The organism is Klebsiella sp. CSG-1 (assembly GCF_056521145.1).
Genome location: NZ_JBWNLD010000003.1, coordinates 518591 through 624872, shown reverse-complemented (window position 1 = coordinate 624872; position 106282 = coordinate 518591). Strand labels below are relative to the sequence as shown.

The window sequence follows — 106282 nt, the reverse complement described above, 5'->3', positions numbered from 1 at the left end:
GGGTTGAGTCACATCGGGCACCGTAATACTCCGCGTGGAGCGTTTCGTTCTCAATGATGCGCTGCCAGTAATACGCTGTTTGCCCGGTAGGCACGCAAATATATCCGCCATCGTCAACCGCTATTCCGGCCTTTGCGACAAACTCTCCGAATCCTTGTGGCGGTAGCGCCAGCGCAAACCAGCCCTCGGCGGGAGCGTGTGAGGCCAGTAATATTTTTTGCCCGGAAGAAGCCGGTACAACTTCTCGGAGTGAAGGAAACGATGAGACCTGGCCAACCAGATTAAACCCTTCTCCTGAACCCAGGTTTACGCGAAGTGTTGCATCGGTGACATCCAGCCATTTCCCTTTACCGCGTCCGCCGGCCGTATCCGGAGTGCTACCGGGTAATACGATCTTCGGCATTGCACCATCCCAACGCCAGTATTCGTCCGTGGACTCCCAAAGCAGCACTTCAAACCGTTGAGTAAGCAGCGACCCTTTCTCAAACGAGCCTATCGCCGGGACATAACCCCATAATCCGGTTCCCGCGGGATCCTGTAATTTAGGCTGCCCAGCACCGTCGAAACCCAGCCCCTTCCAGGCTCGTTCATCAGCTGTCGGCAGCTGGCTTATATAGGAGTCAGGGACACGCAGCGATCGATTAAAGTTGCTGGTTATCTGCTGCTGTAGATCACTATCGCTACTGTCGACGTAGCTTTTAGTTGCGGCATCCTGCGCCAGCGCGGGATCTCGTAGGTTACGAATACGGTTATTCATCGCATCGTAATAGTTCGCAAAAATGTTTGGCTTTTTCAGAGCCAAAGAGTCCCACCACCAACCGAATTTTTGGATAAGCATAGTCAGCTTATCAAGAGCTCGTTCGTGGCTTGTCGCGGGAAACTTCCCGGTCGCTAGATAACTGGTTAACTGAGTAGCATCAGGATCACGATAAATCAGTAGCGTGGCGCCACTGTGCGCGGCGAGCAAAGTTAGCTGACCACCGTCCTTATCACCGGCGCCATTCAGATAGTAATCAACGTCAATCGTCAGCGTGGTTTTGTTAAATTCGTCGCCGTTCTGCGTATAAAGTTCAGCGACAATATGCGCATTCTCTATGAAGTAGAACGGGATACCAAAGGGGCCAGTGCTGGTTGATAGCTGATAATCAACCGATGAAGTGTCGTTCTCGACCATCATCTACTCCAAAACAGTTCGACATGTGTGGCATTGTCAGAATCGTTTTGAAGCTGGGCAAAAATAAGGCCGCGTTATGCGGCCCGGAGGAGGTTATTTCTCGGTTGTTTCTGATGCTTTTGCGGCCACGGCATCATCAAACTTTTTCTGGAAGTATGCGCGTATCGACTTGTAACCGCCGGCAACCAGATAGAGGGTCGATACTACCACGCTAAAGTAAAGCATTCCCGTCTGCACGTTCGTCATTTTGTCTCCTGCCTTTTCTGTTCAATCTGGCGAATACCCGCCAGCTGGTTATTTGCTTTTTCAATAGCCGCTAGTAAGGGCGTGATCCACAAAACAGCCTGGCAATATGTCAGTTCGCCGGCGGCAGTGGAGCCAGAACTGGGCTTGTCAGATCCGCCGGTATTGGTGTGCACTGCGCTGGTACGTAGACTGTTCGTGTATTCGAGCAACCCGCCAGAAATATCAGCAGGCACAGGCATATCACACGTTTTTTCACGCTTGAGAATCGTTCGATATTCAATGGTTTTACCCTCTGTACTTGCATCTACCGCCCTGTTTTTGTCCTGAACATTGCCGCTGATCGTCTGAAAGGCAGCGATATTGTCCGCCTGCATCTGGATAACCCGTGCCTGCAACGTCACCTGACTTTCAGCCGTTTCAGCTCTGCTGGATGCCGAGCTATATCGATAGCCCAGCCCTGCGGCGATTGTGAGGCCGACGATTAGCAGAAGCATAATAATTGCCGCAGCGATAGATTCTGGTTTCACTTATCGATATCCCAACACGTCAGCGCGCTTTCCTGGTCACGCCGCTCAACCTGCCCGTAGCAGCCGTTGGCCTTACCTTTCGTTAACCGGCAATCCCGGCCGCCGTCAAATATCCACCGGCGGATCTCCGCGCAAGCACCTTTGCGGTCGCCGGCATTTAATTTGCGGTAGAACGTCGAGGGGAAACATTTGGGAGGGCCGATATTGTAGGGACAGAACGAGGCAATTCCGACTTTCTGCGCTGGCGTCAGCGGCACATGCACATTCTTTTCTACCCACGACAGCGCCTTGTCTCGCTCGATTGCATTTACATGCTTACACTGCGCCTCGGTTGCTCTTTGCCCTTTAACTACAAGCTTGCCATCGATGACCGTTACGCCATGGCACAACGACCACACGCCACCCGGGTCAACGACGGCAACTAACGCATTGCCCTCTTTCTCGCTGATAAACTGGTCAAACAGCACTGGCGCTGAAGCACCAGCGGCAATTAGCGCCAGCATGGCCGCGCTGAGTTTTGCTTTAGTCGAAGCCATATTATTCTTCCGACAACTTGCCGCGGCGATACGCGAGCCATTTGAAGTAGATATTTACGAGAAAGGTCAAAGCCGTGAACACCAGACTGCCAATTACGCCAATGGCTGCCCACTGGCCGGGAGTGTATGAATCAAGCAGCTGCGAAAACCAATACGTAGCGCTGACCGTTGACGTCCCGTAGGTGATGACCTCGGAAACCCTGTGTGTCATTTTCATCGTTCCTTACCTCCCGGCCGGGATGGCTGATTTAAAAGTGGCAGGGACGATTTTGATAAGGATGGTGGTACTGGGCAAAAGCTGATCGTTTATCAGGATTTCTATCTTTTGATGGGGTGCTATAGTGATTTTGGGATTATCCCTATGGCAATAATTAAGGAATGAAAAGTGAAAAAAATAATTACTCTGCTACTGGTCGCAATGTTTGGTGTGATGTCTGTGTCCGCGATGGCATGCCCTAAAGGTACCCACCCACATGGCGGTACTGGTTCTCATCATAAAGGCGGTACCTGTTCCTGATAGGATTTAAAAACTACACACAAGGCAAAAACATGAAAAAATTATTCGCGGTGTTATTTGTTCTGCTCTCTCTGGGATCTGTAACGCAAGCTTACGCAGGAAACTGCCAGCATCCTGACGATACAGCCTCTGACGGTTCCCGGTGTGGTGGTCGTTCGGCCGACTCACGTCCTGGCGGGCAGTAATGATAAAGCCCACCGTATGGTGGGCTTATTATCTGTTATATTAAAAAGATACTTCTGTAATGGTGGATAATAATGAACCGTGAGTACAGCCAGGTAATATATCTCGCGATCGGTATTGCTATAGCAATCAGCTTTGTTACCGTTCTGAATGATGGGTTTTCACTGCTGAACATTCTGTGTGGCCCTTTTGCAGTAATAGGAACTGTTGCAGGATTATGTATCGCTTGGTATTCCACTATCGGCATCAATAAAATCCTGCAAAAATTTGGGTTCAGGGATTACTGATTATCGTCCCAACGTAAACTGCGAAGGCGGGATAATAAAGTCGTTTCCCTGCTCTTCCTTCACGCGCAGCTGGTAGCGTTGCAAAGAGCCAGGCGACATCCATTCCCGCATCTGGTTCAGGATCAGAAAATCCATCACCGGGCGCACCACATGCAGGTTCATGTAAGGCGTGTGGTTTATCGCAAAGTTGAAGTAATCAGCTGCTTTTGCGTCTCCTTGTTTCGTCAGTCCAAAGAGGTTGATCAGCTGTGCAGCATCGGATGCAAAGGGACCAGCCAGCGACGTCGCCGGGGTATTTCCGAACCGGTTGTACTCCCCAAAGAGGAAATCCCCCAGAATACCCAGCCCACCGCCCTGCGCCATGGCTGCTGTCCATGTACTGACATTGTCGGCAGGGCGTGGGGTCTGGCCCCTAAGCATCAGCTTCGTCTGCATGGAGAGATAACCGAACGCCGTCGCCCACAGGAAAAGCTGAGCAATGCCCATCAGCTCACCGTTTCCATTACGCATCGCCCGGATCAGAGCGTTATTGCGAAAGGTATTATTCTGGCTTAGTGAACCAAAATCATAACCACGCCCGTAGAGCTCTCGACCGATCGCGTTCTGCATAAAGCTGGCTGTAAAAGATTTAAACTGCCATGCAAATCGCAGCATTTCGCCATAAGCGGTGCCGCGCTGCATACCTTGTTTCATGATCGACATTGTGCGCGCATCCGGTTCGTTCAGAGCTACGCCAACGCGATCGAGAATATAACCGCGGACCTTATCGGAAAGCAGATCCCGCGCATATTCTACCGAGCGGTCATTAATTTTTATCCCGCGGTTGGTGAGGTAATTTTCGATATCCGTGCGGGGGATATCCGCCACACCATCCGGCGTCATGTAGGCATTGCCATCTGCAGCGCGTAGTTTCATTTTGCTGAGCGCTGCCCACTCGTTTTCTTCAATACCATGCATCGACAGAACCCGGCGCAGATCTTCCGGCACATCACGGAATGATTTTCCAGCATGCGTGCCCATCCACTCAGAAACCATCATGCCGGTACTGTAGCGGCTGCTGTTAGTCCACCAACTTTGCAGGTTCAGCCGGAAATAATTGCGCATCGCGCGGTTAACTCGACCAGGCATCGAATTGTCAGCGCTGAAGCGATAAATTAGCTCGTCTTTCATCGCATCAGCATGTAACCCGATAGATTTAAGAACCTGCTGGCGTTCCGCATTTTTCCAGCGCGTCAGCTGCACTTTATTCGCCGTGGCTTCCCAGACAGAACCCAACATATTTCGTCCCTGATAGCGCATCTCCATAGCCTGTGTGGCTATATCGTTGAAAGAAGAAATCATTGATCCGCCCAGTTTCATCATGGTTTCTATCGCTCGGGTTGTTGCTGCTACGCGGGCGAGCGCGGCATTACCGGGAATATTTGTCTGGCCGGTTATTTCTTTCAGTTGATTAGTTAGTGAGGTGTTCCGCTTCTGCCGGAATTTATTTAATGCGGTGTCATCTTTCGCGCCTTTGTAGCGCTGTTCGATGCGATCAGCCAGCTCGTTAAACATGTTCTCAGGGTTAGTGCCCATCCGGCGCATCACACCTGTCGTTTCCGCTGAGTGAATCAGCCCGCTACCGACCGCCTCACGAAGGTTACCGACGCCGAATTTATCGTTATACCGGTACCAGGAAAGACCATCTTTGAAATGCAGCACTCGCTCCTGACTGGCCCGGCGAGCAACATTACTGCCGCCGCCCTTAAAGCCGCTCATCCAGTCCGGTCGGTCAGAACGTAGGTGAACACCTGAAGACAGTCCAACGTAGACATTATGCAGAAAGTCATCAATGACCGCCTGTGATGGTGACAGTCCTCCCGGCGCTGCCGGGTCAAAGCGCGGCGTCCGCCCGGCTACGCTCACCCACTCTCCGCCATCGTTCCGGAAACCGACGATATCACCGAGATCGATATCCTGCCCGTTAGCCAGCAAATCCCCTTTACGGAAATTCGCCCTGACCACTTGCCCGTTACCGCGCATGAGATCGACATTTTCACTGGCGACACCTTTAATGTAAAAACGACCATCCGCCCGCTGCGCCAGCGCACCAATATTTTCCGGTTTTAACGGTTTTGCCGGCCGCGCGCGCCCATAAATCTGTTCTTCCGTCATAGCTACCGCTTTGCGTACCGATACGCCATTCTGACCGTTAATGTCCAGACCTTCGAAAGTACGCGGGTCAAGCTCCGGAAGTATGGCATCGCGCCAGGATTCAAAGCCAGCGGTGCGGATTTTATGGATATCGTGGGACTGCCGCGCGATATAACCCGGTATTTTTCCGATAGCGGCGCCGGCGCGGTTGGCGTCGATACGAGCCTTTTCCTGCCATTTATCAAGAATGCGCGCAATTTTTATCGCATCCTCTGGGAGATGGCTTACATCCTGCTTATTGCCCAGGCGCCACATGGCATCTGCCACACTTTGATCAAGAGAGCCATTGGAAAAAACAGGCAGCACGCCCTGCTCTTCCAGATCATTCGCCAGTCCAGAAATATAATGATCACGCAGCTGACGCATGTTGTTAAATGCGCTGTCGCGGGAACCGGATACCGCCTCATTGCGCCCAACCATAATCGCGGATAAAGCCAGGTCCGGGCGCCCACCAAAAGCATCTATGCGCTGAAGATTTTCATGCAGCAGACGCATATTTATTACCCGGTTCCGGGCCTCAATATGCTTAGCCAGGGCATCATCACGCGCAATTTCATCAGCAGCACGGAGTGCCGCCTCTTCGAGAGAGAGACCTTCATTTTCGGCGCGTATGCGGGAAACCGTTGATTCCATCCGTGATACCAGGTCCTGCATTTCATCTTCAGCCAGTTGCCGCCCGGCGGCCGTGTTTACTACTTGCTCGCAGGCCGTTAAAAATTCACCCTGTGCCATTAAATCGCTCTCCTCAACATACATGCGGCAAATGCCCGCGCCGCTTGGGCAAAACTCTGGTCCCCTGCCGCTGCGTTAATTTCCGCAAGGTGGGCGTTAATTTCTGCCTGATTTTCCAGACCGTTAAAATGTGCTTGGGCTAATTCCATTTCAGATTGAAGGTCTTCCTGCGCTGCCCGTAGTTCGTCGTCTCCGCGCTGCTGGATGGTTCTCTCTGCATCTGCGCTGGCTGTACGCGCAGCCGCATCAGAATGCCGCTGGTTATCAGCCTGATTCTTCAGGCGATTCAGTGCGGCGTTCCTTTCCGCAGGATCGGCAAGACGAAAGAAATCTTCAATATCAGGAGAATATCCATCCGCAGCCTGGCGGATAGCAGAGCGAAAAGCATTTTGCCGGACAAAGATATTCGACTCGTTGAAGCGTTCTGCCGCTGTTTTCACACCGCCGGCAATCGGTGAAACCTGAAGCCCCTGTTTAATTTGTGCAGACCGACCAGCAATCAAATCCGCGAAATCCTCCGGGATCTCTCCACGATCAAGCTGGCGTAATTTACCTCTGGCAACTTCTGCATCACGATTAGAAGCCAGTTCATCGCGCAGACGTGCGTTTGTTTCTTCGGTCTGCTGACGCCATGCATCAACATCTTTTCGCGCCCGGGACTCTGCTTGCTTGCGCGTCATGCGTTGGCCCTGATACTGCTTTGATAAATCCCGGAAACGCTGCTCTTCCTGCTGTACGGCTAACTCACTTTCACGAATCTGACGGTTAATTTCCTCCACTCTGGGTGACTGACCGTCAAGCTGTGCGGCTAAAGATTCGCGGTAAGGTTGAATATTTTCATTCCAGGCCCGCGAATACGCATAATCATCGACTCTGCTGTTAATGGTTCTTGCGAGATCTGTTTGTGCATCAGCAAAACTATCTTTAAAAGCCGGGGTGTTATCCGGCGATAATCCTGCGGAACTCACTGCATCTGCCTGTCCTGCGGGCGCAGCGTCAGTAACCGCCTGTGGGTTATCCTGTTGTAAACCCCGCTGACGCCTGGCGGCAATAGAATCACGAACGGCACCGCCAAAGGCATGCAGGCCGCCGCCGGCTATCGTGTTCATGAAGAAGTTTTCCACCGCCTGCCCGAGGGTGTAATCATCTCCTTCAGATGCTGACGCCAGGGCATTAATAGGTTCAGCAACCAGAGACTGGACGGCGCCAGCACTGGCGCCCTGTACAAATCGCTGAGCAAACCTACCGGCTACGCTGGCAGCCTTCACCTCTCCCAACCCGGGAACAAACCCCAGAGCAAGATTCCCCGGATCCGTCATTGCCCCAGCCAGACCGGCAGTAAAAATAAGAGGTGTGGCCACACCAGAAGGGGCAGATTGCAATATAGCCCTTCTCTCCTGTGTTGCGCGATTTGTCTCAGTTACATGGTCCAGATATGCCTGTGTTACTCCCTGTTCTGGAACTTTGATATTTTTTATGCCCAGTGCGTCAAACTTTTGCTGAGCCGTTTGCTGATCAACCAATGGAGACGTTGGATCATTCGCATAGGATTCAGATACTAAAAAGCGATTCCCGGCGTTAGCTGGACCCGACAGCATCCCTTCTGAAAACGCAGCACCCAGCGCCTGACCGAAACCACTATCGAAATTACTTCCCGGTTGCTGCAGGCCAGAGCCAGCATCACCATCATCAACGAATATTGGCATTGGTATCCCTCATTCCTTCAGCAAAAGAAGCACCACTTTGTGACTGGCCTCCATAGGTTTCCCGCAGCCCATGAAGCTTCTGCGCTCGCGCATCGCGTTCAGTTCCCGGTGTGTACGGTGTTTCCCGTGAACCGAATTTTTTAACGCTCTGCCACCAGGAGGGATCCGCTTTCGCTATTTTGTCGAGATCGGCAAAGCTGACAGTAATCGGATTGCCGCCGGCGTCATTTTGCACGTTGTTTCCCAGATACAGCACCAGCCCGGAATCATCCGAGTTATTCACCCAGTGTGCGTTATTTTTCACCTCATAAAGCGTTTGTGATTTGTTGAATTCGTCGGGCGTTTTACTCCCGAAATTAAGAGGCTGAAGCTGATCTGCTGTCAGCTTATCTTTAAACAGGCTGGCACCGCGGGCGATATAATCCGGTTGAAAGCCAAGATATGTCGGGACGCGGTACGTATCATTAACAGTGTATTGGCTGGTGAACATATCAGCGGTAGCCTGCTTTGCTGCAGCACTGGCATCCATTCCGCGCAGTACATTGATCATCGTCAGCCGCTGCCCCTGCTCATCCAGCGTTGACCAGCTGCCAGCGCCGCCTGGCTGAACCAACATCGTCTGGCGAAATTCAGCAGAAGCATCGGTCCATTCCTGCATAACGGAAGTGTCCGAGCCCTTTCCGTTCTTTGCAACGACTGACTCTTTCAGGGCGGCCGTTGGTGTGTTTCTTTCCTGCCACAACGGTACACTTGCCCGCGGATTTCCGGCTGATAATGCCCCAACCAGAGGTCCGTTTTTACTCTGCCCCATAATCTGTCGGCCGACTGCCTGAGAATATGGCCCAAAAGCGTTCAGCTGCTGCCTGATGGATTCAACCGTTGTTTCTTTGTTGTTGTTGAATCCTTCGGCCATAGCCTGGGCTATTGAGTCAGGCAATACCTTCTGACTGTTGATCCCAAATCGATTTTTCTCTGATTGCACCGACGCTATAAACGATTGCGCCATAACTGGATCAGAGGGGTTTTGTTGCCATGAGACATAAGCCTGCTGCACCAGTGGTGAGTTTTTCATAAACCACGCGCCAGGATCACTTTTGCGCTGTTGAGTTACCTGCTGCAACTGGGCGGTAGCTTTCTGGTACAAAGACAACTTGCGTTCAAAATCCGGGTCGTTAGGTTGCGGGTAAAGCGCCTGAACGCTCTGCTGCGCCATCGCGACGGGTTGGGTCATTATCGTGTTATAGGTCGGCACAAGCGCCTTTGTCGCCTCGTATTCATCGTACTGACGGTTGAACTGTTCAAGTTGCTGAGGGTCCGCACCCTGCGGCAGGTAAGACAAATATTCCTGCCTTGTGACATCACGGGTTGGCATGATTCCGTTCTGCATCTGGGCCATGTTATTTTGCATGGTGTCCTGCAGATTCTGCATGCCATACGCACGCTGCCGGTTTACCTCTGCCGATACCTGACCTAAAAACTGGCTTTTCTGCTCAGGACTCGCATTCTGATACCAGGGCATTTTCTGGATCTGAGATAACTCAGCTTCCGGCGGCAGGGATTGCGCACGGCTTAACACACTCATGGTGTAATTGCGGGTCTCACTGAAAGGTATTCCGGAAATGAATTGGTCGTTGGTAATCTCGCCTTTATTGGGATCACCTAAACGAAGCAAGGCGGGGTTTTTCCCTGCGTTATTCGTGCCATTAATCCAGTCATCTACTGCGCCAGGACCCGCGTTATATGCAGCCACTGCCAGCGCCTGGTTACCACCGTATTTTTTGGAAAGGTCCTGATGATATAGCTGACCTATCTGCATGTTGTAGCTGGCGTCGGACATAAAACGCTGAGGGTCCCATTGAATACCGTGTTTTTTTGCGGTTTCTTCAGCGGTTGCAGGTAGAACCTGAGCTATACCCATTGCGCCTGCTGGCGACGTCAACGTACCTCCATTTCCGTTAAACTGCCGACCGCCAGATTCTGCAGGGATCATCGCTGAGAAGACTTTGTCAGATGAAAGGTCACCAGGGGTGAAAGTAGTTGGTGATGTCAGTTGTTTGGTCCGCCAGTCAGCAATGTATGCCTGCGTGGCGTTCTGAGACATCTGCTGATCAAGACGGGCGATCCGCCCGTTAATTTCATCCTCAGACTGACCATTTGCCGCGCCGAAGGTATGAATTGCATCTATGGCCTTTGCCCTGGTAACCGCATAATTTCCCGGATCGCTGCGATAAGTTTCGGCATCATGAACGGCCATCTGCAGACGCCCGTCCAGTTGCCCGCGGCTGTAATCCTGGAATTGCTGATATTCGTGCGAATCTGCAGAACTCTGCAGTTGAAGGCGGGTAGCGACAACCTGGCGGTTCCAGTCATCGCGTCTCCCTTCCGGGATTGTCTGCCCCAGCGTACCTGCTGCCTGATCATACTGCTGTAGGGCATCGTCAGATGAACCAATGGCATTCTGCCCTTGTTTCTGCCTGACCTGATTAAACAGATTATATTTGATGGTATCCAGTTTCAGCGCACCGTCCTGTAGTGCCGTATCTGAAACCTGGCGGGTAATGGACGCTGTTGCCCTGGCGGCGGCATCCGCACCAGCATTCAGCATTTGCTGATCGGCTGTGTTATTGGGTAAGTCCACCGGCGCGGTGCCAAGCCCTTGCGTCGTCACCTGTCGATCGTAAAAAGGTAAGTTAGGCATTTTCGCGTCCTATTTTTGTCCGTACTTTGCGCCAAGGAACGTGCTACTAATTTGCGCCCCCGCCCCGAGGTAGCCCAGCAACCCAGGCCGTGCCGCTTTCGACTGCTGGCGCATAGCGCTAGCCTGATTCTTCAGTGCATCAGACTGGAGAATGCCCTCGTTAGCAACGGCGTTTGCGTCTTCCTGGATATTAAGTGCGGTCTGCCGGCGCAGCAGCGCATTCGTGCCACCAAAGCCGGTACCGCTCGCGGCAATGCGTGCATCCTGATCTCCCTGAAACTGAGCACCGCGGCGGCGGATAAGCGCCGACTGCTGGCCGGCATTTAAAATGGCCTGGTTCGCCTGCTGGTCAAGCAGCTGCGCGTTGGTGTTCAGATTGCTGGATTGCTGTCGCGCGCTGCTGAGTGATGAGAATGCGTTTAACGCAGAGCTTGAGGTTTGCGCTATTGGCGCTGCATTATTTTTGAGACTATCGCCGACCGTCTGCCAGTTTACAGAATCCATAAATCACCTCGTTATCGCCCACAGGGTTGAATCCTCGCCCCGGTGGTTAAACTTCTTCAGACACCCTTCACAGTGCATACCCAACATCGCCAGCATGCGTTCACCTTCCGGGAAGGTTGTGCTTGCCTCTATGCGGTGATAGCGTGCCAGAGCCCTCTGTAACTCACGGCGTGTTACCCTGAATATCTCCGGCCAAAGGTGCGTAATGCCGTCGGAAATGATCATCCAGGCCTGTGCGACCCCCGTCTCAAAGACCAGCCCATATTTCTCCATTGGGATGAAACCGCCGATCGCCACCGGCTGACCAGCATGCAAAATTGTGAACGCTCCAACCTCAGCAATGTTTTCAGCGTGTTGTTCAGTTTTGATACAGTCGATTTGGTGAGGCTGCGGCTTAATGGCTGCAAGGTGCCATGGTTCAAATGGGACGATCATTAGCCCCCCAGTAACGTTTTCTGGCCAGATGAGTTTACAGATGAACCTGATGCCCCTGTGACATTCCCCTGATTCCCCTGACGCTGGCGGCGCCGTAAAAGATCATCCGATTCGGCAATCGAGGCATCCTGAGTAACCTGAGCGCTGGGTTTAATCGTGGGCTTTTTACCACTTTGAGTTGCGGAGTAGACTCCAGCCCCTGCAGAAATAACGGCGGCGCCCGCCATTGCCCAGGAAGCCGGATCCGCCTCTAATGTGAATTTGCGTTTATAAAGCATAATTACCTCACGATAGAAAATAATCTGGCGTCACAGCCAGGCTGATAATTGCGAATAATAGCGTCCTGCTGGTAACTGAGCATTTTTGCAACGCGCGCAGATAAGTTATCTATACAGACGCATTCCACTCGATGATTTTCGGTCAAAGCAATTTCAGTAAATCGCCTGGCAGCACGGTAAATATGGATGGGGAATAACTCCGCGCCGGGGGCCGTGTTTAACCAGAGCCTTACCCGGCCAGGCGCTATCTGGATAGCCCCGCCCGTGGCGAGTGTTTTTTGCCCGTATTCCATCGCAAAAGACGGGAAAGATACCAACGCCTCAACAGCTTTCTGCGGTAATGAGTTCTGGAATATTTCATTTAGATGGAACTCCTCAAGGCGGACTATTACTGGTTCAGTCATCTTCCATTTCTCCCACTGGATCGATGCTGACGATGGTCATTGGTTGCGGAAGATCCTGAACAATGCGAATAGAACCGTTTTCATTGAACTCGCCCGGCCACGGAACGGTAACCACACCATTAAACAGCGGTGGCGCTTCATCCATATTGTCGGAATAATCCCGGGCGCGAAGTTTATCCAGATACTTGCCGCCATCATCGCCGAACTTACCGCCCAGCGTATCGAGGAAACGCAGCCGTGCTTTGGCAAAGCGTTTAATGCCACCTTCCAGCGGCAGGGTAACGATTTCAGCCGCATTGTTGAGGCCGACATGCACCACCGATGATTCCCAGTCGAGCGTTATTTTTCCTTCACTCACCTGCCGCGATACGTGCGTCGCACCATCGGTTACCACGGCAACGGTTTGCCCTTCCAGGAACTCAAGACCGGATATAACGGTTGTTGCTTCACCGCTATACGTCGCCATGCAATCCAGCACACGCGCCCATTCCTGAGTGATAAACGCGCTGTCAAATTCCGGCAGCATGTATTCCAGATAGCGTACAGTCGCGCCGTTTATTGTTCGCCTTACCACCATCCACAGCTCATCGCGGCCGCCGTCGATATCCGGAATAACCTTGATGCTTTCCACAGCCCCGCCGATGTCGTGCTCATGCCAGCCAGTGATGTTCTGTTCGGCATCATACGTCAGGCCCAGCAGGCGACCTTCCGTCAGCAAAGCCCAAAGGATTCGGTTGGGCTCCTGCTGGTACGCCAGCGCGATAATTTCAGAGGTGAAAAGGTGAGGAGCTAAAATACAAGAATTTGTCGCGGAAAATGAATCGCTGCTGGAATCGTAGGCGGCAATCATCACCTTGCGCCCGGCGCGTTGCACAAACGCGACGCGGTCAAAAAGACGTTCTGCCTGCACCTCATTACTTCCGATCGTGCTGTTCAGCTCAACCTTTGTGTTCCCGGCCCCAAAAACGGAAGTCAGGCTTTGCTCGCCATAGGAAAACTCATACCCAGCAGTCCCTATAAATATTTTCCCAGCCGATGCCACAAGCCATTGCATTGTGTCCTGAGTGTCGTCGATTCTGTCGTTAATAGAGTCATCGCTTTCAGCTTCATATCCGTTTGTCATTGGGCTGTAGTTCTGGGGATCACCCGCTACGCTTGACCATATTTTTTGCCGCCCTGCGAATACCAGACGCCCACGGAAAAAAGCCGCAAACTGGGGATAGCGAAGAACATCCGACCAATCTCCGAAAGCGTATTTATACGTTTTCCCGACCGTGTTTCTCACACTGGGCGGTAATTCAGTAACGATTTTGCCGGTTGCGGAGGTGGGGCTGCTAACTGCTGTTATCTCGACAATTCCCCAGCCACCACCAGAATATCGCCAGAGAGATGCATCTCCGCCGCTACCATCACGATGCGCGCCAGCTGTCCATGTGGGTTGTGTGTTACCCGTCTTTGTACCGTCCATATCTTCATAATATTTGCCATCTGAGCGACAGAACACACCAGCTGAGAATGTTTCTGTCGTGCTGGCAGCCCACGCAGGAATGTAACCGCTATGCCCGGTTGCGTCGTCCACAGCATCAGTACTGGCCTCGATATAAAAAAGGCTTCCCACATGCGCAGCTTCGAAAATATCAGTATTAGATGTGATATTGCAGAGGTTGGTTGTTGTTGGGGTGCCATCAGGCAAATCGTTTCCATCCTCGGACCAGATCCTAAATTGATCGGTATAAACGACGCTGGATTTATCAGAGTTTATATCTGCGAACGGTCCGCCGGAAAATTTTGCTTCTGACAAACTCCAGTTTGTATTTGTGTTTCGCGTCAGCTTATAAACCGGGTAAATACCGTTGGTGCATGTGATATAAATCACGTCTGCCGATTGCTGCAGCGATAAACCAAATTTCCCATTGCGCGTTAAATCTCCAACCCCCCAAGGGGTCGAAACTTCCAGGATATTATTATCGTCGTCCAGGAGCTGCGCATGGTTAAACCAGAAACGAATATATTCCGGTCCAAATTCCAGAATAAAAGCCTCTGTAGTGCTGAATTGAAATGAGGCCAACCAGACACGCGCACTGCTGTCCTTCACTGTTCCGGCGTATTGCGTACCTCCGCGGCGTCGAGCTGGCCCCTGTGGTAGTGGTATGAAGTTTTTCATGGACTTGACGGCGCTGGCCCATTTATCAAAATCCACCTGTCCATACATTACCGGCGAAAGTATGCCGGCATTGAAGCTGCGTTTTGTGGGGCGGATTTTTGCCATTACAAACGAGCCTCCATCCATGTTGAGGGAGGGAATTTTTCGCTGGGCTTCTCTATGGCGTTAGCTCGCACTGCGCCGGAGATAATCATCTGAAATTCATCGAGCAATGACGATTTCAACGTGTCTTTCCCAGTCACCGCCTTACAGGAACGGATCGCCAGCATACACGCCAGCGCATCAACAAAGGTGGAATCGAACTTAGACGCATCGGTCACCCTGACCCGATAGCGCAGGCTTAACGGCGGCGGTAAGTTCGTAAGCAACTCCCGCCCCTCTATTCGATATTCAGCAGTTACCAGGCGCGGATCGTATTCGGTGAAATCGTGGCCGTAGTACACATCCCCCACCGACACTAGCACCATTAAATCAACAGGCAACTGATAGACGTATTGATAGTCAATGACAGGCGTTTTATTTAGCGGGGTAAGCTGGACGCTACGAGCACAAAAATTCCACGCATATTCGCGCTGTAATTTTTCAAGGAGTGGGGTGTAAATCAGGTTCATCACGCGCGTGTTTTTATCCTGTTCATCTCGATCCATGAGATGATCGGATCCCAGGAAGGAAACTAGCGCCAGATTCATGATATCTGTCTGACCGGTCATCATAATACCTCATAAAAAAGCAGGGGCCGCAGCCCCTGAAAAACGCACTCACTCCACCCTAATTAAGCATTGCTGAGATTAAGCGAGGCAAACTCGACGTTATTTGCGTAAGAACGCCAAGTCTGAGCATCTTTCGTGATGAACGCATCTACTGCGCCCGCGGTGAAAGGCCCTGTTGCCACGGTGTATTGCAGGCTTAAAAAACGCTTATAGTCGGCCGAAGGCAACGCCACGACAACCGCAGGCTTTCCAGCCTTGAGGGTTGCCAGTGCTTTTGCCGTGGTCGAAAAAATCACAGTAGGTGTGTCGCTTTTGTCCTCGTTGGCATAAGCGCGCAACTCAATCGCGAGCGTCGCCGCCCCTGCGGCCGCGAACGTCACCGACGGAATCACAACCAGAAAAGTTGGCTCGCCTGCGCCCGCATCAATCACAGTGTTGAAATTAAACGCCGGATTGAAATCGATGATATTCGTGCTGCCTGTCGAGGCGGTGATCACCTGGGAGTCAGAAAATTCAAGCTGGGCATCTACAAACATGGTTATCTCCTGAAAAAGTAAACCGGAAAATCGCCCCGTTAAGAGGCGACGACCTGATCTTCCCCGATTTTTAACTGGTCAACCCGGCGTACCGGAACCTCGCCGAAGAACATAACGCGACGTCCGCCAGCCATTTCCATGGTTAGGGTTGAGTTTTTCACGGCATCTACCAGCTGCAGGCGCAGCATCGCGCGCAGTGTGCGGTTCATGTAGTACGCAGGGCTCACGCCTACCAGTGACTGAATGCGCTCTTCAGCGATAGCCATCAGTTTGATGAGGTTTGCACCCGCATTAGCGTTAGTGCGCAGAGCGGTAACATCAATGTTTGCGATGCGGACGACATAGCGCCAGTCATGCAGCGCAATACCGAGATCCCAGGTGTAAAGGTCCATCAGCGCCCGGAAACGGTTGCCATCATCATCAAAGGCGTCACCTTCACCCAGATCACGGTGTGTCAGACCAGCTTTAGAACCTTTCGGGAAAATTCCGTAGACTTTGTCTGGCGCCCACCCGATGAGGTAAATCGAGGTGAGATTCGCACCGGTACCGCCAGCGTCGATGATGTTGTCGGCATTGGGCGCAGACAAATCGCTGAAGCGTGGAGCAATGCCCAGGAATGCCTCCGGTTGCCCAACAAGCGTACCGTTAAGCATCTGGAATTGAGCCTTCTGATTCATCGCTTCCATGAACGGTTTGGACTGGTTGAATCGGAAGCCCGCGGTATTACCATTCAGGTTCGCAACACGAACATCAACCTGAGAGCGCGCCTCAAGCAAGCCGGTGGTTTCATCGACCTGCGCGGTAGTTGCCTTGCTTTCCGGAATACCTTTGTTCAGCTTGCGCCAGTACACAGCAGGTAAACCAGTACGGGTTGTGATGCGCGTTCCGGTTGGTAGGTTGCCTTCATAAAACGGGCAATCCCACAACATTTCGTTGTCCTGGTCCAGGACCTCGGCGACGTTCGCAGAGGTGCCATCGGGATCGAGCAACTTTGCAGCGTCCCAGAGAGTCGGTAAGCCGGTAAGTGTTGGCATTTAAAACTCCTTATTGCATGTTCGGCCACATGCGGTGAGCAATGTCTTTTTCTGCTGCATTGCCCGGCGCTGCGCCAGTAACTGTTTTGTCTTCACCCAGCGCTTTACCGATCGCCAGGACTGCATTTACAAGGTCGGGATCATTAAGCAGACCCGCGCTATTGAATTTTTCAATCACCGCGTCAGGGAAGAATCGTTGCACCGCGTTCTGAAGAATCGCCGTATTTGCCTCAACCTCACTTCCCCAGGACTTAATAACCTTTTCCCGGTTAGCGGTATTTTGATTAGCAATATTTTCCTGGGCACTTTTTTGCTGTCCGGCGGCATATTCGTTGAATTTATTAATTACCGTTTCGGCCTGTTTTTTATTCAGTCCGCTTTCATGCATCCAGCCCAGAGCTGTGTTCAAAAACGTGCCGTCTACACCATCGGGGGCTTTAAGACCGTAATCTTCAATTTTTTCCGGGCGGCCGAGTTTAGAGTAAAGGTCCTGCCATCCTTTTTCGTCGCCATCGTCAGGCAGTTTTTCGATAAAAGCCGCTGCCCCCTGCTTCTGCGGTTGTTGGCCTGCTTGCTGACCTGCAGGTTCGCCGGGGTTGAGAAGGCTAGCCGGAGGATGTTGCCCTTGTTGCTGCTCCGCAGGTTCGCTGGCGGCCGGCGCACCACCCTCTCCACCCTCACCCGCTACATCCATCAGACGGCGCAGCATCAAACGTTCAAACAGATTCATTATTGTCGTCCTCGTTAAGTTCGTTCATCTCTTCGGCGATCATTGCGGCAATATCAGATTGCGACAGGCCGAGATAGTGGTTTATGTGCAGAAAAACTTCCCGGCGCCCTTCCGAAACAAATACGGCGTATGGGTCGGTTTGCTGGGTCGTTGGTGAAATAGCAACACTCGAAGAATTGACGTGGCAGAGTTTCGCCAGCAGCCGGATGACAATTTTTTGTTCCGGCGTCATATTCCCTGGCATGCCGAAGACGGACTGGAACGCCCGCGCACGGTTCAGTGTGAGCCACAGGCTTTTTAGGCGGTTCATCATCCCCCCTGAAGTGCCGGCGACGGCGCTGGAGTTTGTGCTATCTGGTTGGCCTGGGCGAAATCTTTAGCCGCGGTGGCTGCCACCGGCGCTGCAGCAAGTAACTGCTGTAGTTGCAGCTGCTGCTGATCTGCGGCATCCTGCGCAGCCATTTCGTCTTCGGTTTTAACCACCTGCAGAGGTGCGCCACTGGCTTTAGCAATAAAGCGCAATGCAGCGTCTCCATTCAGCGTGCGGGCGATGTTCTGGTCAAACTGCCCGATAGTGCCGGCAGCGTTTACAACGTTCATAATCCCGCTTGCCTCTTCACTCATCTGCAGACGTACCAGCGGGCTGGTGTATTCGATATCGTATTCGCTACCAGCTTCTTTCAGCTGTTCCGGTGGATCCGGCAGCAGCCCATTCTGATAAGCAATATCAATTTCCCGCAGGATCAACGTCCCAAGAAACTCAGCCTGAATACGCCCGGCGGTAGGAGCCAGCAGTTGGCCCTTCTCCTGCGCGCGCAGCATAGCTTCTGTAGCGGTCATTTGCGGGTTATCAACGAGGATCTGGAACAGCGTGATAAAAAAACCGTCGTTGATAGTCTGGCGTTTTTGTTCTGCCAGTGTCATCGCAACGCTGAAATCGGTCGCGGTATTCAAAGGTACAGCCAGCGGTTTACCATCCCGGTTCATTCCGCCGAAGTTCAACGCACCAGGCATCATTTTGAACGGTTGCAGTATGCCGTCTTCCGGAAGCAGCATCGGCGGACGAACGGCCATCTGTGCCCCCTCGATGATGGCGCGGTTTATTTCGTTCAGCAGCTTGATATCCGGCAGCACAACCATCGCAGGCGAGCGGCCGTATATCTCACCCGGCGCGGTGTAATAACGGCTTATTGCATAAGGCTGCGACCAGTACCCGCCCTCTTGCACAATCTTGCTTCCCTCCAGGCAAATATGCACAGACCGGAAGGGCATGCCCTCTTTGTCCTGTCGTGACATGTCACGTTTATCATTTGGCTCGACGCGATGTAGGAAGTTGAATTGCTTTGACGGGTCGCTCTTCGCGGTTGTTCTTACCTGTTCAGGGAGGCTTTCTTCACCAAATTGCTGAATAGCCTGGCGGCCAGTCATGCAATATTTTCGGTGGACGATATCGATCATCCCCTGAAAATTTTCAGTGAAATAGATTTCGCGTAAATGGTATGTGCAATAACGCGGGCCTTTTCCTACCACGTTATCAACAAACGTGCAGCCGGTCCCGAATGCACCAGAAGAAATATAATGCTCATGAGATTGCGAAGCGAAATTGGCCCACGGCGCATAGCGGAGCCGAAAGAGAATATCGCGCACTTCCTGGAAATAACGCTGCACCTCTTCATCATCAGCGAATTTTTCATTGCTGAGAGTGTGCCACTTCTGCGTTCTCGGGGTGATAACTGACTCAATGGCTGCACCAAACTTTTGCAGGGCCAGCGCGCCGGTAGCGTCGATCGCTTTCTCAGTGCGCTTACCGCCCTTCTGTCGCGTTCCTTTAAACTCTGCGCTACGTGGGAGAATGCGCTCGGCTATTTCCTGCCAGTGCTGCTCGAATACAGAGCGCTCGGTTTCCATGCTCTTTTGCTCGCGCAGGATCCGGCCGATACGCTCTGATTCGCTTTCCTGTGTTTTTGTGTTGGACATCAGTTATCCCCGTACAGATCCCAATCGGAATCAGCGTAAAACTGCTGACTGTGTCCGGGTGGGTTATAAGGATCGTAATTGGACTGGGCAAATTGCTGTGTTGTTTGGCGGTTTCCGCTACGCAATGACTTGCTGCCCACGGCGCCATAGCGGAACGAATCGGAACCGTGAGACGTCCAGTTATGCAGCGGAGTAGTCTTATACATTTTGCGAGTGTCGTCCCACTCTTTTTGATACTGCCCCAGAGCCTCCAGGCCTTTTTCGCATTTGGTCTTATCGAACCAGCAGGATCGCAGCATCATGCGTACCTCGCTGATACCATCATCAACCGATGTGGCCGGCAGGACCTTGCAGCGGATCCCCAACTTGCCCAGCGTCTCTTCGCGTGATGCGCCGGTGCTTAGCTCTCGGGCGCGAACATCGTGTGGGAAGAAGTGACGCTCGGCGTAGGTGTAAGGTTTCTCGCGCAATATTTTTACGTAATGCTCCAGGCCAACGCCGGAGGATTCGTAATAATCGATGACACGTACTTCTTTGCCGATAAACTGGAAAAACCAGATAGCCGTTGCGTCTCCAATGCCCAGGTCCCATGACGTGTAAACTTCATACTGGGGATCCCACGGCACATTTCCTATTTGCCCGGCCTTCTCCAGTCCAACAAGGATCGATGAGTAATAGGCGCCTGGTATCGCAGCGTTCCAGTCGCACATGTATTCCTGATTGAACAGCGCCAGCCCCTCTTCTTCCCCGCGCTCAGCCTGCATCTCTCGCAACTCCTGGGCGAGTGTTTCCGGTGGTATATGCAGCGTAATGTCAGCGCTTAAATGGTCACAAAACCAGTTTTCGGGATCTTTTAAACCACCCTGATACATTTTATAAAAATGGTTTTTCCCGCGTGGCGTGGAGACAAAGAACGCCCAGCCGCCGTTATCTGCCAGTATCGGCCGCAAAAATGCCCACGCAGAGGGGTTACTTAGCGCCCATTCTGAGAAAACGATCCCGACGTGGCCGGAGCCGATAAGAGCGCCATAGTTATCGCTGCCGACTGCCTGCCAGGTGGAGCCGTTGATGAACTCGATCATCATCTCGTTATCAAGCGTTTTTCTTCTCAGCTCATGAGGAAAAGCCTCATCGATGCGCAGTCGGCCAGTGCGAGGGTTAACAGCCTTCCAGATAGCCTTTCTTACCTGGTTCGCCTGCGGCAGACAATGGGCATAGTTGCCGATACGCTCGAATGCCTTGCATGCGGTCATATGCAGGCTGAAATCGTCTTTCCCATAACGGCGAGGCCAGCACAAAGCAGCTCTTTTTTTCCCTTCCTGAATTGCAGCCCATGCCCGGCGCTGGTGAGGGCGTGGTGTCCAGTTATTTGCGGGTAGGGTTATTTCTGCCATTTATTCACACTCTATTCACTATGGACGATAAAAAGGCGGTATTCTTTCCATTTCACCGATTTACCAGGCAATAAAAACGCCTGGTTATTCTTTTTCGCGGAAATGTTTCACCTTCACAGTCACTTCCAGGTCACCTTCAACAGATTTTTTCTCTACCAGCCCAAGTTCGCGGGCAATGATATTTGCGTTAAGCAGATCAGCGGCAGCGCCAGAAAATTTCTGCTCGTAAATCAGCCTTTCGACTCGCGTAGTGATTACCGAAAAACCTTTCTTCGTCCTGTACTGATCCCAGGTGCTATCTGCAATATCCAGAAATATGCAGAGCCCTGAAATGGTCATTGCGCGCATTTTCGGGAGGCGAGCTTTAGTGATCGTTCCCTGAAAGCTGAATGCCTTTGTTTCCCACAGTGGGTGTTTTTCCACCCAGTCGAAATATTCACAACAGGCCTCCCACAAGATATCGGGGTCAGTGAATTTTGGGTTTCTCCCGTGCTTGCTGCGTGCCTGCCAGAATTTATTGCCTTTTGGCGCTGCCATATCTCATCACTCCGTGTTGCGGCGGGTATATTTCCGTTTTTGGGGGATTTCTTCGGGATCGTTTTTTGGATCTTCGATTTTTTCCGCCTGCGGTTTTTCTTCCGGATAAAGCGACAGGAATGCATCCACAACAGAAATGACGATATCCTTAGCCGCCTGCTTTCCGTCAGCGCCGCCGGGCCAGCTGAAATTGTTAGCCAGAACAGCGCCAGCGCTTTTGACGATTTCCACCTGAATATCGGTGTCTAACTCATGCAGTTTTTTCAACGTCAGTTTCCTCAGAGGTAAGGCTCATAGCGGCCATCATGATTTTCAGCTCAGGGGCGTCGCCGTTTTTTACTGCGCGTAAAATCACACGGTCAGCATTGCCGTTCGCGTATGCAGCTGCGCCGTACATTGCTGTATTGAGGTGCGCTTTAAGGAAGCGGGCTTTCATAAGCGCCAGGAGTTTTTCAGCTTCTTCGTCATTAAGGGTGATCATTGGTCTCTCCACTTTGGTACTTTCGGTCAAGGCCATCAGAGGAGATGGCCTTTGCAGAAATTACTCAACGATGTTCCAGTCTTCAGCCAGAATATCGGTCTGGCTCGCCAGCCATCCGGTGACCGTAGAACCATCTGCTGAACACATGTTGATATTTGGCAGGCGGGTGACAACATCGCCTTCGTAGGCATCGAAGAATGAAATGCTGACGCCCTGAATGTGTGAAACAGGCGGCTCACCTGCAAATGCACCGCGATTAAGCCACAAGTGCATTCCTTTTCCGTTCCACCCAGCCCGAGCGACGCACTTACCAAGCTTCAGTGCTTCAATAGCGAGACCAAAACTCAGGCCAGAAACTGGGCGATATGCATTATCGAAAACGTCTTTCGGCGACCATGAGATATAGCCGTCAAAGCGATCAGTGTTGGGCTTACCACCATCAAGGTATTCGACCAGATAGCCTTCATCAGCACCGTTCTCGTCGGCAGGAAGTTGCCAGCCGCGAAAATCGTTATAAGCCAGGCGGGTCATAGGGAACGCATTAATTAATTTGACGCCAATATGTTTAGTCATTGGTCTTTCCTCATTAGTGGGGTGTGAGTGCTTTTACTACTTATTTCCACTGCAGTGCGTAGCCGCCATCAGAAAAGGCTTTACGCAGCTTCCCGATCACTTCATCGCTTTCGTTGTGGAATCCAGAATAGGAGAGGAAGTGTTCGAAGTTTTCCTCTTCGGTATGACCGCCAGAGTCATGCAGGCGCTGTTTCAGGGCGTACCCCATAAGCGGCCATAACTCGTTTTCTGCGTTTTCGATGGCAATCTGCTCACCAATTTCAGCGTCATCATTTTCTGAAGAGGCTGAGCATGAGGGTCTGCCGGTAACAGAAAAACCGTTTTTCGTGGTCAGAACCGCCCAGCGGAGTACCTGACCTGAAACCGAAACGTGTTTAACGATCTCTGTTTTTTCGATATTTGCTTTAAAGTCACCGAGCGTTATGCGCGGTGCCGTTAAGCCTTTTGCCTGAATTTTCTGCTCGATATCTTTGTCGCTCATGGCGTTTCCTCTTTCGTTGGTTGTCGTGCACTCCGCAGCAGCAGAGTGATCATGTAGTTTTTGCTGTGGCGCCGGCAGGAGTCGAAAAAGCTTTCACGTTTGCTCATAGGGATTTTTTTTCCGGAAAACTTCTCAGCCAGCTCTTCCGTTGGGAAATAAATGCGACGTGAATTTCGTCCTGTTTCGTTGTGGGCGCGGAATATGAGATTGTCTTTAAGCAGACTGTCCAAAATAAAAAATACAGTGCTGCGTGACATACCGAGCGAATACATCACTTCGGCAGACGTTACCCCTTCCGAACAGGTGCGAATTAGCTCAAGCACCGCAATTTTTTTTCTGGTTAAACCCGACATAGGCGCAATACCTTCACTTCAGTCGTCACCTGATCGAGCAACTCCAGTTCGGTACCGTATTTGCCCTCCCATGTCTTTTGTCCGGCGTGAATTGCCACGCCAAAACCACCAATGCGGTGGTGCGCAGGGCAAAGAGGCAAGGTTCTTTTGTGATTTGCGCGCTGGCCAGCGCCCTGACCGGTTCGGATGTGGTGAATTTCTGCCGGAGTGGAACCGAAACCGAGATTGCGACAGACAATGCAACCCAATTCGGCTACGTCTGACAGCCAGTCTTTATCGTCTTTAGTCATGGTGGTGACCTCAGGCCGCATAACTGAAAAGTTGAGAGGCTGCGTTTTCTGCTGCCTGTTGCGTCGGGAAGGTGCGGAAAAGAATGAAATTCCAGAGGACGTCGAGGACTGATTTATAAAGCTGGGAAAATTCGAGATCGTCCATTTTTGCGAACGATATTGATTTTGGTTCTTTGCGGGTGGTGCCGTCCGGCATCTGGTACTCGGTATAAAAACCGGCTTCGATAGTTACCCAGGAACGGAACGCTTCAAACGATTTTACAGCACTGATATTTCCGGCGCGTTTTTCCGCTTCATCGCGGAGATACTGATCCGCCAGTTCCTGCAATGTGTCCGCATGCCCGGCATAGTGGGCCACCAGTTGCACATAACCACGAACCAGTTTTTTATCTGCTGGCGAAATTGCACCGCCGGAAGGTTGCCAGTAATCAAATCCCAGATTCAGGAGGGCGAAAAATTTGCGGTGAAATGCCGGATTTCTTGCCTGCTTAAAATCAGAGTAAAGGACTGCCCCCATGCGAATTTTCTTCACAAACTCGCGGGCGTCTGGAGATGCAGGGATTAATACATCGCCTGCTGATTTGATAAATGAATACTGCGCCATTGGGTTCCCCTTTAGCGCAGCAATTGCTCAGAAATACAGAGTGTTGGGTGTTCAGGCCAACACCATGATTATAACACAGTGCCATCTGGTTTTATAATCGTGTAGCCAGATAGTTTTGCTATTTCAAACAACGCGTTAAGAGATGCCACGTGTTCGTCATTGTGGACCATTCTTGTCTTGCTGACTTTACCGTTTTCGCATGTAACTAACACAGTACCGTCGTCGGGGAGCAGGTCGCCTGCCTTATTTTTATCAACCACAACCCCCACCCCTTCAACAGATAACTGTATATAATTACAGTATATATACTCCCATCTGCATTAAATCGCAAACCTTTAAGGGCATGAAATAGCAAATATCATTGCCTAAGCAACAAACTATCTCTTTGTTAAGTAAGTGAAATAATTAACTACAGACATAGTCAACCGTTGAACTTCTGCGCCACGTCATACTGTTAATTTCGTTTCGTGCCATCCGTACATGACCCAGCACGCCGCCTCGCCTGAGTGCGGACAGGACGCCACCGGCAACTGATCGCCACACTTACCGCAGCAGCGCTTGCTGATGGCGTTAATCTTTCCGCGCACCCTGGCATCATCCTGACGGATCAGCAGCGCGATGTACTCAGCCATTTCGTATGCGTCCCGACCTGGGCGCCGGGCGGCGCAGTTCCGCGCCAGCATTTCCTGCTCCTGCTCATCAAGCACCAGTTCAAGCTTGCGCCCACCGGCAGCAGATTGCCGGGCGCGCTGCGCGGCTTTGCGTTCTGCGGGGGATTTAGGCATTATGCGGCCTTCCTCGTCTGACATATTTCCGGCAGATTAGCCCTCACCAATGCCTCAGCAAACGGCGGTGGGACGGCGTTGCCGCAGCGCGAAACCTGCTTATCCTTGGCGTATTTCACTCCGCGGTAGTCCTGGTCGATGATGTACCATTCAGGGAAGCCCTGCGCCCGGTATAACTCATGCGGCTGCAGCATGCGCATACCAATATCAACGATGCGGTACGTTACGCCGTCGATATCCACCAGCCCGGTGCAATCCTCCCCGCAGTATTCCCGCAGGAACGCCAGCGCCTGCTGAGCGCGCTCTTCGTCGTAGTCCTCGACCGCTAGTGTCGTTTTAACCTCCCCCACGTGCTGGCCGCCGGCTGTAATGGTCGGCATCGGTTCGTCAGCGCGCTGGCCGTCACGGCAGGTTCCACGCAACTTAACCAAGTGAGAAGCGACCACTGCATGATGGTCTACTGTAGTCACTGAGTGAGCAGGCTCATCAAGCCCCACCCCCGGCCCGGTGTAATTGCCTCCGTAGTGTTTCGCCAGGAACGCGCTCACCGTCGCGAATTTGTTTCCGCCTGCGGTAACGGTACCCAGCGGATTATTCAGGTTCAGTACGCGCGGCTCCTGTCCGGGGCGTTCCCCATATCCCATCTGGATCAGCGTCGGCGTTACCAGTTGCGATTTACCACCACCGCCAGCGGTAATCGTTGCGCTGGGTACGTCGGCGCGATGGCCGATGCTGGCACCGAACTGCCGGGCGATTACCGGCGCAACCAGACAGGCTCGCGATTGCTTCAGGATAGTGTGAGCGGGCTTATCCATAGGGCGCGGTTTTGCCTGGTACTCGCTGCCGCCATTGCCAGCCAGGAACGGTGCCAAAGCAGTTTCGACAATACCAAGCGCATGGCCATTCCCTCCCGGGCGTTTTGACGTGCCAGCTGTCACCGTTGGCACCGGCGCGGTGACAGGCTGCCCGGTGGCACCAGTGCGAAATTTTGTCAGGTGTGGCACCGCCACCCCAAAGCCGTGAGTTTTGGTAATCGTCTGCAGCGGATCCGCCAGCGACTGCCCCCGGAAACAGTCATATTTTCCTTTGGTCGTGGTGTGGTTGCACTTCACGATGAACGGCGAAGCGCTGTCGATAACGAACCGCTTTATGCCGCGGGCAATACGTTTGAGGGTATTCTCCGCGAGTGGCTTTTTACGGTCGAATATGCTCGGCGCGGAAATAGACCAGTCTATGCATTCCGCAGCTGTGCGCCACGGCGCCAGTTTGCCAGCCAGCACCGCTGGTGATTTCGGATCCCCGTGGGTGGCTTCCGGCCACACTATCGGCTGCCCGTCTCGGCGCATAACCATGAAGAAGCGTTTTCGTATTGTTGGTGCGCCGTAGTCGCAGGCGCGTAGTTCGCGATACTCAACGGTGTACCCCAGCCCTTTTACCAGCCGCGCGGCATCCTCGCTATCAAGCGAAATATTCAGAAACTCGCAGCACTCCACCAGCGCCGGATGGTCTGCAGGAATTCCGGTAGTCAGCATGCCGACAAATGCCTGGAATGTTTCCCCGACGCGTTCCGGGTCTGGCCGCATCTCAGCCGCCAGCAGCGGCCCCCACGTTTTAAACTCTTCAACGTTCTCCAGCATCATCACACGTGGATCTACATCCAGCCCCCAGCGTAGTGTTACCCACGCCAGCCCACGAATTGCCTTTTCAACTGGTTTAGCCCCTTTAGCTTTCGAAAAGTGGCGGCAGTCTGGCGAAAGCCAGACCAGCCCGACGCGGCGGCCGGCAGTCGCAACCTTAGGGCGAACCTCATACACAGATTCGCAATAGTGCAACGTATCCGGGTGGTTCGTGGTGTGCATAGCTACCGCGTTGGGATCGTGGTTTATCGCAATATCCACGCTGCGGCCTGTTGCCATCTCAATCCCGGTGGAAGCTCCGCCGCCACCGGCAAAGTTATCTACGATGATTTCTCTCACGCGTATTTCTCCATGGCACTGGCCAGCGAACGAGCCGCGGCGATGATTGTCGGTACCGGCATTTTTTCCAGCCACATGCGGTTGATATGGTGCTGCAGTCGGCGCTGGTGATGCACAGGGAGATCCCCGGCGTTTTCTACCTGAGAAAAAACCATTGCGACCTCAGTGGGCCAGACGGTTGCAGGAACATCCAGGAGCAGCAGGCTTTCCAACTCAACGATTCGGCGATAAGCATGATCGAGTAACGCATCCTTCATGCTTAAAATGCCATTATCAAGTTCAGAGGTATCAGCCATCTACTCAGCCTCCCGCTTATGGCAATAGTGCCACCCTTCTGGATGGGTTGTTGTGGTTCCGCATCGAGGGCAGGTGAACGGCTCTGCGGTGACTTCGAATGTGAAGGTGGGGGACTCTAACTCAGAAATCCGCTGCTGCACTGAATCCGCCACCAACTGTCGCAGATGGTCCTGCAGGTCTACGCCAGCCGGGCAGTTGGAAATCTCCCGGCACTTCTCGAACGTCAGCGCCAGAGCCGCGCTCTCCGCTTCCCTGTCCACGTACGCCTTCGCCAGCTCCAGATACTTCCGCTCTTTGATTGACAGCTCGTCTGCACTCTCCAGAGAGGCTATGAGCTCGTTTACCGTTTCAATGTTCATGCCATCACCCATTTGTTAACCACGTAGATACCCAGTGCCGACAACATTGCCACCGCGATCAGAAAGACCAGAAAGTTAAGCCCCAGCGCATACACCCGCAGAGTTCGCCCGCTGTAGTGCATAAAATCAATTTCAGAAAATTTCTTCATGTCCGTTTCTCCCGCCAAAAATTTAATCTCTCTTTGAAAAACTCCCGGTAGCTTTCCGGCGTTGCTGCAATCGACTCAACGATGTACTGCCGAGTAACTTGCTTCTCGAACAGCTGGCGTATTAGTGCCGAGGCGCGCATGTCGTAGTGCTCTTTGAGCTGATACTCCTGCGGCCATTTGGCGCGATTGAGCGGTAAGCCGGGCGGCAGATAATCTGATTGCCCGGCCATGCCCTAAGCTCCCGTTTTTTCTGAGTTGGCGTAATAGCGGGGATCGACGCTGGTCAGCGTGAAATACGGCACTGGCATGTCGTCATGTCGAATAATCCCGACGTGATTCGATGCGAGCATTGTCGAAATACGCTTTTGCAGATCGCGTAATGTGATCCCGGCGCCTGGGTGATGTTTTTTGATGGCTGAAAGAATGCCCTGATATGACAGCTTCTTACCTTTCATCAGCGCAACGAGCTGCTGGGCGGAAACTTCCTGGGTGGATTTTTTCAGGGGTTTGATGCTGTCCAGCTTCAGGCTACAGTGTCCAGCTGAACCGCGGCGGATCCCCGTGGTTTTGTCGTAGGTTTCGCGATGGCTGACAACCCAGGCGACATCAGTTTCGTGCAATCGCACAGTCTTTTCACCAGCAGGAAAAATCACGGAGCCAGAATGTGTTTTGGCGTGGCGCCCTGCCGATTTTGTGGCTTCTGATTTAGCCTTTTCTGGCTTCGCCAGTTTCGGTGTAATGCCAGGGACGGGAACCGGGCGTGGGGCGGCGACAAATACAGAACGGCTACGGGCGCGCGCACCGGCGTTCATGCGCCAGAGAATAACGGGGAGCCAGTTGCAGCCATCATCCGGTTTTACTGGTTTTGGGTAATTTAAATTCGTGGTCATTGGTCTTTCCTCGGTTAAATCGCGCTGGTCAGGCGCAGTTAAAATGCATCGGTGTTGTACTTCTCTGAATATTTACGCGGTTGTTTTCGTGGTTTTGCTTCCTCCAGTTGAATGCGTGTTTTCTCTTTGCCGACATGCTGATCGACGTGAAGGAAATGGCCGTTTTTAAACTCCTGGTAGATAACGGCGCCGGCGGCACTGAAGCGGCTTTTCCCCAGGATAATTTCGGCAATACCCGCTGCCGGGCTTTCCGGGTTGTAGACTTCATCGCGGTACAGAAACATGATGCTGTCGGCGTCCTGCTCGATTGAGCCTGAATCGCGGAGATCTGACATAACCGGACGACGCTGGCCCGCCGGACGGGAATCCACCGCGCGCGAAAGCTGGCTGAGTGCAAAGGTCGGCGTATGCAGCCGCATAGCCATGGTTTTAAGATTTCGGGATATATGCGCGATCGCCAGATCGTTACGTTCGGCTTTCGGTTTTTTAATCAGTCCGAGGTAATCGACAACAATCATCGCCAGATGCGGATATCGGCGCTTATGTGTCTCTGCAACGGCGCGGATTTGCTCAATCGTCAGATCGGTAGCGTCAACGATCCAGATATCGCGCCCGTTCATGGTCTCCATGGCCGCTGTAAAGCGCGCCCAGTCCTCGTCCTGCATGTCGAGGGGGTTACGCAGGCGTGATACTGACATGTTGCCAGAGCCAGCCAGAGAGCGTTCTACGATTTGCGCAGCAGCCATTTCCATACTGAATATCAGCGCCCCGCCGCCGGCAGCGGTCACGCCATCGACAAGTTTCAACGCAAATTCGGTTTTACCCATCCCCGGGCGGCCAGCGACAACAATCAAATCCTGCAGGTTAATACCGCCGGTGGCATCGTCCAGATCGTCGATCCCCGTCTTCAGGTTACGGGAGCCGGCTTCGCCGTCCATGCGCTTTTGTACCGTCTCCATATAAGTCGGAAGCAAATCGCTGATGTGAACCGGCTGCACGTCACCAGTATCACCAGTCATGTCCAGCAGCTGCGCCACCGCACTTTCGACAACCTGATCGCGCTGTTCCTGGTTGTTAGCCTGGCGGATACCGTCAGCACCCTGTTGCAGCAATTCAGCCATACGGCGGCTGCGCCATGCCTTCACCATTTTCCCGGCGTAACCCTTCAGGTTCGATACCGTGGCAGGCATGCGCGTAATTTCTGATAAATCCGCCAGGCTACTACCGCCCAGCGCCTCACTGACAAACAGCATGTCGATCAGACCATTCGCCAGAGCCTGTTTTTTAATTTCGGAAAATGCACGACGGTGGAACCCGATACTGAATGATTCTTCAGGCGTCGAAGCGATTACGTCGAATGCGTCCGGAGTGGCGCCACCGTTCAGCAGGCCGGCCAGCACACACGCTTCCAGTTCCTGAGGACTCATAATGCGCCCTCGCGAGTTTTGCGCAGCGTTTCTGGTTTCATCAGGTAGTCAAAGCTGGCGCGCCAGCCGCCATCGGTACCGAAATAAAAATCAGGAGCATCAGCGCGGAATTTTTCGAAGTAACCCAGGAATGCCCCGGTAGTTTTATTTTTCATGTGGGCAGCCAGGCGGGTGATCATCCGGCGCCGGTCGGCATCCAGTTCTGCGACAGGCAGAGCGTCGGCGAAAATCTCGTTGTAGCCGTTCATGACAGCATCAGGATCAATATCCGCCTCGGTAACTGCCCAGGCTTCAGCGTCAGCGAGATACCCATCAAAGCGGTTAACCCGGCAGATGTTCGCTGGCTTCGGCAGGCTATCGCCACGGCGGCGCCATGTGGCCAGCACCCAGCGGATAACCAACTGCAGTTCTGCCAGCGTGTACCCGTCACGGGTGGTGGTCGCTGTCAGCATCATCACAAATGGTTTTAGGTCACGACAGCGGGTACCAGTTTTCTCGTTGTAAAATTCCAGCGCTTTTTTAGCATCAGAATTAATTTTTTCCTCGCCCTCCCCCATCTGGGGGTTAGGGGGATCTATAGGTTCTTTGACTGGTTCAAAAGAGTGACTGATTCTGGTGCCGCCACACGGCATAGGGGCTATGCTTTCTGGCGGCATACCTGTGCTTTTTGACGGTATAGGGGCTATGCTTTCTGGCGGCATAGGGTTATCAAGTTTCATACAGTACAAATTCGACGCGTTACCCTTCCCGTTTTTTACGCCCGGGCGGTTTTCTTTCACTAGCAGGCCCATAGAAATTAACGCATCGATATGGTCACGCACCGCGCTTTTGCTGCACTCGCAGTGATCCGCAATATGTTTGTAAGACGGCCAGCATTCGCCGGAGTCATTGGCGTTATCAGCCAGTTTGATCAGCACCAGTTTTCGAATCGGATTTCCGGTCTTGATTGCCATTGCTTTGGCCATAAGCGTCATACTCATAGTCATATCCCCAGCGAGTCAGCCAGCTGACGGCAGGCGATTTCGTATTCTTTCTGGGTGAGTCCCGCTTCCTGCAGGTCTGCCTTGCGCAGTTCATAGCGTTCCCAGATTGTCAGCGCAGTAGCGCGACGCTCTTCGAAAATCGATTCGATATCTTCCATCGGGACTTGTACCCCGTTCCGGCGAAACCCGTTCCGCCAGGTGATGCGGTCTTGTGTTCTCATTGGTCTTTCCTCGGTACAGGTTAAACGCTGGTCAGGCGCTGTGTTTCTCGCATCGCTTGCAATGCCTTCGCGACTTGCTGAGGGCCGTCTCTGGCCTCGAGCAATAACGCGATAATGGCCGCCGCAAATTCGCGTATGGCGACGCAAATTAAATACTGGGTTGACATGTCAAGGCGCGCGTAGCGTTCTGCTGGCAGTGCCGATTCCATCGCTTTCGCCAGCGTCTGGGTTTTAGTTCTGGCCGCTTTCGTCTCGCCACGCAGCCAGCGAAAGATCTGTTGCCGATTGTTGTTGATAGCCCGCCAGTCGGCGTTTCCCGCTGCGTCTTCAATCTGGTGCAGCTTCAGCGCGCCGGTATTGCCACCGAGACGAAACCACATTCGGCTGATCTCGATGGCTACTAATTCCTGCCCGCTTTCTGCTGCCCAGTTGAAGATCTCTCGTTTCAGTTCCTCGAGGTTTTCCACTACGCGTCTCCTGTCGCTGAAAATTGATTAAGCGTAATCAGATTTTGATCACGCTAGTTGTTAGCTTTGCTTTGAACGGACGGAGTCGTACAGAGTGGGGTCATATTTCAATTCCCCTTTTGTAATACGATCCAGTCTGGCTGCTCTACGCTCTGGGATGATGTCTCCCCAAGCACTGGCAGATGGCAACCGCACTCCAGCGGCTGTCGCCAACTTGGTTAAACTGCCAAAGTATTTAATTGCGTCAGATTTATACATTTAAGCCTCCTCTTTTGTAAGTCATAACTAACAAATTAGGAGTTAATGCAAACTAAGTCAAGAGAATTTAGTATTAGCTAACTATGACGATAGAATCCCCAGGAACGCGGATCCGCAACCGCAGAAAAGAAATGAATTTTACGCAGCGCTCTTTAGCACAGGCGCTGCAGATTTCCCACGTCTCCGTTTCTCAATGGGAAAGAGATGATAGTGAACCCACGGGAAAAAATCTTTTCAGGCTTAGCAAAGTGTTGCGGTGCTCTCCTACCTGGATTCTTTTCGGGGATGATGATCAAATCCCCGCCTCAGCAGAAGATCTGCCACTTGAACTAACGTCCCATCAGCAGGAGCTTTTAGAATTATTTGATCAGCTACCAGCATCAGAGAAAGAACGCCATTTGAATGAATTGCGTGAAAAGGTAGATGGTTTCAACAAATTATTCGAAGAGCTTCTGACCACCCGAAAAACACTCAAAAAATAATTTAAGTTATAACTCAATCAGTTATCGTTTATTCTAAGTTTTTTGTTAGTTATGACTTATTTTAATCTTGACTATAATGTTAGTCATGGCTAATTTATCTCACATCAACGACGCACTAACCACGCGGCAGTTGTTCAGAAACAGTTCTGACAGTCCGGAAAGACGGGCACGAATTCTTCGGGTCGCCGACAGTACGATGACATGCGGGAAAGACCGCAACGAATGCAAATTGCTGTGTGTAGTCTTGGCCCGGGCGCCCCGGGCATTTTTTTAAGGCATGCACCCAGTAACGAGGAAAGACCAACGGGCCTGACCAGCCCTGACAGCCGGGAAAGACCGGCAATCTTCAGGCGTAAAAAAGCCCACCGAAGTGGGCTAATTTACCCGGGGCAGTGACCAAACTGCCCGGAGTGCTACAGGGGACCAATCCTATAGCGAGGAAAGACCAACGACAGAGTCGCCGATCGGCTCTGAGTATATATCATCAAGGAGTCGCTATGGAAGCGCTTACCATTCCCGTAACTATCTACGTTCTCGCAACAACCAACCCATATCTGCCGACGTCTTATCACTCATTCACCTGTGACATGTCACAGCAATACCCTGATCTGTACGTGCTTGTTTCTACCAAAACGGTTGAGGTTGCGATTCCTGCTTTGGAGCCTGTCGACATTATCGGGATGCAGGTTAATGCCCTTCGCGCGAAGAAGGAGCAAATCTCTGCTGACGCCAACAAACAGTTAAGCGTTATTGAAGACCAGATCCAGCAGCTGCTGTGCATCGACCACTCTCCGATTGAAGAAAGCGACGTACCGTTTTAATTAACTGGCGCGTGACCTGCGCCTGCAACCAAGAGGAAAGACCATGGATATTAGAAAATTGCTTGAAAGAATTAGCGAAATTAAAGACCGCTTAGATCGCGCAAACAGAATTATCAATATTTGCAGTAACGAATGCCGCTCCTCCGGGATTTTAGCGGAAGGTGGAAAAGGCGAGAGCTATCTCAAGGTCGATTCATCAGAAATTAAAGAACTGGCAGAAAGCCAAAAGGTTCATCTCGAAAGCGAACTAGAGCAGTTGGAAGAAGCAAAAAAACGGCAGAACGCGTGATCGCTGGACTGCTCCCTGAAATTAAACAAGACGCCTAACCAGCGAATTAGTTACGAACGAGGAAAGACCAATGACCATCTATCACGGCCTGTTTGAGCCGAAAAAATCAGCCATCAAAGACAGCGGCGCCGTGCCGCTGGCCATCGCTATTGATGCACCAAACAAGAAGGTTGCCGAAAGTATTATGGTCGGCAAGCTATGGGAGTTTTACCCGGCAAACGGCGATAACTATTTCAAACCCAAAATATGGGAAGACTCTGTAGGTCAGCCACGCCCCGCTATCGGTCAGTTCGATGAGCAGTTCGCCCAGGAAAACACCTTCGACGGTGAAAAATGGGTGGTTAACAGCCAGGGCACCGGAACGTCGGACTTACCTGCTGGCGATGACATTATTGATCTGATGACAGTATCCCCCAGGGAGCGTTTTGCTGCTGTATTACTCTTCAGTAATGCAGAGATGAACGGCCATCTTTATTCGCAGGTTGTAGATTATCTTGATGACCTGGATAACCACGACGAACCCATGGAAGAGGATGATCGTTTTAATTTCAATGTGCTTTGTGCCCTGCACAACAATGAGCCGGTTAAACACATGCACGTTGAAGGGCTGAATAACCTGATTCAGGGCATATTTTCACACTTTGAAAACCAGACTCCGGGCAAAGCGGCTATTTCTCAGTTTGTAAAACGCTGGCTTGAAAATCCGGGTAAGCGCGATGAAATTCTCGCGACCGGTAATAAATCATCTTCACTCGGCGCTAACAATTCAGGCGATGATGCCGGCAGCTTTACCGTTGCACCTCAGCGCGGCTACAAACATACCTACGCGACGCTGGATCAGGAGATTGCCGTCGCCCTGCTCCCTGTTTCACCTACCGCGCCTGTATTGTCTGGCAACCTCCGTGATGCAGAAAAGATTATTGCCGATGATCGAGAGGATTTTAAACGGTGGTCGGCACAACTGCGCACCACTCCGGAGATACTCAAATACGATCGCGCCAGTATCTTCGGTGTTGTACAGAATGCACCAGCGAATGATACCCACCATTTTCCCGAGAGCCTGCGCCGCCATATTGTTTCATGGCTGGAGGCAAACGGCCGCTTTGAAGAAAGCGAGAACAGCAAAACAAAAGCTCCTGACGTCCAGGTTAAAAAGGTCGCAGACGGCATGTTTTCTGTCGAGGGTCTGGCGCAGGAACCCGCCTCAAATGAAGGCGAAAAAGCGGAAGTAGCGCCGCCAGTTGTAACCGACACCCAGGCGAAGCAGGCGCGTGAGACGCTTAACGATATGGGTTATGGCGTTTATGCGTCCGACAAAGACAACGCCAGCGACCCCGAGGAAAAACTGAGCGTCAAAGCGCAAAGAATTGCTGATGATGTGGAGAAACTGGTTGAGCAAATAGACCAGAAAGAAACCATGCCGAGCGCTGAAGAAGTCGTGCGTTCAGTCGGTAGTCCTGGAACCGAACAGGACAACCTGGCGCTGTGGAAACGCGTCTTCAAAACCGATGAGCGCTTTACCAAAGCATTCACGCAAAACGGCGGTGGCACCTCAATCAACGGCACGTATCTTACGATGCTGGCTACCCGTGAGTTCGGCCTGAAAGGAAGCGGCTGGGGCGTCGATATACTGGAAGAACGCTTTGACGATGGAGCGCCAATTACACGGACGGTAAAAGGAACTGACGGTAACAATACATGGGAACTGATCTCAGATGGTAATGGCGGTTTCCTCACTGAAAAACATCACGTAATTAAAATTCGGCTTTGGTATCTGGTAAACGGTGTTCGCGGAGAAGAATACGCCTACGGCTGCACCCCCTACATTTACGGCAGCAAATACGGCCCGATCTGCGACGGCGAAGCCGCTAAAAAATCCCTCACCGATGCAACTAAAAAAGCATTATCCGGCCTCGGCTTTAGCGGCGATATCTTTATGGGTCTCTATGACAACCCAGAGTATCGCCAGAAAAACAAAGCGGAGTTCGACCTCAAGAACGCCAGTGAAACCGCCGAAGATGCCGCGCGGTTGCGGCAGGAGTTCGACGACAAACTTTCCCGCGTTGCTAACACGCTGTCCACCGGCGTATCGGCCAATGAAGTTAACAAGGTGTTTGCCCCAATCGCCCGCGAGCTGGAGATCCACCGCAAGGATGCAGAATCAAAAGGCGACACTCAGCGCTCACGCCACCTGAGTACCCGCCTGCGCCGCCTGACTGATATCAAAAATGCACGTATCGCCGAACTGAATAAATCCGAGGAGAAAGCATAATGACTTCCACTACTGCTATTGCTATCGCTGCCGACTACCAGAACCTGCTGCAGCTGCTGGAAACCTCCGATGACCTGACTCCGGAAATGATCGCCGATACGCTGGAGGGTCTTGAAGGCGCGCTGGCCGATAAACTGGATGCTGTCATGGTCATCGCGCGCAATAACATGGGCAACGCCAGTACCTGCGACGACGAAATGAAACGCCTGGCCGAGCGTAAGAAATCCTTTGAGAATAAGGATAAAGCACTGCGCAAGTATATTCTGTCCTGCCTGCTGGCAGCCGGGCTGGATAAGATGAAAACGGCTAAAAACACGTTCACTGCCAGGAAAGGAAGCGTCAGCGTTGTGATCGATAATACCGATCTGCTGCCTGATGAACTGGTGACCACGCAGGTTGTCATCGCGCCAGATAAAAAGGCCATCAAGGAGGCTATCGAGTCAGCGGAAGCGGCTGCCGCACAAATCACCGCCGAAGGTGGAGAGGTGCCGGCAGAGCTGTTAAATCCGGTACCGGGCGCCCACCTGGAGATCGGCGAACGTTCATTGCAGGTGCGCTGATATGCTGAAACTCTCCCTGAAGCAAGGCGATGCGGTGCATGTCGTTTTACCAGACGGCACCAATGCCATCATCGAGGCGTTCGCGCGCAGCGAACTAGGCATGCACTTCCCCCAGAACGTGAAGATCACCCGGGAGAAAGGTGCATTTCTCAACAAAAAAAACCTGATTAAGCCTAATCAGAAATAACCCGCAACTGTCGTTAGCATTGTGGTCCACCTTATCAACGGAGACCACAATGCTGCGATGGCAACCAGGTGCAGTTTTACTTTCAGATTTCGATATCAAAATTGGCAGGCTATCAGCCAGCGTTAGAAAACGGACCCTGACCCAGTCGGATATTCAACGCGCTTGCGAACAGGCAGATAACGCTATAGCCCGCATGCTGAGGAAAGACCATGAGACACGATCACGACATCATCACCCGCGAGGAAATGATCGAACTGACGGGGACCCCACTTAAATCAAAGCAATGTGAAGCGCTGCGCCGGGCTGGGATCTTCTTCATTGAACGAGCAGACGGCCACCCAAAAACAACGTGGGGCCATTTTTTGAACCCGATTAAATACCGCAACCAGCAGGGAGATCCGTTGCGAGAGGATGAAGAACCAGACTTCGGAGCTGTCTTTAATGGCCGGAAAGCGTAAAAACCCTGCCGATAACTGGATGCCGCCCCGCGTTTATCGTGGTAAAGCGGCATATGAATTCAGGAATAAGGATAACAAAGCTATACGGCTTTGCGCGCTGACTGAGCCGCAATCATCTGTTTGGCTGGCCTATGAAAAAGCGGTGGGTGAAGAAAAAGAGAGGAGAACCTTTCAGGCTCTTGCCGATCAGTTTATGCGCTCCCCTGATTTTATGGATTTGGCGGCTGAAACCAGAAAAGACTACACGAAATATTCGAGTAAAGTTTTACCGGTATTCGGGAAGGTGGATCCGGACAAGATTAAACCAGAGCACATTCGCCGGTACATGGATCAGCGTGGGCTTTCCAGTCGCACCCAGGCCAACCGGGAAAAGAGTTTTCTTTCCCGGGTTTTCCGCTGGGGGTATGAGCGCGGTTACGTTCAGCGCAATCCCTGCCAGGGGGTTAAGCAATTTAAAGAGGTTTCCCGCGAGCGTTATATCACAGACGAGGAGTACAAGGCGGTTTATGACGCAGCCCCGGACGTTGTGCGCGCCACTATGGAAATCGCTTATTTGTGTTTGGCCAGACAAAGCGATGTGCTGTCTTTAACAGAAGATCAGCTGCGCGATACCGGGATCTTTATCCGCCAGGGTAAAACAGGCGTTAAGCAAATCAAGGCATGGTCGCCACGTCTGCGCGCTGCGGTCGCCCTCGCCCGCTCCCTGCCGTTAAAGCCTGGCATCCGTAGCCTGTTTGTCATTCACCAGACCAGTGGCAGCAAATACACCCGAGACGGTTTTAACTCCCGCTGGCGCGACGCGAAAATTGCAGCGCAGGAAAAGAACCCACACCTGCAGATAGACTTCACTTTCCACGACCTGAAGGCGAAAGGCGTCTCTGATCTGGAAGGAAGCCTCGAGGAGAAACAGGCTATTTCAGGACATAAGAACTCAAGACAAACGGCGATTTACGACAGGAAAACTAAAATTGTGCCAGTTGTCGGCGGTCAGAAAAAATGAATGGCTATGCGTTCGCGGAAAAAACATCTTCGGACGCATCTTCGGAAACGGAAATTTCAGAAATGAAAAAACCACCCGTAGGTGGTTTCACGACACTGCTTATCATTGATTTTATTCAATAATCCCAATGGTACCCGGAACGAGACTTGAACTCGTACAGCCTATGGCCGAGGGATTTTAAATCCCTTGTGTCTACCGATTCCACCATCCGGGCTCGGGATGTAAATTGGAGGCGCGTTCCGGAGTCGAACCGGACTAGACGGATTTGCAATCCGCTACATAACCGCTTTGCTAACGCGCCTTAATACTTAAACACCCGCATCTGCCGATGTTTTTAATCTGGAGCGGGAAACGAGACTCGAACTCGCGACCCCGACCTTGGCAAGGTCGTGCTCTACCAACTGAGCTATTCCCGCATTATCAAGCAAATTTGCTAATCACTTGATTTTGTTATCGTCTGGCAAGCTGTGCTGCCGTTCGATGCGTTGCATTCTACTTACCTGGCGAAATGAGTCAACGATATTTTTTAAATCCTTGTGTCGTTTGCTGAAATTTGCGGCGAAACGATCACTGATCAAGCAAATCTCCGCGCGCGGCGTTCAGATACTGCAGCATAGACCACAGCGTCAGCACCGCTGCCACGAGGAACAGGGCGATGCCGGCCCACTCTACCCAGGCGTTTGGTCGCCACAGCATCCACACCAGTGCCGTCATCTGCGCGGTTGTTTTCACTTTGCCGATCCAGGAGACCGCCACGCTGCTGCGTTTACCCAGTTCGGCCATCCACTCACGCAGCGCAGAAATAATAATTTCACGGGCAATCATGGTCGCGGCCGGCAGGGTTACCCACCAGGTGTGATAGTGCTCAACCACCAGCACCATCGCAATCGCCACCATCACTTTATCGGCCACCGGGTCAAGAAAAGCGCCAAAACGGGTGCTCTGATTCCAGCGGCGGGCCAGATAACCATCAAACCAGTCGGTAACGGCAGCGACAAAAAAGATCAGGGCGCAGGCAAAAGGAGCCCAGACGAAAGGCAGATAAAACGCCAGCACAAAGAACGGTATCAGGATGACGCGAAACAGAGTAAGCAATGTAGGGATATTAAATTGCATAGTGACAGGTAACTATCTGTTAGAAGTAAAAATTAGCCCTATGTTGCTACAGAGCCCCTAATGTTTCAACGAGTAGAAGATCTTTTCTGCCAGACCGTGAGATATACCCGGTACTTTGGCTATCTCCTCGACGCTGGCTTGCTGTAACCCTTGCAATCCGCCCATATACTTCAGCAGCATCTGGCGGCGTTTCGGCCCTACCCCTTCGATAGTCTCCAGTGAACTGGTGCTTTTCACTTTTGCCCGCTTTTTACGATGCCCGGCAATGGCATGATCGTGGGATTCATCGCGAATATGCTGAATAACGTGCAGCGCAGGCGAATCAGGCGGCAGGTTAAACCCCTCACCTTCTGGTTCGAAGAATAACGTTTCCAGCCCGGCTTTACGATCGCTGCCTTTCGCCACCCCCAATAAGAGAGGATGCTGTTTGTCCCAGGGCACATCCAGCCCGGCAAAGACGCTTTTCGCCTGCCCAAGCTGCCCTTTACCGCCGTCGATCAGGATAACGTCAGGAATCTTGTTCTCTTCTATTGCCTTACCGTAGCGGCGACGCAGAACCTGGTTCATCGCCGCATAATCATCGCCCGGCGTAATGCCGGTAATATTGTAGCGTCGATACTCGGCGCGCAGTGGCCCGTTACTGTCGAACACTACGCAGGAAGCCACCGTCTGTTCACCCATAGTATGGCTGATATCAAAGCATTCCATACGTTTAACGGCAGGCAGTTTAAGTACGGTAGCCAGGGCCTGCAGACGTTGATGGATCGTCGACTGTTGGGAAAGCTTCGTGGTCAGGGCCGTGGCCGCATTGGTACGCGCCAGCTTGAGATAGCGGGCGCGGTCGCCGCGTGGTTTCGTCTGAACATTCACCCGACGCCCCGCCAGTTCGGAGAGGGAATCCGCCAGCAAGGTTTTATCGCCAAGATTAAAATCGAGCAGAATCTCTCCCGGCAGAGTACGCATCTGGCTGCCCTGCAGATAGAACTGACCGACGAACGTCTCCACCACTTCGCCGAGCTCAGTACCGCCTGGCACTTTCGGAAAATAGCTGCGACTACCGAGGACCTTGCCCTGACGAATAAACAGAACGTGGACGCAGGCCATACCCGCATCAAAGGCGACGCCGATAACGTCGAGGTCATCCCCGGTATTCGAGACGAACTGTTTCTCGGTCACCCGGCGTACGGCCTGAATCTGATCGCGAATGCGCGCCGCTTCCTCAAACTCCAGCGCCTGGCTGGCCTTCTCCATCCGGGCAATGAGCTGCGTCAGCACCTGATCATCTTTACCCGCGAGGAAAAGACGCACATATTCAACCTGCTGCGCGTACTCCTCTTCGCTCACCAGGCCTGACACACAGGGCCCAAGGCAGCGGCCAATCTGATACTGCAGGCACGGACGCGACCGGTTACGGTACACGCTGTTCTCGCACTGACGCACAGGGAAAATTTTTTGTAGCAGTGCAAGCGTCTCGCGAACCGCATAACCATTCGGGAAAGGACCGAAATACTCGCCCCTGGCGTGTTTCGCACCGCGGTGCATTGCCAGGCGTGGATGGGTATCGCCGCTCAGGAAAATGAAGGGGTAGGATTTGTCGTCGCGCAGCAGCACGTTATAGCGTGGCTGATACAGCTTGATGTAGTTGTGCTCCAGCAGCAACGCTTCTGTTTCCGTATGGGTTACGGTCACGTCGATTTGCGCAATCAGTGCCACCAGCGCTTCGGTTTTACGCGAAGCCAGGTTGCTCCGAAAATAGCTGCTCAGCCTTTTTTTCAGATCTTTTGCTTTGCCGACATAGATGACGGTGCCGCCAGCATCATACATGCGATAGACGCCCGGCTGGCTGGTTACCGTTTTCAGGAAAGCTTTTGCGTCAAAAACATCACTCACTGACTTGCTAACGACTCCGCATTGCACAAACCATGACGAATGGCCAGGTGGGTCAACTCGACGTCACCGTGGATGTTTAATTTACTGAACATCCGGTAGCGATAGCTGTTCACGGTTTTGGGACTCAGATTTAACTGCTCTGAGATCTCATTCACCTTCTGACCCCTGGTGATCATCAGCATAATCTGCAATTCGCGTTCAGACAAACTGGCAAAAGGCGATTCTGTCTTTTCCGGCTCAATCTGGCTAAGCGCCATTTGCTGGGCGATATCGGAAGCAATATAACGTTGGCCGGATGCCACGCAGCGAATGGCATTCACCACTTCCTGCGGCGCAGCACCTTTACTCAGATAGCCTGCGGCACCCGCCTGCATGACTTTTGCCGGCAGCGGATTTTCGGTATGCACGGTGAGCATAATCACTTTGGTATCGACAATGGAACGCGCAATCTTGCGCGTGGCTTCCAGGCCACCAATTCCAGGCATGTTCATGTCCATCAGAACAACATCAACGGAATTGGCGCGACACCATTTCACAGCATCCTCGCCGCAGCAGGACTCACCGACAACTTTAATCCCTTTTATATCTTCCAGAATGCGTCGTATCCCTGCGCGCACTAGCTCGTGGTCATCAACAAGAAGGACGTTGATCAAAGGAATAATCTCCAGAATTAGGGATAACGCTACGGATAGCTTATCTCATACATATTACCGGGTTTTCTCGTCACTTTAAAAGCCAAAAAAATGCCCTACGGAAAGTTTCTTCTCTGGATATGTCAATTTGTCTGCACAGTAAGTGGAAACTTATAGATAACAGTAAGTTGTATTACGCTTCATTTTTAACATTTGCCCTACAAAAACACCGGCATGGCGCCGCGATAGCGCATTGCTAAATAGGAAACAAAATATGTAACAATAATTAACGATGAAAACACACCAGCGCAAAATTAACCTGCGACGCGCGTGCAGAGTACGTATTATTCAGGCAATTAATGCACCTACACCTCTGATGAGAGAACACAAATTACGCGCTCCTTTTTTTCCCGTCGCTTGTGGTATACTGCGCCGCCTTAACATTTAGTATTGCGCAAAAGCGCCGATAGCAAACGAGGATATCGATGAGCACTCCAGATTTTTCCACTGCAGAAAATAATCAAGAACTGGCGCAGGAAGTGACCTGCCTGAAAACGCTGCTGACGCTGATGCTCCAGGCAATGGGCCAGGCGGATGCGGGTCGGGTGATTATTAAAATGGAAAAACAGATCACGCAGATGGAAGATGAGGCTCAGGCTGCCGTATTCTCCAGCACCGTTAAGCAAATTAAACAAGCTTACCGCCAGTAACAGTCAACCGGCTGTGAGTTCAGCACAGCCGGTCCCCACGTCTGACACGCAGAACACCCTACCTGCTCAAATTAAACCGGTCGCCACCGCGTAACAGGCGATTTGCGTTTTATTTGGCGCATTGAATTTTCGTTGCATATTTTTTTGATGGAAATTAACGGTATTTTCTGAGATAGAGAGAATAATCGCCACTTCAGCCGATGTTTTTCCCTCCGCCGTCCATTTCAATATTTCCAGTTCACGGCGACTAAACTTCATTTCCGGCGGCATGACCATCGCATCTTCCAGCCGCAGTAACGTCAGCAGGCTCAGCTCGGTCAGCGTTCTTAAGCGCATCTCCTGCTCGTCTTCATGAAACGGCCCTGCGCTACGGCTGCGGCCGGAAACGGACAGAAATCCCTGAGCATGATTAGGCAAGGTCAGACACTGGGTAACCCCCTTGTTCAGCCCATGATCTCGTGCACCATCCCACAATTCCGGCGTATCACGAAAGAGTCTGTCATCCCACGGCAGATGGCCACGGAGAAAGTTTTCGGGACGCAATACCGGATCGATAGCAAAATAATTCTCAGCCTGGTAGTGTGTCATCCACGCCTGCGGGTAGGTCGATTGCAGCGTAATCCTGGGCCGGGTAAAAGGCACGGGGTGGCGTACGCAAAGCGCAAAATAGTCATATTCCAGCCCTTCCGTTTGTTGTTGCAGGAGATTATAAACTTCCCCTCCCGTGGTGATTGACTGAAATTGTTGCAGCATTTCCCGCCGCCAGCTGAAAAAATCAATGTCCCTCATAACCGACCAAATAACTCCTGAGTAATAATCATTATTAGAAATACAGAAAACTAACACATAAATCTTATTTATATGTATAAAATATCGTATGCATCGCACTTATTAGACCATGACTGGCGCTCCTCACCCGTTACAGGAGAAAAGTATGTCGGATCCTTTATCGCTAAACACGATATATTCCCGGCTATGGCAGGCCTTTAGTTCCCACCCGGCCCCGGAAGTCGAATTTACCCAGGCGGGGGCGCTGCATTCCTGCTTTGCCGTCACCGATTTTGCCTCAGCGTCTATCGCCGTCGCCGGCGCTCAGCTGGCACAACTCTCAGGTAATCCCTCGCCGCTCCGGGTCGACCGGCGCCTCGCTTCTTACTGGTTTAATCATAGCCTGTATCCTGTAAACCGGCCGCCCCAGTCGCTGTGGGATCCCCTGGCCGGCGACTACCCGACTCAGGAAGGCTGGATCCGTTTGCATACCAACGCAGCCCACCACCGCCGGGCTATGGCACGTGTTTTAGGTGAACACGACTCCCGGGCTTCTCTGGCATCAGCGGTTCGCCTGTGGCAGGCTGAAGCGCTTGAAGAAGCGGTCGTCGAAGCAGGCGGTTGTGCGGCGGCAATGCGCAGCGCCCGACAATGGCAGGCGCACCCGCAGGGCGTGGCGGTCAGTCAGGAACCGCTGCTCATCGAAACACCTTTACCGCCAGGATCCCCCGTCGACTGGCGTTTGGCTCGCAGCAGACCGCTGCTCGGCATTCGGGTACTCGATCTGACGCGGATTATTGCCGGACCGGTGGCCACCCGTCTGCTCGCCGGCCTCGGAGCGCAGGTGCTGCGGATCGATCCGCCAGACTGGTGTGAGCCGACGCTCGCCGAGGAAATCACGCTCGGCAAGCGCTGCGCACGACTGAATATTAAAACAGCGATCGATAAGCAACGTTTAATAGATTTGCTCTGTCAGGCTGATGTTATCGTACACGGCTACCGTGCCGATGCGCTGGACACCCTGGGATTAGATAGTGAGACGCGGGCTCGACTCAGACCAGGGCTGGTCGATGTGTCGCTGAATGCCTGGGGATGGAGCGGTCCATGGCGCAACCGCCGCGGTTTTGACAGTCTGGTGCAGATGGCCTGCGGGATTGCCGCAGCCGGTCAACGGTGGCGGCAGGCGGATAAACCGGTGCCTCTGCCGGTTCAGGCCCTGGATCATGCTACCGGTTACTTAATGGCTGCCGCGGTACTCAAAGGTCTTTATCGCCGCGCGACCTGCGGCGAGGGTTATCGCGCGCGCCTGTCGCTGGCTCGGGTGGCGGCATGCTTAATGCAGTATCCCACGCCAGACAGCCCCCTCTCTTTTCGTGAACCGCAACGGGGCGATTTCCAGCCGGCGCTGGAGTGGTCAGCTTTCGGCCTGGGCGAACGTCTGCGCTTTCCGTTACAGCTGGCGGGAACACCGGTGGTCTGGTCGCGGCCGTCCTCGCCGCTGGGGACGGCCGCCGCGAGCTGGTAAAAATTACTGCATCAGAAATTTTTCAAGGAACTGGCGGGTGCGCGGCTGCTGCGGGTTGGAAAACAGCGCTTTCGCTTCGCCCTGTTCGACGATACGCCCCTGGTCCATAAAAATCGCGCGGTCCGCGACATCGCGGGCAAAGCTCATTTCATGAGTCACGATGACCATCGTGCGCTTCTCCTGCGCCAGCTGGCGAATGGTGTTCAGCACCTCGCCAACCAGCTCAGGATCGAGAGCCGACGTCGGCTCATCAAACAAAATCACATCCGGGCGCATCGCCAGCGCACGCGCGATGGCCACACGCTGCTGCTGACCGCCGGACAGACGACGAGGATAGCTGTTTTCTTTACCGCTCAGCCCCACTTTCGCCAGCAGCTCCCGGGCGCGAACAATGGATTCGTTTTTATCCTCACCCTTGACGATAACCGGCCCTTCAATGATGTTTTCCAGTACCGTACGATGCGGGAACAGGTTGAAACTCTGGAACACGAACCCCACATGCTGGCGCAGGCGGCGAATCAACCCTTTTTGCTGGCTGAAACTGCGCGTGGTATCAATGGTCACATCGCCCACCCGGATGGTCCCGCTTTCCGGCTGTTCCAGCAGATTAATACTGCGCAGCAGCGTCGTTTTACCGGACCCGCTGGGGCCGATGATCGCCACCACTTCCCCCTCCTGGACATTGAGGTCGATACCGTGCAGTACCGTCTGACCGTGAAATTTTTTCACCAGGTTTTTGACTTCAATGGCACTCATTTTGGATCACGCTCCTGGCGATTCAGCTGGTTTTCAAAATAGTTCTGCAATGAGGACAGCACCGTCGCCATCACCCAGTAAATCAGCGATGCGGCCAGATACATGGTGAATACCTCCAGGGTGCGCGAGGTGATCAGCTGCGCCTGACGGAACAGTTCCGGAACCTGAATGGTGGCCGCCAGCGAGGTATCTTTTACCAGGCTGATAAAACTGTTGGAGAGCGGCGGCAGCGCCACGCGCGCAGCCTGCGGCAAAATCGCCCGGCGCAGAGTTTGCCACGGCGTCATACCGATACTGGCCGCCGCTTCCCACTGCCCTTTGTCAATCGAGGCAATCGCCGCACGCAGCGTTTCCGCCGCGTAGGCCGCGGTGTTAAGCGACAGACCAATCATCGCCGCCGGGATCGGGTCAAGCTCAATACCAAACTGCGGCAGACCGTAATAGATCATAAACAGCTGGGCAATCAGCGGGGTACCGCGGAAGATGGAGATATACATTCTCGCCAGCCATTTCACCGGCCACAGAGGCGACATCCGCATCAAAGCGAGGATAAAGCCCAGCACCAGGCCAAAGAACATACCGCCGATGCTCAGCTGTAACGTAAACACCGCGCCTTTCAGCAGATAAGGCGCGGAATCGATAACCAGTTGGATACTCTCTTGCATTCTGTATGTTCTGCTTTAGATATGGGGATGATAGGCAAACAGCGCCGGCGCTCCACCCGTGTGGATAAATAAAATCGGCCCTTCATCCTTAAAGCGCTTCTGATTAATGCCGTCAATCAACCCGGCCATCGCTTTGCCGGTATAAACCGGATCCAACAGAATGCCTTCCAGCTGCGCCAGCAGCTTCACGGCTTCCATTCCTTCGTCGTTCGGCGTGCCATATCCCGGCGCAAAATAGTCATCCCACAGCTTAATCTCCGCATTGGCCTGGAGCTCCAGGCTGTTCGCCACCGCCTGCTGAAGCGCGACGACTTTCGGCAACTGATCCGCCACCTTGCGTGATACGGTAACGCCAATCAGCTCAGCGCCAGGCATCAGCTGTTCCAGTCCTACGGCCAGCCCGGCATGGGTACCCGCGCTCCCGGAGGCGACCACCACGGAAGAGAGTTCGACGGCGCCTTCGCACTGCTGGGCGATTTCGAGGGCACTTTCGACATAGCCCAGCGCGCCAAGCGCATTGGAGCCCCCCACCGGAATAACGTAGGGCCGATAGCCCTGCGCTTCAATGCGGGTTGCCAGCTCTTCCAGCTGAACATCGGGTTGGGTCAGCGCATCGCACATCTCAACCTGGGTATTAAACAGATCCAGCAGCAGGCGGTTACCGTTGGTCAAATAGTTCTCGGCGCGAGTGCCGATAGGGTTTTCCAGCAGCGCCACACAGTGCAGACCCAGTTTCGCGGCCACCGCCGCCGTTTGACGAACGTGGTTCGACTGAATCGCGCCGGCGGTGATTAACGTATCCGCGCCTTCACGCAGCGCATCTGCCGCCAGGAACTCCAGCTTACGCAGCTTATTGCCGCCCATCGCCAGCGGGGTCACGTCGTCACGTTTAATAAAAATCTCGCGGCCCAGATGATCGGACAAGCGCGGTAGATATTCCAGCGGCGTCGGCGCGCCAATCAATTCCAGGCGCGGGAAGCGCGTTAAATTTTGCAGTGACATGGTACCTCCTGACTGAGTTATCTTTATTATGCACACACTGGCGTACGAAATAAAAAAAGGCGCTATCAATAGCGCCTTTTTTCACCGCCAGCCGTTACATCGTCACGTCGGCGCCAAACCATTTTTCCGACAGCGCTTTCAGGCTGCCATCTTTCTGCATATCTGCAATAGCGCCATCAACCGCTTTCAACAGGTCTTCGTTGCCTTTACGCAGCGCCACGCCAGACTCCTGGCGGGAGAACGCTTCGCCGGTCACCGCCAGGGTATTGCCGGTTTTCTTCACCAGATCCAGCGCCGCCAGGCGATCGACCAGAATCGCGTCAATACGACCCACGCGCAGATCCTGGTATTTAGTCGGGTCATCATCATAGGTACGAATATCTACGCCCTGGACGTTCTGGCGCAGCCACTCTTCGTAGTTGGTGCCCAGACCGACGCCGACTTTTTTGCCTTTCAGGTCAGCCGCGGTTTTGATAATGCCTTCGTTGCCTTTTTTCACCAGCGCCTGAATACCCGACACCGTATAGGGGGTAGAGAAGTCATATTTTTGCTTGCGCTGATCGGAAATGGTGACCTGGTTAATCACCACGTCAATACGTTTGGAGTCGAGGGAAGCCAGCATGCCGTCCCATTTGGTCGGTTTCAGATCGGCCTTCACGCCCAGATGTTTCGCCAGCTCATTAGCAAAATCAACCTCGAAACCGGTCAGCTTACCGTCGTCGCCCTGATAGCTGAACGGCGGATAGGTCCCTTCCAGGCCTACGCGCAGCGTCCCGCGCTCTTTAATCTGCCCCAGCAGATTTTCCGCAGCAAACGATTTTGCGCTGACGCCGGCCATTAAAACTACAGCCATCGCGCCCATCAGCGCCTGACGACCCAGAAGTGCTAATTTCATAGATGCCCCTGATAAGTGATATTTTCCAGTAGTGTAAGGCGTTTAGTTTCGCTCACCAACACCTATACGCTACATCTTATTCCGAAACATTATATACGCAGCGATTTAAGACATAGCGAAAAGAGAACCAAAATTCATCGGATTTGCTGGAGATATCTCATACTGCAAAGGTCAGCTTGATGACGTCTGGAGCATGGAAGATGAAAAACCCCACGTTACTACAGTGCTTTCACTGGTATTACCCCGCCGGCGGCGAGTTGTGGCGCGAGGTCGAAGCCCTGGCCCCGAACCTGAATGAAATTGGCATTAACATGATTTGGCTACCGCCGGCTTACAAAGGCGCGTCCGGCGGTTACTCCGTCGGCTACGACAGCTACGATCTGTTTGATCTCGGTGAGTTCGACCAAAAAGGCTCGATTGCCACGAAATATGGCGATAAAGCCCAGCTCCTTGCCGCCATTGCGGCCCTTCACCAGCACGATATCGCGGTGCTGCTTGACGTGGTGGTCAACCACAAGATGGGCGCAGATGAGAAAGAGCAAATTCGCGTGCAGCGCGTCGATGAGCAGGACCGGACGCAAATCGCTGAAGAGATTATCGAATGCGAGGCCTGGACACGCTACACCTTCCCCGTCCGGGGCGGGCAGTATTCTCAGTTTATCTGGGACTACAAATGTTTCAGCGGCATCGATCACATCGAGAATCCCGACGAGGACGGCGTTTTTAAAATTGTTAACGATTATACCGGCGAAGGCTGGAGCGATCAGGTCGATGATGAAATGGGTAATTTCGATTACCTGATGGGCGAGAATATTGATTTCCGCAATCATGCGGTCGCCGAAGAGCTGAAGTACTGGGCCCGCTGGGTTATGGAGCAAACCGGCTGCGACGGTTTCCGTCTCGATGCGGTTAAACATATTCCCGCGTGGTTTTATAAAGCGTGGATCGACCATGTCCAGGAAGTGGCGACAAAACCGCTGTTTATCGTGGCTGAGTACTGGTCGCATGAAGTTGATAAGCTCCAGCAATATATCGAGCGCGTCGACGGTAAAACGATGCTGTTTGACGCCCCTTTGCAGATGAAGTTTCACGAGGCGTCACGCCAGGGGCGCGACTACGATATGAGCCAGATTTTTAGCGGCACGCTGGTTGAAAGCGACCCGTTTCATGCCGTTACGCTGGTGACCAACCATGACACCCAGCCCTTGCAGGCGCTGGAGGCCCCCGTCGAACCGTGGTTCAAACCGCTGGCCTATGCGCTCATTCTGCTGCGCGAAAACGGCGTTCCCTCGGTTTTTTATGCCGACCTCTTCGGTGCCAGCTATGAAGATACCGGTGGTGATGGCCAGACCTATGCCATTGAGATGCCGGTGATTGAACAGTTGCATGAACTTATTGACGCCCGCCAGCGTTTTGCTCACGGCGTCCAGACGCTGTGGTTCGATCATCCCAACTGTATTGCGTTCAGCCGCAGCGGCACCGATGAAGATCCGGGATGCGTCGTTGTATTGTCTAACGGCGATGAGGGAGAGAAGCTGCTGACGCTGGGTGCCAACTATGGCAATAAGCGCTGGAAGGATTTTCTGGGCAATCGTCAAGAGGTGGTGGAAACCGACGACGAAGGCTGCGCCACCTTTACCTGCAACGGCGGAAGCGTCAGCGTTTGGGTCATTGAGGAGGTGCTGTAGTCGTTGGAAGCACGCGGGCTGAACGTCGTCTCAGCCCGCAGCGGCATTAGTTCACGCTTTTCCCTGCCACGGCTTTTTTCCACGCCTGCTCGCACTCGGCGGTCAGGCGGTCAACGCGAGTCAGGGTCATGCGATCGTATTGCAGCGTGTTACCTGAACGCTCAACAGGATACACATCAAGTCTGGAGGTGACGTTATAGACCTGCTCATCACGCAGCATTAATTTACCCGGCGTGGCGATGACGCGCTGCCACTGGCGACAATCGAGGGTATCGCCATTTTTCGTCACAATCAGGCTGGCAATCGCGTCCGGGCTCATCATTTCGCTCTGCGGGCCTTTTGACTGCCAGTATCCCTCTAACCCGGCGGGCGCTGGCGCTTTGACGACGGTATCGTAATTATCAACCTGGACACATCCCGCCAGCATCAACAGCGCACCGGCAATCACTAACTTTTTCATCATCCATCCCACAAACCGATAAAAAAGTATTGTGGCATTAAAGCGTTAAGCCCGCCACCCCTCCCGCTGACCCGCGTCAAACTGGCCAACATGACCCTACGCAAAACGCCACCGTCGCCCTCGGGAAAAAATGCCGCCGCATTATTAATTAATAACGATAATGAAGCAGTGATGACAAAGTGCTGGCTATTTACGCAATCAACATAAGGAAAATCCTAAAAATATTTATTATTTGGGGCCTACGCTCTCCGGGAAAGCGGCAATTTTGCTTTTAATTCCCTCACATAACCCGGACCGCACATTACTTTGGGAGTATTCCTGGCAAATTATGGGCAATATTACGGAATAGTTTAGACTCTCTGATGGTTCCTGTGCTGAACCGGGTTTTTATTACCCACTTAAATGGATTTCATCGCACTTGTCGGCGAGGGATAAATTATCGTTACGTGTTGATTGAGGATGGGTCATGTCAACGATTATCATGGATTTGTGTAGCTATACCCGGCTGGGATTGTCCGGGTATCTGACAAGCCGGGGAATAAAAAAGCGCGACATTAGTGAAGTACATTCTGCGGAATGCCTGAAAGAAGCCTGTGAATTCATGCGTCCGGCAGTGGTATTTATCAATGAAGATTGCTTTATTCATCATCCGGACAGCAATCAGCTTATCCGGCATATCATTAACCAGCACCCTGGGACGTTATTTGTTATCTTCATGTCGTTAGCTAACATTCATTTTGATCACTATCTGCTGGTGCGCAAGAATTTACTTATTAGTTCCAAATCGCTGACACCAAAAGACCTTGATGAAATTCTGGGTAATCGTCTTAAATACGATAATTACAGCAGCGCCCGCATCAATATACCGACACTTTCGCTAAGTCGTACCGAATCGAATATGTTGCAGATGTGGATGGCGGGCTATGGTACGGCGCAGATTTCAAGCCAAATGAACATCAAGGCGAAGACGGTTTCGTCGCATAAAGGAAATATTAAAAAGAAAATTCAGACTCACAATAAACAGGTGATTTACCATATCGTGCGCCTGGCGGAAAACATTACCAGCGGAATACACGTTAACCTGCGCTGAACCATGCGCAGGCAAAACTGGCGGTGCTCTCCGCCAGTTCAGATGCCTCACGAACTAATCTTCTCTCTCAACAAAGATCCCGTCCGGATGCCCTGCTTCGTTAAAAAACCAGATCCCCAGCGGGTAGTCTTCCAGCGAAACCAGATACATTGTCCCTTCACTAAACGACTCTATTGCCAGAACTACACCCGATCGACGTGGGCCACCGTCGGTCTTCACCGTGACACGATCGTTCACCTGCATAACTTATCTCCTCTATTTTTGAGCCAGTGTAGAACAAAACTGCCCGCTGTGCAGCGCCCTGCCCGGTGAGTGGCGTTTTTATAGACCATCCGCCATTGCGGCTGCCCCTGATGCTGCGCCGACCATCCTCTGATTTTATGCCTATACTTAAACAGGCACGATCTGAGCCAAGCGAGGTAGCCATGATGAAAACCGCCAAAGGTAGTGGATATGAGGGAAGTCGCGGGGTGAATGTCGATGTAGATGCCCTGCTGGCGGCGATTAATGAAATCAGCGAGAGCGAGATACGGCGTTCGCGGGACGATCCGCATCACGTCAGCGTTGATGGCCGCGACTATCACACCTGGTGCGAACTAGCGGAAGCGTTTGAACTCGATATTCATGACTTTAGCGTCACGGAGATCAACCGCTAGGTACAGGTGAAAAAAATCCCGACTCGCAGGAGTCGGGATGAAACTTGCTAATGCAAGAAGCACTTGAAAATTCGTTACACCGGGATATCCGTTGCGGGAAAACATTATCCTCAATTATTTTGCATGACAAGAGCTATTCATGAAGAAAATAATTGAGAAATGGGATGAACTTTCTGTCACTCACCCAGGATGCTGATGGCGCAAGGGTTTATTGCGTTCTTTTTCCCCCGATCGCTCACTGACCTCGGGTGTTTTTTTAAGATAAATCTCATTTCTCAAAAGCGACGCACTACAGCAAATCGGCAAAGCAGACCTGGTTGCGTCCATTTTGTTTGGCGAGGTAGAGCCGGTGATCGGCCGTTGACTGCAGGTTTTCAAAATTAAACCCGGCAGAATCATCGCTGCTGCTCACCCCCAGTGAAGCACTGATCCGCAAACTGGTGTCGTTACAGAGGAGAATTTCACGGCTATAAATGCGGATGCGGATACGTTCGGCGATGGCTGTCGCCATCTGTAAGGTGGTGTCAGGCATCACAACACAAAACTCTTCACCGCCGACACGTCCAGCCAGATCGCCTTCACGGATGTTGCTGGCAATGGTACTGGCAACCAGCGACAGCACGCGGTCACCCGCCTGGTGTCCATGCTGGTCATTCACCTTCTTAAAGTAATCGAGATCGAGCTGGATCACCGAGATCGGCCGACCTGTCCGCTCGCACATTCTGGTGGTGGCAATCGCCCTTTCAAATAAGGCGCCGCGATTCAACAGGCGGGTTAACGCGTCATGCCAGGCCTGCCACTCCAGCGACTTTTGCAGAACACTCATGTTGCGCACCATCCGCAAAATCACCTGCCAGGAGATGAGCAGCATCAGCGTAAAGAGTAGCCACATCAGCGTCAGCGCGATAGTAATGGTCCCGAAAGCACCGCGCACGCCTTCCTGGAGCGTATGGATTCTCAGCAGCATGCCATCAAAGTTGTTTAATTTCTGCCAGCTGATATAGCGCGTTAATAAGCGAATCCCCCCCTGGTTTTCATGCAAAAACGCGTAGCTAAGCATTGCCCGTTCACGGGCAGACAACAGGCTCAATACATTCCCCGACGCTGAGGAAGCTATCAGGTTCAACCGACTGTCATACAGCTGGTATTCCCCCTCCTGGCCTCCCTGAATGGCGCTGACCAGAAACGCTTTCATCTCTCGCACCGAAAAATCCATCGACAGCACGCCGAGCCAGTCATGTCGGAAATCAAGGGGAATAGAGGCCGTCACCACCGAATCATCGTTTTGCGCGCGCTCATCGAAAACGGTCTGCCAGATAACCCCGCGATCGGGATTGTTCCGCTGCGATTGCCGGATAAACCACGAGGCGGCGATCGCATGGGTATAGAGCGTCTGGGCCTGTACCGCGCTCTTTGGCAATTCGGTGCTGGTAAAAAAACCGCTGCGCGAAATGTACAGCATGCGTTCGTTAAAGCCACGATTATCGTTGACCAGACGCAGGAGATACCCCAGCTCCAGAACCGCCATCAGCTCATTACCGGTCAGGGCATCGTTACGCGAGAGCGCGCTCTGACTGTCGACAAAGTCATCGGAGACGCCATACACCGGGAGAGTACGCCGGTTATGTAACGCCACGGACCAGATAGGTTCATGGCGTTTGCTCATGTATTCCTGCTCTGCATGACGCAAAATCTCAAAATCCAGCGGCGTTTCAAGCGCCGACTGCATCCCGTTGCGGAAAAACACCATTCTGTCGATGTTGAACAGCAGCAGACTGTCCATTTCATGGGCGACGTTTTCAAGATTGTTGCGCTGGTTGGTAACGTAGGCCCCTTCCAACACCATCACTTCGCGCCAGATCAGGAGCGTAGAAACAAAAAGTACTGCGACAAAACAATAATTAACCACATGTCCCGGGCTAGAAACACGGCGAAGTTTTCTTACCCACTGTGGTTTATCCATTGTTCTCTCGCAGTACCATCAAAGCAACAAACGTCATCAACGCTCCCTGTTGGTTAAATAAGCAGTATAACGACAAAGCGCCCGGCTTTTGCCGGGCGCTACAGGAGTCAGGCACTCTTCTGTCGCTGCCCTTCCCCACGAACTAACTCATCTTCACGGAACGCCTCGCGTTTAACGACATAACCGTCATACCAACGACATTCAACCATTCCGCTGGCGAAGCCCGTCACAACCATGCGCGGCCCTCCGCTCTTTCGCCTCACTTCATCACTGACCAACAATACCATTTTTTAGTCCGTCATCTGGGAGAAACTGTTTCACCATAGACGAAGCTGAGCGATTTTGCATAATCAGCGGCAGATTTTACTCCGCCGTAGCGCGAAACCCGGTGATAACCTTCACGCCAGCCAGCACCACCGCGCCGACGATAAAGCCTAGCACCAGGTTGACGCCGGTCGGCAGCAGTGAGGCGATGAGAGCGGACTGCTCCCCTGCCCAATGTTCAACCGCATGATGAAGGGGCGCGATGCCGTGTACGATAATGCCGCCGCCGACCAGAAACATCGCCAGTGTCCCGACGATGGAGAGAAGCTTCATCAGGCGCGGCGCAACCGCCAGTAACCCGTTACCGACCCAGCGCGCCAGCGCGCTGCTCTTCTTCACCAGCCAGTAGCCCATATCATCCAGCTTCACGATAATCCCGACCAGGCCGTACACGCCAACGGTCACCAGGATCGCAATCCCGGAGAGAATCAGAATCTGATTGAGCAGCGGCGCATCGGCCACGATACCCAGCGTAATGGCCACGATTTCAGCGGACAGAATAAAGTCTGTGCGTATCGCCCCTTTCACTTTATCACGTTCAAATGCCAGCGGATCTTGCTGCGCCAGCGCCTCCAGACGCTGCTGACGGGCCTGCGGATCTTCCTTGTGTTTGCGCGCCTGCAGGCTGTGCAGCACTTTCTCAACGCCTTCATAGCACAGGAATGCGCCGCCCAGCATCAGCAATGGCGTAATCGCCCAGGGAATAAACGCGCTGATCAGTAAGGCCAACGGCACTAAAATCACTTTATTGACGAACGATCCCTTTGCAACGCCCCAGACAACGGGGAGCTCACGATTGGCCCTAACGCCCGTGACCTGCTGGGCATTAAGAGAGAGATCGTCTCCCAGCACGCCGGCCGTTTTTTTCGCTGCCAGTTTCCCCATCATGGAAATATCGTCCAGCAAGGTGGCGATATCATCCAACAGCGTTAAAAGACTACTTCCTGCCAAAATTGTATTCCTTCATTTATTGAGGGTTAATCCCCAGGCGCTCCGGCTGCAACCTGAACGCTTAGCGGCCATGTCCGCATAAGTATGAGGTAAAAGTGCTTTTTCGCCCAGAGGTGCACAGAGTCAATATAAATTTAACAATTATCGATCAATTAAAGCACTCGCCAGCGCAGTAGTTTTCACGTTTACTATATGTCTCCTTTCTATCTCTGTACCGTCGTGAGGACGTATGTCTACCCGCCAGCTTCTGCCCCTTATCGGAGCCCTGTTTGCGCTTTATATCATCTGGGGATCGACCTATTTTGCCATTGCCATTGGTGTTGCCAGCTGGCCCCCGTTGATGATGGCCGGTATCCGCTTTCTCTCCGCCGGCGGGCTACTGCTCGCTTATCTGCTGGCAACCGGTCACTCGCTTCCGCCGCTCCGACCTCTGCTCAATGCGGCACTGATCGGCATCCTGCTGCTGGCCGTCGGAAACGGTTTTGTCACCCTGGCCGAGCACCAGCATGTGCCTTCTGGCATTGCAGCGGTCATGGTGGCGACTGTGCCGCTCTTCACGCTCTGCTTTAGCCGTTTTTTTGGTATCACCACCCGCAAGATTGAGTGGCTGGGGATTGCCATCGGTCTGGCGGGCATCATTCTGCTTAACAGCGGCGGGAATCTGAGCGGTAATCCGTGGGGGGCGCTGTTGATTCTTATCGGCTCCATGAGCTGGGCATTTGGTTCCGTTTACGGTTCCCGGATTGAGCTTCCGACAGGCATGATGGCCGGTGCGATTGAAATGCTCGCCGCGGGAGTCGTCCTGGCGGTCGCCTCCTGGGCGACCGGCGAAACCCTGAGCCAAATGCCGTCGTGGTCAAGTATTTTTGCCGTTGCCTATCTGGCGATTTTTGGCTCTCTTATCGCCATTAACGCCTACATGTATTTAATTCGTAACGTCACCCCCGCCGTCGCCACCAGCTACGCTTACGTGAATCCCGTGGTGGCGGTCCTGCTGGGGACCGGATTTGCCGGAGAGAGCCTCTCGTCCATCGAATGGCTGGCGCTGGGGGTAATTATTTTTGCCGTTGTGCTGGTCACGCTGGGGAAATACCTGTTCCCCGCCCGAGCTGAAGTTACGCCTTGTGAGGTGGAGAAGTAAGCTGTAGCTCACCAATGCCCAGCGTGTCGATCTGCGCGCGGTCACCACCGCCGCAGATCCACTCTTCCAGGCGCTCACTCAACGCCTCATCGCTCAGCTTTAATCGCCCGCGCAGCGCACATTCCCAGACGATCAGCACCCGCCACCCTCGCTCCTGCAACCGCAGGATATCGCGGCTATCGCGCGCGACGTTCTTGCCGATTTTATCCAACCAGAATTCCGTGCGCGTCGCGGGCACTTTAAACAGATAGCAACGATGGTGATGCCAGAAACAGCCGTGGGTAAAAATCACGCAGCGGTACTCTGCCACGACAAAATCGGGACGCCCCGGCAAAGTCGCATCCTGAACAGTAAACGTAAATCCGCCCTGAGCGAGCAGCGCGGCGAGCCGTTTTTCGATTGCCGTATCGCGCTGGCCAATCGCCCGCATGTTTTTACTGCGCGTGTTTTTATCGTGGACGTCCACCGTCTTGATCCTCGGATTCACGCTGCGCCACGGCCTGCTCGATTCGCGGCGCAAGTAATTTCGCGACGGCCGCAAACACCGGCACCACGACTGAATTACCGAACTGGCGATAGGCCTGGGTATCGGAAACCGGAATGCGGAAGCGATAGCCCTGCGGACTTTCAAACCCCATCAACCGTGCGCATTCGCGCGGCGTCAGCCGACGCGGACGACGAAGCTGATTTTGCGTATCGTCGAAGTGTTGTTCGCCCAGCGGGCGATCCCAGCCGCGATCGACCAGAATCTCGGCACCGTCTTTGTAATAGCGCGCGGATAGCGTGCGCGCCACGCTCTGAGGATTACGTGGATCAACCAGGCCGTAACCAAACCCGTTGCCCAGCGCCTGATGCTTGCGCGCATAGTGATACAGATACTTCCACAGCACTGGCGTCAGAATAAATTTAGCATCCACCGTCGGTTCCAGCAGATCGCCAAAGGTCGGGCGCGCGGTCGGGTAAAATTTTGAGATATCGCGCAGGGTAAAACCGTCGTGCAGCTGGAGATCGCGACGGAAGCCCACCAGCACAATACGTTCGCGGTGCTGGGGTAAGAAATGACGTCCATCGATCACTTTCGGATCGTCGGCGCCGCTGTGGTCGGCATCGGAGACTTCATAACCCAGCTCATCCAGCGTCTGCATGATAATGCGGAATGTCCGTCCTTTATCATGGCTTTTCAGGTTTTTAACGTTCTCCAGTACAAAGATGGCAGGCCTGCGGGCAGCGATAATTCTGACCACATCAAAGAACAGCGTTCCCTGGGTTTCACACGCGAAACCGTGGGCCCGGCCCAGCGCATTTTTCTTCGATACTCCGGCCAGCGAAAAAGGCTGGCAGGGAAAGCCCGCGAGCAGAACATCGTGCGGAGGAATCGTATCGCGAATATGCTGCGCGGCTTGTTCATCGCTCACATCCGGGCGATGGCTGAGGGTAATATCACGAATATCTTCGTTAAAGCGGTGCTGATTCGGGTCACAATACCAGTTGGCTTTGTAGGTGCGCACCGCATGCTTATTCCATTCACTGGTGAAAACACACTGTCCGCGGATCGCCTCAAAGCCGCTGCGGATCCCGCCGATTCCGGCAAACAGATCGACGAACCGGAAAGCATAATGGGGATGGTGGGCCGGCGGTGGCGGCAGCAGCGTTGCCAGACGGGCATACTCTTTGGCCGTTATACGGTTAGCCGCCCGCTCAACCGTCGCCACGCGTTTTAATATAGCCGGGCTCCAGTGACGATCGCCAACGGCCAGCAGAAATGCCACCAGCGTTTTCACATCGTATATTGCCATCAGCTGGCGCAGCAGCGCCTGAGCCTCTTCCCCGGCATGTTCCGGTGGCAACAACAGGCTCTTTTCCTTCGATAAATTTTGCGGCATACCCTCAACCAGCCCGAACAATTTTGCAGAGATTACCATAAATCATGCGGGCAGTTTCAGGCCAGTGGCTCAAAGCGCCTTAAAACCGCCTCATCGACCGACTGCGGGTCGCCGCGAAGCTCAGCGCTAAGCTTGGCCATAAATTGCACGAGGAAGCGCGCATTGTGTAGCGCCATCTCTTTGCCTTTGTCCGTTTGCATCGTCTCGGGTAAACGCAACAGCTTGCACTGGAAATGGTCCAGCGCATATTTTTTGTCATCCAGCTTACGCCGGTCAGCAAAGGGATCGTCAGCATCAAACAAGATGTTGTTCAGTGCCCCGGACACCGCGAAGACGCGGGCCAGTCCAATTGCGCCGAGTGCCTCCAGCCGATCGGCATCCTGGACAATTTTCGCCTCTGCGCTTTGCGGGGAAATACCGGCACTGAAACTGTGCGCTTCAATCGCATGATAAACGGCAGGATAGCGGTCGCACGGAAAGTCCGGGAATGACGACTGGAGAATAGCCAGCGTTTTTTCTGCCGCCATCACCGAGGAGCGGCTGCGCTCGGGATGGTTTTTCGGCAGGCTAACAATGTCATGAAAATAACAGGCGGTCAGAATGACCAGACGATCGACTTGACTCTCTTCAGCCAGCCGCTGTGCGGTTCCCCACACGCGCCGGAAGTGCGAAATGTCGTGGGCCGAGTCGCCCTCGGTGAGATGTCCCGCAAGCCAGGCTTCAAAGCGTTGCTGCCAGTCAAGTTGTTGCATACACGTTCCTCTGAGAGAAGGTCAGCGTTGAGCATAGCAACTTTAATCGTGTTGTTCATGCATCCCGGAGTCAGGGCGGGTGTACCAGGCTATCGCCCCGAGGATGGCGCCGACAACGCTCAGCACAAGAAAACCGAGCAGAGCACCAAGCCACTTACCTGACGTCGATCCCAGATCGCCGTCAATTGTCGCGCCGGGGACACTTTCAATTTTACCAACGACCCACCAGTAGCGCGCCATTGCCCACAGAAAGTAACCACAAAAGGCATAAAAGACCCACAGGGCAAGTTTCCCGCCCGGGCTTCGTTTCGCTTTCTGCTCCATTAACTCCTCTCCTTTAACTGACAACGAAACCGCAGCACATGGCCAAAAAAAGTGATGCGCGTCACATTATACTGTGAAAAAGATAACGAAACAGCACCTTCCTCCCGTGAACAACCGCGTTTAACCATCGCGAGATAGCGATGCTTTCGCGCCAGCATCTCAGGATTTATTGTTCATCGTCGTAAAGCCGCGACGGATAATAATAACAAGATACCTGAGGGATATTTTTCCATCGTCAAAACCTGCATCAATCCGAACGCATATTTCAGCCTGGCGCATTATCGATGAGTTAAATAACCCACCCAAATCATTCAAACAACAGCCATAATTCATAGAAATAAAATTAGTGACATAAATATATCAACAAAAACACTTAACATATTGTTATTGAAAACAATAAACAACAAAAATACATCATTCCAAAATGATAACTTTTTAATATAAAAATTCAAATAGAAACATTTTGTAATATTGGATATAACTTATTTACATTTTTATTTTAAATAAAAGTGAACCTTACCGATAGTATGAAATTGTTTTCTGCAATACTCATCTCCATTCATATTAATGATGATTAAAAGGGAATATATAATGAAAAGAAAAACACTGGCACTTCTGGTTCCGCCATTACTATTGGCCGGAGCAGTTAATGCGGCAGAAATCTACAATAAGAACGGAAACAAGCTCGATTTCTACGGCAAAATGGTAGGTGAACATATTTTCACCGACACCGATCGCAACAACAGTGACAACAACTCCAGGGATACCACTTACGCCCGTTTCGGCGTCAAAGGTGAAACCCAGATTAACAGTGACCTGACTGGCTATGGCCGGTTTGAGTACAACATCAAAGCGGATAAACCAGAAGGCGAACAGGGTAGCGCTACGCGTCTGGCGTTTGCCGGTTTAAAATTCGCCAACTACGGCTCATTTGATTATGGTCGTAACTATGGCCTGGTTTATGACGCGGCGGGTTACACCGATATGCTGGTCGAATGGGGTGGCGATGGCCTGGTGGCGACCGACAACTTTATGACGGGTCGTACCAACGGGATCGCCACCTACCGTAACAGCGACTTTTTCGGCCTGGTTGACGGCCTGAATATCGGGCTGCAATACCAGGGTAAAAATAATAACCGCGATCGTTTAAAAGCTAACGGTGACGGCTATAGCACATCGGTCGATTACAGTATCGATGGATTTGGTTTTGCCGCCGCCTACAGTAATTCAGACCGTACCGACGAGCAGACGGCAGACCGTAAAGGTGAAAACGCAGAAGTCTGGAGTTTAGCCGCGAAGTATGACGCCAATAGCATTTACACGGCGGTGATGTATGCCGAATCGCATAACATGACGCCAATGGCCAACGGCGTTTTCGCCAACAAAACGCAAAATATCGAGGCCGTCGTTCAGTACCAGTTTGATTTCGGTCTGCGCCCTTCTCTCGGCTATGTCTATGCTCAAGGCAAAGATCTCGGCACAAACGGCGGAAAGGATGCTGAAATTATGAATTATATCGAACTGGGTACCTGGTACTACTTCAACAAAAATTTCAATGTCTATAGTGCTTACAAATTTAACCTGATCGATCACAAAGACAGCATCATCACGGGTGCCGCCGAAGACGATCAGTTTGCTCTCGGTATTACCTATCAGTTCTGATACGATTTACGCTTTAAAGCCCGCCGTGTGCGGGCTTTGTTTTTCAGATTCGACTTCTGCTCTGCCCGCCGCGTCTTCCATTAACGTCAGTAAACGCCCTTCTCTTCTCGATAGTGATGAAGACAGAAATCTTCCGCTCGCAGGAAGCATTCCGATATCATCGAGGTGAGCTCTTCCCGTCAACGAGAAATCAGAGGATGATGATTGATGGACATTCGACGCTCGGTTATACCAACACAATAGAAGTGTGTGACGCGGGTCGTTGAAAGGAATTGTCGTAAGTGTTTGAATAGTGGCGGAGAGAGGGGGATTTGAACCCCCGGTAGAGTTGCCCCTACTCCGGTTTTCGAGACCGGTCCGTTCAGCCGCTCCGGCATCTCTCCGCTGAGGTTGCTATAATGCCAGGTTCTTTGGCACTTTAATAGTTCCTGTCTCTTTAATGATGTTCAAGTGACGACTTTGCGAGCAATATGATGTTTAAATGGCCCTGGAAAGTAGATGAAGAGTCCGGCAACGCAGAAATGCCCTGGGAACACGCGCTTGCCATTCCTGTTTTAGCCAATCTTTCTGCACAAGAACAGCAGGAACTGGTGCAGATGGCGGCACGCTTTCTGCAACAAAAACGTCTGGTTGCCCTGCAAGGGCTTGAACTCACTCCGCTGCAAAACGCCCGCATTGCAATGTTGTTCTGTTTGCCGGTTCTTGAGCTTGGCATTGAGTGGCTGGATGGCTTCCACGAGGTGCTAATCTACCCTGCCCCATTTGTGGTTGACGATGAATGGGAAGACGATATTGGTCTGGTCCACAGTCAACGGGTCGTCCAATCCGGCCAGAGCTGGCAACAAGGGCCCATTATCCTGAACTGGCTGGATATTCAGGACTCTTTCGATGCATCTGGTTTCAACCTTATCGTGCACGAAGTTGCACATAAGCTGGATACCCGCAATGGCGATCGCGCCAGCGGCGTGCCGCTGATTCCGTTGCGCGAAGTCGCTGGCTGGGAGCACGACCTCCACGCGGCGATGAATAACATTCAGGATGAGATCGATCTGGTTGGGGAGAGCGCCGCCAGCATTGACGCCTATGCGGCGACCGACCCGGCCGAATGTTTTGCCGTGTTATCTGAATATTTCTTTAGCGCACCAGAGCTGTTTGCTCCGCGCTTTCCGGCGCTTTGGCAGCGTTTTTGCCATTTCTATCGTCAGGATCCCTTACAAAGATTACGTGAGAATGGCCAGCTGGATACAGACGACGGGCATCTTGTGCACTAAAACAACGAGTTGATTTAAATTTAGCCATTTGAATCAGTGAGTTAATTTTAGTGTTGACACAAAAATGCCAGGCCAGTAGTATGCGCCTCGTTCACACGATTCCTCTGTAGTTCAGTCGGTAGAACGGCGGACTGTTAATCCGTATGTCACTGGTTCGAGTCCAGTCAGAGGAGCCATATTTAAGAAGCCCGCTTAAGAAAACTTAAGCGGGCTTTTTGCTTTTCATTCTTCTTCTGAAGAAAAATCAGCTGCTAATTTTGCCATACTGAGGCTCTGGATGACGGAATACTTCTTTATGCCCGGGGCTGAGAGACATGGCGGGCGGCAGCTTCATTCGCCCGAAATACCGCATCGCTAAGCACCTCTCCATGCATCAGGCTGGTGCATAAAACCCCCATAAAACAATCACCAGCGCCATGAGTACTCACCAGCGTTATCCGCCTGGCGGCTAAAGTCGAGCCCGCAATGCCCGCTTCACAAAACGCGACACCATGTTCGCCGGCTGTGACAACAACCTGAGAGAAACGTTTAGCCAATAATTCCGCAGCTTCCAGGGCTGAGGAAAGGTCGTTCACCGTCACTCCACACATATCACGTGCCTCTATAGCATTAACCACCAGCAACGTGATGCAGCTTTCCAGCTGCGGGCTCAGTTCTCTGGCCGGCGCCGCATTGATACAGACAGGAATCCCCCGCTTGCTGGCTTCGATGGCCGCATACAGATTTATCGTTTCCGGAACTTCGTTCTGGAGAACCAGCATTCCGGCATCTTGCCAGATGTCACCCTGTTGAAAGAGTTTTGCAGGAATATGCTGATTCGCATTTGAGACGACAACCGCACCATAATCACCATCGACATCAGAAATCGCCACGCTCATCCCGGAAGGGATCTCATCTATTGTGGCGACCGATCCGATATTGACTCCGGCATCACAAAGCGTCTGCAGAAGAAACGCCCCTTGCGCATCAGCCCCTACCGCACCAATAAAAATGACGTCCCCTCCCGCACGAGCAGCGGATATGGCTTGATTGCCCCCTTTACCGCCAAATTTGTAAGTGCAGCCCGAGCCCATTACCGTTTCACCTTTTTCCGGACGATGGTGCGCATCCAGCATAATGTCGTAATGAAGGCTCCCCGCTACAACAATTTTACTCATGGTTAATATTCCCGCAGGTCCTGAACCGCATGCTGGGTTTTCATCAAATTCTTCTCCGCCTGCTTCAGATCTTTCTTGGCAATGGCCACAAACAATGCATCCAGAATATTGAGCTGAGCAATGCGTGACGCGGCGTTTTCCCCTAACAAATGCGATCCCTGAGAAGTTGAATTGAGTACCACATGCGCGTTACGCGCAATAGGCGATTCGGCATAATTCGTAATCGCAATCACTTTGGCACCATTGCGTGCCGCCAGTTTTACCGGATCGTTAACGGCACGCGTTGCGCCAGAGTGACTGATTGCAAGTACAGCATCGTCGTCAGATAGCACCGCAGCGGACATCAACATAATATGGGCGTCATCATATACCGTCGACTTAATACCAATTTTTAAAAGCTTGTGGGATAAGTCACGTGCTACCGTGGCGGAACCACCGACAGCATATAAGTCAATATGTCGAGCCTTGAATATAATATCCGCAGCGCGGTCGAACTCTGCAATATCCAGAATAGACATCGTCTCTTCAATAGCCTGAATTGATGTTCTGAATACTTTTGACAACAGTTGTTCCGATGAATCATCAGGCTCAATTTCCGCGTGTAAACTTGCCACCTCAGATTGGTTATAATAAATCAAACCAGTTCTGAAATTTCTAAAACCTGAAAAGTTAAGCTTCTTGGCTATTTTGACAATCATCGCCTCTGAAACATTATTCTCGTGGGCAATTTCTTTTAGAGAAGTTTGCTCAGTAATATCAGTTCGGGCGATGATAGCCTCAACCACACGTCGCTCTAAAGGTGTCAGCTGGGGTAGTCGCATACGTATTTGAGCACCAATGGCTCGTGGATCCTGCTTCATTACTTGCCTCTGGTCGCTCTGTCAATCAACATCGCTATGATAATAATAAGACCAGTCGCAAGCAATTGGTAAAAAGCCTGGATATTAAGTAACGTCAGGCCATTGCGTAGCGCACCAAGAATGATGGCGCCGATAATTGTACCTACTACGCTACCTTTCCCTCCCATCAGAGACGCGCCGCCAATAGCCGCCGCGGCAATGGCATCCAGTTCCCACAGATTGCCAATCGTTGGTTCCGCAGCACCTAACCGACCAATCAAGATCAGTGAGGCCAGAGAGGCCAGGGTTCCTGAGATAACAAATACCGTGACTTTGGTTCTTTTCACCGGCACGCCGGCAACGCGAGCCGCTTCTTCATTGCCGCCGACAGCCAGAATATATTCTCCTAACGGCGTTTTATTCATGACGGTCCACAGTACCAAAGCAATAACGGCAACAATAACGATAGGCGTTGGAATGCCAAAAATTTCACTGTTAATCAGGCTACGGAATTCCGTCGGGATACCAAATACCGGATTGCCGCCGGTATAAATCAGTGCGATAGCACGGAACAGCGACAGCCCCCCGAGGGTAACAATGAAGGGTTGCAATCCGGCATAGGCCACCAGCGAACCGCTAAAGACACCGCAGATAGCCCCAATTCCCAGCGTTGCCAGAATGGCCAACGGCACGGGGACTCCGGCAACCATCATGGTTGCCCCTAAAACCGCTGATAATGCTGCAGCCGGCCCCACCGAAAGATCGATACCTCCGGAGATAATGACCAGGGTCATCCCGAGCGCAATTAATGCGTTAATGGATGATTGCTGTAAAATATTCAACAAATTAGGAATAGTGAAAAACACCGGTGATAAAAAAGAAAACGTAATAATGATAATAAGCAAACCAATTAAGGTTCCGGCATCGCGAAGGTTAAATTTAAACGGCAGTGCACGAAGCTTTTCTGGCCGGGAATTACTTTGTGAAATCATGATTATGGCCTTTCAAATTAATAAAGGTAAGAAATTCAAATGGTCTCTTCGACATCTTTAATGGCATAGCGTGCAATATTATCTTCCGTGATGGCGTCACCTTTCAGTTCCTTAGTAATCTTCCCTTCACGCATAACCAGTACTCGGTCAGAAATACGAATAATCTCTGTCATCTCTGAAGAGACAACAACAATTGCCTTGCCTGAACGGGCCAGTTTTTCTATCAGATTATAAATTTCTGATTTCGCCCCAATATCAATCCCTCGGGTTGGTTCGTCAAACAGAAAAACCTGAGCATCTGCGGCAACCCAGCGTCCAATAATAACTTTCTGCTGATTACCGCCACTTAATGTGCCAATCGTTTTATCAATGTTCAGTGGTCGTAGCTTCAAATCGCTCATGACTTCATGCGCAACCCGGTTAAGCTTAACTTTGCCGATCATCCCGGCAATGGTGAAGTTACGCATCGAAGGCAGTGCCATATTCATCTTCACCGCACGCTCTTTGATAATCCCCTCTTTCTTACGGTCCTCCGGGACCAGGCCAATGCCTGCCCGAATCGCGGCACTTACGTTGTGATTACGCACCGCCTGGCCATTAACAAACACGTTACCGCTGCTGCGTTTATCAATACCGGCAATCAGTTTCATCAGTTCCGTACGCCCGGCGCCGACCAGACCCGCAATACCGAGCACCTCACCCGCACGGACGGTGAAACTGGCATCGCGCACAGCGCCACCACGCGAGAGATTCTCAACGCGAAGAACTTCACGGTCGGTCACATATGAGTTGTGCTCAAGTTTCTCAATCTTGCGTCCGACCATTTTTGAGACAATGCTTTCTTCATCCTCATCACAAATGTTCACCACCCCAACCTGCCTGCCATCACGCATAATAGTGGCCCGGTCGCAGACTCTGAAAATTTCGTTCATCTTATGAGAAACATAGATAAGCGATACCCCCATAGACTTCAGATCCGAAATCAGTTCGGCCAGCCGGTCAAACTCTCTCGGCGTCAGACTGGATGTCGGCTCGTCCATGGCGATGATTTTTGCATCGTCCAGCATGGCGCGAGCAATCTCCACGATCTGCTGCTGTGAGACTTTCAGGTTCTTGATCGGCTCATTGGGATCAATTGTCGGATCCAGCTGTTTGAGAATCAGCTTCGCTCTTTCCAACTGAGCGTGTTTATCCACCCATAAACCTTTTGCCCTGGTGAGCGGCCGGCCAAGAAACATATTCTGCGCAACGGAGAGTTCCGGAACATGCTGTAATTCCTGATGAATCATGGCAATACCGGCATGACGGGCGCTGAGCGGATTCTTCATCTGAACGGTCTGTCCGTTCACGCTAATCTCGCCGCTATCGGCCTCTCGTACACCTGAAAGAATATTTAACAGCGTGGATTTTCCGGCGCCGTTTTCACCAATCAGGGCATGAACCTCGCCAGGTTTGACCGAAAAGTCCACGTCCTGTAATGCCGCCGCGTTACCGTATGTCTTACTTATCCCACGCATCGTTAAGCGATACTGTTCCATACACCCTCCGCCTGACTTACTGTTGAGCCAGCAGCTGACGCAGCTTGTCGTTATCTTTGGTCGAGAAGGCATCTGCGTTATCTTTGGTGATCAAGGCCTGAGGTGTAGAGACCACGCGGGAAATTTTCTGCCCGTCAATCAGGCGCAGCATAACTTCCATTGCGACTTCCCCGGTCAGTACCGGGAAGCTGTCCACCGTACCCGTCAGTTCGCCGCGTTTAATCGAGGCATAGGCATCTGAGATACCATCGGTACCAAATACAGCCACCTGCCCGGCTTTATTCAGCGAACGAACCGCTTCCACCACACCCAGCGCCATGGTGTCGTTATTTGCGTAAAAACCAATCAGATCGGGATGCTGCTGCAAGATTGTTGAGGCCGCATTAAACGCCTGTTCGCGACTCCAGTTCGCCGGTACGCTGGCAACAATATTGAACTTGCCGTTGGCCTGTAGCGTCTCGTTGAAACCACGGGTTCGCTGGCCAGCGGCATAAACGCCAGGCTGCCCCTCGATCACTGCAACTTTACCGCCCTGCGGATGGTGTTCGATGAACCATTTCGCCACCCGCACACCGTTATCTTTCTGCACGTTCCCGACGTAATACGGTGCATTTGGCATCACCGCATCGTTAACATTGACCACGGGAATTTTTTTGCTGGTGGCACTTTCCAGAGCGGGTTCAAGGTTGATATCGGTCTGAGGTGATACCAGCAGCCCGTTAAAGCCCTGGGAGATAAGCGTTTCCGCTATTGATAACTGACCCAGTTGATCGTCTTCATTGGCGGCAGCCTGATAAGCTACGGTGAAGCCATATTTTTTACCGACGTTCTGGTAACCTTCGCCGAGTGAACGCCAGTATTCATTGGTCAGCGTTTTCGATACGCCGCCAATTTTAAGTTTGCTGTCGACTTTCGGCATTGGACCATATTTGCTGCTGAGCTGCGTCCAGTCTGTGCGATCCGGTTCAGTATCCGATTTCAGCGGGGCTAAATCAGCGGCGTAAGCCATCGAGCACAGTAAAGAAGAGGCGAGTACAGAGAGTATGAGCTTTTTCATTTTTCAGCCTTTTATTTTTGCGTCAGGGTATTTTTCTAATGTTTGCTTATTTTTTGCGCTATCTGGCTAGCATAATGTCATTAACTATCCGCTGAGAGGCAACGGCATCCTGGCGGCTAATGGCCGCTGCCAGTTCATCATTGCCGTCCAGTTGTTGGCACAGTTTGAGTAATCGGGTAACGGTCGCAATATTGATTTCAGCTTCACGAACCGGATCCAGGCCACTGGCATCCGGGAATGTGTCAAAGTAATAGGCCCCCTGATACCCATCACGCTGCATCTGCCAGAGGAATTCCAGCGTGGCGCGCGGGTTAACCGAGCCCACCATCAAACCATCATCACGTTTCCCCCAGCCGTCATTGAGATCAAGCCCCAGCAGGCGTGAACGGCGGGCTACCATCGCCGCAGCATAAGCCGGAATTTCATTGGCAAACAGCACGTGAGCAAAATCAAGCGTGATCCCCAGATTCGGACAGCCGGCTTCTTCTACTGCCAGTAAACATGTCGTGGCATTGGGGAAAATACTGTAAGCACGCGGCTCATTCGGTTTGTATTCGATACTGATATCCACGTCCGGCGCATATTCGGCAATTTCACGGACTGCGCTCACCGCATCGTTCCAGATTTTTTTGTAATCCGCCTGGAAGCAGTAATCATAACCATCCTGCCCCATCCACAGCGTCATCAGACGTGATCCAAATTCGCGCCCGGCATCAATCCCGCGTTTTGTCAGCTCAATGGCCTCACGACGGATCTGTGGGTTGGGGTTAGTAAAAGCCCCAATCTTAAATTGCGGTGCATCCCAGCGCATTTGCATACCGTTGACCGCCAGTCCCGCATCCTCAATGGCCTGGCGCAGCGTTTGAATATCAGTCGTGATGTGCTGCGGGTAGTTCAGATCAAGATGGGTTAACCCTTTTACCTCACCGGCACGGGCAATCATCTGCAGCACAGAGGGTTTCCCCTGAAGATCCGGCCAGTAGAGGTTCGCTCCTGAGGCAAAAGAGTTTAAACGCGTGGCAAATTTCAATTCCGACATGGGGGTGGATCCTTCAAACGAGTTTGTGATGTACTTTCCTTCTTCACAATTATTTGTGAAGTTATGCTTTAGACTACACTCCGCCACATAGTTATCAAGCGTGACAATTCGAATAATGAATAAAATGAGAGATGAATCACGAAATAAAGGAGAGTATGTGTCGATGAAATGGGCTTGAGGTGAAGAGCGAAATACAGGCAGTAAGGGTTTACTTCATCAGATGGGTCAGGGAAAAAGACTGTATGTTATTGTTTATCATCACATTTAAAGGAGGACAGCGAAACCGGCAGCCCCTGCGGAAGCGTTGCTCTGCACAAGGCAGTACGACCGTTTCCGCTGTGTCAGCGTAAGCACACCCGTTTTATTTTGAGGTTTCCGGGAAGAGATCACTATCGACTCAAAGGGCAATTCAAAAGCACAAGCGTACAGGGATAGTGATACGGGGACGGTAGGTCTTACATGTCTGTCGCCTCTCTTTGACCACGGCATATTTTCACGATAAAAATTAACTCCATTTGTAATGGGGAAAAATCTTATTCGCGGCCACTATTCCCGCTCATCATAAAATCAATTCAATCCATTAATTGATTTTAAAAATCAAATAATTACAAAAACAACCTGGCAAAACTCAAGTGCAATAAAGAGAAATATAATATGTGCGTTTTGTCATAAAATTCAGTTTGTCACACAAAAACAGATTGATAATTCGCGTCACAAAAAATAATGTATTCATGCTTATTAAGGGGTTTATAGCGTTTATTATTGGCTTATTTTTTTAATTTCACGCGGTCTGCCTTTCCCGCGTTTTAAATGTCAAGAGGAAATTCACATGCATATCTTTACTGGAAAACGTAATACCCCAGCGCTGGCAATTGACGCGCCAGGCTGGATTATTTTTCCGCAGGCTAACGCCGAAAGTTTCTCTGCTGATTCCAGCATTAACGTGCAGTACCAGGGCCGATAATCATTAAGGAAAATGACATGAAATCATTAAAAACAGGCCTGCTGGCAACCGCAGTTGCTGGAATAATGGGCAGCGGAACAGCCTTTGCCAATCAGCAAACTGTCGATCAAATCAGTCAACTCAAGATTAACTATACCGTCGTGGATAACCACGCGGCGCTGCATGGCGTTGATTGCGCCAGCCTGGGCGCGGACTGGGCATCCTGTAACAAGGCCACCATCAGGTTAACGAATGATGGCGATGCAATTACGGGTAAAGACTGGGCGATTTATTTCTCCAGTATTCGCCGGATTCTGAGCGTGGATAATGCCCGGTTTAAGGTTACGCATATCATCGGCGACCTGCACAAACTGGAACCTACTGATAAATTTAGCGCATTCCCGGCAGGACAAGCTGTGGACATCCCGATTATTAATGAATACTGGCAGCTGTTTATGAGTGATGTGATCCCGCGTTGGTACGTCACTTCCACGGATGCGCAGCCCAAAGTCATTGCCAGTACCGATACAGAAGATCTCAATCAGATTGTCACACCAATTCGCGGTGATTTATGGAAAAGCACGGCCGCCGACAACAATGTCCTGATGACGGCCGAAGTACGCTTTGAGAAAAACAGCGATGTGAAATTGCTCAACGCCTCATCCCTGCGCGGCCAAATTGTGCCAACGCCGCGGGTGGTTAACGTGCATGATCGGGATGTTGATCTGAGCCACGGAGTTAAGCTGGATCTCTCTGCCCTGCCGAAGCCGTCGGCAGAGGCGATTACCGAGCGCTTCTCCCTGCTGGGCTTGAAAACCGATCGAGGTTACCCGGTGCGTACCGAAATTTCTGCGCCATCTTTCCAGGGTAAGGAAGCGGTACCGGGAGCTTATACCCTTAAGATTGACGAAAAGGGGGCACTGGTAACCGGTTACGATCGGGCTGGGGTCTTCTACGGCCTCCAGTCAATTCTTTCACTGGTTCCTGCAGAGGGGCCGATGAAGATCGCCACTCTTGAAGCCAGAGATGCGCCGCGTTTCCAGTATCGTGGTTTGTTTATCGATGTTGCGCGTAATTTTCACAGTAAAGCGGCTATCTTGCGGGCACTGGAACAGATGGCGGCGCTGAAGCTGAATAAATTCCATCTTCATCTCAGCGACGATGAAGGCTGGCGTATTGAGATCCCTGGGCTACCTGAACTGACGGAAGTCGGAGGAAAGCGCTGCCATGATTTGACGGAAAAAACCTGCCTGCTGCCGCAACTGGGGTCAGGCCCGGATAGCACTACGAACGGCAGTGGTTGGTTTAGCCGTGCTGATTATATTGAGATACTCAAGTATGCCAAAGCGCGGCAGATTGATGTCATCCCGGAAATTGATATGCCCGCGCATGCCCGAGCGGCAACCATATCGATGGAAGCACGCTACGATCGTCTGATGAAAGAAGGTAAAGAGAAAGCAGCGAATGAATTCCGTCTACTCGATCCTGACGATACTTCGGTGACTACCGGGGTTCAGTTCTACGATCGCACCGGTTATCTGAACCCATGCTTACCGTCGTCTCGTCATTTTGTCGATAAGGTGATGGGCGAAATCCAGAAAATGCATGAAGAGGCGGGACTACCGCTAACGACCTGGCATTTTGGTGGTGATGAAGCGAAAAATATTTATCTGGGCGCCGGATATACCGATAAAAACAATCCGCAGGAAGGTAAAGGTCAGATTGAACAGCGCAATCAGGATAAACCGTGGGCGAAGTCAGCGGTCTGCCAGGCCATGCTGAAAGAGGGAAAAGTGGCCGATATTGAGCATCTGCCGAGCTGGTTCGCCGTGGAAGTCAGTCAACTGGTCAACCAGCATGGTATTGCGAAAATGCAGGCCTGGCAGGATGGATTAAAGCATGCTAAGGATGCGACCGATTTTGCCACCCAAAAAACGGCGGTAAATTTCTGGGACACCTTGTTCTGGGGCGGTGCGGAGTCGGTTAATGACTGGGCAAACAAAGGCTACGAAGTGGTCATTTCCAACCCGGATTATGTTTATCTGGATCACCCATACGAGGTTAATCCTCAGGAGCCAGGCTTCTACTGGGCAACGCGCTTTAGCGATGAGCGTAAGATCTTTGGATTCACACCAAATAACCTGCCGCAAAATGCAGAAACTTCACTCGATCGGGACGGTAACCCGTTTGAAGGCAAGGCAGATAAAGAGTGGCCGGGCGCGTATGGCCTGTCGGCTCAAATATGGAGCGAAATCGTCCGTACCGACGAAGAGATGGAATATCGCCTCTTCCCGCGGCTGTTCTCCGTTGCCGAACGCGCATGGCATCAAGCGGCGTGGGAGCAGGATTACCTGAAGGGGAAAAGCTATAAGGCGGGCGTAACGCACCATGTTGATGCGAAAGCACAGAATAAGGACTGGATTCGTTTCGCCAATATCCTGGGCAGCCGGGAACTGGCGAAGATGGAAAAAGCCAGTATAGCGTTCCGTTTGCCGGTACCGGGGGCGAAAATCACCAACGGCAAACTGGAAGCAAACACCAGTTTCCCGGGGATGATCATTGAGTACTCCACCAATGGTGGCAGCAGCTGGCAACGTTATGATGACAATGCGCAACCACAGGTGCAGGGCGCAGTGAACGTACGTACTGTCAGCGCCGATGGTAAACGTTTTAGCCGCATCGATACCGTCAGGTAACGGGTTAACCGGTGAGGATACTCACCGGTTTCTTATGCCCTGCTGGTAATCGTGTGGCGTTGTTCAATGCCAATGTTCATCATTTTCGCCCCATTGTCGTAAAACAGGTGAACACAGAAGGGAATAATGTCCAATAGCAGGACGGGATACACCGGTTTCGTGCGGCAATATGCAACGCACTATTCTTCCAGAAAAACTAGCCTCTGCGTACTGTCAATGCCGCAAAAACCTGTTTCCAGTGCTGGTTCATAAATTTCATAAAGCGCCAACAGCCGCTCAAGAGACAATAAACGAATGATGCCTGCCCATTAGGCGATATATTTTGTCACTAATGAAATACCCCCCAGTGAAGTACATTTAATACATGATCAGCTAACGTCTATCTTTTACCCGGCATAACGATTTCACATTTCGTACCAAATAAAAAAACAACATCGCCTTTATCTAATCACTCCATTATTAAGAATCTCACGCATAGTTAACCTTTGTCGTAACGTCGACCACCAACGAAAAACCGCGAAGGCGGGGCAATATGTCTTTATCATTTGTGAAGCCGCGGCAGAACGCCTCAGGATAAGATTTTTTCACATTTTCAAATGCGCACTTCATGTTTCATCAGATTAAATCACTACACAATTCCAGCCCTCAACACCAAGATACTCCGGCAAACTAAAAAGCGCTTTGCGTTTATTTTAGTTGCATTGATGTTGAAATTTAACTCCGCGGTTATTTTATGCGCCAACCCTTAGCATGCGTATAAAACGAAGCGTAATTTCAACATTAACTTTAAAGGAAGAAATTACACTCACCAGCCTAATACATGTAGGCTGATTATTTTTCTAAAGGATATTTTGCAATGAAAAAAAGTTTGGTGTTGATCCCTGTTACTGCGATGTCTCTTCTGATTAGTGCACAGGCGTTAGCTGCTGATAATACCGTCACTTTCCTTGGGGAAGTCACCTCTGAAACCTGTACCGTGGCGATTAACGGCAACAAAGTTAGCCCGGTAGTTCTGCTGCCGAGCGTTAATAAATCCGAACTGCTTACTGCGGGTAGCGTTGCGAAACCAACCACCTTCGACATCAGCGTAAGCGGCTGTACTGGCAATCCTACACAACCAACGACTATTTCCAGCAAATTTGCAGGTAACAGCATCACCGTAGGCGGCAACCTGGGCAACGTGGCAACGGGTACTACTGCGGCAACAAATGCTGAAATCCAGATTCTGGATACCGCTGCAGCGCCAATCAACTTTACGACTCCCTTTACTGCATCTGGCGATCTGACTCTGGCGACAGCAGCAGATTCTGCCTCTGCGACCTACACCGCGCAGTATATCAGTGAAGCCGGCGTTGCCACCCCAGGCGCGGTACAGGCCTCGATGCAGTACGCGGTTAGCTACAACTAATCAGGCGTTAAAACAGGGATTCAATATCTCTTAATCGATATTTAGATAAATTAAGACCAGGGATGGTCTTAATTTATTCTTTCCGGGTTGTCAGAAAATAATTTCCAACAGGTGACTGATATGTCCCGCTTACAATGGCGTAGCATTTTCTTATTTATATTATCCCTCTATTTTTGTCAGTCAGCATTGGCCAGTGTGGTCATGACCGGCTCGCGGGTAATTTATCCCTCTGACGCAAAGTCCGTTGATCTAAAACTAAGAAATGATGATGATTTTCCTTATGTGATTCAGGCCTGGTTCGACAGTGGCGATCCCTCCTCTACGCCTGAAACAGGAACGGCCCCTTTTATTGTTACGCCGCCAACGTTTCGCATTGCGGCAAAAGAAGGGCAAATTTTACGCGTTTTCTTTACGCAAGATAAACCGTTGCCGCAGGACCGGGAATCTATATTTTATTTCAACTTCCTTCAGGTACCTCCGGCAAACATTGGCGGCGATAAAGGTAGCAAAATCGTTGTGATGTTGAAAAACAGAATGAAAGTGTTTTATCGACCCACGGGTTTAAAAACTAACCCAAAAATGATTTTCGACTATCTGACGGTCAGTAACACGTCAGCAAATAGCATCCGGGTTACTAATACCTCTCCCTATTACATCTCATTAAGCAAGGTGAGCGTTAACGGTGTTAATGCAAAGCATAAACCACCAATGATTGCGCCTTTTACCGCTGTAGACATTGCGCTTAATGCCGGAAAGGTGACTGACAGGAGCGCTAAGGGAATAGAGATCGGTCTGGTTAATGATTATGGAGCAACGGTAAGCCATGTATATCCAATTCAAAAATAAGGAAGTTTATTTTCGTCTTGCATTAATAACCTGCATGATTAAAGCCTCTCTGTTTTCGCATTCGGCCTTTGCAGAAGAGTATCGTTTTGACAACAATTTACTCGCTGGATCAGGGTTTGCTAAAGGTATCAGCCTGGAAAAATTCAACGATACTGAGGTTATCATTGCGCCGGGGCAGCAGAATTTAGACCTGGTACTCAATGGTACTAAAATAAAAAGCCAGGTTCCGGTTAAATTCCAGAAAATCAATCCGACGGACAAAAGTGCGCAGCTGTGTCTTGATGCTGAGCTAATTAAACTGTTACAGCTAAAAATCCAGCCCTCCTCCCTCCCCCAGGTCCCGTGTTTATCTTTAGCGGATATTACCCGGCAGGGAAGCTGGCGGATTAAACCGTCAACGCTGTCGGTGGAGTTTTCCATCCCACAAATTATGCTCAACCGCCCGCCTCGCGACTATATCCCGGTTGCCGAATGGGATGCGGGGGCGCCGCTGTTATTTTTACGCCATAACACCAGCTACACCCGCAATATTCTGCGTGACATTCACTACAGCTATCTGTGGAGCATGATCAACGCCGGCGCAAATATGGGGATGTGGCAATTACGTCACCAGGCCAATCTGCGCTACATGCAGAGCAGCACTGCAGGCAATGCCTATAAATGGAACTCGGTGAGAACCTGGGTACAGCGCCCGCTGCCCGCCATCTCCAGCGAGCTGATGGTCGGCGATACCTATACCGACAGCGCCATGTTTGGCTCAATCTCTTTTAACGGCGTCAAGCTGTATACCGATCAAAGCATGTGGCCACAGGGAAAACTGGGCTACGCGCCCGAAATCCGTGGCGTGGCCAATACCAATGCCCGGGTTTTGATCCGCCAGGCAGGCCATCTTATTTACGAAACGCAGGTTCCTCCGGGCCCCTTTCTGATCGACGACCTCTACAATACCCGTAGTCAGGGTGATATTGAGGTGCAGATCATTGAAACCGACGGAAAATCGTCCTTCTTCGTTGTGCCTTATGCTGCCGTGCCGGGCTCCATGCGTCCGGGCAATATGAGCTATCAGTTGGCCGCAGGTAAAGTCAGGAATTATTACTCCGTACAGAATGCTTTCGCCGAAGGCGTCTTGCAGTACGGGGTGAATAACCGTTTTACCGCCAACACCGGCGCGCGGTTCGCCAACAATTATCAGGCATTGCTCGCCGGTGGCGTTTTCGCCTCTGAACTCGGCGCGTTATCGCTCAATACAACCTGGTCACATGCGCAGGTGGAAAACAATCAGTCCAAAAGCGGCTGGCGCGCCGAGGCGGCATACAGCAAAACCTTCCCGAGCAACACCAATATTGTGCTGGCAGCCTACCGCTATTCCACCGCCGGATACCGCGATCTCCAGGATGTTCTCGGCGTGCGGCGCCAGCAACAGAACGGAGCTAATTATTACTCCGACACGCTTAAGCAACGTAACCGCTTCACCGCGACGTTAAGCCAGAACATGGACGAGTACGGTACTCTCTCGCTCAGCGGCAGCAGCACCGACTATTACAACAACCGTTCGCGTATCACTGAGCTACAGCTGTCCTACAACAACATATGGAAAAAGCTCAGCTACAACATCAACGTCGGCAGGCAGCGTTCCAGCTGGAGTAACACGAATTATATCTATAGCGTCAATGACGCTGAATATGATTCCAGTCGTTATCAGAAATATACCGAGAACGTCGTTTCCATCGGGTTTTCCATTCCGCTCGACTGGCGTGACTCTCGCTCAAGCGTGTCGTTCGACATGACGAAGAATAAAAATACCCGCACGGCGATGACCACTCTTTCCGGTTCCGCAGGCGAAGAAAATGATTTCACCTATTCCCTGTACGCCAATCACGACAAGTACACCGCACTGGAACAGGGCCGAAGCCATACCATGCGCTGGGGCGCGAATGTGCAGGAGCGTACCCGCTCAGGAACAATGCGAGCCTCTTACGCTCACAGCGGCAAAGATCACCAGCTGGGTCTGGGAACCGCAGGGACTCTGGCCCTGCACAGCGGCGGCGTCACCTACGGCCCGTACGCCAGTGATACCTTTGCTCTGGTTGAAGCCAAAGGTGCCAGCGGCGCGCGCATTAACAATGCGCAGGGAGCCAGAATTGATGTCTTCGGCTATGGGATTGCGCCTTCTCTGGCGCCATACCGCTACAACACCATCAGCATTGACGGTAATTCCCTGGACCAGGATGTCGAGCTGGAAGGTGGAAACGTACGCGTGGTCCCGGTTCGGGGCGCGGTGCCGAAAGTGGCTTTCAACACCCTTGGCGGTACCCCTGCCCTGATCGCGGTCATGATGCCCGATGGCTCTCCGGTACCGATGGGTGCGGAGGTTCAGGACCGGGATGGGAAAAACATTGGGATGGCCGGCCAGAATGGACAGGTCTATGCGCGCTTGCCCGATGCCTCCGGCACTTTATTCATTCGCTGGGACAGCAAGCAAACGTGCCGCGTCAATTACCAGATGCCCGCACGGAATAAAGCATCAGGCAATAACTTCATCCATTTAAATGGCATCTGCGTACAGTGAGATAACACATGAAATTTCCAGTTATTCAGTTAAAACACGGCCTGATTGCCGCACTCATGATAGTCAGCGCCCCCTGGGCTCAGGCGGAGTGTCGCAGAGTGACCTCAATCGGTACGGGAATCAACGATATTCCTCAGGAAGTTGCCGATATGGGCTACACCGCCACCCCGCTGGTCACGAATGGTAATAACGCCCCTATTTCTTTCGGGGTACTCAGTATCGGCACGGGGTCGGTATCATTAAACCCACCCGGTACGTTACTGGGCACTGCAAACGTGGACGTGATTAGCTCCGGGCTGCATGCCCCCTATGCGGCGAATCAAATTTTATACAAATGCCCTTTGTCCGATGCGGATTCGCTCTATGAAATGTACGCCACGGCTAACTCAAACTTTTATGGTGGGATTGAGGTCAATGATATTGACAGCGGGTATATTACACCGGCAAAAAATGTCGCTTTTCGTATTACGAACCAGAAAGCAGGGGCGTATTACACAAAATTTTGGCAGGAGCGTAAATTAACCCCCGCGGATTATATTACCGTCGGTTCCACTATCTATGTTCCAGCTTCCGCGTTCAGCAATATCACCTTTGAGCTACTTAAAACCAACGATTCCGGCAATATCTCATATGCTGACCCACGTAACGCATTTAACACCCTGACCCAGGCGCAAGCCACCGTGCGCTTTAAACCGGTTTTCGGTATGACCAGCCCCATCGCGGGGGCGCAGGCAACCAGCCCCTCAGCTTCTGCTACAAACATAGTGGCGGTGTGGGGGATGAGAGGAGGGAGTACCACCATCATCCACGGCGAGACCTGCGTGGTCAGTGATTTTGATCAGGTTGTTACTCTTCCCCCGATCGGGGCGGCTGAACTCAACGCCAGCATGACCAGCACCAGCAATTTTAATGTCGCGATTGAATGCGATGCCGGCGCGGTATCCGGGACGGTGACAAACACCACCACACCACCCGTGGCCATGGGGTTTCTGGTCACCCAGCCCACGGCGCTTGCCCAGGCTGCTACGCTGGGGCTGAAAAACGCTTCCGGCGGCATCAGTCATTTGCTGGACAATAGCTACGGAACAAGCGGCGTGGCTTCAGGCGTCGGCATCCGCATTTACCCAGAGGGATCGAGTACGCCGCTTACTCTGCTGTCCACCAATACCACCACCGGAACAGGCAATGCCGCGGGCTGGTATGGCTTTAGCGATTATCTGGACAACGTTGGGGCAACGGGTACAGGTGGCAGTCGATATAGCGGATTATTCACCGCTTCTCTTGAGCGGCTTCCAGGGTTACAAGCAACGGCAGGGTCGGTCCATGCGCAAGCACAGATTTTTGTCAGTCTTCAGTAAGACCTGCCTGATGATGACACTCTTGCTAAGTGCCCGCTATGCAGGCGCGGTGGTCAACAGCACGCAGAGCCGGCTGGTGTTTAATGAAAACAGTATCGCCGAGACGTTGGTGCTGGTGAATTCAGAAAGAGCGCCAGCGCTGGTTCAGGTCTGGAGCGATGATAACGATCCGCTGGCTCAGCCGGATAACCTCCATACGCCTCTGGTTGTGGTGCCGCCGCTGTTTAAGCTGGAACCGGGAGAATCCCGCAATCTGCGCGTCATGCTCTCCTCGCGTCAGGAAATTGCGGCCGGGCGCGAGCGCGTCTACTGGCTGAATATCTATCAGATCCCGCCGAACACGCAATCTGACGGCGAAAAGGGTAAAAAAATCATTTTGCCTCTACGTATCCGCTTAAAAGTTTTTGTCCGCCCAGCCGGTCTGAAAGCACCGGATGAGAACATCGGAGAGTCGCTGATATTTACGCTTAAAAAAGGCAGTAGCACAAACCGGTCGCTGCTGATTACTAACCCTACGCCCTACAACATGACGTTAGGAGAGCTACGTCTGGGAGGAAAACAGCTGACCACCATGATGATTGCGCCCGGAGCTTCCACCGCAGTGCCGCTTTCGCCAGCGAGCGCTTCCGGGCTGTTGAGCTGGTCAGTCATCGATGATTACGGCAAACAAATCGCCTATACGCGCCAATTATGAAGTCAGGCCTCTCTCCCCCACCCACTATCGATGGCTGGGGGAGAAGCGCAGATGCGATGTAACACGGTTTATTAAATTCGACATAATTATAGTCTCCCATGCAAAACATGACGCTTAACATTACCTACTTTCATAAATATTTCATGACCTATGACCTCATCACCACCTGTTTACAGCGTGAACTGCAAACACATTATTTAAGGCTACATCATTTACCCAATCTGAACGCACTGTTAAGCGCGGTTGAAAATAATAAAATAGATATTCTGCTGATTAATTCATCCTGCCTTTTCGATGGTTTTTTCCACGAAACGGAAATCAGAAAAATGCTTTCCGTTATTTGCCCTCATCAGCGAACGGTGACCGTACTCTTCGCCCAAAATATGAAGCCAGTGTTGCTGAGGAAAATGGTGAGTTCAGGCATGAATATTCTGATCAGCCCCCATGATACTGCTCATGAACTGCTGAGCGCATTGACGAAGGCGATCGCCTCACCTCATGCAGAACCTTATATATCACAGACGATTAAAGAACTTCTGCAACATTCATCGGATGAACTGACCACCAAGGAGTGGGAGGTTCTCAACCTGATCAATCAGGGTTATTCGCTGTCACAAATAGCCTCGAAGAAATGTCGTGCCATGAGCACCGTCTCGACGCAGAAGCGTAAGGCGATGGATAAACTGCATCTCGCAAACGAAAGTGAATTACAGCGTTTTTTACATCAGAACACCTTTTTTAATCACTAAGTCCTGTGGAACACCATGTTTAACAAAATACTTATTTCGCTTATCGTCGGATTATTGTTGTCCGGCAGTGCTTGTGCGCTGTCGCTTCAGCAAGCCCTGCTGGCAGCCAGCGCTTATAACGCCGAATTTAATGCGGCGCGCAGAGCGCATGAAGCTGATGCACAAAAAAAATATCAGGGATTTGCCGGATTACTGCCGGTTGTCACCCTCAACGCCGCCTGGAATAAGACCGATCAGCCGGACGCCGCCTATTCCGCTGGCGTCACCCGGCATAATTACAGTTTTAATCTGACGCAGCCTGTTTTTGACGTCGCCAGATATGCTAACTGGCGGAAAACCGTGGTCATCAGCGATCTGGCCGATGTGAATTACCTGATCGCGCAGCAAAAAATGATCGCTGAAGTGGTAACGGCTTATTACAGCGTGGTGTATCAGCGCAGCGTCCTCGAAACCCAGCGCAAAATCCTTGCCGCCTTTGATGCGCGGCTGAAACAGGTACAAAAATCGTTGAAGTTAGGCGATGGAACGCGGCTGGATGAAGCGGAGGCGCAGGCTAATTATGACAAAGCGGTCGCTGATGAACTGGCATCCGAAAACACCCTTAATGATGCCAGAGTGGCTTTTCTCCAGCTGACCGGTCTGGACGCTCGGGACATCGCCGATCGGAGCCTGGACTGCGTTCGCTATGTTGACGACATGAATCCAGAACAATTAAAGCGCACGGCGGCGGCGAGCAATCTTGATGTTCTCGCCGCCCTACAAGCCATTAAAGGCAGCGAAGCCGATCTGGTCACGGCCACTGCCGGCCATCTGCCGGTTGTTACCTTACAGGCCGGTTATGGCAAAAACTGGAGCCGGGCGGAAGACAGTAACGTACTTGATGACCTGTTCGGCACCACCGCCAAAACAGATAACACCACCGTTGGCATCAATATCTCCATTCCCCTGTTCGCCGGCGGAAGCCACATTTCGCAGAGTCTGGAAGCGGCCCATCGCTTTGAACAAAGCAAAGATCTGCTGATTGATGCGCGTCGCAAAGCGGAACAGCAGACCTTACAGGCAATGTCGGGGGTACGAAACGCCCGCTCGCTGATTAAAGCTTACCAGCGAGCGATCGGCTCGGCAGGTAAACGGTTGAACGCAACCCGCTATGGGCGGGAGCTCGGCCAGCGGACGCTGATCGACGAATTTAACGCAGAAAATGAATATTACCAGGCTATTCAGGATCTTGCTCAGACTCAGAACGCGCTGATCCAGTCGATCGTCAACTTAAAATCAGCCACTGGATCGCTGGATTACGCCGCGATGCGCAGTCTTGATTGCAGTGCCACCTAACCGGAGCTTTCGACAATGAATCACGACTTATTTCGTCAGGAATCGCTGGACGCGAACAAAACCAAAGTGTTAGGTCCGGTAGCACTTTACTGCCCTCCTTTCCGCTGGCTGATCGTGGCGATGGTATGCGCCCTGACTATCGTGCTGGCCGGCTTTTGTAGCCTGGGAAGCTACACAAAGCGGGAAACGGCGAAAGGGGTTCTGACGCCGGAAAGCGGCATCATGACCATTACCGCCCTGACGGCGGGCACCGTTACCGCCCTCCCCGTCCGTGAAGGCGCTGGGGTAAAAAAAGGCGAACGTATCGCCACGGTGTCTTCCGAAATCTCTACCGCACGCTATGGCCAGACGCGCGAGGCAATAGCCAGACAGCTCGAGATCCAGTCCCAGGGATTGACTCAACAGTTAACCAATCTGGAACAACGTAACGCTGAGGCGCTGAAATCCTTACAAGAAAGAAGCAGCCTGCTGGCACAACAAACGACGGAGCTGGATACCATTTACCGCCAGCGTCAGCAGCAAATTGCGCTGAGCCAAAAGCAGGTCGATAAAATGGCGGCGATGCGCGCCGAAGGCTACGCCTCTAATACCCAGGTCGAGCAGCAGGAGAGCGATCTGCTGGATGCCAAAGTACGATTACAGGACGTCGCCCGTCAACGTATCGAAATCAGGCAACAGCACGCGCAAACACGCCAACAGCTACGTGAGCAGCCTCTTACCTACTTTCAGCAAAAGAATGACCTGCAGCAAAAACTGTCGGATATCACGCAATCGATGATGGAAAATGAATCACGCCGTTCGGTGGATCTGCGCGCGCCGGAAGAGGGTACGGTGAGCGCCGTGCTGGTGAAGCCGGGGCAGATTGTCAGCGCCGGGCAAACTATCGCCATGCTTCTTCCGGACAACGCCCATCTACAGGCAAGGATCCTGCTCAGCAGCCGGGCCATCGGTTTTATCCACACCGGTCAGCGGGTGGTGCTGCGCTATGAATCCTTTCCCTGGCAAAAATTTGGCCAGCACTCTGGCGCGGTCAGCGAAATCTCGACATCCCCCCTGTCACCTCAGGAAATCGCCGGTATCACCGGCAATACCCAGATTCAGGAGCCGCTTTATCAGGTCAAGGTCACGCTCGATAGCCAGTCGGTACAAGCTTACGGCAAACAGATAGGCCTGCGTCCCGGCAGCGGGCTCGACGCAGACTTTATCGTCGATAAGCGCCGTATCTATGAATGGGTTCTCGAGCCGCTGAATGCGCTTGGCAAAATGACCTCTTTATAATTTCAAATGTTAACTCAGGTTGATCATGGATCTCTTTCACAAACTTAATTTGTCGTTTCGCCATAAACTCCCCGTCCTGCGACAAACCCAGGCCGCAGAATGCGGGCTGACCTGCGTCGGTATGATTGCCGGCTATTACGGCTATCAGATAGACATGGTGTCCCTGCGTCATCGTTTTCCCTCATCACAAAAAGGCAGTACGCTGGCCGACGTCATGTCCTTTACGCAAAAGTTAGATATGGGCTGCCGGGCGGTACGTCTTGAGCTGGATGAGCTCAATAAGCTGAAGCTACCCTGCATCCTGCACTGGGATATGAACCATTTCGTGGTGCTGAAAAGCATTAATAAAAATACCCTCACTATTCACGACCCGGCGCGCGGCGCGCGTAAGGTGGCGATGGATGAGGTATCGCGATCCTTCACCGGCGTAGCGCTGGAACTCTATCCTGCCGCCACATTTGAACGGAAGGATGAGAAAAAATCGATCTCGATGCTGAGTCTGATCCGTAACGTCTCTGGCATCGGTTCAGCATTTATCCAGGTGGCGCTGCTCTCGCTGGCACTCGAGTTCTTCGGCATCATTACGCCCTTTTATATGCAGTGGGTCATTGACCAGGTGCTGGTCTCGGCCGATCGGGATTTACTGACGCTGCTTGGCGTGGCGTTCATTTTTATTACGCTGTTCCAGAATCTGATTGGCGCACTGCGCAGTTGGGTAACGACCTGGTTCTCCAGCATGCTGAGCGTACAGTGGTCCAGCAACCTGTGTGCTCACCTGCTGGGTTTGCCGCTAAGCTATTTTGAAGATCGCCACGTGGGTGACATCCTGTCACGCTTTGGCTCCATCGCGAATATCCAAAGCACGCTGACCGGCCGGTTTATCTCCTCTATCTTCGACGGCATCATGGCCCTGGTCACTCTGGGGGTGATATTTGCCTACAATACCTCCCTGACGTTTATCGTTATTGGCCTGTTTCTGCTCTATGCGCTGATCCGCTGGATCTCATTCGAACCTTTCCGCCAGGCAAGTGAAGACCAGCTGCTGGCTTCGGCGCAGGCACAGTCGCAGCTGCTGGAATCCATTCGCGGGGTTCAGGCGATCAAGCTCAACAATAAACAGGATTTGCGTGTTTCAACCTTTACCAATGAAACCGTACAATCCACCAACAAAGGGATTACTACCCAGAAACTCTCTATCGGTTTCAGTACGTTACAGGGCACTATTTCAGGTGTGGGCAAAATCGTACTGATTTGGCTGGCCGCCGCGCAGGTGCTGGATGGCAACTTTACCAGCGGGATGCTGGTCGCCTTTATCAGCTTTTCTGACCAGTTTATTTCGCGATCCGCCGGGCTGATTAACGCACTGATTGATTTCAAAATGCTGCGTTTGCATGGGGAACGTCTCGCGGACATTGTGCTGAGCGAAAAAGAACCGGACCTGGCAAGCAGCGCCTCGCTGCCCGATCGGGAGGGGCCGGTGCATCTGGCCATCCATCAGCTCTCGTTTCGCTATTCCGCCACCGATGGCGAAATTTTTACGGGCTTCAACCTGGAGATCGAAGCCGGCGAATCGATCGCAATTATTGGCCCTTCCGGACAGGGTAAAACGACTCTGGCAAAACTGCTGTTAGGGTTACTTAAGCCAGAGAATGGCAGCATCTGTATCAACGGTATCGACCACAGAAAACTCGGGATGACCCTCTACCGCGATCTGATCGGCAGCGTGATGCAAACAGACCAGCTCTTTGCCGGTTCAATCATCGATAATATCAGCTTCTTTGATGCCAGCCTCGACCGGCTGCGGGTTGAACGCGTGGCCAGAATCGCGCAGATTCACGATGACATAATGGCGATGCCGATGGGTTACAACAGTATGGTCGGCGACATGGGTTCTTCCCTCTCCGGCGGGCAGATACAACGCGTTATTCTCGCGCGAGCGCTGTATCGAAACCCGCGGCTATTGATCCTTGATGAAGCGACGAGTCACCTGGATATTGCCCGGGAAAGCGCCATCAATGACGCCATCAGGCATATGAATGTCACTCGTATCATCATTGCTCACCGTCCGGAAACCATTTTAAGCGCAGACCGTATTATTGAGCTCCATAGCCGCGGCGTCATTGAAGTGGCAAAGCATGATTTTATCCATGCCATCAAAAACTCACAGTCAGTCCTGCGGGTTTGATTTGTGATTAAAACTGGCACCCCTTCCCCCTTATCCCCATAGCCTTACATACAGGAGAGAATATGGCTAACCGTTTAGTATGCCTTGAAGGCACCGTAGATTTTGAAGAAGAGATTAGAAACCAGGCTGTGAATATCATCTCATTCCACCAGGGGCAGCAAATCACGATTAATCGCGACCGCATGCTGCCCGGCAGGTCTTTCGCTGAGCAAATATCATTGCAACTGGATAATGCTCAAAAAATATTTAAACAATTTAATTTTATTAAAATGGAAGAATGGAAAGACGACGATGTATTTGGTGAGACAATAGAAATTATATTTACTTTCGTATCAGCAAGCGGGCAACGCGTCTGGCAGGTTACTCTGGCATCCTGCATTGCCGGTCAGGATATTATCAATTTTACCAGCGTATACCCTGACAAAGGGAGCATGGAAAGAGAGATTGTCCGGCTTCATCGTTGCGTGAAGCGCTTCATTTTAAACACCTAGTGCTATCGCCTGCTGTTTTTACATGAAAACCAGCACCTTGAAATTACAAAAACCAGTAATGAACCAGGTAAAATAGAAGTAATTCTATTTATTTAAACATATACCATAGGCATAATTCACACATCAGAAATGACCGGCGGAAATTAATGCCAGGATATTTCTGTAATTACACTTTATTTTTAACTAAAGGAAGAAACACATGCGCGAATTAAACGTAATGGAAATTGATGCCGTCTCCGGCGCGGGTCTTTTTAGCTCTCTGACCAGCGCGATTCTCGGCGCAACGGCGGCCGGGCTTGCTGGCGCGATCATTGGGGGGATGCACGGTGGTGACGGCGGCGGTGTCCTGGGCTTTGGCGCCATCGGCCAGCTGGTGGGGATGATTGGCGGCGGCCTGATCGGCGTCGTTGGCGGGGCCGTCGGTGGCGCGGTGATCGGCTGGGATGATCCGGGTTCAGTGACTTCTAGTGTGCTCCAGTTTGTCAATAACGTCAGCAGTGGAGATTTCATGCGGGCCGCATGATTGCCTGACTAACCACAAGGTGCAGATCATTCTGCACCTTTTTCTTTTCCGCAACGTATTAATCAGCGGCATTACAGATATAGGTAGGTAGCGCTGAGATCATAAAAAGATAGTTGCCATTTTTTTGTTGGTTTATTCGAATATGAAGACTCTTGTCCGGGTACACGAAAAAATCAGGTTGGTACTGACTCAACCAGCCATCGTCCACATTATCATCCGGAAACTTAATATTTTTCTCTGATGTCATATAATAGATATCCTGATGCCGGCGCATGCTAAACGATATTTTACGGTTAAAAATATTCTGCGGATCAGATCGCGCACGGCCATTAATACTCACCACGCCAGCCTGACCGCTAAACATAAAACGGAGTGAAACATCGATATTTTCATTTGCATAATGCTGAGAAAAGCTGGCAACACAGGAAAAATCATCAGGCCCTTTTTTACTCCATAATGAATAAATGAACACCGCGGCAGTCGCTGCCGTTAATACCGGCAGCAGTACCTTTAATTTACGGCTAATTCTCACTTACTGGTCCTCAAAAAAATAATCAGAAACACAACTATTGGGTTCGTTCATCTGCTTATCACAGCGAATAACGGAGGTTCTCGGCAACAGCGGAAAACGAGTAACGTATACCCAGGGATAATTTGTGCAGTTCTCCAGGAACTGGCTGGCTCGTCTGAGAGCGGAGGAACGCTCTTTATCAGAGATAATGGCGCCCGAGAGATGGATGTGACAACCCTCAATGGTTTTCAGGAAGTCGTAGTGAGAAAAGTACTGGTTTTGCCCCTCAACATAACGACTCGTCGCGATAAATCCTACGCTAAGAATAATGGTCAGTAGCGCCCCGGTCATCACGCCTGGCAATGAGTGACGGCATCCTGTCTTGCGCCTTGTTTCCGGGTGTTCCGGTGGTTGTATTTCTTCGTTCTCGGTTATCGCCGATTCGCCATCAACCTGAATTGATAACGGAGGTTGCGTTTTAAGTGTCCGTTCCTGCAGCGTTTCATCAAAATTGATACCGTTAGAAGGCATAGGGCTGGTTTCAACCTGCTGTTCGGAGGTCAGTTTTTTAATATATACGCCACTGGCCAGCGTTAACCCCACGCGCGAAATCGTCACCACCAGCTCTTCATCAAGGCCCATCTTTTTAAGGCCTTTACGCAGGATAGAAATGTTTTGATAAAATGTATTAGTGGATACCTGCATACCGCATTTTGTCCAGACAATATCCAGGAATTCTTGCTGGGTAACGATACTGCCAATCCGTTCAATAAGAAGCAATAAACACCGACTGGCTGGTGAATTTAAGGTAATAACATTGTCATGATTATTAAGGTCGCGCAACGTACTGGTTGCCGGATGAAACTCAACGGTTCCATTTATAATATAATGGTTATGCATACGTTTACGTCAAGGCTCCTGGTAAAATGCAGGCACTGGCAATAATCCACTACGTACAATAACCCCACCAGAGATTGTTTTATTGTTTGGGTAGCGGGTTATGAGACTTCCTGATACAACATGACTAATAACGAACAGATGGAAGCGAGACAACTATAATTAATATAATCTACTACGGATTTAACATATCTTATTCATCAAGAAAACCAGCAATAAAATATGCATATTAGACTTCCTGCCATCATTAACAAATTAAAGCACGCATTTAATTCTTAATAAACATTAAGACAGTCCCAGTATAATCACAGCTCCGAGGAGCAGACCAACTGTTTTTAACCAATAGATATCCATCATTTGATAGGCAAAACAAATCATCCAAAATATAGTCAGCACTGTTATATTTTATCCAGCAATCGATATAATTCTTATATTGTGATTTATTGAGATAATTTCATAAACAGAATTCATTGATGCGCTTGATTTTAATCATTATTTTTTCACTCATTGATTTAAATCAATTATTGCTTATCTAAAAAATTAAATAAATCAATCAGGATTCTTTATCTTTCCTTAAAAAATCATCCACAAATCTCACGCCAGGGCTCGCCCCCACGCTTAAAAATATTCAGCGTATAATGTGCCAGTTGTGATGATTCATAGAGGCAAAATAAGAATATTCCCTGATTTTAAAGGACCTGTTGATGAACGAAGATTTTTTATTTTTACTTAAATGAGGGGGCCTGCAGATTTTCATTTAGCTAACTCATCAGCCAGTGAGTGATGAAGGCCCCCAGTCAGAGGAACCTGATTTAAAAAGCCCGCTTCAGGAAACTTAAGCGGACTTTTTGCTTTGCTGCTTTTGAATTCACCCGCAATGGGTTATTTCCACGCCAACGATCGCGCGCCGCTAGCTCCCGATATGGCTTTGGGTGCCAGCCTCGCTGATATTAACCGGCATACCGGAGCGTCGTTCGAGAGCCTGCTCCGCCCGAATCACATTGACACCCACCCCCTTCACAAACGCCTGAATGCCTGCGGTCAGGGGTAACGGTACTTTTCTGTCCGATTCGTATTCTGCGCGGTTACGCGACAGCGGCTCATGAACTTCAACCCAGCGACTACCGTCCGGCTCTTCGGTAAACTTCACCGGCTGATCGATAATCTGCACGCGGGTGCCAACCGGGACGTTGTCGAACAGATATTTAATATCGTCATTACGCAGGCGAATACACCCCTGACTGACGCGCAGCCCGATACCAAAATTAGCATTGGTGCCATGAATAGCGTACAACCTGCCGATATAAATCGCGTACAGTCCCATCGGGTTATCCGGCCCGGCCGGAACGAACGCCGGCAGACTTTCGCCTCTGCGGGCATATTCACGCCGCGTGTTGGCCGTTGGCGTCCAGGTCGGCGCTTCCTGCTTACGTTCTACGGTCGTGACCCAGTTACGCGGCGTTTCACGCCCCGCCTGGCCGATACCAATTGGCAAAACCTCAACGGTGTTGCCTTCCGGCGGATAGTAATAGAGGCGCATTTCCGCTACGTTGACCACGATGCCTTCACGAACCGTAGCAGGCAAAATCAGCTGCTGCGGGATCACCAGCGTCGTACCCGACCTCGGTAGAAAAACATCAACGCCGGGGTTCGCTTCCAGCATATTGCTCAGCCCCTGCCCGTATTGCGCTGCAAAGGCTTCCAGCGGTTGAGTATTATTGTGCGGTACGGTAATCAGCTGCGGGCTTCCCACCAGGCGGCTTCCTTCCGGCGGCAACGGATAACTTACGGCCAGCGCACTCTGGCTTGAGAGAATAAATAAAAAAGAGCAAAACCATTTCACACGCCGCACCATTTATTTCCCTTCCTCAGTCGCGACAATCGTGAATGAATTATAGCGTTTTTCTCACCTCTTCGTGGCAGCGGACCGCTGTTCCTTTATCCGCCACCGCGAAAATCTTTCAAATCTGATAATCAATGGCCGCTTCTTCCGGCTCCATTGCCTGGCGTTTAATTTCATCCAGCGACAGCCCGGCGTTGCACAGCTCGATAAACCGCCAGACATAATTGCGCTGCAGTTGCCCGCGTTTAAGCCCTAACCAGACGGTATTCGCATCGAAAAGGTGCCGGGTTTCCAGGCGGGTAAAGGTGTCTGACTCCCGGGCATCGCCCGATTGTTCCGCCACCAGCCCGACGCCGAGTCCCAGCTCAACATAGGTTTTAATGACGTCGGAGTCCTGTGCGCTAAGGACAATATCCGGCATTAGCCCTTTACGGTTAAAGGCTTCATCAATACGCGAGCGCCCGGTGATGCCCTGCCGATAGGTAATTAACGGCCAGCGAGAAATAGCTTCGAGAGTTAAAGGGGTCGTTTGCACCAGCGGGTGATCTTTCGGTACCAGCAGGCTGTGATGCCAGCGGAACCAGGGAAAAGCCACCAGCGTCGGATCGTTACTCAGACGTTCACTGGCGATACCGATATCTGCGCCACCGTTATGCAACAGCGCTTCAATCTCCTGAGGGGTGCCCTGAATCAGTTCCAGCCGCACATCGGAAAAGAGCTCCCGGAAAGCTTTAATCACCGGCGGCAGGCTATAGCGCGCCTGGGTATGAGTCGTCGCAATGGTGAGCACACCGGATGCATCGTTGGTAAACAGGTCGGCAAGACGGCGGACATTACTGGCTTCATTGAGAATGCGTTCCGCAATGGATAAGAGCGCTTTACCCGGCTCCGTCATCCCCAGCAGACGTTTACCGCGTCGGATGAAGATCTCGATCCCCAGCTCTTCTTCCAGCTCACGGATATGACGGCTCACGCCCGATTGCGATGTATACAGCATATTTGCGACTTCCGTCAGGTTGTAATCCTGACGGGCAGCCTCACGAATAATTTTTAGTTGCTGGAAATTCACCCTTTCCTCCGGGCTATCAGACATAACATATGCTCTATTGTTAAAGTCTGTCGTCCTTACTAACAAATAATAAAAACCAGCAACTTATTCCTTTCAGGAATATAGATTAACTTACCAGCAACAATTCACGATTTTCCAGCGAAGGACGACTCACCAGCGAAAGCAAAATCTCTTTCACCGCCTGTGCCTGCGGTGACAGACTGCCCTTCGCCGACATATTCAGCGATAACGACAGACTCATCGAGGGCGTACTGATCCGCGCCATCCAGCCGTTTGCCGCTCCGCACAGCGATCGCGCGGCGGACTCTGGCAGCACGGTAACGCCCATTCCACTGGCAATCGCCGCGGTTAGCGTCGTAATGGATTCAATTTCACCGATAATTTTCGCCGACAGACGACGCAGGGTGAACGCTTCCGTCACCCGCGCACGTACCGCGCTGTAATCGCGCGGCAGGAACAGATTCATCTCCGCCACCGCGGTCAGATCGACGCTCTGTCCCGGGCAATCGCGGGTCCCCACCAGATAAAGATCTTCTTTCAACAAAGGCTGGCTGATAATGCCAGCTACCGGCGAACGCTCGTAGAGCACGGCCATATCCAGCTGGCCGCTGAGCAGTTTATCGTTAAGTATTGTCCCGCTACTTTCCTGCAGATAGACCATCACTTCGGGCAGCTCATTGCGCACCGTTTGCAGCAGCGGCATGGTAATGGCAGAAGCCGCGGTCCCCGGCGCAAGGCCAATCGAGACCTGGCCGCTGAGCGTATGACCCACGTTATTCACCGCCAGCTGCGCCTGCTCGCACTGACGCAGGATGGTGCGCGCATGGGTATAGAGAATCTTCCCGGCTTCGGTCGGGGTAACGCCGCGCTTTGTCCGAATCAGCAGCTGCTGGTCCAGTTCGCCTTCCAGGGTCGCCACCTGCTGGCTCAGCGCCGGTTGTGCGATGTGCAAGACTTCAGCAGCCTGGGTCAGACTGCCGATATCGACGATTTTTACAAAATACTTCAGTCGTCTTAAGTTCATTTTGCCTCCTGTAAGGAAAGCCAGTACCAACGCTGGCTATTGAGTTACAGAGGTTTTGCAATTTGCTTGCCAGTTTTTTTGCATCGGTGCAAAGGCCGCTACAGGCGGCGTGATAAGCGATTCTGATAGCAACAGAGTATTTATTTGCCCGGTAAGCGGATTACGCTATGCCCCATTAGGGGTATATTTGCACCACAACGGTGCACATCGATGGAAAACAGCGCAAACGCATCCCTGTTGCTGAAATTGTCAGCAATCGAACAGATTCGGGTGATTCTGCCTTTGACAAGGCCATGCGCCGCCGTTAATATGCGCCCCGTTCACACGATTCCTCTGTAGTTCAGTCGGTAGAACGGCGGACTGTTAATCCGTATGTCACTGGTTCGAGTCCAGTCAGAGGAGCCATATTTAAGAAGCCCGCTTAAGGAAACTTAAGCGGGCTTTTTGCTTTTCTGTATTTATCCCTCACATACTATTTTGTCAGCCAATCCTCAGTGTCTGAAAATGTTCGCCAATAGCTGCTCAGAAGAGTGGCAGAACGGTCTACCGTATTAAGGGTAACCATCCTGACATAGCAGGCGCTGCTTGCGGAAAGGGAAGCTGGGGCATTCAACAACGACATGATGCTGGCGAGGTTACTGCGCCGCAAAGCACACCGATAAGAGAAAACGGCTTTTTCCTTGCGAAGGATTAGCAATGATCCTGCCAGCAGAAGGCGGGCAGTAACGGACTGTCGATACCCCAGAAGCGAATCCTGAGTATTCTGCCCACCGCTGCCACAAGTGGCTATTCTTACGCGCCGATCGCTGGCAGCCCCAGATTTTCGCGGAGGGTACTGAACTCATACTCCTCGCGGAACAGGCCGCGACGCCTCAACTCGGGGATCACCATCTCAACAAACAGGGAAAGTTGTTCCGGCATCACGGCCGGCATAATATTGAAGCCATCCGCACCGCCCTGTTCCAGCCAGCGCTGGAAATCATCGGCGATATCCTCCGCGGTGCCCACCAGCACGCGGTGGCCGCGTGAACCGGCCGCAATCGCCGCCAGCTCGCGTAGCGTCAGGTTTTCGCGATACGCCAGATCGGTCAGAAGCTTCACCCGACTCTGATTCCCTTCCCCCGCAGGGATTTCCGGCACCGGGCCATCGAGCGGGTACTGACTAAGATCCATATTGAAACGGGTGGAAAGCTGCCGAATACCGTTATCGATATCCACCAGCGTGTTTAACTTGCGCCACGTTGCGCGCGCTTCTTCCCGCGTGCGGCCGACAACAGGCATCACGCCCGGCAGGATAAGTACATGATCCGGATTGCGCCCCGCCTCCCGCACCTGTTGTTTCTGCGCACGGTAAAATGCCTGCGCCTCTTCGAGCGTAGCGGCAGCCGTAAAGACCACTTCGGCCGTTCGCGCCGCCAGTTTCTGCCCGTCAGCGGAGGATCCCGCTGCGATAATCACCGGCCGTCCTTGCGGAGAACGCGTAATATTCAGCGGCCCCTGTACCTGAAAATATTTCCCCCGGTGGTTCACGGCCTGAATTTTCTCGTCGACAAAATAGCGCCCGCTCGCCTTATCCGGTTGCACCGCCCCTTCCTGCCAGCCTTCCCATAATTTGCAGGTCACTTCGAGGAATTCATGGGCCACCGCGTAGCGCTCGGCGTGCAGCGGCATATTTTCGCGACTGAAATTGCGCGCCACATCGCCAGAAAAAGAGGTCACGACGTTCCACGCGGCGCGACCGCGGCTGATATGATCGAGGGATGAAAAGCTGCGCGCCAGATTAAACGGATCGCTGAAAGTAGTGGAGGCCGTCGCCGCAAGACCGATATGCCGGGTCTGCACCGCCAACGCAGCCAGCAGCGTCAGCGGTTCAAGGCGCGCCATCGTTGATGGCAGGCGGTAGACGCTGGTTGCCAGCGCATCACCGATAAAGAACATATCAAACTTACCCTCTTCGGCCTTTTTAGCAATCCACGTCAGCCATTCAATATCGGTCGGCGATCCCAGCGTTTCGGTCAACCGCCAGCCGCTGACATGGTGACCAAGCGGCTGTACGAACAGACCAAGGCGCAGCTGTCGGGAAGTGGTGTGGCTCATTATTTTTCCTTCTCAAAAAGTGGCTGTTTCGAGCGTCAATAGCGCATGCTCAACATTTTCGGCAGCAACGGAGAACGGCAGACGCAGCGCCTCGCTTGCCGGGAATTTCACCTCTCGGGCAGCACCCGCGTCGCGTTTTGTCTGCGCACGCTGTCCAGATGCGTCATAACTGCCGCATCGGTACATGCCGTCGTCAGAAAATTCGTCTGCCAGCGGACCCGGCATCGCGCAGGCTGTTCTCAAGCTGCGGGTTTACCGCTTTCCACGCCTGCTGACTGGTGAGGATGGCAACATGGGTCGTATGCTTGTGGAGAAGTGCTCCCACGCGGGCTCGCAGCCTGGGCTGATGGTGATAGGTTTGCGGTGATGTCATCGCGAACACGTTGCTGGCCTGTTTTTGGATAAAAAGATATATCAAAATTTCCCCGACACGCCTTCCGCAATAACCGAAGGCGTATCTCTTGATATATATTCTCCCAATCCTACGAGAATGAAAAAAAGAAACAAAGCGCTGATTCCAAATCCTTATTCACTAATTCGCAATAAGATAGATGAAATTTATCTATCTCGTTAAAAAACCTTGCATTATGCGCAGGATCAAAGAAATGATACTGCGCTATAGGGCTAATTTAACAATATCAAACCTTCTGAAAATAAAAGATTCAGATGGCACAGATGATTACTGAAAATAAATTACCCTTTTAAATAATGAGATTATTATGTCTGCACATCCAATAGATTTTCTTTTACTTGGTAATAATTTTGGCACTGCGGAAATGCGGGAAATCTGGTCAGAGAAAAACCGCCTGACCCAGCAAATACACGTTGAGGTGGCGCTGGCCTTAGCCGAAGGCGAGCTTGGCGTTATCCCTCAGCAGGCAGCACTCGCTATTGGCGAACTGGCTGACGCTGACAAACTCAACATGGAAGAGATCGCCGCCGCTGGCGCGCAGATGAAACATTCGTTGATGCCAGTATTAACCGCGCTCCAGCAACAGTGCGGTACCGCCGGTGAATACATCCATTATGGCGTCACGACGCAGGATATCGTCGATACCGCCACAGTCTTACAGCTAAAACAAACCCTGGACGTTGTAGCGCGCGATAGCATCGCGGTGGCTAACGCGCTGAAAAAACTGGCCCGCGATCACCAGTACACGTTGATGGCCGGGCGCACGCATGGGATGCAGGCGCTGCCCACGACGTTTGGCTTTAAGGTTGCGGTGTGGCTGGATGAATTTATCCGCCATCTCGATCGTCTGGCGGCCATCAGACCCCGGCTACTCACCGGCAACCTCAGCGGCGCGATCGGCACTTACGCCGCGCTCGGCGAGATCGGCCCGGAAGTTGAGCGCCGTGCATTGGCGCGCCTCGACCTCAACTCACCGACTATAAGCTGGCAGTCAGCCCGTGACCGCTTTTCAGAATATGCTTCGCTGGCGGCGCTAATCAGCGGCAGCTTAGGCAAAATCGGCAACGAGCTGTATAACCTGATGCGTACCGAAATTAACGAGATCGAAGAGCCGTTCAGCGCCGGTAAAATCGGTTCAACAACCATGCCACACAAGCGCAATCCGGCGGCGATTGAGGGGTTAGCCAGCCTGACCGCCCCGCTGCTGCACAGCGTCGCTTTGATACAGCAGTCCATGCACGTTGAGCACGAACGCGATGCGATGAGCTGGCGCAGCGAGTGGATTGCGTTACCGGAAATCTCCATTTATCTCTCTGCGCAGTTGCAAAACGCCCTCGCCATTTTATCCGGCCTGACGGTCAACAAAGTCCGAATGGCGGCCAATTTGCAGATACAGGACGGCCTGCTGTTATCTGAAAAAGTGCTGTTTGAAGTCGGTAAAAAGCTCGGCAAACAGAGCGCCCATCGTCTGATCTACGACTGCGCCATGCAGGCCTTTGAACAACAGTTATCTTTTCAAACCGTCCTGCTCGCCCATCCCGCCCTGGCAACCAGCATCAGCGCAGAGGAGCTGTGCAGCTGGCTGGATCCGGCAAACTATCTTGGCTGCGCACCGCAGAAGGTTGATGAAGTCATCCGCTTAGCTGAGCAGTCCGGGCATCTCTCGCCACCGGAGACACACGTGTTATGACCCACCATTTTCGCCGGCTGACGCTGGATGACAGGCACGACTACCTGGCGCTGATGCTCGCCGCCTATGCGCCGATTAAAGCACTGGGGATTCATTTTGATGCCGCCACCGCCGACCTGGCGCGGGTCACCCGGCATCTTACCGACCACGCCGTCTTTGCCCTGTTTGACGACCAACGGATGGTCGCCTCGGTCACCCTGCGTTTCCCCTGGGGCGTGCAGCCTGGGCCGTTCAACCTGCCGCATATCGGCTGGTTCGGTACCCATCCGGAGTTCAGAGGCAAGAATCTTGGCGGGAAACTGCTGAGCTGGCTGGAACAAACTGTCCTGCTGGGGGAGCTAAAAGCGCCCGCCTGTTCGCTCGGCACCGCGGTCAGCCATCCGTGGCTGCGCGATTTTTACGGCCGGCTGGGGTTCATCCCGATGTATACAACCGACCTCGGCAAAGGCCACATCACGCTGTATATGAAAAAAGTGCTCGATGAAACACAGCACGCCCGCTGGCTTGAACAGCAGCCGCCAACAGGAGTTTGACATGCCCGATCTTACTATCCCCCAGGAACATCAGCCTCTGGCAACCTTCCTGCAGGATTTTCGCCACCATCTGCATCGCCATCCGGAGCTCTCCAATCAGGAGTTTCAGACCACGGAGGACATCAAAGCCGCGCTGGAACAGCGGCAGATTCGCATCCTCGACCTGCCGCTGAAAACCGGTCTGGTCGCCGAAATCGGCGGCCACCGACCCGGCGCCGTGGTCGCGCTGCGCGCCGACATCGATGCCCTGCCGATTGAAGAAAAATCCGCAGTGGATTACGCCTCGCTCACCCCTGGGGTGATGCACGCCTGCGGCCATGATTTCCATACCTCGGCGGCGTTAGGCGCGGCAATTTTACTTAAAGCGCAGGAAGCGACGCTTACCGGCACCGTACGTATCTTGTTTCAGGCCGCGGAAGAGACCGGCCACGGTGCGCCGGCGCTGATCGCCACCGGTGCGCTGGACGATGCCGCCGTGATTTTCGGCATCCATAACGATCCGTCGCTTCCCGTCGGCACGATCGGCAGTAAGGACGGCGCCCTGACCGCCGGCGTGGATCGTTTCGCCATCACCCTCTCCGGTACCGGCAGCCACGCCGCCCGGCCGCATGAAGGTAACGATCCGATTATCATCGTCGGACAGGTTATCAGCGCGTTGCAGACGCTGATCGCCCGTAATGTGCCCTCTGACCATAACGCCGTGGTCTCCATCACCCAGGTGCACAGTGGCAGTACCTGGAACGTGATCCCCGACAGCGCCTGGCTGGAAGGAACGGTACGCACCTTTAACCAGACCACCCGCGAACTGATCGAACGCCGTTTCCGCCAGCTGCTGCGGGGTATCGCGGATGCCTTCGATGCGCAAATCGAGCTCGACTGGCAGCCCGGTCCACCTTCGGTGGTCAATACCGCCAGATGGGTGGATTTCGCCCTCGCCCAGGGCGAGGCATCCGGATTCGAGACACGGCGCGTCGAAGCCAGCCCGATTGGCGAGGACTTCGCCTTTTACCAGCAGAAACTCCCCGGCGCATTCATCATGGTTGGCTCCGGCGGTCCTTTCGCCCTGCATCATCCCGAATTCCGCGTCGACGATCGCGCGCTGTTCCCGACCGCTAACTATCTTACCCGGCTTGGCGTTCAGGCGCTGGAAGCACTCCGCCAGCAGGACACAGGAAAATAGACTATGAGCTTAACTCGGGCGCTGGCTGCCCTGATTGTCGATACATTGCCTTCTGCCGACGCGCGCGAAAAGGCCCGGGCGGGATTACTGGATTTTCTCGCCGTTACGCTACCGGTAACGCGCGGAGATATTGATGATTCCGGACTGAAAAGTTTGCGCCAGGTTTACCGGGCGAATGATGCGCAGAGTCGCGCGCTGCGGCTCGGCTATGCCGGACACGCGCTGGATTACGATGATTTTCATGCCGATTTTCGCGGCCATCCCTCTACCGTTATTCTGCCAGCGCTGCTGGCGCTGGCGGCTGAGCGCGCGGATATCGACGGCGACCGGTTTCTCGATGCTTATGTCATCGGGGTGGAAGCCGCCGGGCGCCTCGGGCTCGCTGCCGGGCCCCGGCATTACACCCTCGGCTTTCATAGCACCGCGACGCTCGGCACCATCGCCGCAGCGGCGGCCTGCGCGCGATTTGTCGGGGCTGGTGCACGGGATACCGCCGTCATTCTGGGGATTGCCGCCACCCAGGCCTCGGGGCTACGGGCGCAGTTTGGCAGCGAGGCCAAACCGCTCCACGCCGGACTGGCGGCGCAGGCCGCGGTCAGTGCCACATTGCTGGCGCTATCGGGATTTCACGGCCAGGCAGATAAGGTACTGGACGCATTTCTCACCGCCTGCTGCGCCGGCGCGCAGCAAACGGAAAAACTGACTGCCGGCTGGGGGGCCCCGTGGCGCATTGTTCACCCGGGGCTGGAATTCAAACCCTGGCCGACCTGCGGCGGAACGCACGGCGCCGCCGATGCCGCGCGCGCTATTCGCCAGGCGTGGTTGCAGCGGGGAAAAAACATCGCGGGGCTGCAACAAGAGCTGGAAAGGGTCGAAGTCTCTTTCCCACCCGGCGGTGATATTGCGGCCTCAGTGCGCCAACCGACCAACGGCATCGAAGCCCGCTTCAGTCTGGAATATGTGATTGCCGCCAGCCTGCTGCGGGAGACACTGCTGCTGGCCGATTTTTCGCAAGGCGCGCTGGATGAGGAAATTGCTGCGCTGGCGCAGACCGTCGCCCGCCGTCCCGACCTCACCGCCCCGCCAGACGAGCTGAATCCCGCGAATCGTTTTCATCAGGTGACGATATTTCTGCGCACCGGTGAGACGCTACAAAAACGCTTTACCCGTCAGCAAAGCCTGGCGATTCCTTTCGATTTAGCGGGTAAAGTAGACACTTGCCTGTCGCACGCGACGGATACTCAGCGAGAAGAAGTGGTGGCGCTGAGCCGGCTGGAAAGCCGTGACAGTCTGCCACGGCTGACTGATTTACTTTTTACAGAACGGTAGACAGGAACTCCCGGACACGGACGTTTTCGGCATTATCCAGCACCGTTTTACTCGGCCCTGAAGCGACGATTTTACCGCCCTCCATAAAGACGATGTTGTCGGCGACTTCACGGGCAAAACCTATTTCGTGGGTGACGATGACCATTGTTATCCCGGAATGGGCCAGCTTTTTAATCACCTGCAGAACTTCCCCCACCAGCTCCGGGTCCAGCGCGGAGGTGGGTTCATCAAACAGCATCACTTCTGGATCCATCGCCAGCGCCCTGGCAATCGCCACGCGCTGCTGCTGCCCGCCGGAGAGCTGCTGTGGCCAGTCATCCTCGCGGTTGGCCAGCCCGACCTGCCGCAGCAGCGTGCGGGCCTTGCTCAGGACCTGTTGACGTTGTTGTCCCTTCACCCGCAGCGGCGCATCGATAATGTTCTGCAGTACGGTGCGGTGCGGAAACAGATTAAATTGCTGGAATACCATGCCGGTGCGACTACGCTGTTCAGCAATTTTCCGGCTGCTCAGCTCATACAGCGCATTGCCTTTTTGCTGGTAGCCCACCAGTTCACCACCGATGCGGATTGTGCCACCGTCCAGTTTTTCCAGATGGTTGATGCAGCGCAGCAAAGTAGATTTGCCCGAACCAGAAGGCCCGAGGATCACGGTCACTGAACCGGCCGGAATATCGAGATTAATGTCATCAAGAACGGTATTTCCCGCAAAACGTTTGGTCACTTTACGAAATTGAATCGCCTCACCCATGGCTGGCTTCTCCTGGATTAAGCCTGACGGCGACGGTGTGCGGTCGGGATTTGCGTTTTGCCTTACGGTGGCTGCTACGGCTGAAATAGCGTTCGACGTAATACTGCAGCACCGAAAGCAGCGAGGTTAGCAACAGATACCACAGCGTGGCGACCAGCAGCAGCGGAATCACCTCATAGGTCCGCTGATAGATAATCTGCGCAGAAAACAGCACATCCTGCAGGGAAATCACCGACACCACCGCCGTGGTTTTCAACTGACCAATCACCTCATTGCCGGCCGGTGGCAGGATCGCGCGCATCGCCTGCGGCAGCACGGTGTGGCGGAAGATCTGCGCCGGACGGTAGCCGAGCGCCCGCGCAGCCTCAACCTGGCCTGCGCCGACGCTCTGGATACCGGCGCGGATAATTTCCGCCGCATACGCCGACTGGTGCATCACCAGCGCAATCACCGCCGCGCTAAACGGGCTGATGAGCGAATTGGCCGACGCGCTCCAGATTTCCCCTACCCACGGCAGCGAGAGCGAGATGGTGGGATACAGCGCAGCGATGTTGTACCAGAGGAACAGCTGAACCAGCATCGGTACGCCGCGGAAAAACCAGGTGTATCCCCAACTGACGGCCACCAGAACCGGATTGGAGGAGAGACGCATGAGCGCCAGCACGGTGCCGCCGGCAAAACCGCAGATCACCGAGATGGCCGTAAGCTGCAGGGTCATCAGTACGCCCTGCAGTATTGACGGTCCGGTAAAGTTTTCGGCGATGATCGCCCATTCAAAGCGCGGGTTGTGCAGCATAGAGTTCGCGATAGCAAACAGCGCCAGCATCACGATCAGGGCACTGATCCAGCGCCCGATATATCTTTTACTGACGATCCGCAGCTCTTCGGGCTGCTGACCGCGGTGGGTATCGCTGCTCATCCGAAAATCTCTTCGTTACGTTTTGACTCTTTGACGGCACCGAAACCAATTGACCATTTGTCGAGGATCTTCTGATACGTTCCATCGTTGATCAGCGAATTGATCGAAGCCTGAATAGCCTCTTCCAGCGGCGACTGTTTCTGCAGCGCGACGGAAACCGGCGCATCATCAACGTGAATGGTTCCACTCAACGCCAGCGTTTTTATCCGGTTGACCTGCCAGGTTAGCCCCTCATACGGACCAAAGAACATCGGCACCCGGCCGCTGACCACCGCCTGGACTCCCGAAGGCCGATCCGGGAAGACCGCGATTTTAATCGGTTTTTTGTCGACATCCGTACAGGCTTTGCTGGCCGCTTCAAGCCGGGCGATTTGCGTGGTGCCGGCGCCGGCGCCGATCTCCGCGCCGCAGACTGCATCAAAGGAGGTAAACGGTGCGATACTGGCATCTTTCCGCGAGATGACGCCAAGGCGCGAAGCGTCGTAATAGCTGACAAAATCAACCTGCTCAAGGCGCTTTCTGGTGGCGTTGATGTTAGACAGCGCTACGTCATAGCGGCCAGATTTGAGGCCGGGGATAATATTGTCGAAACCGCCGGTATCCTGCCAGTGAACAACCACGCCAAGTCGGGCGGCGACGGCATTCATCAGATCGATCTCGCGGCCGGCCAGCGTTTTATTGTCTTCCTGAAAAAAGGTGGTCGGCGGCGTATTGGGATTCGTCCCCGCCACGATATACCCACGTTGAATAATGTCATCCGGCAGTTTGCTTTTCAGGGTTTCATCCACACTCACCTGAAAAGTCGAATAAGAGGGTACATTTTGCTCAGCAGCCCAAACGGTAGATAAATTTCCGGCAATCAGCGCCGGGAGTAATAATTGGAATAACTTCATGGCGAGACCTATTCGTGGTTGCAAAATCCTGGCGAAAAACCGCTTAAATATCGCGGCTAAAGAGACAAGGCCCGTACCGTTTTCATTTCATACTTAAAGTAAAGTTACGTCTGACCTGCCTTAGAACCAATTCTGCAAGGACAGCCCTCTGACTGGCAAATGACAATATCAGCTAAGTTTTTTAAAAAGTTAGCTAAGGGAGATGTGCTTTAATCAAGCGCAACGGAGCGGCTTCAGATGACAATTTTGTCCTCAAGATCCTTCATCTTTTTGATTCCTGAGCCCTCAGCGATCCTCTCTTCGCCGAACGACAGCATGGCAATGTTCCGGTGTTTGGTGAATCGGACTTTACGCTGGGCGATCTTCGCAGGGGACGTCAACAACAGCTCGGAAGATCAAAGGATTCGCTTTGCAGGAATACTGACACTTTGCTTATCGCACGCTGTAACCGGAGAGATCTGAGCCCACTCAATCTCAGCCCTCCTCCGTGACTCGTCGCGCTCCGAACGACAATATGCCGGGAACGAGTCGCCTGGCGGCCCCTCGCGCTTTTTATCCCGAGCAGGGACTATCCGCGGACCCGCGCTCGACAGACCTGTCCATTTTTCATCCCTTCCACGGATAAGCCGCAGCGTTCATCGAATAATGCCCGGGGCAAACATAAGTTTTATTTTAATAATAATCCCCGAAATATGATTTTCTTATTTACACCACAATAATAGCCCGGTGCGGAGTGAGCACTACCATTAAGGCGTATCATTTCCGTCTGACGAGGATTATGATGATGGCTATTATCATTTCGCTATTCGGTGCTTGAGAGTTAAATGGATCTTATCGGCATTATTATGTCGGCGGGAAAATCCTCCGTTGATGTCGCGCTTTATACGCTATTACCCATTATGGTCGTCATGCTGATGATCATGAAATATCTGGAAGTCCGCGGGGTACTGGACGTTATCGTCCGCTGGGTCGCGCCGCTGCTCAAACCTTTTGGCCTTGGCGGGATGAGCGCATTCGCGTTGATTCAGATTAACTTCGTCAGTTTCGCCGCACCGTTGGCGACGCTGGCCATTATGGATAAGCGTGGCGTCTCAGATCGCCAGATGGCCGCAACGCTCGCCATGGTCTTTGCCATGGGTCAGGGCAACGTCTTTTACCCTCTCACCCCTTTCGGACTGCACTGGATGGCCTCGATTTGCATTTCGATTATCGGCGGTCTGTGCGCGGGGGCGGTCACCTGGCACGTCATCGGACGCCGTCTGTCAGTGATAGAGAATGCCCGGGCGGAGGTGTTACCCAACGCCGAACAAAACAGCCAGGGCGTGATTGCGGTCATTAACAATGCGGGATCGGATGCCATTCGTCTTGCGCTCGGCGCGGTGCCGATGCTGATCCTGTCATTAACCATCGTCGGGGTGATGCAGGCGGCCGGCATCATCGACATGCTCCAGCATCTGCTGATGCCGCTGCTACAGTGGCTGCATATTCCAGTCAATTTTGTCCTTCCTGCGCTGGTCAAATGTATCGCAGGTGGTACGGCCTATTTTGGCGTGGTCTCTGAACTGGTGCAGCAAGGCAAAGTCACCATCAGCCAACTCAACGCCTCCGCCGGACTCTTCATCCAGACCTTCGATCTGCCCGGCATTGGTATATTCCTTGGCGTGAGCTCGCGCTTTGTTCGGCTGTTCCGCTTTGCCGCCCCTGGCGCTATCATCGGTATTCTTATTCGGACCATTATGCACGTGACGATATTCTGAATCTTTTCAGATTAAACGCATCCTAAACCATTAGGCTATTCTTATTGTAAGAAAAAAGGTAACGGGCAATTATCGCCTGAAATAACGCTGAACAGGGAATGTCTTATGGAGTGGTGGGTAAAAAAAGTACAATCATCTAAGCAAACGCAAGATTATTGCGCAGTATTACAAAGCGCACATTTAATGGTTATTGCCGAAATCACCACCCGGCAATGCGCTTTACAGTGCGGAGATAAACTCACGCCGCTGGCAAATGCCCTGTATTGCCTCAATGACAATCCTGCGCTGACATTAAAAGTGATAAAAGCCACGCACTTCAGCAGCGAACGCTGGGAGGAAATCGCCAAATCTGATTAATAAATCAGCGACCGGCCCTTCAGCAACAATATTTAATTCAATCACTTTCACCGCCGAGCGACTGAAATTCCCCTTCGCTCTTTTCCGTCTGTGACATACTATCAAGCATGTCAGCAGACCTGAAAAAAGGAGCAAAGATGAACCACAAGGCCGCCAGTCTGACCCCGGAACAAGCACTGAATCAGCTTGAACTGCAGTATGAGCGTTCGGTCAATGCATTACGTAAAGCCATCGGCGAATATATCAACCACAGCATTCTCCCGGATGACGACGCGCGTGCTAACGGCTTGTTTGTCTATCCGCAGCTGTCCGTTTCATGGGACGGCGCTGACCATAAAGCGCTAAAAACCCGGGCCTGGGGCCGCTTCACCCATGCCGGTTGCTACACCACCACCATTACCAATCCTAAGCTGTTTCGCGCCTACCTGCTGGAGCAGCTCACGTCGTTGTATCAGGATTACGGTGCGCATATCAGCGTCGGGTTATCGCAGCATGAAATTCCTTATCCGTATGTCATCGACGGCTCTGCCTTAACGCTCGATCGCTCGATGAGCGCGGGGCTGACCCGCCATTTCCCGACCACCGAACTATCGCAAATTGGCGATGAAACCGCCGACGGGCTGTTCCATCCCACCGAACACCACCCGCTTTCCCATTTTGACGCCCGCCGCGTCGATTTCTCACTCGCGCGCCTGCGGCACTATACCGGGACACCGGTCGATCATTTTCAGCCGTACGTTCTGTTTACCAACTATACCCGTTACGTTGATGAGTTCGTGAGCTGGGGGTGTAGCCAGATTCTCGATCCTGACAGCCCCTATATCGCGCTCTCTTGCGCCGGTGGGATCTGGATAACAGCCGATACGGAGGCGCCAGAGCAGGCCATTTCCGATCTGGCGTGGAAAAAGCATCAGATGCCCGCCTGGCATCTGATCACCAAAGATGGCCAGGGTATTACGCTAATTAATATTGGCGTCGGCCCGGCGAACGCCAAGAACATCTGCGATCATCTGGCGGTGCTGCGCCCTGACGTCTGGCTGATGATTGGCCACTGCGGCGGTCTGCGTGAAAGCCAGACCATCGGCGACTACGTGCTGGCCCACGCCTACCTGCGTGATGACCACGTTCTGGATGCGGTGCTGCCGCCGGATATCCCGATTCCCAGCATTGCCGAAGTACAGCGCGCGCTGTACGACGCCACCAAGCAAATCAGCGGCATGCCTGGCGAAGAGGTTAAACAGCGGCTGCGTACCGGCACGGTGGTCACCACGGATGACCGCAACTGGGAGCTGCGCTATTCCGCCTCAGCGCTACGCTTCAACCTCAGCCGCGCCGTGGCCATCGACATGGAGAGCGCCACTATTGCCGCCCAGGGCTACCGCTTCCGCGTCCCGTACGGCACGCTGCTCTGCGTCTCCGATAAACCGCTGCACGGCGAAATTAAGCTGCCGGGCCAGGCCAACCGCTTTTATGAAGGGGCGATCTCCGAGCATCTGCAGATAGGCATTAAAGCTATTGATCTGCTGCGTGCGGAGGGTGACCACATGCATTCGCGCAAACTGCGTACCTTCAACGAGCCGCCGTTCCGCTAACCTTCTCCCCTCTTTTCCCGACGCGACGACGGACAAAGAGAAAGCGACAAACCGGTCTCACGACCGACCACCATCGGCCCGCCCACAGGCGGGCTTTCCCCTCAGCACCGGACTTCAGCCACGGTATAACTCATTGCCTTCCGTTATAACGCCTGCGCGCCAAAGCGCGATAACATCGTTTCTTTGTATTGGGAGTGGATATGCGACCACTTACGCTGGCATCACAGGGACTCTTCTCCTCGGTAAAATATGTTCTGACCGATATGGATGAAACGCTCACCTTTAACGGACGGCTTTCCGCCGCCACCTATGGGGCATTAGAGCGGCTGCAATCTGCCGGTATTCGGGTTATCCCCGTCACCGGCGCCCCGGCAGGATGGTGCGATCAGATGGTCAGAATGTGGCCTGTCGATGGCGTCATCGGTGAGAATGGCGGCTTTTTCTTTCAGCGTGCCGCCGATGGCCACGGGATAAACCGCCATTTTTGGCATGCGGACAAGCAGGCCGACATGCAGAAAACACTCACCGCGATTGCGCGGAAAATCGCCGGACAATACCAATGGGCAACCCTTGCGGCAGACCAGCCTTTCCGCCTCTCCAGCCTGGCCTTTAACCTGCCCGCGCATAGCGCGCACATTGACACGCTGCGTGAGTCGTTGCACGAGGCCGGGTTAAAGACCACGGTGAATAACTTATGGGTGCTGGCCTGGTCCGGGGAATACGATAAGTTAATCATGAGCCGTCACGTCCTCAGGACCTTTTACCATCTGGATGAACGGGCCGGACAGGAGAGCGTCTTTTATAGCGGAGACTCTGAAAATGACGCCCCGATGTTTGCCGGATTCAGGCATACCCTTGGTATGAGTACCCTGCGACATCACCTGGCGGCCATCCCGACGCTGCCTGCGTGGATAAGCGTGGGTCCCGGGGGAGACGGTTTCATCGAAGGGGTGGATAAAATACTGGAGCACAAAAAAGCACAGGCGTCGTGACTTAATGCAGAGGTGTCATCCGCCAGCAGGCAAGAAGAACGCTTAGCTTCCCGCTGGGCGGAAATCGTTTTACTCCGGCTGGTCAACTTTGGGGGGAGGTGTCGACACTCTCTTCTAGCCGCCCAGGCTCCAGCAGTTGCCCTGTCAGCCGCTGCATATTCTCCTCACATGAGATCCCATCGGGCCGCTCGGCGATGCTGGCGATCAGATTCAGCAGTTCTGCCTTACTTTGCGCAAGCTGCTTTTGCATCAGATCAATCTCCGCTATACGCCCCTGTAGCGACTGTATCAGCGCCTCGTGATCCCACCTTTTCTGCCGTTGCGGTAAAAAGCGGCGAATTTGCTCCAGAGAAAACCCCGCACGCTGCGCACGATCGATAATCTTCAGCAGATCGGCCACATCGGCAGAATAATTTCGGTAGCCATTTCCCTGGCGCGGAGGTGGCGTAATCA

Annotated in this window: 112 protein-coding genes, 6 tRNA genes and 1 pseudogene (1 of these 119 only partly in view); 41 read left to right on the top strand and 78 right to left on the bottom strand. The window is 52.5% G+C overall.

The features are described 5' to 3' along the window. The 5 genes from AC007G_RS11015 to AC007G_RS10995 form a co-directional block, all read right to left on the bottom strand. Positions 1-1177, bottom strand: a 1177-nt coding sequence (locus tag AC007G_RS11015; protein ID WP_479466597.1) for a tail fiber/spike domain-containing protein, incomplete at its 3' end; no start/stop codon positions are given. A gap of 90 nt (positions 1178-1267) precedes the next feature. Beyond that, positions 1268-1420, bottom strand: a complete 153-nt coding sequence (locus tag AC007G_RS11010; protein WP_118859934.1) for a DUF1378 family protein — start codon at positions 1418-1420, stop codon at positions 1268-1270. After that, a complete protein-coding gene (locus AC007G_RS11005) occupies positions 1417-1947 on the bottom strand; it encodes a hypothetical protein (RefSeq protein ID WP_118859935.1) in 531 nt (176 codons plus the stop codon). Before AC007G_RS11005 ends, AC007G_RS11010 begins: the two co-directional genes overlap by 4 nt. Continuing rightward, entirely contained in the window at positions 1944-2483 is a 540-nt protein-coding gene (locus tag AC007G_RS11000; RefSeq protein ID WP_213900909.1) for a lysozyme, read from the bottom strand. Before AC007G_RS11000 ends, AC007G_RS11005 begins: the two co-directional genes overlap by 4 nt. A gap of 1 nt (position 2484) precedes the next feature. Then, on the bottom strand, positions 2485-2700 hold the full coding sequence (locus AC007G_RS10995) for a phage holin (RefSeq protein ID WP_087749388.1): 216 nt from the start codon (positions 2698-2700) through the stop codon (positions 2485-2487). A 332-nt stretch (positions 2701-3032) separates the two neighbouring features. Between AC007G_RS10995 and AC007G_RS10990 the strand changes: the two genes are divergently transcribed. Then, entirely contained in the window at positions 3033-3185 is a 153-nt protein-coding gene (locus AC007G_RS10990; RefSeq protein WP_282387469.1) for a transmembrane anchored protein, read from the top strand. 72 nt (positions 3186-3257) lie between these two features. Continuing rightward, on the top strand, positions 3258-3470 hold the full coding sequence (locus AC007G_RS10985) for a hypothetical protein (protein ID WP_032451348.1): 213 nt from the start codon (positions 3258-3260) through the stop codon (positions 3468-3470). On the opposite strand, the gene AC007G_RS10980 is transcribed toward AC007G_RS10985, so the two are convergent. The 35 genes and pseudogenes from AC007G_RS10980 to AC007G_RS10810 form a co-directional block, all read right to left on the bottom strand. Further along, positions 3471-6395 (bottom strand): hypothetical protein, encoded by a 2925-nt coding sequence (locus AC007G_RS10980; RefSeq protein WP_213900910.1) that lies wholly within the window; start codon positions 6393-6395, stop codon positions 3471-3473. Next, on the bottom strand, positions 6395-8101 hold the full coding sequence (locus AC007G_RS10975) for a hypothetical protein (RefSeq protein WP_228304986.1): 1707 nt from the start codon (positions 8099-8101) through the stop codon (positions 6395-6397). Before AC007G_RS10975 ends, AC007G_RS10980 begins: the two co-directional genes overlap by 1 nt. Next, complete coding sequence (locus tag AC007G_RS10970) at positions 8085-10799, bottom strand: transglycosylase SLT domain-containing protein (protein ID WP_213900912.1); 2715 nt, start codon at positions 10797-10799, stop codon at positions 8085-8087. The genes AC007G_RS10975 and AC007G_RS10970 overlap by 17 nt, the downstream gene beginning before the upstream one ends. 9 nt (positions 10800-10808) lie before the next feature. Then, positions 10809-11303 (bottom strand): hypothetical protein, encoded by a 495-nt coding sequence (locus tag AC007G_RS10965; protein ID WP_099144252.1) that lies wholly within the window; start codon positions 11301-11303, stop codon positions 10809-10811. Positions 11304-11306: 3 nt separating this feature from the next. Continuing rightward, positions 11307-11738 carry a hypothetical protein gene (locus AC007G_RS10960; RefSeq protein WP_224050132.1) on the bottom strand — a complete coding sequence of 144 codons (432 nt, stop codon included), beginning with the start codon at positions 11736-11738 and terminating at the stop codon, positions 11307-11309. Continuing rightward, the gene (locus AC007G_RS10955) at positions 11738-12016 is read right to left on the bottom strand and encodes a hypothetical protein (protein WP_099144251.1); all 279 of its coding nucleotides are present in this window, start codon (positions 12014-12016) and stop codon (positions 11738-11740) included. Before AC007G_RS10955 ends, AC007G_RS10960 begins: the two co-directional genes overlap by 1 nt. Positions 12017-12018: 2 nt before the next feature. After that, on the bottom strand, positions 12019-12420 hold the full coding sequence (locus AC007G_RS10950) for a hypothetical protein (protein WP_099144250.1): 402 nt from the start codon (positions 12418-12420) through the stop codon (positions 12019-12021). Beyond that, on the bottom strand, positions 12413-14689 hold the full coding sequence (locus tag AC007G_RS10945; protein WP_118859943.1) for a phage tail protein: 2277 nt from the start codon (positions 14687-14689) through the stop codon (positions 12413-12415). The genes AC007G_RS10950 and AC007G_RS10945 overlap by 8 nt, the downstream gene beginning before the upstream one ends. Further along, positions 14689-15297: a phage connector family protein gene (locus tag AC007G_RS10940; protein ID WP_228155046.1), complete on the bottom strand. Its 609-nt coding sequence runs from the start codon at positions 15295-15297 to the stop codon at positions 14689-14691. Before AC007G_RS10940 ends, AC007G_RS10945 begins: the two co-directional genes overlap by 1 nt. Before the next feature lie 59 nt (positions 15298-15356). Continuing rightward, complete coding sequence (locus AC007G_RS10935; protein ID WP_099144248.1) at positions 15357-15830, bottom strand: Bbp16 family capsid cement protein; 474 nt, start codon at positions 15828-15830, stop codon at positions 15357-15359. Positions 15831-15868: 38 nt separating this feature from the next. Continuing rightward, positions 15869-16864, bottom strand: coding sequence for a major capsid protein (locus AC007G_RS10930; protein WP_099144247.1), 996 nt, complete (start codon positions 16862-16864; stop codon positions 15869-15871). A gap of 10 nt (positions 16865-16874) precedes the next feature. After that, on the bottom strand, positions 16875-17594 hold the full coding sequence (locus AC007G_RS10925) for a hypothetical protein (RefSeq protein WP_099144246.1): 720 nt from the start codon (positions 17592-17594) through the stop codon (positions 16875-16877). Next, positions 17581-17904: a Bbp19 family protein gene (locus AC007G_RS10920; protein ID WP_099144245.1), complete on the bottom strand. Its 324-nt coding sequence runs from the start codon at positions 17902-17904 to the stop codon at positions 17581-17583. The genes AC007G_RS10925 and AC007G_RS10920 overlap by 14 nt, the downstream gene beginning before the upstream one ends. Then, complete coding sequence (locus AC007G_RS10915; protein WP_479466596.1) at positions 17904-19571, bottom strand: portal protein; 1668 nt, start codon at positions 19569-19571, stop codon at positions 17904-17906. The genes AC007G_RS10920 and AC007G_RS10915 overlap by 1 nt, the downstream gene beginning before the upstream one ends. Next, the gene (locus tag AC007G_RS10910) at positions 19571-20965 is read right to left on the bottom strand and encodes a hypothetical protein (RefSeq protein WP_479466595.1); all 1395 of its coding nucleotides are present in this window, start codon (positions 20963-20965) and stop codon (positions 19571-19573) included. Before AC007G_RS10910 ends, AC007G_RS10915 begins: the two co-directional genes overlap by 1 nt. 84 nt (positions 20966-21049) lie before the next feature. Beyond that, a complete protein-coding gene (locus AC007G_RS10905; RefSeq protein WP_099144242.1) occupies positions 21050-21502 on the bottom strand; it encodes a DNA-packaging protein in 453 nt (150 codons plus the stop codon). A 6-nt stretch (positions 21503-21508) separates the two neighbouring features. Next, positions 21509-21769, bottom strand: a complete 261-nt coding sequence (locus AC007G_RS10900; RefSeq protein ID WP_099144241.1) for a hypothetical protein — start codon at positions 21767-21769, stop codon at positions 21509-21511. Continuing rightward, positions 21753-21983 carry a hypothetical protein gene (locus tag AC007G_RS10895; protein WP_213900916.1) on the bottom strand — a complete coding sequence of 77 codons (231 nt, stop codon included), beginning with the start codon at positions 21981-21983 and terminating at the stop codon, positions 21753-21755. The genes AC007G_RS10900 and AC007G_RS10895 overlap by 17 nt, the downstream gene beginning before the upstream one ends. Positions 21984-22043: 60 nt before the next feature. Further along, entirely contained in the window at positions 22044-22556 is a 513-nt protein-coding gene (locus AC007G_RS10890) for a DUF2829 domain-containing protein (protein ID WP_118859950.1), read from the bottom strand. 181 nt (positions 22557-22737) lie between these two features. Continuing rightward, positions 22738-23037: pseudogene (locus AC007G_RS10885) on the bottom strand (Gp49 family protein); the annotation flags it as partial. Beyond that, on the bottom strand, positions 23034-23390 hold the full coding sequence (locus AC007G_RS10880) for a helix-turn-helix domain-containing protein (RefSeq protein ID WP_099144237.1): 357 nt from the start codon (positions 23388-23390) through the stop codon (positions 23034-23036). The gene AC007G_RS10880 and the pseudogene AC007G_RS10885, both read right to left, overlap by 4 nt. Further along, positions 23378-23680, bottom strand: a complete 303-nt coding sequence (locus AC007G_RS10875) for a Ref family recombination enhancement nuclease (RefSeq protein WP_228155044.1) — start codon at positions 23678-23680, stop codon at positions 23378-23380. Before AC007G_RS10875 ends, AC007G_RS10880 begins: the two co-directional genes overlap by 13 nt. A gap of 10 nt (positions 23681-23690) precedes the next feature. Next, on the bottom strand, positions 23691-24284 hold the full coding sequence (locus AC007G_RS10870; protein WP_099144235.1) for a DUF1367 family protein: 594 nt from the start codon (positions 24282-24284) through the stop codon (positions 23691-23693). 446 nt (positions 24285-24730) lie between these two features. Further along, a complete protein-coding gene (locus tag AC007G_RS10865; RefSeq protein WP_479466594.1) occupies positions 24731-25069 on the bottom strand; it encodes a hypothetical protein in 339 nt (112 codons plus the stop codon). After that, complete coding sequence (locus AC007G_RS10860; RefSeq protein ID WP_479466593.1) at positions 25069-27045, bottom strand: DNA cytosine methyltransferase; 1977 nt, start codon at positions 27043-27045, stop codon at positions 25069-25071. Before AC007G_RS10860 ends, AC007G_RS10865 begins: the two co-directional genes overlap by 1 nt. Continuing rightward, positions 27042-27302, bottom strand: coding sequence for a hypothetical protein (locus tag AC007G_RS10855; RefSeq protein ID WP_479466599.1), 261 nt, complete (start codon positions 27300-27302; stop codon positions 27042-27044). Before AC007G_RS10855 ends, AC007G_RS10860 begins: the two co-directional genes overlap by 4 nt. A gap of 39 nt (positions 27303-27341) precedes the next feature. Continuing rightward, the gene (locus AC007G_RS10850; protein WP_479466592.1) at positions 27342-27701 is read right to left on the bottom strand and encodes a hypothetical protein; all 360 of its coding nucleotides are present in this window, start codon (positions 27699-27701) and stop codon (positions 27342-27344) included. After that, complete coding sequence (locus AC007G_RS10845; protein WP_479466591.1) at positions 27698-27850, bottom strand: hypothetical protein; 153 nt, start codon at positions 27848-27850, stop codon at positions 27698-27700. Before AC007G_RS10845 ends, AC007G_RS10850 begins: the two co-directional genes overlap by 4 nt. Next, on the bottom strand, positions 27847-28080 hold the full coding sequence (locus tag AC007G_RS10840) for a hypothetical protein (RefSeq protein WP_118859957.1): 234 nt from the start codon (positions 28078-28080) through the stop codon (positions 27847-27849). The genes AC007G_RS10845 and AC007G_RS10840 overlap by 4 nt, the downstream gene beginning before the upstream one ends. Positions 28081-28083: 3 nt before the next feature. Next, on the bottom strand, positions 28084-28740 hold the full coding sequence (locus AC007G_RS10835; RefSeq protein ID WP_479466590.1) for a hypothetical protein: 657 nt from the start codon (positions 28738-28740) through the stop codon (positions 28084-28086). Positions 28741-28778: 38 nt separating this feature from the next. Further along, the gene (locus tag AC007G_RS10830) at positions 28779-30167 is read right to left on the bottom strand and encodes a replicative DNA helicase (RefSeq protein WP_479466589.1); all 1389 of its coding nucleotides are present in this window, start codon (positions 30165-30167) and stop codon (positions 28779-28781) included. Beyond that, positions 30164-31147, bottom strand: coding sequence for a helix-turn-helix domain-containing protein (locus tag AC007G_RS10825; protein ID WP_185762451.1), 984 nt, complete (start codon positions 31145-31147; stop codon positions 30164-30166). The genes AC007G_RS10830 and AC007G_RS10825 overlap by 4 nt, the downstream gene beginning before the upstream one ends. Before the next feature lie 2 nt (positions 31148-31149). Next, positions 31150-31371, bottom strand: a complete 222-nt coding sequence (locus AC007G_RS10820) for a hypothetical protein (protein ID WP_041165549.1) — start codon at positions 31369-31371, stop codon at positions 31150-31152. A gap of 20 nt (positions 31372-31391) precedes the next feature. Then, on the bottom strand, positions 31392-31838 hold the full coding sequence (locus AC007G_RS10815) for a toxin YdaT family protein (protein ID WP_099144225.1): 447 nt from the start codon (positions 31836-31838) through the stop codon (positions 31392-31394). 60 nt (positions 31839-31898) lie between these two features. After that, on the bottom strand, positions 31899-32096 hold the full coding sequence (locus AC007G_RS10810; protein ID WP_136894759.1) for a Cro/CI family transcriptional regulator: 198 nt from the start codon (positions 32094-32096) through the stop codon (positions 31899-31901). An 83-nt stretch (positions 32097-32179) separates the two neighbouring features. On the opposite strand from AC007G_RS10810, the gene AC007G_RS10805 reads away from it, so the two are divergent. The 8 genes from AC007G_RS10805 (at position 32180) to AC007G_RS10770 (ending at position 38165) form a co-directional block, all read left to right on the top strand. Continuing rightward, a complete protein-coding gene (locus AC007G_RS10805) occupies positions 32180-32578 on the top strand; it encodes a helix-turn-helix domain-containing protein (protein WP_136894757.1) in 399 nt (132 codons plus the stop codon). A gap of 497 nt (positions 32579-33075) precedes the next feature. Then, entirely contained in the window at positions 33076-33399 is a 324-nt protein-coding gene (locus tag AC007G_RS10800) for a hypothetical protein (RefSeq protein ID WP_240790571.1), read from the top strand. A 43-nt stretch (positions 33400-33442) separates the two neighbouring features. Further along, positions 33443-33688 (top strand): hypothetical protein, encoded by a 246-nt coding sequence (locus AC007G_RS10795; protein ID WP_479466588.1) that lies wholly within the window; start codon positions 33443-33445, stop codon positions 33686-33688. A gap of 70 nt (positions 33689-33758) precedes the next feature. Further along, a complete protein-coding gene (locus AC007G_RS10790) occupies positions 33759-35960 on the top strand; it encodes a hypothetical protein (protein WP_479466587.1) in 2202 nt (733 codons plus the stop codon). Beyond that, positions 35960-36520, top strand: coding sequence for a siphovirus Gp157 family protein (locus AC007G_RS10785; protein WP_118859963.1), 561 nt, complete (start codon positions 35960-35962; stop codon positions 36518-36520). Before AC007G_RS10790 ends, AC007G_RS10785 begins: the two co-directional genes overlap by 1 nt. 1 nt (position 36521) lies before the next feature. Continuing rightward, complete coding sequence (locus AC007G_RS10780; RefSeq protein WP_213900923.1) at positions 36522-36707, top strand: hypothetical protein; 186 nt, start codon at positions 36522-36524, stop codon at positions 36705-36707. A 209-nt stretch (positions 36708-36916) separates the two neighbouring features. Next, positions 36917-37165, top strand: coding sequence for a DUF4224 domain-containing protein (locus AC007G_RS10775; protein WP_213900925.1), 249 nt, complete (start codon positions 36917-36919; stop codon positions 37163-37165). Beyond that, positions 37149-38165, top strand: a complete 1017-nt coding sequence (locus tag AC007G_RS10770; protein WP_479466598.1) for a tyrosine-type recombinase/integrase — start codon at positions 37149-37151, stop codon at positions 38163-38165. The genes AC007G_RS10775 and AC007G_RS10770 overlap by 17 nt, the downstream gene beginning before the upstream one ends. Positions 38166-38293: 128 nt before the next feature. Here the strand turns inward: AC007G_RS10770 and AC007G_RS10765 are convergent. The 6 genes from AC007G_RS10765 to uvrY form a co-directional block, all read right to left on the bottom strand. After that, positions 38294-38379: transfer RNA gene (locus AC007G_RS10765), tRNA-Leu, on the bottom strand. Between the two features lie 13 nt (positions 38380-38392). Continuing rightward, positions 38393-38466: transfer RNA gene (locus AC007G_RS10760), tRNA-Cys, on the bottom strand. A gap of 39 nt (positions 38467-38505) precedes the next feature. After that, positions 38506-38581, bottom strand: a tRNA-Gly gene (locus AC007G_RS10755). Positions 38582-38732: 151 nt separating this feature from the next. Further along, positions 38733-39281: a CDP-diacylglycerol--glycerol-3-phosphate 3-phosphatidyltransferase gene (gene pgsA / locus AC007G_RS10750; RefSeq protein WP_004864143.1), complete on the bottom strand. Its 549-nt coding sequence runs from the start codon at positions 39279-39281 to the stop codon at positions 38733-38735. Between the two features lie 57 nt (positions 39282-39338). Then, positions 39339-41171, bottom strand: coding sequence for an excinuclease ABC subunit UvrC (uvrC, locus tag AC007G_RS10745; protein ID WP_004864146.1), 1833 nt, complete (start codon positions 41169-41171; stop codon positions 39339-39341). Then, positions 41168-41824 (bottom strand): UvrY/SirA/GacA family response regulator transcription factor, encoded by a 657-nt coding sequence (gene uvrY / locus AC007G_RS10740; protein WP_032686893.1) that lies wholly within the window; start codon positions 41822-41824, stop codon positions 41168-41170. The genes uvrC and uvrY overlap by 4 nt, the downstream gene beginning before the upstream one ends. A gap of 464 nt (positions 41825-42288) precedes the next feature. Between uvrY and AC007G_RS10735 the strand changes: the two genes are divergently transcribed. After that, on the top strand, positions 42289-42513 hold the full coding sequence (locus tag AC007G_RS10735; protein WP_004864152.1) for a DUF2594 family protein: 225 nt from the start codon (positions 42289-42291) through the stop codon (positions 42511-42513). 66 nt (positions 42514-42579) lie between these two features. On the opposite strand, the gene sdiA is transcribed toward AC007G_RS10735, so the two are convergent. Then, the gene (sdiA, locus tag AC007G_RS10730) at positions 42580-43302 is read right to left on the bottom strand and encodes a quorum-sensing transcriptional regulator SdiA (RefSeq protein WP_032686892.1); all 723 of its coding nucleotides are present in this window, start codon (positions 43300-43302) and stop codon (positions 42580-42582) included. Positions 43303-43447: 145 nt separating this feature from the next. On the opposite strand from sdiA, the gene AC007G_RS10725 reads away from it, so the two are divergent. Further along, on the top strand, positions 43448-44806 hold the full coding sequence (locus tag AC007G_RS10725; protein ID WP_142630803.1) for a CoA transferase: 1359 nt from the start codon (positions 43448-43450) through the stop codon (positions 44804-44806). A gap of 3 nt (positions 44807-44809) precedes the next feature. Here the strand turns inward: AC007G_RS10725 and tcyN are convergent, their stop codons facing one another. The 4 genes from tcyN to tcyJ form a co-directional block, all read right to left on the bottom strand. Further along, positions 44810-45562, bottom strand: coding sequence for an L-cystine ABC transporter ATP-binding protein TcyN (gene tcyN, locus AC007G_RS10720; protein ID WP_142630804.1), 753 nt, complete (start codon positions 45560-45562; stop codon positions 44810-44812). After that, the gene (tcyL, locus tag AC007G_RS10715) at positions 45559-46227 is read right to left on the bottom strand and encodes a cystine ABC transporter permease (RefSeq protein ID WP_004864166.1); all 669 of its coding nucleotides are present in this window, start codon (positions 46225-46227) and stop codon (positions 45559-45561) included. The genes tcyN and tcyL overlap by 4 nt, the downstream gene beginning before the upstream one ends. Positions 46228-46242: 15 nt before the next feature. After that, positions 46243-47229: a D-cysteine desulfhydrase gene (dcyD, locus tag AC007G_RS10710; RefSeq protein WP_004864169.1), complete on the bottom strand. Its 987-nt coding sequence runs from the start codon at positions 47227-47229 to the stop codon at positions 46243-46245. Positions 47230-47323: 94 nt separating this feature from the next. After that, positions 47324-48124: a cystine ABC transporter substrate-binding protein gene (tcyJ, locus tag AC007G_RS10705; protein WP_004864171.1), complete on the bottom strand. Its 801-nt coding sequence runs from the start codon at positions 48122-48124 to the stop codon at positions 47324-47326. A 200-nt stretch (positions 48125-48324) separates the two neighbouring features. On the opposite strand from tcyJ, the gene amyA reads away from it, so the two are divergent. Next, positions 48325-49812 carry an alpha-amylase gene (amyA, locus tag AC007G_RS10700; protein WP_032686884.1) on the top strand — a complete coding sequence of 496 codons (1488 nt, stop codon included), beginning with the start codon at positions 48325-48327 and terminating at the stop codon, positions 49810-49812. 46 nt (positions 49813-49858) lie between these two features. Here amyA and yedD read toward each other — a convergent pair whose 3' ends face one another. Further along, positions 49859-50275, bottom strand: a complete 417-nt coding sequence (gene yedD / locus AC007G_RS10695; protein WP_163920680.1) for a lipoprotein YedD — start codon at positions 50273-50275, stop codon at positions 49859-49861. 463 nt (positions 50276-50738) lie between these two features. Between yedD and rcsA the strand changes: the two genes are divergently transcribed. After that, a complete protein-coding gene (gene rcsA / locus AC007G_RS10690; RefSeq protein ID WP_032686882.1) occupies positions 50739-51362 on the top strand; it encodes a transcriptional regulator RcsA in 624 nt (207 codons plus the stop codon). Positions 51363-51416: 54 nt separating this feature from the next. Here the strand turns inward: rcsA and dsrB are convergent, their stop codons facing one another. Then, the gene (gene dsrB, locus AC007G_RS10685; RefSeq protein ID WP_004864183.1) at positions 51417-51605 is read right to left on the bottom strand and encodes a protein DsrB; all 189 of its coding nucleotides are present in this window, start codon (positions 51603-51605) and stop codon (positions 51417-51419) included. 185 nt (positions 51606-51790) lie between these two features. Between dsrB and yodD the strand changes: the two genes are divergently transcribed. Continuing rightward, positions 51791-52018: a YodD family peroxide/acid resistance protein gene (gene yodD / locus AC007G_RS10680; RefSeq protein ID WP_032686881.1), complete on the top strand. Its 228-nt coding sequence runs from the start codon at positions 51791-51793 to the stop codon at positions 52016-52018. 289 nt (positions 52019-52307) lie between these two features. Here the strand turns inward: yodD and dgcQ are convergent, their stop codons facing one another. From dgcQ to AC007G_RS10665, 3 genes are all read right to left on the bottom strand, one after another. Continuing rightward, positions 52308-53981, bottom strand: a complete 1674-nt coding sequence (dgcQ, locus tag AC007G_RS10675; protein WP_142630805.1) for a cellulose biosynthesis regulator diguanylate cyclase DgcQ — start codon at positions 53979-53981, stop codon at positions 52308-52310. 107 nt (positions 53982-54088) lie between these two features. Then, complete coding sequence (locus AC007G_RS10670) at positions 54089-54268, bottom strand: YodC family protein (RefSeq protein ID WP_015583987.1); 180 nt, start codon at positions 54266-54268, stop codon at positions 54089-54091. A gap of 76 nt (positions 54269-54344) precedes the next feature. Then, on the bottom strand, positions 54345-55256 hold the full coding sequence (locus AC007G_RS10665) for a DUF808 domain-containing protein (RefSeq protein WP_032686879.1): 912 nt from the start codon (positions 55254-55256) through the stop codon (positions 54345-54347). A 229-nt stretch (positions 55257-55485) separates the two neighbouring features. On the opposite strand from AC007G_RS10665, the gene yedA reads away from it, so the two are divergent. Further along, a complete protein-coding gene (gene yedA / locus AC007G_RS10660) occupies positions 55486-56397 on the top strand; it encodes a drug/metabolite exporter YedA (protein WP_015583985.1) in 912 nt (303 codons plus the stop codon). On the opposite strand, the gene AC007G_RS10655 is transcribed toward yedA, so the two are convergent. The 4 genes from AC007G_RS10655 to drpB are packed head-to-tail and all read right to left on the bottom strand — an operon-like array spanning position 56372 to position 59356. Next, positions 56372-56827, bottom strand: coding sequence for a very short patch repair endonuclease (locus AC007G_RS10655; protein ID WP_046852264.1), 456 nt, complete (start codon positions 56825-56827; stop codon positions 56372-56374). The genes yedA and AC007G_RS10655 overlap by 26 nt on opposite strands. Positions 56828-56846: 19 nt before the next feature. Further along, complete coding sequence (locus tag AC007G_RS10650) at positions 56847-58280, bottom strand: DNA cytosine methyltransferase (RefSeq protein ID WP_032699358.1); 1434 nt, start codon at positions 58278-58280, stop codon at positions 56847-56849. 56 nt (positions 58281-58336) lie between these two features. Further along, positions 58337-59032 (bottom strand): phosphohydrolase, encoded by a 696-nt coding sequence (locus tag AC007G_RS10645; protein WP_064356907.1) that lies wholly within the window; start codon positions 59030-59032, stop codon positions 58337-58339. A gap of 42 nt (positions 59033-59074) precedes the next feature. Beyond that, positions 59075-59356 (bottom strand): cell division protein DrpB, encoded by a 282-nt coding sequence (gene drpB, locus AC007G_RS10640; protein WP_142630806.1) that lies wholly within the window; start codon positions 59354-59356, stop codon positions 59075-59077. A gap of 591 nt (positions 59357-59947) precedes the next feature. Here drpB and AC007G_RS10635 point away from each other — a divergent pair. Continuing rightward, positions 59948-61018, top strand: a complete 1071-nt coding sequence (locus AC007G_RS10635; RefSeq protein ID WP_142630807.1) for a porin — start codon at positions 59948-59950, stop codon at positions 61016-61018. Positions 61019-61311: 293 nt separating this feature from the next. On the opposite strand, the gene AC007G_RS10630 is transcribed toward AC007G_RS10635, so the two are convergent. Continuing rightward, positions 61312-61401: transfer RNA gene (locus tag AC007G_RS10630), tRNA-Ser, on the bottom strand. A gap of 87 nt (positions 61402-61488) precedes the next feature. Here AC007G_RS10630 and mtfA point away from each other — a divergent pair. Continuing rightward, positions 61489-62289, top strand: a complete 801-nt coding sequence (mtfA, locus tag AC007G_RS10625) for a DgsA anti-repressor MtfA (protein WP_163920771.1) — start codon at positions 61489-61491, stop codon at positions 62287-62289. Positions 62290-62389: 100 nt separating this feature from the next. Next, positions 62390-62465 (top strand) — tRNA-Asn (locus AC007G_RS10620). A gap of 117 nt (positions 62466-62582) precedes the next feature. Here the strand turns inward: AC007G_RS10620 and AC007G_RS10615 are convergent. Genes AC007G_RS10615 through AC007G_RS10590 form a run of 6 tightly spaced genes read right to left on the bottom strand, consistent with a single transcriptional unit; the run spans position 62583 to position 68911 of the window. Further along, positions 62583-63446: a ribokinase gene (locus AC007G_RS10615; protein ID WP_047665259.1), complete on the bottom strand. Its 864-nt coding sequence runs from the start codon at positions 63444-63446 to the stop codon at positions 62583-62585. Between the two features lie 2 nt (positions 63447-63448). Then, positions 63449-64306, bottom strand: coding sequence for a MurR/RpiR family transcriptional regulator (locus AC007G_RS10610; protein WP_032686873.1), 858 nt, complete (start codon positions 64304-64306; stop codon positions 63449-63451). Continuing rightward, complete coding sequence (locus AC007G_RS10605) at positions 64306-65277, bottom strand: ABC transporter permease (protein ID WP_032686872.1); 972 nt, start codon at positions 65275-65277, stop codon at positions 64306-64308. Before AC007G_RS10605 ends, AC007G_RS10610 begins: the two co-directional genes overlap by 1 nt. A 35-nt stretch (positions 65278-65312) precedes the next feature. Further along, on the bottom strand, positions 65313-66815 hold the full coding sequence (locus tag AC007G_RS10600) for a sugar ABC transporter ATP-binding protein (protein WP_032695316.1): 1503 nt from the start codon (positions 66813-66815) through the stop codon (positions 65313-65315). A gap of 16 nt (positions 66816-66831) precedes the next feature. Next, the gene (locus AC007G_RS10595) at positions 66832-67872 is read right to left on the bottom strand and encodes a sugar ABC transporter substrate-binding protein (RefSeq protein ID WP_032695317.1); all 1041 of its coding nucleotides are present in this window, start codon (positions 67870-67872) and stop codon (positions 66832-66834) included. Between the two features lie 58 nt (positions 67873-67930). Next, positions 67931-68911: a TIM barrel protein gene (locus AC007G_RS10590; protein ID WP_032686869.1), complete on the bottom strand. Its 981-nt coding sequence runs from the start codon at positions 68909-68911 to the stop codon at positions 67931-67933. 829 nt (positions 68912-69740) lie between these two features. Between AC007G_RS10590 and AC007G_RS10585 the strand changes: the two genes are divergently transcribed. From AC007G_RS10585 to AC007G_RS10525, 13 genes are all read left to right on the top strand, one after another. Then, on the top strand, positions 69741-69875 hold the full coding sequence (locus AC007G_RS10585; protein ID WP_260612551.1) for a hypothetical protein: 135 nt from the start codon (positions 69741-69743) through the stop codon (positions 69873-69875). A 17-nt stretch (positions 69876-69892) separates the two neighbouring features. After that, entirely contained in the window at positions 69893-72550 is a 2658-nt protein-coding gene (locus AC007G_RS10580) for a beta-N-acetylhexosaminidase (protein WP_064793214.1), read from the top strand. A gap of 856 nt (positions 72551-73406) precedes the next feature. Continuing rightward, a complete protein-coding gene (locus AC007G_RS10575) occupies positions 73407-73958 on the top strand; it encodes a fimbrial protein (RefSeq protein ID WP_064793710.1) in 552 nt (183 codons plus the stop codon). Positions 73959-74078: 120 nt separating this feature from the next. Continuing rightward, a complete protein-coding gene (locus AC007G_RS10570) occupies positions 74079-74804 on the top strand; it encodes a fimbria/pilus periplasmic chaperone (RefSeq protein WP_032695320.1) in 726 nt (241 codons plus the stop codon). Positions 74805-74838: 34 nt separating this feature from the next. Beyond that, entirely contained in the window at positions 74839-77373 is a 2535-nt protein-coding gene (locus AC007G_RS10565; RefSeq protein ID WP_050500300.1) for a fimbrial outer membrane usher protein, read from the top strand. Positions 77374-77381: 8 nt separating this feature from the next. Next, entirely contained in the window at positions 77382-78731 is a 1350-nt protein-coding gene (locus tag AC007G_RS10560) for a fimbrial protein (protein WP_081277353.1), read from the top strand. A gap of 10 nt (positions 78732-78741) precedes the next feature. Then, positions 78742-79425 carry a fimbria/pilus periplasmic chaperone gene (locus AC007G_RS10555; RefSeq protein WP_131063669.1) on the top strand — a complete coding sequence of 228 codons (684 nt, stop codon included), beginning with the start codon at positions 78742-78744 and terminating at the stop codon, positions 79423-79425. 143 nt (positions 79426-79568) lie between these two features. Then, positions 79569-80174, top strand: a complete 606-nt coding sequence (locus AC007G_RS10550) for a helix-turn-helix transcriptional regulator (RefSeq protein ID WP_164887142.1) — start codon at positions 79569-79571, stop codon at positions 80172-80174. 15 nt (positions 80175-80189) lie between these two features. Further along, entirely contained in the window at positions 80190-81509 is a 1320-nt protein-coding gene (locus AC007G_RS10545) for a TolC family outer membrane protein (protein WP_142630808.1), read from the top strand. A gap of 15 nt (positions 81510-81524) precedes the next feature. Then, on the top strand, positions 81525-82787 hold the full coding sequence (locus AC007G_RS10540) for an HlyD family secretion protein (RefSeq protein ID WP_479466586.1): 1263 nt from the start codon (positions 81525-81527) through the stop codon (positions 82785-82787). Positions 82788-82812: 25 nt separating this feature from the next. Then, positions 82813-84972, top strand: coding sequence for a peptidase domain-containing ABC transporter (locus tag AC007G_RS10535; RefSeq protein ID WP_142630810.1), 2160 nt, complete (start codon positions 82813-82815; stop codon positions 84970-84972). Between the two features lie 62 nt (positions 84973-85034). Next, entirely contained in the window at positions 85035-85463 is a 429-nt protein-coding gene (locus tag AC007G_RS10530; RefSeq protein WP_099973024.1) for a DcrB-related protein, read from the top strand. Between the two features lie 199 nt (positions 85464-85662). Further along, complete coding sequence (locus AC007G_RS10525; RefSeq protein ID WP_142630811.1) at positions 85663-85986, top strand: colicin V synthesis protein; 324 nt, start codon at positions 85663-85665, stop codon at positions 85984-85986. A 58-nt stretch (positions 85987-86044) separates the two neighbouring features. Here the strand turns inward: AC007G_RS10525 and AC007G_RS10520 are convergent, their stop codons facing one another. The 5 genes from AC007G_RS10520 to nac form a co-directional block, all read right to left on the bottom strand. Next, positions 86045-86518 carry a hypothetical protein gene (locus AC007G_RS10520; protein WP_094898036.1) on the bottom strand — a complete coding sequence of 158 codons (474 nt, stop codon included), beginning with the start codon at positions 86516-86518 and terminating at the stop codon, positions 86045-86047. Further along, positions 86519-87397, bottom strand: coding sequence for a winged helix-turn-helix domain-containing protein (locus tag AC007G_RS10515; protein ID WP_085396372.1), 879 nt, complete (start codon positions 87395-87397; stop codon positions 86519-86521). A 907-nt stretch (positions 87398-88304) separates the two neighbouring features. Continuing rightward, positions 88305-89249, bottom strand: a complete 945-nt coding sequence (ldtA, locus tag AC007G_RS10510) for a L,D-transpeptidase (protein WP_094898035.1) — start codon at positions 89247-89249, stop codon at positions 88305-88307. A gap of 106 nt (positions 89250-89355) precedes the next feature. Then, positions 89356-90306: an HTH-type transcriptional regulator Cbl gene (cbl, locus tag AC007G_RS10505; RefSeq protein WP_015583978.1), complete on the bottom strand. Its 951-nt coding sequence runs from the start codon at positions 90304-90306 to the stop codon at positions 89356-89358. 106 nt (positions 90307-90412) lie between these two features. Beyond that, a complete protein-coding gene (gene nac, locus AC007G_RS10500; protein ID WP_004864391.1) occupies positions 90413-91330 on the bottom strand; it encodes a nitrogen assimilation transcriptional regulator NAC in 918 nt (305 codons plus the stop codon). 329 nt (positions 91331-91659) lie between these two features. Between nac and AC007G_RS10495 the strand changes: the two genes are divergently transcribed. Then, a tRNA-Asn gene (locus tag AC007G_RS10495) sits at positions 91660-91735 on the top strand. A 387-nt stretch (positions 91736-92122) separates the two neighbouring features. Here AC007G_RS10495 and AC007G_RS10490 read toward each other — a convergent pair. Then, positions 92123-93427: an LLM class flavin-dependent oxidoreductase gene (locus tag AC007G_RS10490; RefSeq protein ID WP_032695327.1), complete on the bottom strand. Its 1305-nt coding sequence runs from the start codon at positions 93425-93427 to the stop codon at positions 92123-92125. A 193-nt stretch (positions 93428-93620) separates the two neighbouring features. Next, a complete protein-coding gene (locus tag AC007G_RS10485) occupies positions 93621-93800 on the bottom strand; it encodes an iron-containing alcohol dehydrogenase family protein (RefSeq protein ID WP_142630812.1) in 180 nt (59 codons plus the stop codon). A 346-nt stretch (positions 93801-94146) separates the two neighbouring features. Here AC007G_RS10485 and purB point away from each other — a divergent pair, with 346 nt between their 5' ends. The 4 genes from purB to AC007G_RS10465 are packed head-to-tail and all read left to right on the top strand — an operon-like array spanning position 94147 to position 98571. Next, positions 94147-95529: an adenylosuccinate lyase gene (gene purB / locus AC007G_RS10480; protein ID WP_142630813.1), complete on the top strand. Its 1383-nt coding sequence runs from the start codon at positions 94147-94149 to the stop codon at positions 95527-95529. Continuing rightward, a complete protein-coding gene (locus AC007G_RS10475; RefSeq protein WP_064793684.1) occupies positions 95526-96062 on the top strand; it encodes a GNAT family N-acetyltransferase in 537 nt (178 codons plus the stop codon). Before purB ends, AC007G_RS10475 begins: the two co-directional genes overlap by 4 nt. 1 nt (position 96063) lies before the next feature. Further along, positions 96064-97242 carry an amidohydrolase gene (locus AC007G_RS10470; protein ID WP_099973027.1) on the top strand — a complete coding sequence of 393 codons (1179 nt, stop codon included), beginning with the start codon at positions 96064-96066 and terminating at the stop codon, positions 97240-97242. 3 nt (positions 97243-97245) lie between these two features. Beyond that, positions 97246-98571 (top strand): MmgE/PrpD family protein, encoded by a 1326-nt coding sequence (locus AC007G_RS10465; RefSeq protein WP_142630814.1) that lies wholly within the window; start codon positions 97246-97248, stop codon positions 98569-98571. On the opposite strand, the gene AC007G_RS10460 is transcribed toward AC007G_RS10465, so the two are convergent. Genes AC007G_RS10460 through AC007G_RS10450 form a run of 3 tightly spaced genes read right to left on the bottom strand, consistent with a single transcriptional unit; the run spans position 98558 to position 101131 of the window. After that, positions 98558-99319 carry an amino acid ABC transporter ATP-binding protein gene (locus tag AC007G_RS10460; protein WP_032695333.1) on the bottom strand — a complete coding sequence of 254 codons (762 nt, stop codon included), beginning with the start codon at positions 99317-99319 and terminating at the stop codon, positions 98558-98560. The two genes, AC007G_RS10465 and AC007G_RS10460, sit on opposite strands and share 14 nt — an antisense overlap. Continuing rightward, positions 99312-100238, bottom strand: a complete 927-nt coding sequence (locus AC007G_RS10455; protein WP_032695334.1) for an amino acid ABC transporter permease — start codon at positions 100236-100238, stop codon at positions 99312-99314. Before AC007G_RS10455 ends, AC007G_RS10460 begins: the two co-directional genes overlap by 8 nt. Then, entirely contained in the window at positions 100235-101131 is an 897-nt protein-coding gene (locus AC007G_RS10450; RefSeq protein WP_046852116.1) for an ABC transporter substrate-binding protein, read from the bottom strand. Before AC007G_RS10450 ends, AC007G_RS10455 begins: the two co-directional genes overlap by 4 nt. Positions 101132-101955: 824 nt before the next feature. Here AC007G_RS10450 and AC007G_RS10445 point away from each other — a divergent pair. From AC007G_RS10445 to AC007G_RS10430, 4 genes are all read left to right on the top strand, one after another. Then, a complete protein-coding gene (locus AC007G_RS10445) occupies positions 101956-102888 on the top strand; it encodes a nucleoside recognition domain-containing protein (protein ID WP_032686857.1) in 933 nt (310 codons plus the stop codon). A gap of 105 nt (positions 102889-102993) precedes the next feature. Further along, on the top strand, positions 102994-103245 hold the full coding sequence (locus AC007G_RS10440) for a histidine kinase (protein WP_142630815.1): 252 nt from the start codon (positions 102994-102996) through the stop codon (positions 103243-103245). Between the two features lie 137 nt (positions 103246-103382). Further along, positions 103383-104837, top strand: coding sequence for an AMP nucleosidase (locus AC007G_RS10435; RefSeq protein WP_032686855.1), 1455 nt, complete (start codon positions 103383-103385; stop codon positions 104835-104837). A 200-nt stretch (positions 104838-105037) separates the two neighbouring features. After that, a complete protein-coding gene (locus AC007G_RS10430) occupies positions 105038-105829 on the top strand; it encodes an HAD-IIB family hydrolase (RefSeq protein WP_142630816.1) in 792 nt (263 codons plus the stop codon). Positions 105830-105911: 82 nt separating this feature from the next. Here AC007G_RS10430 and AC007G_RS10425 read toward each other — a convergent pair whose 3' ends face one another. Next, positions 105912-106282, bottom strand: partial view of a MerR family transcriptional regulator gene (locus tag AC007G_RS10425; protein WP_142630817.1) — the 3' portion only. It continues 73 nt past the right edge of the window; the window shows 371 of its 444 coding nt (coding positions 74-444); its start codon lies beyond the right edge, outside the window; the stop codon is at positions 105912-105914.

Bases quoted from the DNA above. Each gene is read 5' to 3' on its own strand.
- AC007G_RS10770 (WP_479466598.1), top strand. From the start codon at position 37,149: ATGGCCGGAAAGCGTAAAAACCCTGCCGATAACTGGATGCCGCCCCGC.
- AC007G_RS10865 (WP_479466594.1), bottom strand. From the start codon at position 25,069: ATGCCTAAATCCCCCGCAGAACGCAAAGCCGCGCAGCGCGCCCGGCAA.
- yedD (WP_163920680.1), bottom strand. From the start codon at position 50,275: ATGATGAAAAAGTTAGTGATTGCCGGTGCGCTGTTGATGCTGGCGGGA.
- AC007G_RS10545 (WP_142630808.1), top strand. From the start codon at position 80,190: ATGTTTAACAAAATACTTATTTCGCTTATCGTCGGATTATTGTTGTCC.
- AC007G_RS10525 (WP_142630811.1), top strand. From the start codon at position 85,663: ATGCGCGAATTAAACGTAATGGAAATTGATGCCGTCTCCGGCGCGGGT.
- AC007G_RS10490 (WP_032695327.1), bottom strand. From the start codon at position 93,427: ATGAGCCACACCACTTCCCGACAGCTGCGCCTTGGTCTGTTCGTACAG.
- AC007G_RS10925 (WP_099144246.1), bottom strand. From the start codon at position 17,594: ATGAATCTGTTTGAACGTTTGATGCTGCGCCGTCTGATGGATGTAGCG.
- AC007G_RS10915 (WP_479466596.1), bottom strand. From the start codon at position 19,571: ATGTCCAACACAAAAACACAGGAAAGCGAATCAGAGCGTATCGGCCGG.
- AC007G_RS10580 (WP_064793214.1), top strand. From the start codon at position 69,893: ATGAAATCATTAAAAACAGGCCTGCTGGCAACCGCAGTTGCTGGAATA.
- AC007G_RS10875 (WP_228155044.1), bottom strand. From the start codon at position 23,680: ATGACTAAAGACGATAAAGACTGGCTGTCAGACGTAGCCGAATTGGGT.
- AC007G_RS10965 (WP_099144252.1), bottom strand. From the start codon at position 11,303: ATGGATTCTGTAAACTGGCAGACGGTCGGCGATAGTCTCAAAAATAAT.
- AC007G_RS10920 (WP_099144245.1), bottom strand. From the start codon at position 17,904: ATGAACCGCCTAAAAAGCCTGTGGCTCACACTGAACCGTGCGCGGGCG.
- drpB (WP_142630806.1), bottom strand. From the start codon at position 59,356: ATGGAGCAGAAAGCGAAACGAAGCCCGGGCGGGAAACTTGCCCTGTGG.
- AC007G_RS10650 (WP_032699358.1), bottom strand. From the start codon at position 58,280: ATGCCGCAAAATTTATCGAAGGAAAAGAGCCTGTTGTTGCCACCGGAA.
- AC007G_RS10440 (WP_142630815.1), top strand. From the start codon at position 102,994: ATGGAGTGGTGGGTAAAAAAAGTACAATCATCTAAGCAAACGCAAGAT.
- AC007G_RS10955 (WP_099144251.1), bottom strand. From the start codon at position 12,016: ATGCTTTATAAACGCAAATTCACATTAGAGGCGGATCCGGCTTCCTGG.
- AC007G_RS10735 (WP_004864152.1), top strand. From the start codon at position 42,289: ATGAGCACTCCAGATTTTTCCACTGCAGAAAATAATCAAGAACTGGCG.
- AC007G_RS10800 (WP_240790571.1), top strand. From the start codon at position 33,076: ATGGAAGCGCTTACCATTCCCGTAACTATCTACGTTCTCGCAACAACC.
- AC007G_RS10790 (WP_479466587.1), top strand. From the start codon at position 33,759: ATGACCATCTATCACGGCCTGTTTGAGCCGAAAAAATCAGCCATCAAA.
- AC007G_RS10605 (WP_032686872.1), bottom strand. From the start codon at position 65,277: ATGATTTCACAAAGTAATTCCCGGCCAGAAAAGCTTCGTGCACTGCCG.
- AC007G_RS10475 (WP_064793684.1), top strand. From the start codon at position 95,526: ATGACCCACCATTTTCGCCGGCTGACGCTGGATGACAGGCACGACTAC.
- AC007G_RS10575 (WP_064793710.1), top strand. From the start codon at position 73,407: ATGAAAAAAAGTTTGGTGTTGATCCCTGTTACTGCGATGTCTCTTCTG.
- AC007G_RS10830 (WP_479466589.1), bottom strand. From the start codon at position 30,167: ATGAGTCCTCAGGAACTGGAAGCGTGTGTGCTGGCCGGCCTGCTGAAC.
- AC007G_RS10805 (WP_136894757.1), top strand. From the start codon at position 32,180: ATGACGATAGAATCCCCAGGAACGCGGATCCGCAACCGCAGAAAAGAA.
- AC007G_RS10795 (WP_479466588.1), top strand. From the start codon at position 33,443: ATGGATATTAGAAAATTGCTTGAAAGAATTAGCGAAATTAAAGACCGC.
- AC007G_RS10635 (WP_142630807.1), top strand. From the start codon at position 59,948: ATGAAAAGAAAAACACTGGCACTTCTGGTTCCGCCATTACTATTGGCC.
- AC007G_RS10880 (WP_099144237.1), bottom strand. From the start codon at position 23,390: ATGTCGGGTTTAACCAGAAAAAAAATTGCGGTGCTTGAGCTAATTCGC.
- AC007G_RS10555 (WP_131063669.1), top strand. From the start codon at position 78,742: ATGATGACACTCTTGCTAAGTGCCCGCTATGCAGGCGCGGTGGTCAAC.
- AC007G_RS10450 (WP_046852116.1), bottom strand. From the start codon at position 101,131: ATGAAGTTATTCCAATTATTACTCCCGGCGCTGATTGCCGGAAATTTA.
- tcyN (WP_142630804.1), bottom strand. From the start codon at position 45,562: ATGAGTGCCATTGAAGTCAAAAACCTGGTGAAAAAATTTCACGGTCAG.
- AC007G_RS10960 (WP_224050132.1), bottom strand. From the start codon at position 11,738: ATGATCGTCCCATTTGAACCATGGCACCTTGCAGCCATTAAGCCGCAG.
- dsrB (WP_004864183.1), bottom strand. From the start codon at position 51,605: ATGCAGGTGAACGATCGTGTCACGGTGAAGACCGACGGTGGCCCACGT.
- AC007G_RS10645 (WP_064356907.1), bottom strand. From the start codon at position 59,032: ATGCAACAACTTGACTGGCAGCAACGCTTTGAAGCCTGGCTTGCGGGA.
- AC007G_RS10995 (WP_087749388.1), bottom strand. From the start codon at position 2,700: ATGAAAATGACACACAGGGTTTCCGAGGTCATCACCTACGGGACGTCA.
- AC007G_RS10455 (WP_032695334.1), bottom strand. From the start codon at position 100,238: ATGAGCAGCGATACCCACCGCGGTCAGCAGCCCGAAGAGCTGCGGATC.
- AC007G_RS10970 (WP_213900912.1), bottom strand. From the start codon at position 10,799: ATGCCTAACTTACCTTTTTACGATCGACAGGTGACGACGCAAGGGCTT.
- AC007G_RS10560 (WP_081277353.1), top strand. From the start codon at position 77,382: ATGAAATTTCCAGTTATTCAGTTAAAACACGGCCTGATTGCCGCACTC.
- AC007G_RS10595 (WP_032695317.1), bottom strand. From the start codon at position 67,872: ATGAAAAAGCTCATACTCTCTGTACTCGCCTCTTCTTTACTGTGCTCG.
- AC007G_RS10535 (WP_142630810.1), top strand. From the start codon at position 82,813: ATGGATCTCTTTCACAAACTTAATTTGTCGTTTCGCCATAAACTCCCC.
- sdiA (WP_032686892.1), bottom strand. From the start codon at position 43,302: ATGAGGGACATTGATTTTTTCAGCTGGCGGCGGGAAATGCTGCAACAA.
- AC007G_RS11000 (WP_213900909.1), bottom strand. From the start codon at position 2,483: ATGGCTTCGACTAAAGCAAAACTCAGCGCGGCCATGCTGGCGCTAATT.
- AC007G_RS10930 (WP_099144247.1), bottom strand. From the start codon at position 16,864: ATGCCAACACTTACCGGCTTACCGACTCTCTGGGACGCTGCAAAGTTG.
- AC007G_RS10600 (WP_032695316.1), bottom strand. From the start codon at position 66,815: ATGGAACAGTATCGCTTAACGATGCGTGGGATAAGTAAGACATACGGT.
- AC007G_RS10980 (WP_213900910.1), bottom strand. From the start codon at position 6,395: ATGGCACAGGGTGAATTTTTAACGGCCTGCGAGCAAGTAGTAAACACG.
- AC007G_RS10785 (WP_118859963.1), top strand. From the start codon at position 35,960: ATGACTTCCACTACTGCTATTGCTATCGCTGCCGACTACCAGAACCTG.
- AC007G_RS10835 (WP_479466590.1), bottom strand. From the start codon at position 28,740: ATGACCACGAATTTAAATTACCCAAAACCAGTAAAACCGGATGATGGC.
- pgsA (WP_004864143.1), bottom strand. From the start codon at position 39,281: ATGCAATTTAATATCCCTACATTGCTTACTCTGTTTCGCGTCATCCTG.
- AC007G_RS10465 (WP_142630814.1), top strand. From the start codon at position 97,246: ATGAGCTTAACTCGGGCGCTGGCTGCCCTGATTGTCGATACATTGCCT.
- yodD (WP_032686881.1), top strand. From the start codon at position 51,791: ATGAAAACCGCCAAAGGTAGTGGATATGAGGGAAGTCGCGGGGTGAAT.
- AC007G_RS10565 (WP_050500300.1), top strand. From the start codon at position 74,839: ATGATTAAAGCCTCTCTGTTTTCGCATTCGGCCTTTGCAGAAGAGTAT.
- AC007G_RS10540 (WP_479466586.1), top strand. From the start codon at position 81,525: ATGAATCACGACTTATTTCGTCAGGAATCGCTGGACGCGAACAAAACC.
- AC007G_RS10470 (WP_099973027.1), top strand. From the start codon at position 96,064: ATGCCCGATCTTACTATCCCCCAGGAACATCAGCCTCTGGCAACCTTC.
- dcyD (WP_004864169.1), bottom strand. From the start codon at position 47,229: ATGTCACTGCAAAATTTAACGCGCTTCCCGCGCCTGGAATTGATTGGC.
- AC007G_RS10725 (WP_142630803.1), top strand. From the start codon at position 43,448: ATGTCGGATCCTTTATCGCTAAACACGATATATTCCCGGCTATGGCAG.
- AC007G_RS10840 (WP_118859957.1), bottom strand. From the start codon at position 28,080: ATGGCCGGGCAATCAGATTATCTGCCGCCCGGCTTACCGCTCAATCGC.
- AC007G_RS10940 (WP_228155046.1), bottom strand. From the start codon at position 15,297: ATGATGACCGGTCAGACAGATATCATGAATCTGGCGCTAGTTTCCTTC.
- AC007G_RS10775 (WP_213900925.1), top strand. From the start codon at position 36,917: ATGAGACACGATCACGACATCATCACCCGCGAGGAAATGATCGAACTG.
- AC007G_RS10910 (WP_479466595.1), bottom strand. From the start codon at position 20,965: ATGGCAGAAATAACCCTACCCGCAAATAACTGGACACCACGCCCTCAC.
- AC007G_RS10820 (WP_041165549.1), bottom strand. From the start codon at position 31,371: ATGAGAACACAAGACCGCATCACCTGGCGGAACGGGTTTCGCCGGAAC.
- purB (WP_142630813.1), top strand. From the start codon at position 94,147: ATGTCTGCACATCCAATAGATTTTCTTTTACTTGGTAATAATTTTGGC.
- AC007G_RS10895 (WP_213900916.1), bottom strand. From the start codon at position 21,983: ATGATCACCCTTAATGACGAAGAAGCTGAAAAACTCCTGGCGCTTATG.
- AC007G_RS10485 (WP_142630812.1), bottom strand. From the start codon at position 93,800: ATGACATCACCGCAAACCTATCACCATCAGCCCAGGCTGCGAGCCCGC.
- AC007G_RS10780 (WP_213900923.1), top strand. From the start codon at position 36,522: ATGCTGAAACTCTCCCTGAAGCAAGGCGATGCGGTGCATGTCGTTTTA.
- AC007G_RS10430 (WP_142630816.1), top strand. From the start codon at position 105,038: ATGCGACCACTTACGCTGGCATCACAGGGACTCTTCTCCTCGGTAAAA.
- AC007G_RS10985 (WP_032451348.1), top strand. From the start codon at position 3,258: ATGAACCGTGAGTACAGCCAGGTAATATATCTCGCGATCGGTATTGCT.
- AC007G_RS10890 (WP_118859950.1), bottom strand. From the start codon at position 22,556: ATGACTAAACATATTGGCGTCAAATTAATTAATGCGTTCCCTATGACC.
- AC007G_RS10945 (WP_118859943.1), bottom strand. From the start codon at position 14,689: ATGGCAAAAATCCGCCCCACAAAACGCAGCTTCAATGCCGGCATACTT.
- tcyL (WP_004864166.1), bottom strand. From the start codon at position 46,227: ATGCAAGAGAGTATCCAACTGGTTATCGATTCCGCGCCTTATCTGCTG.
- AC007G_RS10610 (WP_032686873.1), bottom strand. From the start codon at position 64,306: ATGAAGCAGGATCCACGAGCCATTGGTGCTCAAATACGTATGCGACTA.
- AC007G_RS10845 (WP_479466591.1), bottom strand. From the start codon at position 27,850: ATGAAGAAATTTTCTGAAATTGATTTTATGCACTACAGCGGGCGAACT.
- dgcQ (WP_142630805.1), bottom strand. From the start codon at position 53,981: ATGGATAAACCACAGTGGGTAAGAAAACTTCGCCGTGTTTCTAGCCCG.
- AC007G_RS10615 (WP_047665259.1), bottom strand. From the start codon at position 63,446: ATGAGTAAAATTGTTGTAGCGGGGAGCCTTCATTACGACATTATGCTG.
- rcsA (WP_032686882.1), top strand. From the start codon at position 50,739: ATGTCAACGATTATCATGGATTTGTGTAGCTATACCCGGCTGGGATTG.
- tcyJ (WP_004864171.1), bottom strand. From the start codon at position 48,124: ATGAAATTAGCACTTCTGGGTCGTCAGGCGCTGATGGGCGCGATGGCT.
- AC007G_RS10435 (WP_032686855.1), top strand. From the start codon at position 103,383: ATGAACCACAAGGCCGCCAGTCTGACCCCGGAACAAGCACTGAATCAG.
- nac (WP_004864391.1), bottom strand. From the start codon at position 91,330: ATGAACTTAAGACGACTGAAGTATTTTGTAAAAATCGTCGATATCGGC.
- AC007G_RS10810 (WP_136894759.1), bottom strand. From the start codon at position 32,096: ATGTATAAATCTGACGCAATTAAATACTTTGGCAGTTTAACCAAGTTG.
- yedA (WP_015583985.1), top strand. From the start codon at position 55,486: ATGTCTACCCGCCAGCTTCTGCCCCTTATCGGAGCCCTGTTTGCGCTT.
- mtfA (WP_163920771.1), top strand. From the start codon at position 61,489: ATGATGTTTAAATGGCCCTGGAAAGTAGATGAAGAGTCCGGCAACGCA.
- AC007G_RS10855 (WP_479466599.1), bottom strand. From the start codon at position 27,302: ATGAAGGATGCGTTACTCGATCATGCTTATCGCCGAATCGTTGAGTTG.
- AC007G_RS10935 (WP_099144248.1), bottom strand. From the start codon at position 15,830: ATGTTTGTAGATGCCCAGCTTGAATTTTCTGACTCCCAGGTGATCACC.
- AC007G_RS10905 (WP_099144242.1), bottom strand. From the start codon at position 21,502: ATGGCAGCGCCAAAAGGCAATAAATTCTGGCAGGCACGCAGCAAGCAC.
- AC007G_RS10825 (WP_185762451.1), bottom strand. From the start codon at position 31,147: ATGAGTATGACGCTTATGGCCAAAGCAATGGCAATCAAGACCGGAAAT.
- ldtA (WP_094898035.1), bottom strand. From the start codon at position 89,249: ATGGTGCGGCGTGTGAAATGGTTTTGCTCTTTTTTATTTATTCTCTCA.
- AC007G_RS10655 (WP_046852264.1), bottom strand. From the start codon at position 56,827: ATGCGGGCGATTGGCCAGCGCGATACGGCAATCGAAAAACGGCTCGCC.
- AC007G_RS10670 (WP_015583987.1), bottom strand. From the start codon at position 54,268: ATGGTATTGTTGGTCAGTGATGAAGTGAGGCGAAAGAGCGGAGGGCCG.
- AC007G_RS10990 (WP_282387469.1), top strand. From the start codon at position 3,033: ATGAAAAAATTATTCGCGGTGTTATTTGTTCTGCTCTCTCTGGGATCT.
- AC007G_RS10585 (WP_260612551.1), top strand. From the start codon at position 69,741: ATGCATATCTTTACTGGAAAACGTAATACCCCAGCGCTGGCAATTGAC.
- AC007G_RS10590 (WP_032686869.1), bottom strand. From the start codon at position 68,911: ATGTCGGAATTGAAATTTGCCACGCGTTTAAACTCTTTTGCCTCAGGA.
- AC007G_RS10550 (WP_164887142.1), top strand. From the start codon at position 79,569: ATGACCTATGACCTCATCACCACCTGTTTACAGCGTGAACTGCAAACA.
- AC007G_RS10850 (WP_479466592.1), bottom strand. From the start codon at position 27,701: ATGAACATTGAAACGGTAAACGAGCTCATAGCCTCTCTGGAGAGTGCA.
- amyA (WP_032686884.1), top strand. From the start codon at position 48,325: ATGAAAAACCCCACGTTACTACAGTGCTTTCACTGGTATTACCCCGCC.
- AC007G_RS10460 (WP_032695333.1), bottom strand. From the start codon at position 99,319: ATGGGTGAGGCGATTCAATTTCGTAAAGTGACCAAACGTTTTGCGGGA.
- AC007G_RS11010 (WP_118859934.1), bottom strand. From the start codon at position 1,420: ATGACGAACGTGCAGACGGGAATGCTTTACTTTAGCGTGGTAGTATCG.
- AC007G_RS10445 (WP_032686857.1), top strand. From the start codon at position 101,956: ATGGATCTTATCGGCATTATTATGTCGGCGGGAAAATCCTCCGTTGAT.
- AC007G_RS10570 (WP_032695320.1), top strand. From the start codon at position 74,079: ATGTCCCGCTTACAATGGCGTAGCATTTTCTTATTTATATTATCCCTC.
- AC007G_RS10975 (WP_228304986.1), bottom strand. From the start codon at position 8,101: ATGCCAATATTCGTTGATGATGGTGATGCTGGCTCTGGCCTGCAGCAA.
- AC007G_RS10950 (WP_099144250.1), bottom strand. From the start codon at position 12,420: ATGACTGAACCAGTAATAGTCCGCCTTGAGGAGTTCCATCTAAATGAA.
- AC007G_RS10515 (WP_085396372.1), bottom strand. From the start codon at position 87,397: ATGCATAACCATTATATTATAAATGGAACCGTTGAGTTTCATCCGGCA.
- AC007G_RS10870 (WP_099144235.1), bottom strand. From the start codon at position 24,284: ATGGCGCAGTATTCATTTATCAAATCAGCAGGCGATGTATTAATCCCT.
- AC007G_RS10530 (WP_099973024.1), top strand. From the start codon at position 85,035: ATGGCTAACCGTTTAGTATGCCTTGAAGGCACCGTAGATTTTGAAGAA.